Raw genomic sequence first — 115,343 nt, 5'->3', positions numbered from 1 at the left:
ATATGGCAGCTTCGCCATATGATTGTTCAACGCTCGGTTTGGCCCCAATCCAGATTGAAACTGCCGCGGGTAAAGCACAATATATCCAAGCGCAGCAGGAGCTCACCGAGCTGGCACGCCCTCTGCGCGCCAAAATCCTAGCGATTCTTGATAGAGCGTCCCTATCTTGTTAACTAGTTATCGTAAGTAAAACTCTCACAATTAGCAGGTAACTAATTCAGCCTGTCCGAAAGATTTAATTTTCCCAGCGGGAAGATACGACGGAGTCTCGACTCCGTTCTCACCTTGACTTACGACGTAATCGATAAAAATACCGATAGAAGCATCGCCAGAAATGCTGTCATGTGCAAGGCTTGTGGGATTTTCAGTCAGCGAAGAATGCCGAGGAAGCACAGAAAGGATCCGCACCTCACCGGAGTCTGCAAGCGAAAAAATCGTGGCGTATCCACCGCAACGTTCAACCTTCTCAAATAAGGCGGTCAACGGTTCCGAATCTAAACATACGACCACAGGACTATCTCCGTTGTCATCCGTGACTTTTGGAGAAATCTTTCCAAGAAGAAGATTAAGCATGATGCTATCTTCGAATTTTGAAAGCAAATCTGTACTCATATCTCTCATGCCCTTTCTAGTTTTGACTCTAACATGTCTGCTTCATTAGCAACGCAATATAGGGGCTGGTGCCGATTTTGATCATCAATTTGAATCAAATTCCCAAGAGTTCAGCTTCGACACTTACACAGTGTTTAATTCTGCCTTTTCTTGAAAACCGAGTCGATACATGTATTGCACCGTTGATTATTGCTTAACAGGATTAAGCCAAACACATGGCAACTACGAATCTAAAAACAGATGTTTATTGGTGCGCGAGGAGGGACTTGAACCCTCACGTCCTAAGACACTAGAACCTAAATCTAGCGCGTCTGCCAATTTCGCCACTCGCGCGCGGCTTCTCATCTAAGATCAGTGCCGTTGCACCAGCTCCGATCTCAAGAATCGAACACCGTTAAGTGTAGCGATAAAATCGCAATATGCAAAAACCGCACAACTGATGTGTTGTTATTCATCAATTCCCAGCTCTTTGCGCAGCCGCGCCACATGCCCAGTAGCTTTAACGTTATACTGCGCGAGCTTCACGGTGCCATCCTTACCCACCACGATTGTGGAGCGAATCACGCCACGAATAAGCTTCCCATAGTTTTTCTTCTCACCAAAAGCGCCCCACGCTTCCATCACGTGCTTGTCCGGATCGGAAGCCAGCGGGAAATTCAGCGCTTCTTTATCGGTGAACTTTTGCAAAGACTCAACTTTATCAGGCGAAATACCGATCACGGTGTAACCCGCACTCGCCAAGGACTGCTCTGAATCGCGGAAATCACAGGCCTGTTTCGTGCATCCTGGAGTCATAGCGCGTGGATAAAAATAAACGATCACACCGGCGTCGGACTCTTTCACCGCCTCACTCAACGTGACATGCCCTCCGCCAAGCGTTGGGAGCGTAAAATCTGGCGCGATATCACCTACGGTCAATTGTGGCATTGTGTCCTCCTTGTTGTGGTGTAAAACTTACTTTTCTGTAAACATCGTGATATAAAGCTGCAAGCTGATAACCAGCATAAAAATAACGAATCCTACGATCATTGGCACGATTCCTAACGACGTCGGCACCACAAGTCCCGTGCCGAGCGCAGCGGCCGCACACAGCATCGGGCGCTCTGTGCGTGCGCCAAAAATCGTGAGTGCAAACGCTGCCAGACCAAACACAGCAACTCCGAGGGAAGCCGGCTCAAACCCTGCTCGCACAACGGTAATCGCGCCCAAAACCAGCATAATTACCGAAAAGCCAACGCAAACGCCGAGTAACGCGCCTAAATACTTTTTCACGTATCCACTCTGCCACAGCCGCCTCGGATTTAGCATACCAAAGTCGGAAAATCGCACCTACGTTCACTAGCTGCCAAAAATGGGCGCGGATCTACCTCTACTCCTATGCTTACTGGCACAATCGAAATATGAACGAAATCGCCCCTGGAGATATGGAACCCTGGCTCTCGCCCGAAGAGCTAGAGTTTGTGCGCCACAAAGTACCTATGCTTTACGTTGACATTGTTCCAGTTCGCACGAACGACGACGGTCGCATCGAAGCAATCGGCCTGATCCTTTGCATGAACGACGACGTTCTCTCCCGTTCGCTCGTCAGCGGACGAGTGCTCTACCATGAGTCCATTCGCGATGCGCTCATTCGGCATATTGATAAAGATTTGGGTTTGATGGCCTTGCCTCAGCTTCCAACCTCAATCGTGCCATTCACAGTAGGAGAATATTTTCCCACCCCCGGCGATACACTTTATGACCCACGCCAGCACGCTGTATCACTGGCATATGTGATACCGATGAACGGTGACTGTACTCCACAAAACGACGCTTTAGAGTTCTCCTGGTTCACACCCGGCGAAGTCGCAACTCCAGAATTACAAGCCGAAATGAGCGAGAGCCAGGCGCGCATCCTGCGCCGGGCTCTCGCTCATCTTACTTGCTTCTAGCACAATGCACTATAACGTGCGCGGTTACGCATATTCAGTTGCATATATTCAGTCTTTTAATAGAGCCACAAATCTGCAACCAGTAAATCAGCTCCACTACCAGTGAATTAGCTCTGCTACCAGTGGCGCGATCTGTGAAAACGCCTGGTAACGATGCGAGATCTTGTTCTTTTGCTGCACATCAAGCTCGGCAAGCGTCACGTCCATTCCCTCAGCCTGGAAAATCGGGTCGTAGCCAAATCCTCCACAGCCCGCGCGTTCATAGCGCAAACTGCCAAAAACCTGACCGATTTTCACAAACTCACGGCCGTCAGGCAACACTAAAGCAGCAGCACAAGTGAAATTAGCACCTCGGTGCTCGCGCGGCACATCCGCAAGCTGAGCGAGCAAAAGATCGAGGTTGGCGGCGTCGTCGCCATGACCCCCACTCCAACGTGCGGAAAAAATACCAGGCGCTCCCCCAAGTACATCCACACAGATACCCGAATCATCTGCAAGTGCCGCTATCCCAGTCTCAGTCGCCACCTGCCGTGCCTTAATGAGCGCATTACCGGCGAAAGTAACTGCATTTTCTACTGGCTCGGGCAAATCAAATGATCGCGCCGATTGGATAGCACTCACGTCAAGACCAGGGAGTTGCTCCTTAAGGATTTCGCGCAATTCTTCAACTTTGTGGTCATTGCGAGTTGCGAGCACAAGTTTTGTAGTCATGAATCAGCACCCGCCATTACACGCACACGACCCGCCAGCAAGTGCTTCACGCTGCCGTTCGGCGAGTACAGTATTCCCGTGAGCAGCTAAATCTAACAACACATTGAGTTCATCGCGGTCAAAAGCCTCACCCTCAGCAGTGCCCTGAACTTCAATAAACTTTCCAGAGCCAGTCATCACCACATTCATATCGGTTTCAGCCCGCGAATCCTCCTCATACGGAAGATCAAGGCACGGCTGTCCATCAATAATTCCCACCGAAATAGCACTCACAGAATCTCGCAAAACAGGCTTACCAGACTGCGGATTCACAAATCCTCGCTCAATCCCCCACGCAATTGCATCCGCGAGCGCCACATACGCCCCCGTGATCGAGGCCGTGCGAGTTCCGCCGTCGGCTTGCAATACGTCGCAATCGAGAACGATCGTGTTTTCGCCCAGCGCAGCCATATCAACAACCGCCCGAAGCGAACGCCCAAGCAGACGCGAAATCTCCTGGGTACGCCCGCTGACCTTACCTTTTACAGATTCGCGCTGGTTACGTGTATCGGTAGCGCGCGGCAGCATCGCATATTCGCCGGTGACCCATCCCAAGCCGGAGTCCTTACGCCACCGCGGCACTCCTGCCGTAAACGAAGCCACGCACAGCACTTTCGTATTTCCAAACTCCACCAGCACGGACCCCTCACCTTGAGCGAGGTAGTTGCGAGTGATCTTCACTGGGCGCAGTTCGTCGTGTGCGCGTCCATCAGCTCGTGTAAAAGTAGTCATGCTACAAGACTACCCTGATCTAAAAACGATCAGAAAGTGTATTCTTCACCTGCTTGCACCACGTGCACTTCGCCGTCGTAAGCGCGCTGCGCGTCAGCCTTGGTTTTTTCCCGGCTCGTCCACGGCTGTAAATGTGTGAGCAAAAGCTTTTGAGCTCCCGCTTCTTGGGCTACTTCACCGGCTCGCAGACCCGTCATATGTACGCCACGCACGGTATCACGACCCTCTTCAAATGCCGCCTCACACAAGAACAGGTTAGCTCCGCGAGCTGCTTCAATCACGCCTTCGCAGGTGTCGGTATCACCCGAATATGTGAATACAACGTCCTTATTGGGATCTTCTTCCGACGGCGCCGTGATCCTGATGCTCAACGCAGGAATCGTGTGGTGAGCTTGAAAAAACTCAATCTTCATTGGCCCGAGCTCAATCACCGTGCCCGCACCAACTTTCACAAAGTCGAACTCCGTAGCGTAGTCTTCGTCGGCCGGATCATCAGCGATTCCACGCGTACGAGCTACTCCATCACCCGGTGTATAAACTGGAATCCGAGCTAAAGCTCCCTCAGGGTACCAGCGTCGATATACCTGCATGCCCACGATATCGGCGAAATGATCAGCATGCAGATGAGAAGCAATGATCGAATCGAGCATGGCCGGGTCCAAGTAGTTGAGCAACTGCCCCATCGCTCCTGGTCCGAAGTCCAGTACCACCGACCACGTGCGGGTTGAGTCACGATCCGTCTCACTGGTGCGTTCTTTCGCTTGAATCAGATACGACGACGCCGCCGAACGTTTCCCAGACATCGACCCCGAACAACCAATAATCGTCAGCTTCATTTGCCGCCTCCAATTGGTTCGCCGTCATGAACATTCACACCATGCACCGCATTAACCTCTGGACCCAAAAAACGTTTAGCAAGCACCTCAAAGTACTGTGTGTCACCCGTAGTCGAAAAACTGTGACGCGGCGCAGGAGCGTTGTTATCACGAGTGAGTTCATTGGCTACAAGCTGACGATAAACATCCTTCGCCGTCTCTTCCGCGGACGAAACGAGGGTAACGCCGTCGCCCATCACATAAGAAATAACACCTGTGAGCAGCGGGTAATGCGTGCAACCCAGCACGAGAGTGTCCACATGCGCTTCTTTGACCGGTTCCAAGTAATCGCGCGCAACGTCAAGCAACTCCGAACCGCTCGTAATACCGTTCTCCACAAATTCAACAAATCGTGGACACGCCACCATCGTAAGCTCGAGATCAGGGGCAGCAGCAAATGAGTCTTCGTAGGCCCGAGAAGAAATTGTAGCCTGCGTGCCGATCACGCCAATGCGTTTATTGCGCGTAGAACGCACTGCACGCCGCACAGCAGGTTGAATAACCTCCACAACCGGAATACCTCGAGAATCGGTATAGCGCTCACGGGCATCACGCAACACCGCAGACGACGCCGTATTACACGCAATCACCAGCATCTTCACACCAGATTCGACAAGCTGATCCATCACGTCCAAAGCCAACTCGCGTACTTGTGCGAGCGGGCGTGGACCATAAGGCGCATATTTTGTATCCCCAATATAAGAGATCGATTCATGGGGTAACTGGTCGATAATTGCACGGGCAACCGTAAGCCCGCCAACTCCAGAATCAAAAATACCAATGGGTGCATCGTGCATAGTGTTACTCTAACCGCGCAAAGCTTTATTCCGAACCGAAAGTACCAGTGAATCTTGCCACCACGAGATCATGGCATAGAGCACCGTCATCATGTCCTCTGGCGTCTCGATTTCTGGCAGATCCTCCGGCGCAGTTTCTCGCTGCGTGGTAAACAGCGTTGCCCGCTCATAAACGGAATCGCCAGATTCTTCATCAAAAATTCCCAGCCGTGAAGCGAGCACCAGGCGAATATCGTTCAAAGCCGCCATCCAGGCCACGGCGTCATCATTCTTCACGACGACGATGTCGTTGTTCTCGGGTTCCTTAGAGATACCGAGGTAAAACGTGGTGAGATGATCGATTTTGAGCCTGCTCACCGACTCTTCTGTTAATGCGCGCAGCTCACGGGCCAACTCAGGATCTTCACTCATATCTGGAAGCAAACGCGAAAGGGCATCGTCAAAAAACAGTGAGGAATCGGCGTCGTCTTGCTGGGCAAATTCGGCCTCCACCATATCGGCAATGCCATTTAGCTCGTCTTCGAACGCAGCGAAAATATCCTCGTCATCATTGAGATCACGACTGCGCTTTTCAATCTCGTGCTCCATATCGGAACCGAGCATAAACACGAGGTCACGAGCCAGACCACCAAGCATTTGCCGTTCGTCTTCACTCGCGCGCGCTAAATAGCCACCTCGAATAATTTGAAATGCCATCATGGTGCGCTGATCTCCGGTTCAATCGTTGCCCACAAACCAAAACCGTGCATTGCCTGGGCGTCTTTTTCCATCTGTTCACGGCCGCCAGCAGCAACAACGCTGCGTCCACGGTGGTGAACTTGCAGCATCTTCTTTCGGGCAATGTCAGGGCTCATACCGAAATATGATTCGAACACCCACTGCACATAACTCATGAGATTCACTGGATCATTGTGAATCACAGTCACCCAACCCGAAGCAGGATCTGCGCTTCCCTCCGAGCTAGTACGCGCGTCTCCACTCACGATGGTTTCAGGCTCCTGGTTATTCACCAGTACCTCATGATTATTATTTCCATACGCGAATGAACTAAACACTCTCAAATTCTAAAACAACACCCGCAATATGCCACGTGATTCTACGTTTCTGTGGCGTTCACCTATTTTATGTGGCTAATATCTGCTCACACAGCTAACGTTAAACTATGAATTCTTCTTACATGAGCACTGCGCTGCTCACTGATATGTACGAACTGACGATGATTGACTCCGCTCTCAAATCGGGAACTGCGAACCGGAAGTCCGTCTTTGAGCTGTTTGGCCGTCGTCTTCCAGGAAATCGCCGCTACGGAGTTGTGGCCGGCACCGCACGTGCACTCGAAGCAGTTGAAAACTTCCGCTTCTCGAGTGAAGAAATCGACTATCTGCGCGAGACGCGTATTGTGTCGGAGGAAACGCTAGCATGGCTAGAAAACTACCAGTTCACCGGCAATATTTATGGCTATCCAGAAGGCGAATGCTACTTTCCACACTCTCCAGTAATGACTGTGACGGGCACTTTCGCCGAATGTGTGCTGCTCGAAACCGTTCTCCTATCCATTTTGAACTTTGATTCGGCAGTAGCCACAGCTGCATCGCGCATCACTATCGCTGCTCACGACCGTCCGTGTCTTGAAATGGGATCCCGGCGCACCCACGAAATGGCGGCCGTCGCTGCTGCTAGGGCGTGCGTCGTCGGAGGCTTCACTGGCACCTCGAACCTCGAAGCTGGACGCTCCTACGGAATTCACACCATTGGTACCTCGGCACACTCTTTCACGCTCGTACACGATTCCGAAGACGACGCTTTCGCAGCTCAGATCGCAACTATGGGCACGAACACCACACTTTTAGTCGATACGTACGATGTGACGCGCGGAGTGGAACGCGCGGTGAAAGCAGCGCGCGCTGCAGGTGGAGAACTAGGGGCAGTGCGCCTAGATTCTGGCGATTTGGTGGCACAGGCGTTCCAAGTGCGCGCGCAATTAGACGAACTTGGCGCCACATCAACCAAAATCACCGTAACCTCTGACCTTGACGAATACGCTATTGCTGCGCTCAATGCTGCGCCCGTTGATTCTTACGGTGTGGGAACAAAAGTTGTAACAGGCTCTGGCCACCCCACTGCGCAAATGGTATACAAGCTGGTAGCGCGCGAAGATTCACACGGCAACATGCACGAAGTGGCCAAAAAATCCAGTGCCAAGCAATCCATCGGCGGTTTGAAAGTAGCAGGGCGCACACACGATGAAACCGGGCGTGCAACTGGTGAGCTCGTTGTTTCAGCGCAGTCTTGGGAACAGGGGCTTGCATATCTCGCCGAGCACGACGCGCGGCCACTGCAGGTGCAGTTTGTGAAAGAGGGCGTCGTAAACACCACCTACACGCAGGCTAATTCCCTTGCCGCTGCCGCTGAACGCCACCGCAATTCGCGGGCAGCGCTTCCTTACGCCGCATGGCGATTGTCCGAGGGGGAACCTGGAATTCCAACAAAGCTCATCGATATCTTCGAAGGTGACGACTAATTTTGACGGCTAGTGTGACGGGATATCGCTAGTTTGGGCGAATATCTTGACGTGATGTAGCTAGTGCGCTCAGGCACTGCTGATTTGATGGAATGTAACCAGTGCGCTCAGGTGCAACTGGTTCGATGAGCTACTTGCGGTTCGATGAGCTACTTGCGTCCCACAAACCAGTTTTGCAGCTTCGTGATCCGCGCTTCCACTTCCTCAAGTGAGGCGCGAGCCACTTCAGGACCGCCGCATGCCTTGCGCAGATCCGTGTGAATCAAGGCGTGCGGGCGGCCTGTTTTTGAGGCGTAAGCAGAGACCAATTTTGACAGCTCTTGCCGTTTTTGCCTGCGCTTTCGCGAATCAAGCATCGGTTTGCTTGCCGGATCCGCCTTGCCTTGCTTGGCCTGTGAAGCCTGACGAGATCGCAACAACTCCGTCACTTCCTCAGGCTCTAATAGTCCAGGGATTCCAAGAAAGTCCGCTTCTTCATCTGAGCCAACTTCTGCCCACATGCCAAAATCTGATCCGTCATAGACCACTCGATCGAACGTGGCATCAGCTGAAAGAGCCTGGAAGCCCACGCCTTCTAGCTCATCTGAGGCGCGTTCTTCACGCTGGGCCTGCTCAAGGGAGGCGTCGTCCCAACCTTCTTCCGGCTGGTCATGCTGTAATGCATGGTCACGTTGAGCCTCTAGTTCGCCGGCGAGCCCAAGCAGATTCTCTACCGATGGCAAGAATACCGACGCCGTCTCCCCACGCTTCCTCGCACGCACAAAACGACCAATAGCCTGCGCAAAGAACAGCGGTGTCGCCGTCGACGTCGCATAGACCCCCACACAAAGACGCGGTACGTCCACCCCCTCGGACACCATGCGTACGGCAACCATCCAGCGAGAAGTACCTTGAGAAAACTCAGCAATCCTATCTGAAGCCGTTGGATCGTCAGAGAGAATAACCGCAGGCTGCTCGCCTGAAACCGCAGCAAGAATCTGGGCGTAAGCACGCGCCGTCTTGTGGTCCGTGGCGATAACCAGGCCACCGGCGTCGGGAACGCTCTGACGCACGACGCTCAGACGCTCGTCTGCGGCCGCAAGCACTTGCTGGATCCACTCGCCTGCCGGATCAAGCGCAGTACGCCACGCTTGAGCGGTCATATCTTTAGTGAGGGGCTCACCCAGCGTGGCCGAGACGACGTCGCCATGCTTCGTCTTCCAGCGCATCTGCCCTGAATACGACATGAACATCACCGGACGCACGACGCCGTCGCGCAGAGCATCGGCATAGCCATAAGAGTAATCGGAACGAGACCGGTAGATGCCGTCGCCATCTGGCTCGTATTGAACGAACGGGATGGCCGCGGTATCGGAACGAAATGGCGTGCCTGTGAGCGAAAGTCGGTGTTTAGCTGGGTCAAAAGCAATCCGGATTGCATCGCCCCACGATAGATTATCGCCGCCGTGGTGAACTTCGTCGAGAATAACGAGCGTGGACTGTGCCGAACTGCGGTGGCGGTGGAACATCGGGGCACGAGCGACCTGCGCGTAGGTTAGACACACGCCGTTGAACGAGGTGCCTAAGCCGATTTGAGAATTAGAAAAATCGGGGTCGAGTTGTAAACCGACGCGCGCCGCAGCCTCGGCCCACTGATATTTCAGGTGCTCAGTAGGGCAAACCACAGTAATTTCCGAAACTAGGCCACGCGACTTTAGTTCGGTTGCGATTCGCAGCGCGAAGGTGGTTTTACCAGCTCCAGGCGTTGCCACTGCAAGAAAATCACGTGGAGTGCTTTCCAAATACAAATTGAGCGCTTCTGCCTGCCACGCACGTAAGTGACCCGCAGTTCCCCACGCTGCACGCTGTGGGAACGCCGGCGAGAGATTCTCGGCTGCGGAAACTGAAACTGATTGTGGAGGTTGGTGGTGGCGCTTTACCGCCTCACTCACTGGCTACCACCTGGAGCGTCGGGGCCAAATGGCCATGAGTTGGATCCGCCACCATTGAGATTCTTGTATATCTCTTTGCAGGTTGGGCATACCGGGAATCGATCAGGGTTACGCATCGGCGTCCACACTTTGCCACATAGGGCAACGACAGGACCGCCTTCAACAGCTGACTGAGTGATCCGATCTTTACGCACGTAATGGGCGTAACGCTCATTATCGCCAGGGCTTTGTTGCTCTTCCGTGCGTTCGAGTAATTGGGTGCCAGCCGATTGCGCAGCGTCTGGACCTTGCGGAGCACCCGGACTCTGTGGAGCGGAATACGGATCGTCAATACTCATGCTTCAAGTGTAATGCGTTGGATCTGAAAAATTCATCTGGCGTGCGAGCGGTCAATCCCACATTGACGACCCCACATTGACGCACGACCAGTCCTACATTGAAAAGGGTGTGGCAACAAAAGGTTTCAAGATGATCATCCACAACAGCAACCAAAAGAACAAGAAAATTTCTAATGCGATTGACGATTTTGGGCGATATGAGCCAAAAATAAATCCTTTCTTTTTTTGATCTGCCCGCGGCGTGGGCAAACCATCATTCTTGAATGTGGCGGCGCTCCTATCACGATCAACCTCAGATCCAGCGTCTACGTCTTCTTCCGTCGGATTGAATAATAGAATCCGCTCAAAACCCAACTCCATCGGATCGCTTTCAACAACTTCGAATGTATCCTGATAAAAATCGACATACACGCTTCGCCAGGTGCGTGTTTGTACAACGAAGCTATCCGATCCAGGCGCCATTGGAAAAGCTAAAGAAAACTTCTTGTCTACACGGCGCACATAGATTTGCTCGTTCACAATGCACCACAAAATATGATTTAGCTCTTCATATACACGCATGCATTGTTCGGTTACTTGCTGTGTGCCCGGAGCCGAGTGCTGTTTGCTGCCAGCATCACGGTGGAACATCTTCACAACACATGTGTAGCCTGCACCATGTACCTTATAACGGCAACGGATAGAGAAACCTACTTTGGAAGATGAATGGAAAATCTTTAGCCAAAGCCACCAGACGTTGTCGTTGATCGGTTTGATATGGAAAACGGTACTTCTACGTGAATTCTTTGTATTACGTGGAAAGCAGCCCTGCACTTGCAAACCAACTTGGGTAAATAGCTCCCTACAATCGCTGTCATTCATCAATTTCATCGTCGAAAGCTCGTCCTTTGAGGAATAGATAGGCATAACCAAGGATTCCAATGCCGAGAAGTAAAGTAATCACCGCTATTTTCCACGGCGTAGCCCAATCTTGAATCGAAAAGAGCAGCAACAAAATCCCAGTAAGAGTCATGAGGATTCCGAAATCTCGAACACGACGATATCTCACCATTGATTCCTCCAATACTCAAGCGAGCCTTTTCAAAATTCTAGGCTTTCAAATTGTCGTTACTCAAGAGAAATGTCTTATTTAGGTTGAAGAATCGTGACCTAGGATCGCTCACTTTTGCAAAATTTTGGGGCGGTTTTGGCAACTAGTCGATATATGTCGAGATGTTGCCAAAAGCGCCCCAAAACTCGGATGGACTGAGGCGGAGGCTCGGCTTTGGCATGACTTGATTAGGATTGCGCTTGGCTCAGGTGAAGACCCGACCACGGCTTAGGAACGACTTAGGCTCGGCGTGATCACCGCTCAGACACGCCCCGGCATAGGCACCTCCCAACCTAGACCTCGACTGAGATCAAGACCCAGCATAAGAGGTGTGGCTCCGATTGGATATCCAATCGGAGCCACACCTCAGTTAGTCAATGTTGATGTTCAGTTCATGTTAAAACTGAACAGCAAGATCACTTGGTAACAGCCTTCTTCAAGGTGGAACCAGCAGAGATCTTAACGCCGTAACCTGCTGGGATCTCGATTTCTTCGCCAGTGCGTGGGTTGCGACCCTTGCGAGCTGCACGCTCGGTACGCTCAACGGACATAAGACCAGTGATCTTCACTGCTTCGCCCTTTGCGAGGGAATCAACAAGCACAGCCTGCAGAGCAGAGATTGCCTTGTCAGCATCTGCCTTGGTGATCTCTGCCTTAGCGGCAATCTTTGCAATAAGCTCAGTACGGTTGAGGGACATTGCTTTCCTCTCGAATAAACGATATTTTTTCGGACTCGATTTGAGTCGCTACCTAGAAATCTAACTGAAAACCTAGGCTAAACACCAATTTATGCTGCGTGTTGCCAAATTTGCCACGTTTTTCTCTCACTTCCACACAAGAATGCACCATTGTTCACGCCAAAATGAACAGAATTAAAGCGCAGCTCATCGGCTATGTCCCGCAAAAAATCGTCAAGTCACGCAAATGCAACAATCGCGGTAACTAGGATAATTTTCACCGTAATGCCGAGAGCGAAAATTGCGGCATACCCCGATTCAATACGCTCGTCGTTCTCTTTACTCGCTGCAAAAGCAAGCACCGCAGGCTGCCCGAGCACCCCAGCCATCGCACCAGCCGTGCGCTGAGCAGAAACACCCAAAAAGCGTCCCACCAGCATTGATACCAGCAAAACCACCACAGCCACAATAAATGCCAGCGCCAAAGATCGCAGACCCGTTTCAGTAAACGCAGTCTTAGCAAACGCCGGACCCGAGGCAATCCCAACAGCTGCCAAAAAGAGCAGCAGTCCGAGCTGGCGAATGGTCTGATTTGCAGCTAGCGGCATCTGCCACAGCAAAGGCCCAGTCTTTTGCAGAGCACCGAGAATCGTCCCCACGACGAGCGGACCAGCCGCAGCACCCAAACTAAAAGTAGCACCGCTAGGCAAAGAAATCTCCACCATGCCCAAGAGCAGCCCCAACACCATTCCCAGTCCCATCGAAATCGCATCAATCTGGGAAATCTGCCGCTCCGAATTACCAAAGAAGCGCTCAACGGCGTCATACTCCTCACGTGGAAAAGCAACCATCAAGCGATCTCCCAGCTCAATCACCGAATTGTCTTTGGCGAGCAGCTCCAAATCACCGCGATGAATCCGTGTGATTACGCCACCAAAACGACCCGTAATATTGAGTGCCGCAACAGTTTTACTTGCAATATCCTTAGATGACACCACGAAAGAACGAAAATCTACTTTCGCACGATTGTCAGCAAGGTGATCGTCAACAAACTCGCCTACAGCATTCGCCGCCGCGACAACGTCGTCTTTCATACCGACGATAACGATACGGTCATCTTGCAGCAGCTCTTCGCCCGGAACGAAAACGCGAGTCACGCCCGCACGTTCCAAATAAGAGATGCGAATCCGCTGCTCTTTCCAGCCAGGAACCGAGCGCACCGACACCGACTCACGCACAAGGGCCGTCCCTGCAAACAGCGATTTACCAGCAAAAGACTCAACGTCATTCTTAGCTGGCCAGCGGCGTGAAACCACCATAGAGACCGCGATGATAGCCACCACGACGCCCACGGGATAGCCCAGCGAGTATCCCACACCCGGCACGCTTGAACCTGTAGCTTGAGTTGCCGCTGCTAGAGCCGGAGTCGTAGTAAGCGAACCAGCAAAAACACCAACAGCCATATCTGGAGCAACACCGAGCAATTTTCCACCGAAAATCGTCGCCACTGCCCCAACCACTAGCGCAAACACCAGCCCAAACATCAGCTTCGCCTGGCGTCTTAAATCAGCAAAAAAGGTTTGACCAGCTGAAAGACCCACGGTGTAAACGAAAAGCCCCAAACCGAGGGATTGTACCAGAGACAACTTCCCGCCCAGCTCAGGCACGATATTGCCAACGAACAGGCCGATAAACAGCGCACCGGCTGCCCCAAGTTTGATAGGCCCAAATGGGATAATCCCCAGTGCTGCACCGAGAGAAACTACCAAAAACACCGTTAGCAACGGCGAAGCTTGCATGATGTCGGCCACGCTCATCCTTCCACAATATTCAACTATATAAGGGTATGCCGGCAGCTCATACAAGGCGAATCAGTGAGGTCTCAGCCCCGCTTCATCGCCGCGTTCTCTCGAAAAAATACCGCGATTTCGCTGGTAGATTCGCTCAGTCGAGCGGCTGTCTATTCGCCCACTGCCTCAATTCCACACGCGGCCCGGTGAAAAACGGCGTATCGTCACGCACATAGAGACGAGCTTCTGCCTCACGCTGTTTACGCAGTACACTCATGATTCGATCAATTGAGTCCGCTTCCAAAGCAATCGTCCATTCGTAATCGCCTAAGGCGAACGCAGCCAAGGTAGATATCTGCACGTCAAGATGATCGCGTCCATTCATACCGTGTTCGCGAAGCATTGCCGAGCGACGAGTAGCAGGCAGATAATACCAATCCCACGATCGATTAAAGGGATAAATCGCCACGTATGGGCGCGGCTTCACTCCACCAAAACACGCAGGTAAATGACGCTGATTAAACTCCGCAGCAATATGTGCAGCCATGGCAGACCATACCGGTTCAAGAAGCCGACCAAGATTCGATTGGGTGATGGCATGATACGCGTTTTGCAATTTTTCGGTGGAGTCCGCCAAGGCCCACACCATCAAATCGGCATCGGCACGGAAGCCGCCAATATCGTACCAGCCGCGAATCTCAACACCGGTGCGCTCCAAATCCGTTTCCAGATCAGACACAAAATCATCAAGCTCAGCGGCCGGAAGCGGTTTCGCCGTGCGAAAGACGGCTTGCAAAGAGAAGTTGCTTGCCGCATTCACTTCGTCAGGGTCTATTCCTGCTGCATCGCGCGGATCGCGCACATAGGCTGGCTTGTGGGCATTCGGGTGAGCTAAATCAGACATGATTCTTCCGTTCTCGTGGATCTGGTGCTGATATTTGGTCAAATTCGGTTGCGCGCAACTGGTATCCGTCGCAGGGCAAACAGCAGTTCGTCTCGCAATGCGCAGGCCACGACACTTCTCCTCTTTGCTGCTCACCGCGCTGCGCGGTATTAACTCGCTCTGCAGCGCCATTAATAAGCTTCACCAGCGAATCTACAAAATCGACGTTCGTACCAGCGGTTGCCGCCCGTTGAAACCGCATCCCCAGCTCAGCGGCAGTATTTCGCGCTTCGGTGTCGAGGTCATACACCACTTCCATATGGTCTGTGATGAAGCCAAACGGCAGCACCACCACCGAACGAACGCCCTGCTCACTCAACTCATGTAACCGATCGTTAATATCTGGTTCGAGCCATTTTTGATGCGCAGGCCCCGATCGAGAACAAAATGCAAGGTCACAATCGATTTTTCTACCGAGTTTCTCGCTCAGTTCACTACAAAGTTTCTGCCCGAGTGCGCGGTGCTGCTCAAGGTAGGTTTTCTTCGCCGACGCCGGTCCAGAATTTTCGTTCATAACCACCGGAATCGAATGCGTCACGAGGAGAAGGTGCGCGTCGTCGTCGCCCTCCATTGCCGCATACGCAGCGGACACATTCGCTGCAAGAAAACCGTCTGCCTCGTAATACGGAGGAATCTTGAAGAGTTGAAAGCGATCTTGCGCTCCAATCTCAATAACTGCCGCCGCAATATCCTCGCGGTACTGTCTGCAGCCCGAATATGAGGCAAAAGCCGAGGTAAACACACACAAAACTCGATGTAGTCCGCGCTGATCGAGCTCAGCCAAGGTCTGTACAAAATACGGCGACCAATTCCGGTTCCCAATCACCACGGGCACCTCAACACGCTGGGCAATCGCGGCTCGCAGCTCCTCATTTCGCGCATTAATCGGACTCACACCATTAAAGAGCTTATAATGCCCGCTCACCTGTATAAGCCGCTCATCAGGCACACCTCGGCCGCGAGTGGCATTGCGCATGAAAGGTAGGACGTCGTCCATCCCGCGCGGCCCGCCGTAGCTACAGAGCATTATCGCGTCAAAATTCATGCCGATGCGCTCTCTCCTAAACTCGTGTCTCTGTTCAAGAAAGCCGAGAGTGGGCATTTCCCACCAGAAGCAATTTCAGCAGGGCGAATATTGGCTTCCCGTGCAGCTTGTGAAACGTCAATGCCGAGCACGGAATGAAGGGCCCGCACATACTCCCAATCATTACCCATTTCCGCTGCTTGGCGCGCCAAGACCGTAGGAGTATGGGCAATACGTGAGGCAAAATGCCCCAATGCGCGTGCCACTTCTTCCTTTGTGAAAGTCTCTTTTTCCGGCAAACGCTCTACTTCCCCAGTGCACAAATCAGTGATGTGCTCGCGAAACGCTACCACCACCGGGTCGATTCGCCGTGAATCAATCTGTGCTATCACTTCTTCAACACCTCGCTGAATGAGTTCGCGAGCGCGCTGAACATGCGTTTGGGCAGCTTCTGGCGCCAATGCCTGAATATTTTCCAAAGTGATTAAACGAACCCCGCGAAGTTTACCTACCTCGCTTTGCACGTCCGTTTGCAGGGCCAAATCCAAAATAACGAGTTCCGTAGTGCGCAATGGCAGAACTTGGTTTACCAAGTCTGCGGTGATAATCGGGTTACCCAGTCCACGACAGGCGACGACGATGTCCGAGTTCGCTAAGGCCGCAACGAATGCGTCGTCGTCAACTGGCGTCAACTCATGCGCTTGAGCAAAGGCACGTGCGCGTCCTGACTGTGAATAGACGCTGATTTGTTCAATCTGGCGTCCTCGCAACTGAGCCACTGTGGCGCCAGCGTACGCACCAGTACCAATGAGCAGAACCTGAGCTTTGTGAGGCGCATCTTCCCAGGTAGTCGATACGCAGTCTAATGCGAGTGAGACGATTGAGCGCCCGGTGCCGGACAGCCCAGTGCTGTGGGCAACTCTTCGCGAAGTGCGCAACGCACAGTCAATAACTCGAGAAAGATCAGCATTAGTGGTGTGCGTTTTGACGGCCTGACGGTGAGCCCGGCGCAATTGCCCGCTAATCTCTCGTTCCCCGATCACCATCGAATCTAGCCCAGCGGCCACCCCAAAGATATGCTCAATGGCGGCTTTTCCGTGCAAAAAACTCGGCTGAGCATTGAGTTCGTGCGCAATTGCGGCTTCAATATCTGCAATGGCTGCGCTTTTAGCACTATCGGCATAAACGTCTACCCGATTGCACGTACTGAGTACTACAACCGCATCAATACAATCATGGTTGAGAAGCCGTTGGGAGATGCTGTCGAGTTGGCGCGAAACCTCCGCCACTTGCGAAAGTCCATGTATATTGTGACGCACCGATGCACTAACTATTCCCACAGCAATCCATTCAAACAGATAAATTCGAACATCTCAATTTTAGATTACACCCTCTAGATTACCCGCTTGTAATGAATGTCTGAGACAATAGTTTTGTGACTTCAAATTTCCTCTCAGCACTCGCCGGAAAACGCCCGGAAATTACGCCAGTATGGTTTATGCGTCAAGCCGGACGATCGTTGCCAGAATACCGAAAAGTCCGAGCTGGAACTAGCATGCTTGAGTCGTGTTTAATTCCTGAACTCGCTGCCGAGATCACCGCTCAACCTGTGCGTCGGCACGGCGTTGATGCGGCGGTTTATTTTAGCGACATCACTGTCCCGCTCAAGCTTTCGGGAGTCGGAGTTGAAATCAAACCGGGCGTCGGTCCGGTGATGGAGAAAGCCTACCGAAGTGCCGCTGATATTCAAGAATTAATCGCGCACGAACCAGGCGATGCGAGCGCTATCACCGCTGGTGTAAAAATGGCCTGCGCTGAGCTGGATGTACCTGTGCTCGCTTTTGCAGGTGCACCATTCACCCTAGCAGCATACCTCGTCGAGGGAAAACCCTCACGAGATCATCTCGCCGCACGCACTCTCATGCATTCCGATCCCGAATCCTGGTTCGCGCTTGCCAACTGGTGTGCCAAAATCTCGATAGAATTCCTAAAAGCGCAGATAGAGGGCGGAGCGCGAGCCTTTCAGCTCTTTGATTCTTGGGCTGGATCGCTCTCGAGAGGCGACTACGTGCGTTACTGCGCCCCGTCGTCTGCCCTAATCCTAGGCCACAACTTCACCGTGCCCTCCATCCATTTCGGACTCGGCACTGCGTCAATGCTCGAGGATTTTGCGCTCCACACTAATTGTGTGGGGATCGATTACCGCACCGATTTGAGTGAAGCTATCGTGCGCTTGCGCAGGGCACAGCAGGTTTCAGGCAGCACTAACCCGCTGGTAGTGCAGGGTAATATCGATCCTGCATTATTGGCCTGCTCACCCGAGATCCTCGACCCACACGTTGATGCGATCCTGGCGGCTGGTCAAGCAGCAGACGCTCACATCGTCAATCTCGGCCATGGGGTGCCCAAAGACGCCGATCCGGATGTTCTCACGCGCCTTGTTGCCAAAGTTCACGAAAGCTGAATCATGCACGACACAGCGGTCATCCACAACACAGTGATCATCGGCGGCGGGATAGCGGGTCTTACCACGGCATACGCTTTAGCAAAACGCGGAATAATCTCCACGGTGGTTGAAGCTCGCACAAGTCTTGGTGGTCTCGCCGCAGGTGGGACTATTGCTGGCGCGCGCTTCGATTTGGGTGCCGAGTCGTTCACGGTGCGCAGTACGAAAATTCTTGAGCTCTGCGCCGAGCTCGGGCTAGAAGTTCGCGATCCTGCAGGTAGTTCATGGGTGTGGGACGACGACGGAGCCTCACCTATCGCTCACGGCATCTGGGGTATTCCCAGCAGTTGGGACGATCCAGCGCTGAGTGTGCTCAGCCTGGCTGAGCTTGACGAAGCACGCCAACTTGACGGCGCAGATCCCACATTTGGCGCGCAGGCACATTCCTTAGCGCAGCTGGTGAGGGTGCGACTCGGTGAGGCTGCGCTGAGAAAATTAGTGGCGCCCGTTGCTGGCGCAATCCACGGTTCTAGCCCCGATGAACTCGATCTGGACGCGGTAGCACCTGGGCTGCGCGCGGCGCTGCTCAGCAAGGGGTCACTCATTGCAGCAGTGCATGTGCTGCGTGCTGAAGAAAAATCGAGCATCGCCCAACCGGTTGGTGGCATCAACGCGCTCGTTACAGCGTTAATTGACCGCCTGACCACTCTAGGTGTATCAATTCTCACCGGGTATATGGCAATCGACATTGCCCGCGAAGATTCACTGAGCAGCGAGGACGCCAAATTTGGAATCCTGCTTGCTCGCAGTGATGGCGATAAAAAGAATCCAAGACCTTACCCAGGCACCGAAGAAGCGATTTTCGCAAAACGGCTCGTCATGGCCTTGGATGGGCCACACGCTTTACCATTAGTGCTCCCCTTAGTTGATTTGCTCAACGGGCACAATGACAGCAACGATGGCAGCAGCAGGGACAACGGCGGCGAGTCGCACGATGACCGCAACAACAACAGCAGGGACAACGGGCACAGCAGTTACACCGTGCAACCTGATATTGCGCATTGGGAGATCACACAAGGCGCGCCAATCACAACCGTCATTTTGGCACTTAACGATGAAAAACTTGACGCCGCACCCCTTGGCTCGGGCGTTTTGGTGCGACCCGGCTCAACGTTGCCGGTTAAAGCGCTCACGCATTATTCAGTGAAATGGCCGTGGGCTGGTGAGGCACTCACACGTTTACACGGCTCACACTCACATCTGGTTCGCCTCTCCTACGGTCGCCCAGGCGAATCCATACCTGAGCCTACAATTGACCAGGCACTTCGCGATGCCAGTGCCCTATTTGGTTTCACAATTACGCCACATGCTCTCATTGAGGGCAGAATTATCGAATGGGGTCCGGCCTTGATCGCCCACAGCCCTGAACACAAGCAAAACGTGGAGTTCTTAATGCAAAACGTGCAAAAAGTTCCTGGCCTATACCTCACTGGAGCATGGATTGCGGGAACCGGCCTTGGATCAGTGATTCCGCACGCATACGAGATTGGTGAGAGCATTGACTAAAATTCGTTTAGGCACGCGCGGGAGCGAACTTGCCCGCACTCAGTCGGAAATGGTGGCGCAATCCTTGCGCGAACAAGGCCTTGAGGTGGAACTTCAAATCGTCAAAACTCATGGTGATGAATCTGCAAGCTCCCTGGCTCAGTTAGGTGGAGTTGGCGTTTTTGCTGCGGCTCTGCGCTGCGCACTTTTGGATGGATCGTGCGATATTGCAGTTCATAGCTTCAAAGACCTGCCAACTGCTCCTGTACCGGGACTCAGCATTGCCGCAGTACCATCGGGGGTGGCATCGCATGATGTGTTGTGCGCGCGCGATGGTTTAACGCTCGCTTCTCTTCCAGCAGGTGCAACTGTGGGCACTGGATCGCCGCGTCGAGCTGCGCAGATTCGCACTCTTCGCCCAGATCTGCGTCTGGTAGATATTCGGGGAAATATCGGCACAAGGCTTGCACGGGTAAAAGGCCACTCACGCATTGTGCCTGGGGATTTAGACGCCGTCGTGCTGGCTTATGCTGGCCTCGATCGCCTTGGAATAACCGACGCGATCACTGAGCATCTGACTATTTTACCTGCTGCTGCGCAAGGACGACTTGCTGTGGAGTGCAGGAATACCGATGCGCCGTGGAATTCTGAATCTGAGCTAGCGCAAGCACTAGCGAACTTAGATGATCCTCATGCCCGATTTGCCGCTGTTGCCGAGCGTGCGGTGTTGGAGGGTTTACAAGCTGGTTGCGCTGCACCAGTTGGTGTTCACTGTGACGATTCCTCGTTGAGGACTGCGGTGTTCTCTTCCGACGGTCACAAACACGTGAGCGTTACGTTGCCGCTGCCTGCTATATCAGACTTGGCGACGATCGTGGAACGCGATACTGCAGCTCGCGAGTTTGGCTTGCGGGCGGCGTCGTCGCTCTTGCAGCAAGGCGCCGCAGATATTACTGATCTGCAGGCAAGTAAGACGCGCGGGATGGATGGCGTGCACGACGCCGAGTTGCTGTGGCGCCCGGGTATTTCAGGTCCGAATGACGACGGCGCCGACGTTTCGGTGCACGACTAGATGCCCAGTTGGAATTATCGGAATATGAAAATCGTTGTGAGTCAAGATTCGGGGCGCTTAGCGCAAGAGTTTAAGCAACTGCTGCAAGAGGTGCAGCTGCCGACGCCTAGCACTGCAAATACAGATTTTACGGTGGCGCATGCAGGGTTGACCCGCTTTGAGCCAATTGATTTCGAAATTCCCAACACCAAACTGAGCTGGGTTTTCATCACTTCTGCTCGCACAATTCAACTTATGGCTGGTGGGAAGCGCGCAATGCTTCAGCAGGTTTTTCTTGGTGGCACCCACTTTGCTTGTGTGGGCAGACGCACTGAGGAAGAATTGGCCAAATATGGCATTAGCTTGGCCATTCCGAGCCAAGACACTGCCCGAGATTTGTTGGATATTTTCTTAAGTTTACCTGCGCAAACAGCAGATGAAGCCTCACTTCCAGTGTGGTTGCCCGGATCAGAACTAGCAAAGCCCGCACTCAGAAAAGGCTTGCAAACGGCGGGGTTCGAAGTCATTACAACTCCTGTGTATCGACCACGCACCCTTACTGAGCTGCCTAAAGAGTATTTCGGCGCGGATCTTATCGTAATGACGTCCGGATCTGCCGCCTGTGCATATGCCCAGCTGCATGCAGCAGTCACAGATCGGGAGATCGGCCGCGCTGCGCCCGTCGTCGCTCTCGGCGAGCAAACTGCGAGTGACTGCCAAAGCGTCGGATTGCGCGTTGTGGGAGTGGCGCCCTCGCCCGATGCTCAAGGCGTGCTCACTGCGCTAAAAACTGCTTTAGGAAGCTCAGATTTTTCGGTATTGCACCAGCGAGTCTCGATGTCGGCGCGCTTGCAGTGCTGTAATACCTCCAACACAAAGGAAGTGAAGAAATGAAAGATCGTCCCCGTCGTCTTCGTGCTACTACAGCGATGCGAGCACTGGTTGCCGAAACGCATGTGCTCCCCCAGCAGCTCATTTACCCGGCTTTCGTGCGGGAAGGAATCACCGAACCCGTAGCGATTCAGGCAATGCCTGGGCAGTTCCAGCACACGCTCGATTCCATCCGAGCTCTGGCTTGTGAGCTTGTTGAAGCTGGGGTCGGCGGTATCGACTTGTTTGGTGTGCCAGATCAGGCGCGTAAAGATGCAAGCGGTTCGCAGGCCTGGACTACAGACGGGATTTTGAATCGGGCTATCGCTGCCGTACGCGAAGAAGTTGGCGATCAGCTCGTGATCTGCGCAGATACCTGTTTGGACGAGTTCACGAGCCACGGGCACTGCGGCGTTATTCGCGACGACGGTGTAGTGGACAACGACACAACGCTTGAGTTGTATGCGAAGATGGCGACGTCGCAAGCTGCTGCGGGGGCGCATATGGTCAGCCCATCGGGAATGATGGATGGGCAGGTTGAGTATATCCGTACCGCTCTCGACGAGAACGGATACACTGACGTGTCGATTATGGCGTATTCAGCTAAATATGCTTCGGCATTCTTTGGTCCATTCCGTGAGGCTGTAGGCTCAACGTTGTGCGGGGATCGCAAGACTTACCAGCAAGACCCCGCTAATCGCAAAGAGGGCGTGCGCGAAGCTCTGCTTGATGTCGCGCAAGGAGCCGATATTGTGATGGTCAAGCCCGCCAGCCACTATCTCGACGTGGTAGCCGACGTTGCGGCTGCCGTTAATATTCCAGTCGCCGCATACCAGGTGAGCGGCGAGTATGCGATGATTGAGGCCGCTGCTCGCAACGGATGGATCAATCGTGAGCAGGCGATTGCCGAGTCGCTTGTGTCGATTGCTCGGGCTGGGGCAGATGTGATTTTAACGTATTGGGCATTAGAATATTCTCGGCGTTCTTAGCGACTTTTTTGCAGTTATTGAGCCTAGATTACGAGTTAGAGAGACTGTTATGAGTTCCCACGATTCCTTTCAACGAGCCAGCATCGCCATTCCCGGCGGCGTAAATTCTCCTGTGCGGGCTTTCGGCTCAGTTGGCGGCGATCCGCGTTTTATTACCGATGCTTATGGAGCATTTGTGCGCGATAATGAGGGACGCGAGTACGTGGATTTGGTGTGCACTTGGGGTCCTTCGCTCTTGGGGCATGCTCATCCGGCCGTGATTGGAGCAGTTCAAGAGGCAGCGAGCCACGGTTTGAGTTTCGGTGCGCCTACTGATCGGGAGACTGATTTAGCTAATGCAGTCACTGAGCGCGTTCCTGCTGCTGAGCAGGTTCGATTTGTGTCTACCGGCACGGAAGCGACGATGACGGCGATTCGCTTGGCTCGGGGAGTTACTGGACGCAATCTTATTGTTAAGTTTGCTGGCTGTTACCACGGGCATTCTGATGCTTTGCTCGCTGCCGCTGGTTCCGGTGTTGCAACCCAGGGGCTTCCGGGTTCGGCCGGTGTTACCGCTGGTACTGCTGCCGATACGATTGTTCTTCCGTATAACGACGCCGATGCCTTGCGTGAAGCTTTCACATTGCGTGGCAGTGAGATCGCGGCAGTCATTACTGAGGCCTCACCAGCTAATATGGGCGTGGTACCGCCAGTTGATGATTTTAATATGGTGATACGGCAAGAAACTGAACGTGCGGGCGCTTTGATGATTATGGACGAAGTGCTCACTGGATTTAGGTGTTCAGAATCGGGTTATTGGGGTTTTGAAGTTGGTTTGCGCGCCCACGATCGCGATCTTGCGCTGCCTGATGCTGCAAAGATTGGGGCAAAGGCGCGTCGTGCTTGGATTGACAGCGAATTGGCTAGTGTTTCGTACACTCCTGATATTTTCACTTTTGGGAAAGTGGTAGGTGGTGGAATGCCACTGGCCGCACTTGGAGGATCGGCGCAGGTGATGGAGTATTTGGCTCCATTAGGGCCGGTGTATCAGGCCGGTACGCTGTCTGGTAATCCGCTGGCAACGGCAGCTGGTCTAACCACTCTTCAACTTGCTGATCAGCAGGTTTATCGGTATATCGACGCAATTGCCGATACGCTCATTGCTGCCTTGCACAGCGCTTTTACCGAGGCTGGCGTGCCCTTTGTTATCAATAGAGCTTCGAATCTTTTCAGTGTGTTCTTTGGTCAAGAGCCTGCACATCAAGGGGTTATTAACTATGAACAGGCACAGCAGCAGAATGTGGCAGCCTATCGTGCGTTCTTCCACGCCATGTTAGATGCGGGAATAATGCTGCCACCATCTGCATTTGAATCTTGGTTCGTATCCGCAGCTCACAATGAAGATCATGTGGATAGAATTGTGGCAGCTTTGCCAAGAGCAATTTCTGAACTCAAGAAAACTCTGAGCTAGATCACTACCTGCCATTAGGCTTCTCACTTCGCTAATATGGCACGATCGAACGCCGCTTCTGCTGGTGCTTAATGTGGTCTGGGGTGGTTGGAATGCTCGCGCATTCCAACCACCCCACACTGGTTTACTAACTTTCGTTAGATGGTCTCGCTTCTATCTCTGCTTCCCCTTCCATTTGCTGACAAAGATAGTTGCTACACCTACACAGAGGAACAATACAACGTACGAAACAGGGGCAATCAGATCAGATCCGGTATGTGCGAGTGTGGATCCTTGGGGCGCCGTCCCCATCTTAACGGGCGCCTTTGAGTCCATTTGAAGCACCGGAGTCGGTGGCACTGCGGTAGCTGTCGCTGCCAATGCCGTCGACGCTAGATCTGCTGTTTCTAGGCGTTGATCAGTTCCGTATACGTCTGCGAATGCTTTCAAAACTGAAAGCGATGCGAGAGTGGTCGGTTTGGGACCATAAGTGGAAATGATTCGCAAGCGAACATAGGTTTGCTTGGAATTTAATGCATCTGGCGTGAGAGTAGGAAGTTCCATCACTCGCATAACCCGTGCGCTACCGAATGACTTGCCAGCTCCAGCACCAAGTCGCATGGTCATTGGCTTGGATGGAGTTGCGGAGTTGGAGGCTGCAGATTGCTTGGCTAATGCGCCAGCAATGTCCACTGGAATATCGACTGGATTACCGTTATCGCCGGCTTCCCCAGAATGTACCAAGATTAGATCTTTATCGCTGGTACCGACGTACAATTCGTACTTCGCAATCCGCCCATTGGAAGAATCTTGGCGGTTAATGAACTGCACTGAGCGCACTTCGGATGGGCTCTTGTCGATTGTGAAGTCAATATCGAGTGGGAATTTCATAGTCTGGCTCCAAGGCGAATGCCAAATGGTGTCGAGCTTTCCATCGAGGATATTGGTCAAAGCACCATTTTCTTTGACTGTTTCTGCAGGAAGATCCTTAACTAGCTTGACTGGAACCGAATCGATACCCTTTTCACCAGTATAGAGACGCACTTCTACGTCAGCACTGAATTTCGATTCACGAGCACCAGATTTCACCACGAAAGGAATCTGTATCTTGCCTGGATTAGCCGAGTTAGACACGGTAACTGGTACCACAACGTCCTTGCTTTGTCCAGCTGCGAGATTAACTGAGACTGGGTTCGGAAGCAACCATCCATCAGGAAGGGTTGGCAGGATTTGTGCACCCTGCACAGCTGCGCCAAGATTGGTCACTTTCACAGTAATCTGCGCAGCACCGCGGTGCAGGACTGCTGGTTTTGCCTCAGCTAATACTGGCAGACCACCAATCCAGTCGAGTGAAATCTGGGTGTACTTGATCTGGTAACCTTGACCACCAGCTCCGCCATCGCGAGCTTCGAATAGCAAACCATAGGTACCTGGCGTCGACAGTGGAGTAATGGTGGAGTAATCTATTTTGTTTGGTTCGAACTGTTTGGATTGGGACCACGTCTTGCCATCGTCGTAACTGATTCGCACTGTGCCTTTTTCACGTGCCGTCTTTGACGCGGCATTGGTGAACAGCAGAATCTTCGCTTGTGCAGATCCCATTGGAGCATCCGGATACGCACGGATAATTGCACCATTATTGTTCGGGTCGATGAGCGTCTGATCGACATGGAAATCGGTGTAAGTGTGGCCTCCATCATGCGAAATACCAATCTTGCGCGCCTTAGTGAAATTATCCGAGGAACGCGAGTTGAGCATCACCGAACCATCGGAAAGCTCCACTACCTTGTTTTCGTCCATATCGATTCCGAATGGTTCGCCACTTTGCCAGGTCACACCATGATCATCTGAGAAAACCGAGACAGCTTGGTTGCGTCCGTTCTTACGAACCGTGTACTGCTGCATGAGACGCCCTTTATGGGGGCCATATTTGAGCTGGATACCTTGACCAGATGCAGCAAATCGACTCGCAATACCCAAATCTTTCGTAATGTCTTTAGTAATGACGCGCGGAGTCGTCCACGTAACGCCGTTATCAGTAGACGACATCGTGGCAGCATGTAAAGCTTTCCGATTTGACTCTTCAACGCCCGGCTGTGATGCTCCAAATCCATTGTCGAAACTCTTCACGAAGAACATATGAATGGTCTTGGTTTCTTGATCCACAACATACGATGGGTCAGAATATCCATGAATGCTACCAGTTGGCTGACCAGCAGCAATTACCTTAATTGGCTCCCAAGATTTTCCACCATCTTTAGAAATACGTTGGATAATTGAGTTTGCTTGTGGGGAGTCATTGCAGCTACCTGGACGTCCATCCCACGCTGCCAAAAGCCAGCCATTTGGTGCCGTCGTAATTGCCGGGATTCTGTGGCAGTCGAATTTTGCCGAACCGTGCGTACCCAAAACTACCGGCTCGCCCTCTTTACGATCAGTCGGAATAGTCGCTGGATCTGGCGCTACCGGCCGCTCTCCAGACACCACTTTAACCGACGGCGCCTCTACCCGAATATCGCCTTGAAGAACCTGAGTTCCCTCCCGATCTTTGGTAGCTTTCCAAACGGTATATGCCGAGAAGGATCCTTGGTTTAGATCTTCAGTAGTTACGCGATGTTGTGCAAAGTTACATTCTTTCGTATCACCTGCGGCGAGGTCACTCCAACGACAATTCTTTGCATCACCCACTCGCACATTGCTTAGATTGGTTTCTGCTGGAAATGCAGTAAGTTTCTGTGCAGACAAATTCGTATAGCGAACACGGAACGTCAAAACGTCATCCACGAACACCTTGTCACCCAATTTATCAGTGCGCGTGAGTTCAACTCGCAAGTACTGCTGCTCGGCAAGAGTCGCCTTGGTAGGCACAGCGTCAGTGCGGGTCACCGCAGGCTGTGCCTCGCTCGGAGCCTTTTCCTCGCCGTGTGCGGTCAAAGCAGGAGCCATCGCAAGCATAATCGCAGTAACGAATGCCCCTCCTCGCTGCATGCGGCGAGTGCGAATTGAGATATTTTTGTCTTTCATAAAAGACCCTTCTTCCTTGAAGTGGCGAAGAATTTGCATATTTCCCCCTTTGGCTTTGCAAAATTCTTAATCACAAGGATAGCAAAAAATTGTCAGACATCAGACTAGTTTTGAAAATTAGTCTGATTTAGTTTTGGCTCTACCATGTCACGTGCACAAAAATAGGGCACATTTGATCCGAAAATACACCGATTTCTTGCTGCAGTATTACTATTTCGTTCCCCACGAAGCGACTATGCATCATATCACATTCGCGCACGTTTCCGACGACGACGGCACCCGCACCGCCGTCGTCGGTACCAAAACGCAACCCGCCCAACAATTATCCTTAACGCGCTACCTGAACCGTTAGCGCGCCAAGATCAGGTGCCAGACCGGCGTCGTTAGAAAAACGAACCGTATTCCATCCTCGATTCATCGGCACTCTAAATTTCTCGGTGGCAAATTCACCGCCAAAACTTCCTGTACTCAACTTACTCAGCACAATCTTTTGATCGTCGTTCACATGAACGGTCACCGAACGCGGTTCCCCACTGCGATATTCGAGCGAGAGTTCATACACTCCATCAGCTGGCACATACACTTGATTGAGTGTCGCATCATTGCCAACTCCACCCAACCAACGAGTAGTACCACCTTCCGAAACCGCAGTTCCACGCAGGTATCCGTCGTTAATTTCGATGGAATACGGAAGCGTCGGAGCCTTCTGATATGCGCGGAAATAGTCGATTTCGAAAGTCTTTGGGTAAGGCACATCCTTATCGAAAGGCCCCGTCCAAGAATTCTCCTCCTGCTTTTCATACACACCAAGCAAGGTCATCATCGGATAACTCGGTGATTGATTGCTGTGGTGCACTTTCACACCGTCCACATACAGATCCATGCCCGACGGTGTCCAGTCAAAACCATACACATGCCACGCCTGTGAATAGTCCGAACCATCGCTAAAATTCGTTCTCCACGGCCAAAGTTTGAACCAATCACCCCAGGTGTGAATGCTGAACAGCGCTTCTTTTGCCCCTTTCCGACCCAGAATCTCGAAAATATCAATTTCACCAGATTCACGCGCATCTTTGTTGACGCCAACACCAACATCTTGATTCGCACCGATCATCCACCACGCAGAGTGTACGCCACCGCCTGGCGCAGCTTTGGCTTTCACCTCAAAATAGCCGTATTTTTGCAGATGTCCGCGAAACGGCGTGACGTTCTGAGCAACATCAGGATATGAAGTCCAGCGATGAATATAGTTCTTATTGAAAGTCTGAATCGAAGAAATACGAGTACTTCCATCAAATTTCGGGTCCCACGGCTGCTGGTCTTGGTCAATTTTAAGTTTGAGCACGCCATTATTTAACTCGTAACGCGCTTTCGTTCCCGCCGAGGTAGACCAATGTGGCAGGTAAACATCAGAAAACAGTTTTGAATTGAAACTGCTCGAATTAAACTCTTCCGAGGCAGTGATAACGTAGCCGTCTTTCGCTGGCGTTTGTGGATCCACAAGCTCCGACGTTTGTGGCGGTAATGGACCGATGAGGTCGACACCGTTTGCCGACGCAGACGCATCTTCTGCGTCTAATGCCATCAGCGGCGCCGTTATGAGTGATGTTAGAGCCAAGACTCCTAACGCGACCTTGCGTTTTTTCATGACCTCTTACTTCCTTTCGCGGGAAATTTATTTCATGACTCCCCAAAGCGATTCTCGGTTTGGAGAAGGAAAATAGTCGGTTTCGAGCGCGAAGTGGTTGATCGAATCGCTGATTTCATCAAGTCCAAACCGCAGTGCACCAAGGATAATTTCTGTTCCGTCCAAATTTGAAGCCACAACTTTCGGTGGGAACGGAACCACGTCGTTGAGGTTTTTCTGTACCAAGTCAATGAACAAATCTGCGTGTTTGCTAAACCGACCTCCCACAACCACGCATTCAGGAGCCAACGTGAGCACCATCGCTGCGATCCCCAAGGAAAGCACATGCGCATACTCTTCAATCGCTTGCACAGCCTGGGTATCTTCACCTCGCGCACTCTCAAAAATCTCAAGGCGGGGTGGCTGCTGCTCGCCATAAACATTGCTGGCAAATGTCTCGTTTTCAAGCTCACGCCAGCGTAATTGCGGCAGTTCCCCTACGAGCCCTGCACTTCCTTGTAAGCCTCCGCGCACCCGGCCATCAATTACCGATGCAGCACCGGTACGAATACCAGCAAGAATATAGATGACGTCGCGATATCCCGCAGCTGCGCCACGCCAGGATTCTCCTAATGCGCCGAGCGCACAATCTCCAGAAACAACTACTCGCGTTTGTAGTACCGAACCGAGCTCATACGCGATATCAAGATCCTTCCACCCCGGCATACCTCGACCGCCAAAGTAGATCACTTTACCGTCACATACAACGCCTGGTGTTGCGACGGAACATATCAAAATCTCGCCAGCATGTTGCGTGCGTATTTTTTCAATTACTCCGAAGGCCGCATCGAGCCGCTGCCTTGCCTCGGCATTTTCGTCCATGGGCACGGTTTCTTCCGCAAGGATTTCTCCCGAGATAGTTGCGAGTACGACGCCGATGTGGTGCGCTCCAAAATCAATGGCTAGTACATATCCTACAGCGTCGGCAATTTTATAGCGGGCAGCTGGACGACCTAAGGTGCTCTCCCCGCTTGGAGCGTGAGTTTCTTGCAACCACCCCAAGGAAATTAAATCAGCAATGATTGATTCAGCAGCAGGGCGAGTCACACCACTAAGTTTTGAAAGCTCAGATACCGTTTGAGCGCCATTTAAGGAACCCTTGAGTACCGTGAGCATATTTGTGCGGCGTTGGATCCGGCGATGCACTTCGACCATCTGAGGACTCTCCCATCACTAATTGACTTAATAAAGAAAGTAGCGTAATAATGTACTTGTTGCAAGACCGTTAGGAAAAACATGAAAACAACTCCTACGATTCTATCCGAAGGCTCGGCCAAAAATACGCCGAAAAGCAACCCCTCAGCCTCGCAAAGACGCGAAAAAATCGTGGCGATGGGGTTCATAGCACCAGCGATCATCGGATTTATCGTCTTTTATTTCATTCCCATGCTTCGGGGAATACAGATCAGTTTCACAAACTGGGATCTGCTTACTGACCCTCAGTGGGTTGGCTTTAACAATTACCGCACCCTGATGACCGATCGCACGTTCCTATCAGCACTCGGCACTACCGCAATCTATGTGATGGTTAATATCACCACCCAAACAATTGCTGGTCTCGGTATTGCCGTGCTCATGCAACGTATCTCGCAGTCAACCGTGGTGAGATCACTCCTCCTCGTGCCGTGGCTGGTACCAAACGTCACGATCGCCGTCATCACCCTATTCATACTCGACCCCAACGTTGGCTTACTCAACCATGCACTGTCCTACCTAGGCGTCGGGCCGATCAGCTTCTACGGAAACCCCGATCTTGCAATCTACACCGTGGCATTAGTAAACAGCTGGCGAAACATGGGATACACAGCTTTGCTGATATTTGCTGGCATGCAAACCATTCCAAAAATGGTGTATGAAGCGGCGGAGATGGATGGAGCTTCGGCGTGGCGAACAATGCGATCGATCACCTTGCCACTACTACGCCCAGTATTAGTGATGGTCGTAATCGTGTCGATGATCGGTTCCTTCCAAATCTTCGACACCGTTGCAGTGGCAACAAAAGGTGGTCCGGTTGGAAGCACCCGCGTGATCTACTTCTACATCTATGAAAAGGCATTCCAGCAAGGTCAGATGGGATACGCAGCGGCTATGGCTGTAGTGCTCCTGATCATCATTTTGTTTATGACTCTTCTACAGCTACGCCTGACTCGAGCAGCGGAAACAGACTTGGATTAAATCATGAGAAAGAAATTACGACTAAATCGCGTCCTAGGCTGGTGCACGCTCGTCTTTATCATCCTCATTACGATCATTCCGTTTGTGTGGACGATACGAACTGCACTAACCCCAAATTCACAAATTTTCAGTGGCGACTATTCTCTGATTCCCCCTGATGCCACATGGATAAACTTCAAACGAGTTTTAGGTCTCGTGAGCATCGAAGAAGATCTCGCTGCGGGTGGTTCGGGTGCACAGATGTACTTCTGGCTTTATCTGCGCAACTCGATTATTTTCACTGCGTTGCTCGTGATCGGCCAAGTTATTACGTCAAGCATGGCAGGCTACGCTTTTGCTCGCCTTCGTTTTCCAGGTCGCGAAGCACTGTTCGCAATCTTGCTCACTGGCATGATGATTCCCCCAATTTTCATCGTCTTGCCAAACTTTGTATTGATTAAGAACGCTGGTTTGCTCAATACGTTTACAGGTTTGCTCGCTCCCTACTTCTTTGTGAGTCCGTTCGCAATCTTCTTCCTGCGGCAATTCTTCCTCTCGATTCCACGCGAAGTAGAAGAAGCAGCAAAGCTTGACGGCGCAGGTTATTGGTATACTTTCCGCAAAATTGTGGTACCCATGAGCGCCACTCCGATCACAACCATCGCCATTATCCAAGCAGTATTTGCATGGAACGAATATCTGTGGCCACAGCTTGTTGGAAAAGAACACACCGTTCGACTCCTCAATGTGGCACTCGCCGCTTTCCAGCAGGCGTCTCCCTCTACAAAACCGGACTGGGCAGGTCTTATGGCAGCTGCAACCTTGCAGATGCTTCCGATGCTGCTAGTCATCCTCATTTTTGGAAAGAAGTTAGTCGGATCTATCGGTCTCACTTCAGCCAAGTAATAAAACACTTAACGCTCAAAGGAGAGTTAAACATGAAAAGAAATCTGAAATTCGCGGCGTCGGCAGCAACCTGCGCACTCGTCGTCGCAGGAATGTCTGCGTGTGCCCCAGATGAAGTCAAAAATAAGGGATCAGAAGGAGGCGACGGTAAGTCAATCACCTACGCCCTGTGGGATCCGAACCAAAAGCCTGCCTACGAAAAATGCGCCGCTAAGTTCACTGAGAAATCGGGTGTTAGCGTCAAGATTGAACAGTCTGGCTGGGATGATTACTGGAAGAACCTCACGGTATCGCTCAATTCGGGCACTGCTCCAGACGTTATCACCAACCACGTGGCACATTATCCAGAGCTTGCTTCCAAGGGTGTGCTACTTGACCTCAATAAGTACCTTGAGAAAGACAAGGTAGACTTCTCCCAATACACCGGTGAGCTCACTTCACTGTGGGAGTTCGAAGGCAAGCGATTTGGCATTCCACAAGACTGGGACACCATCGCACTCGTCTACAACGCCAAGGATGTTACCGACGCCGGTCTCACACCTGAATCTCTCAAGGATCTGGACTGGAATCCGCGCGACGGCGGATCCTTCGGCAAGCTCATCGCTCACCTCACAGTCGACAAGAATGGTAAGCGCGGCGACGAGCCAGGATTCGACAAGAACAATGTGAAAACTTACGGGTGGGGACTCGAATCTGGCGGCGGCGTCGTCGGACAAGGCCAGTGGTCGTGGCTAGCAATGTCGAACGGATTTACCTACACCGACAAGAACCCATTCGGCACCAAGTACTTGCTCGACAATCCAAAGCTCGCTGAAGCTCTCACTTGGTGGCAAGAGCAGATCAAGGCTGGATACGTCACCCCAATTGAACGGGCCGGAAACCTCGGCTTGGAGCCTATGATGGAACAGAACCACGCGGCTATTGTTCCGGATGGTTCATGGCGTATCAACACTTGGGCAAACTCCAAGACACAGAAATTTGGATTCGCTCCGCTTCCAAAGGGACCAGAGGGACGCAAGACAATCATCAACGGTCTGGCGCCATCGATCACCAAGGGATCCAAGAATCCAGACGCAGCTTGGAAGTGGGTCAAGTTCCTCACCTCCGAAGAGTGCCAGTCACTCGTTGCGAAAGAAGCAGTTGTGTTCCCATCAATCAAGGCACAGTCTGAAGTAGCTGCTCAAACACACAAGGAGAAGGGTATTGATGTTTCGGCATTCACCGAAATCGCCAAGGATCCTAAGTCACTCGCCTACTATCCAATCACCTTCAAAGCAGAAGAAATCAACTCCGAAGCACAAATTGTGATTGAGAAAATCGAACGCGGCGAAGTGTCTCCACATGAAGCACTGCCGGCACTAAACACTAAGATCAACGAGATTCTTGGCGCCAAGTAATCGCTAAAGAAATAGATTACAGCTTTGGTTGGGGCGGTGTGGCTTCCACGGCCACCGCCCCAACCAAAGCAAACCAAGCATTATTCACAGCACATAATATTGGCAACGGCGCAGAGAAATATTCGCCAATCACGCCTATATCACCAACTTTCTGCTCATCACTAGCCCATCAACGAGGAAAAATGCAGCTCTCTTTAGAACACGTCGACAATACTTGGCAACTGCTTGAGAAGTATTCAACAAGCGATGCCCCTGAGGATCCCCCTACAAGCACGCAGCAGGTTGCACTCACTCCAAGCGTGCCACGTGCTGCCAGCAATACCGTTGTGATCAGCAGTGACTCCCCCACTCGCACAGCACATTTCTGCTCTCCTTGCGTGGCAATCACGCACTCTCTCCCAACCCAGACTCAATACCTGCGAAATGGCTGGACCTCGTGGTCTGCTTCCTCATGGTGGTGGCTTGACCGCGATCCGTGGCGCGTATGGAACAATCCAAGCCGCACCCTCACCGCTGAAGATGCGAGCACAGATTCTCAGACAATCCACCAGTCCTATATGATGAGTTGCCTCAAGCTCGATGAAAGAACTTCACTTCTGATTGGCTGCCTCAGCCCTACTACTGCCCTCATTCGTTTTGAAGAAGGCGCAATTCGTGCTACTTCACTCGATTGCAACCCAGATCTCGAATTGAACTGGTTCCTCGCAATCGGCACTGAAAATGAGTGCCTTTCTGCCTACACCCACGAGCTTAGAACGCTATTTCCACAACACAACCTACCCGAAGAATACTTCGGCGCAGTGTGGTCATCTTGGTATTCCTGGTTCGAAGAAATCACCGCCGAGCATATCCAGCAAGAGATTAAACCAGCAGCTGAGCTTGGCTACACAATCCTTCAGATTGACGACGGCTGGGAACGTGCAGTGGGCGATTGGGAAGCTAACCAAGACTTCCCTGGCGGTATGTCCGAAATTGCCTCAGAAATATCTGACCAAGATCTGATCCCAGGCCTGTGGATCGCGCCTTTCATAGCCATGGAAGATACGCCACTTGTTGCCCAGCATCCCGAATATTTTGTTCATGACGACGACGGCGCCCTCAAACCAGCCGGGTACAACTGGGGGCAGTACTATTACGGTCTAGACTGTACACATCCAGGCGCGCAAGAATGGCTTCGCCAACTTCTTCGCAAAGTACGGAGCTGGGGTTACTCCTATTTCAAGCTCGATTTCCTTAATGCCGCAGCAATTGAGGGTACACGCTTGGACAATATCGACCGAGAAATGGCCTACCGTACTGGTCTTGACATTGTGCGCGAAGAACTCGACGATTGCTACATTATGGCTTCGGGTGCCGTGATCGCACCGTCACTTGGACTCGTTGATGGTATGCGTATTGGCCCTGATACCGCCCCTTACTGGGACAATACTGATCGTTTTCGAGATCCGACTGGTCCCGCCGTCCGCAATGCCTTACGCAATGTGATGGCACGCTACTGGCTACACGGCGTTGCCCATATTGATCCCGACGTCGTTTTCGCCCGCACGCATGGATCGTTACTTTCTCCTGAAGTCAACCACATCACACACGATCTAGCGCGCGTTTGTGGCGTACTCGGTTGTTCCGATCCAGCTCAATGGCTCACTGATGAGCAACGCACTGAAATTCGCTCACTGTGCGAGGAATTTTCGCAAACTAACAATCGACCCGAGATTGAACACCTTAGCCGCTATGTGTTCACCATAGCTGGCAGAAACGTTGATTTCGAACCGTGGATCTATCCAGATGGCCGAATTTCAGATCGCATTCTCGTTAAATAAACTGGTTAAATTAGCTGATTAAATGTTCGAGGGAGCTAGCTCGCTTTTAAATCGCTAGCTCTCTCGAACAATATGTGTACATTACGCATGCACGCGCTTTGAACCACTCAGTGCGAACAATGCTGCACCGACCACGGCACCAATAGCAGCTGGAACAACCCAGCCCAAACCAAGATCGAACATCGGCAAGAAACGGCCAGCCCAGCTCACGTCAATCCCCCACGGGAGAGTCTTAACGAAGTCGAAAAATGCACCGAACGCTGCACCAATAGTCACGCTCACATACACCATACGTGGCACCGAAGCGTAAACGTCTACAAATGCCAAGAGGATCAACGAGATCGCTAATGGATAAAGCAGCATCAACATGGGAATTGCATAGGCGATAAGCGCAGTGAGCCCAACATTTGCCATCAAGAATGAGAACACAGAAAAAACAATCACCAAGGTGTTATAGCTAATCTTACCCTTGAGCAGCGGTTCAAAAGCCTGGCCACAAGCGGTGACTAGCCCGATCGCCGTCTTGAAACATGCAAAAGTGATCGTCAGCGCCAGTACCAGCGCGCCCGCATTGCCGAGGTAGTGATTCGAAATTTGTGCAAGAGCAATCCCACCATTTTCCGAAGTTTCGAAAAGTCCCCTACTTTGCACACCCACAATAGTAATGAGCACATAGATAAACGCCATCAGCAGTCCGGCAAAAATTCCAGCTTTCAAGGTGGACTTGGCAATCGCACGGTCATGAGTGATTCCAGCCGACGTAATCACGTTGATAATGACGATGCCGAAAGCCAAGGAAGCAATTCCGTCCATCGTGTTGTAACCGTCGAGCAGGCCTTTGAAGAAGACGCCGGATTGATACGTTACGTCCGGGGTTACGTTCGCCACCGACGTCGTTGGGTTCCATAGTGCCGCGACGACGAGTATCGCGAGGAAAACGAGGAAAATCGGATTGAGGATCTTACCGATCCACGTCATTATCCCTGATGGACGCAGTGAGAAGAACAGAGCCGCCGCAAAGAAAACGGCAGTAAAGAGCAACAAAGCCAGATTCTTATTTGAAGCATCATTCACTAAGGGTTCAACGCCGATTGTAAAAGACGTAGTAGCAGTGCGCGGAATTGCGAAAAAAGGACCAATCGTCAAATACAACAGCGCAGTGAATATCTTTGCATAACGCGGATCGATACGCGAAGAAAGCTCTTGCAGGCCACTCGAATGAGTAGCTCCGATCACTACCACGCCAAGAATCGGCAAACCGACGGCACTCACAATGAAGCCGAGCAGCGCCCAAGCCACATTAGCGCCAGCAAGTTGCCCCAAATGAACTGGGAAAATGAGATTGCCAGCTCCGAAAAACAAGCCGAACAGCGTGCTGGAAACCAGTGCGAGTTCTCCAGCATTCAATTTCGTTTTCATAAGATCCCTTTAACAAGGCTCATCCATTATCTGGCGTATGAGCAGTGATGCAAACCGTGATCATTTATAACACAAGACCAGATTCGAACAAGCGGGTTCACATATTGTGAGATAGCCACATGGCTCTACTTCAGCGCAAATACGCATGTTATGAGCGAAAACCAGGCCTGCTTCAGGCAACTTACTCAAAACCTGTGGTAGGAAACACAAGCGAGGCTGCCGTGTAGATGCGCAAAATCCGTGGCTGAACCTCGCCAGCGCCAAAGCCTCGCCAGCGCCTAAGCGGCGTGAGCACGAAGCGTCGTGAGCACGAAGCGTAGTGTTAAGATCGCATACCAAAACGCTGATCCTACACTTAAGCAGTGCTCGTGCTAAACACAGTCGACGCTAATCTTGCATGCAGACGATGCTAATCCTGCACTTCGATGATTGCTCGCGCACCGCGTTCTGCCAGCGACATCACATGATTAACCGCCTTATAATGCCCAGCTTGTGCAAAGGAGAGTTCCACAAAGCCACCCTGAGCCGGTTGCAAGGGCAAAACTTGGGCACCGACGTCGTGCAAAACCGGCGCCGAGCCCGCGCTACTGGCCACACCGTGATGGATCAAATAAGCACCCTCAGTCCATGTGGTATCAAATTGGCCTCCCACCACGTGGAAAGCAAAATCTTGATCTGGTCCGGCATTGAGTACCCAGAACCGCACTCGTTGGTTAGTCTTAACTCGAAGAGGATTTTGCAGATATTGATCCGAAATCCCATTAAACACCACGCGATCAGGGGTACCAGCAAAAATCTTGCGCGCATCGAGCTCTTTCGCCGTCTCGGCATCGTGCGCTGCATTGGCAAGATAAATCTCTGATTGCACCAGCACGTATGAAGCATCCACCGGCTCTAAATCCCGCGGCTCGATCACCACTGCACCATGCATACCTGCGGCAATATGTGCAGACATCGGCATCGTCGAGCAGTGATACATCCAAATACCAGCACGATCAGCTTTGAAAACGTATTCAAGCGACTCGCCGGGTTTGATCGTGCGCATAGGCTCATCAGGTGCCACAGCCCCTGCGTGGAAATCAATAGAATGCCCCATCGAGCCTTCATTAATAAGCGTGACCACAAAAGTATCCCCAACGCGCCCGTGCAATGTTGGAGCGACCGACTCTCCATTAAAGGTCCATCTGCGCTGGTAAATACCTGGTGAGACCTCAAGGCTCACTTCCTGTGCCCGCAGAGTTACTCGTCTGGTTACCGGACCGGCCGCCGGTTCGAGCGGCTGCAAGATCGGATCAATGCTGTGGCCAAGCTTTGCTCCGGGCACGTCCGCAATGCTCATTGGCATCATATGCTGCCCTGCTTGGCTGTTTTCGCTCGAGTGTTGCGTGCCGTGATTTCCAGTATTTTCCGACGCCGCCCCACTCACGTGAATCTCGAGCCTCATTCCCATCTGCTCATGCCCTGCAACCGAGCAGTGGCCAACTGTTGATTCACGCATAACACCAGCGTGTAATTGTGCCGACTGCCCAGGCTGTACGCGCGGCGTTGCGGCTTCACCGATCACTAGGTCGTGCCCCGATACTGGATCTTTGTTCACTAACGTAATAACGAGCTCGTTACCAGCGGGCACGTCAATGCGGCTGGGATAGAAAGTCATATCCGCACGGGCTTCGACCTCAACATTCGTGGTCTCACCAGTAGAAACGACGGCGGAGTTACTCGCGATTCCAGTATCGCCATTGGATGACGACGACGAAACTCCAGTCGCGTTGTTAAAGGCCATGCCCAGCACTACGGCACCGAGCACCGCAATAACCGCCCACATTGCGCCAGCATTGTTCCACACTGATTTCACTGTGCCGTGCCCACCGTGCCGGACGCTGGGTCGTTCGTTGTCTTGACCATTGCGTTGCTCATGGCTTTGCCCATCGCGTTCTTGATCGCGAGATTCAGTTATCGGCTCCACCGTGTTACTCCCCTACTTCAGTTTTCTGACCAGGTACATTTCTGCCGCTCATACTTCCACTCATTGTAAGTAAGTTTCGCTTGCGCCCCGGATCAGGATCGACGAAGAACTCTTGGTTCTCACCCACGGCACGCCGCACTTTCACCCCAGTAACTATTGCCGAAACCATAATCGGGATAAATGCGAGATACACCAGCACTATCAAGATAATGAGCATTGAGCGCGCCGATTCACCGATCGGAGAAATCCACAATGCCAAGGCCAGATTTGGCGTAACAAAGCGGAAACTTGCCGCCATATTCATTTTATTCTGCACTGCTCGCACAGTTTTAGGACCGCGCCCAATCAGACTTGGCACAAGGTAACTCAATGCTCCGATAAGAATTTGGATACCAAATCCGGCGGCAAATAGTATGCCTACGAAGGGCAGATACTGCGTCACGTCAGCCCAGGTAGAGGAGATCGCGAGCGCCCACCCCATCATTGCAAGGGCGATGAGTGCCCACAGCGAAGCAAATCCTACTGCGGCAGGTGCATATTCACGGATACCTTTGCTAAGCATTGGAGATATGAGGCTGCGCCCCCACCAGATCATGCCAGCTAGGTAGAGTGCCAATCCGCCCATTGAGAGTAGCTGATAGCCACTGAGTGCACCTGAAATGATCACTAAGATCCCTGCGCATAGCGGTAGGAGCGCCTGTTTTGCCCATTTTGGACCAGCCTCGTGCATGCGCGTTCTTAAAACGGTGGGCCAGAAAGTGACGAGAGTGCCGATTACCGTCAAACCTACCCATCCCAATACGTTACAGGCCATATGAGCGATGAGTAGCCTACCTCGCCACTCATCATTCACACCCCAGGCAAGTATCGCACCAAAACTCGCTCCTATCGGAAGCATCAGCCCAGAAACCTCGTAGTAACGCACGACGATCAAGAATCTCCCTGGTAAAGCCGCCCGGACTTTTCTTTCGATGTGCATGATATGCCAGATCGCTGCAACTGCTACAAATGAGGCACCAACAACCACACTCGGCCATATTTTTGCCGGATAACCAACAAAAATGCACAGTGCCCCAAGCACAAACATCACAATACGCACGTCTTGGTATCGGTTGTCTACAGCGGTGGGTGGAGATTTGAGCAGTGTGTGGGCAAAATACTCGGACCACACCAGCACTGAATGGCTCACGGCACCGAGTAAAATCACATGAATTGCAAGCCAATCGTAAGCCGGAAAAAGCGACCGACCAAGCACAACACCGACTGCGCAAAGCATCCAAAATATCGCTACAAAATCGCGCAAACGGCGCATCCGAGGTTTAGACATAAGCAACCAAAGCCTTAACTACACGACGTATGAAACTCAACCACCGAGACTCCTCACACCGTTTCACATCGAGAGTTTGCAGAAAGCTATCAACGGTTATCTCATTGGGCTGCGTCTTATTGGAGTACATAACTCCATCCAACCAAGAGTCCATCCGATACACAACAGCTGAGTATCCAATACGCATTTTTGTGTGTAAGCCGATAAGTAAATTTCTTACCTACCAGAAATTTTCAGGAAAAAGCCATCCACAGAATGAGTTTTCATAAAGCAGCTAGCTGTTGACGACTGGCGGTTTTGCCCAGCCAGCTCTCCCCTGCCGTGCCTTGAGGGCAGCTCCACCATTGACGTGTTCGACCAGTTCATTTATCCCAACCGTACCAAAGACGATACTCTGATAATCGTCCGCTTCCCACGCGATTCCTACCGTAGAAGCATCCACGAGAGTCAGTGCCGAATATGCGCTGGCGCCGTCGTCGATCAAAATAGGAGCGCTCCAGGTTGCACCGTCGTCGGAAGAAATGTGTAGGGAAAGACGCCGCCGGTAGCGAGCGTCATCGCACATAGATGCCACAAGTATCGAGCCGCACCGCACCAAACCCCCGTTGCATGCAGGATCGCGCAGCTCTTGAACCGGTACAGGCGTAGTGAAAGTCTGCCCGTGATCACGAGAAATAGCCTGACGCCGCTGCGGCATTGCCCGTGCATGAAGCAAAACTGCTCCATCGTCAAGCTCCACCACCTTATTCTCATCACAATCGGGACCTACCGGTTCGCCCAGCACCCATGTGGCACCCTGATCGGTTGAGCGACCGCAAATAGCGTAGTTTTGCTCATCAATTCGCGCTACAAACGTCTGTAGTAATGTGCCGTCGCCTAGTGCTGCTCCGGTGCCTGAAGAAGTAAACATTCCCGCCACATTTGCCGGACGAAGATCGCTGTGATCATGGTGCTGCCAGGTTAAACCGTCGTCTGAAGAAACTGCGAGCCACAGTTCAAGCCCAGCACCACCGGCTTTCGCTGAGAAATAGGATTCCCCAGTTGATCCCACATACCAGCAGAGCACGTTACCCGTGCCCGGATCTGTAAGAAGCGAGGCGTCACCAAATCCATGCCCTGTCGAGTGACGACGGAGAGCTGCTGCTTCGCTCCAGGTGCGGCCGCCGTCGTCGGAATACCGATAAGCGATATCGAAATCCGCCGGAAGATCGCGCCAATCAGAGCGCACATCATAGGCAAGAATGATTCGCCCCGACGCGGTGGTGGTGAGCGCCGGAATCCGATAAATCGGATCAGAAAACGCGCTACCAGAAAACTTCTGCCCGCGCTGAGCGACGGTTTGAAAAAACACAGTCACAACCTTCGACGTATTACCTGCTCATGCCAATGATTTGAGCAAAATGATTGAATTCATTCATTTCCGACGAAATACTCTACACCGGGCGGCCATTGATCCAGTGCGAGTACATCTCATCTAAAATCGGCTTAGCAGCTTCGTCGTAGATATCCCACGAAAACGGGCGATAGGCTTGAGTTTTCGTGGTGCTTATTTCTGCATCACTTGTTTCTGTGCTGCTCATTTCGATGCTATTCGTAAAACGTTCCACATATTCAGCGTAGAACTGACTCAAAAACTCCGAGGTCTCATCGTTGAAATCGTAATCGCACAATATCTCATCGCAATGCTCACTAAAGAACATATCCGGTGAAAGAGTGCGGGATTTGATCTTTTCGATGTCCTCGCTTGCAGATTCAATGAGTTCGTCGGAAATCTTGTGAACGTCAATTGCCCACATCAACGGATACACCATATGACCATGAGCACGCGCCCAGACGTCGTCGAGGTCAGATTCACTGAGCTCGTTTTCATTCTTGCCAGTTTCATCGAGGTATTCTTCCATGGCGCTGTCAAAATGCCAACCGGCTTTATCCTTAAACGTGTGTTTTGTCTTGCGATCGGCATCATTTTTCTTGAAAAAACTGAACAGCCCCATGTGAGAACCTCTCTGTAAGTCACTGGCAACATATCAACTATACGTTATAGGTGACCCCTGAGAACTCACGAAAGCTAAATCTCCCACAGATAGGCTCAACGAACGTGAGATCAGCGAACGTCGACGAATTTCTTCTCAATCCACTTATGTACAGCTAGGAGCGCAAATCCGAGTAGGATTGAAGCACTTCCAAGCACGATAAAGAACGTATTTTCCGCACGCAGGTCTTCAGGATTGTAGTATCCAGCCAAAGTGCCAGCTAGTGAAGTTCCCATCGCAATCGCCATCAGCCATACCGCCATCATCGTAGACGGGAATGCTTGCGGCGCAACTTTAGTAGCAAGTGCATTGCCTACTGGGCTCAAAAGCAGTTCACCGAGTGTGAAGATGAATAGAATCCATACGATCGCAAACAGCGGTGTGGAATTCTCTTCGCCACCCGAAAACGGAATGAAGAAAAACAACGAAATCCCAATCACGATATTGGCTACCGCAAATTTGATCGGCGTTGACCACTGTCTTTCGCCCAGCTTCGTCCACACTGAGGCAAATACACCAGCAAAGACGATAATGAACAGCGGATTGATAGCCTGAACCCACGCCGGTGAAAGCTCAAAACCCAGCACGTGCCGATTGAGCCGCACATCAGAATAAATCGCCAAAACCGTAAATTGCTGCTGGAATATCCCAAAAAACACTACGGCAGACATAAACAGCGGAACGAAACCTATCAGACGCGACTTTTCGTGCGTCGTCGTGAGCGGTGAACGATACATATGCAGCCACATCACAACCGCAGCTACCAATGCGAGTCCCGAGACGACGACAGCCAAGTATTCGAGTGGAATAATACCCGTCGCAATGAGGGCGACGGCGCCGCCAACAGTGGCGAGAGCAGTTCCGATCCATTGCAAATACTTGGATCGAGGAAGCGGATTAGGGATATCGTGGCCAGCTGCACCAATCGTGGCGTTACGCATGAGCACGTATTGTATTATGCCTGCTGCCATACCAACCGCAGCGAGTCCAAATCCCCAGTGGAAACCTTTTATTCCCCACATCCATCCGGTGAGAAGTGGGCCAAAGAGAGCGCCGATATTGACGCCCATGTAGAAGATTGAAAAACCGGCGTCGCGGCGCGGATCAGTGCGTTCATACAACTGTCCGAGCACTACTTGAGCATTTGTTTTGACTCCGCCAGAGCCGACGGCGATGCAGGTAAGTCCGATTGCCAGTCCAGTTACCCCTGGCACCACTGCCAAGGAAATATGACCAAGCATGACCAAGATGGCCGAATAAAAGAGCGTGCGTTCTGATCCGAGGAGGCGATCAGCTACCAAGGAAGCAACAAGAGCTGCCATATACACCAAGCCGCCGTAAGCGCCCATAACCGATGTAGCCGCGCCCCGATCGATACCGAGGCCACCTGCTGTAACCGCATAGTACATGTAGTAGAGGAGAATTCCTTGCATACCGTAGAAACTGAATCGTTCCCACATTTCAACACCGAAAAGGTTTGCAAGTCCCCACGGTTGGCCAAAGAACGTTCGGCCTTTGTTAGCTGCTGACTCGTCAAAATCTTTGGATTTTTTGGTGAGTGCGCTTTTTCCGTTATTTTCGGTATCAGCGATATCCATACGACCCCTTCATTAGGCTACAACTGGCTTCATTAGCTGGAAAAGACTTGCCAAAGCACTATAAAAACTATCATCTGCAAGAGTTTGCTAACGAAAGGTTCATAATATCGAACAAATCGCATATATGTAATAGTTCTCCGGTGGAATGAACATATTTTCATTCCACCGGAGAACCTTGACGCGACATTTCTAATGTACTAGACCAGCTCAACGACGTCCGCAATAGAGTTATGCACATAGTGCGGGCGGAATGGATACTTTTGAATATCCTCACGGCGAGTCGAGCCTGTGAGTACCAAATGAGTATCGAGACCAGTTTCTACTCCGGCTAGCACATCAGTATCCATGCGATCTCCAACAATTGACGTCTCTTCCGAATGGGCGCCGATCTTATTCAGACCATTGCGCAGCATCACCGGATTAGGCTTCCCCACAAAGAACGGTGAGCGACCAGTGGCTTTTTCAATCAGCGCCGCAACTGCACCAGTAGCTGGAATATCGCCGTGTTCAGACGGACCTGAATTATCAGGATTCGTTGCAATAAAACGAGCGCCTTTTTGGATGAGTCGAATAGCTTGAGTAATGGCGTCAAAGGAATACGTACGCGTCTCACCCAACACTACGAACTCTGGAACCGTCGTCGTCATTATAAAACCCTCTTCGTAGAGAGCAGTCGTCAGGCCAGCCTCGCCCACCACATATGCGCGGCGAGTTTCCGTTTGTTGCGATAGGAAACGGGCGGTAGCTAAAGCAGAAGTCCAGATCCGATCCTCTGGCACTTCCAAACCGGAAGCTTCCAAGCGCGCCGAAAGATCGCGTCCAGTGAAGATCGAATTATTAGTCAAAATGAGGTAAGGGATTTCTTTTTCTTGCAGTCGTGAGAGAAAATCAGCTGCACCTGGGATAGCTTTGCCCTCATGAACGAGGACTCCATCCATATCTATTAACCATGATTTCATATTCAATACTTACCACAAGGAAGTGTCGAAAAGGTGACTTTTGCGCTACCAACGTGCAATTTTTGGATCACTAGCAATTCTTTTTCCATAATCACATTAAAGCACACATATGAAATAAGAATAGCATAACGCCTGGTGTTTTTGCAAAATTCCACATCAACACAGGTTAGAGTGGTCAAATCTTAAATCGAATTTGTGTTATTTTGTGTCATGGTACACAATAAAGACATGACCACAAAGTGACATGGATCATACAATTTAACAGTTTGTCACTACTTAGGCAGGCGAGATCATGAAAAGGAAAATATTTGCAACAGTAGCTGGTGGTGCAGTCTTGGCAACTGTCATGCTGCCTACAACATCATTCGCCGAATCCTTAGGAAAGAACGGCATATTCACTCCGATGACCTCCGGTCTTATCGTATCGATGGCTCCAACAATGCTGACTCAAAACACAATTGATCAGTACGTACGCGGCCTCAATTACGATCCTCGCGGAGTACTTGCCGTAGAAGGCGAACCCATCAAGACCGTTCCCGTAACTCGTGATCAATTCAAAGACGGAACTTACACCGTATTTAAGCACGAACGTAAGAGCTTCAATAATCTGCGTGCAGATATTGCAGCGCTCGAAGCCAATAACGCCACGATCTTCCCCGGTGCACTAGTGTTCGCCAATCAGAATCTCGCTAAGGGAAGTCCAATCCCAGTGGGAATCGATCGTGCTCCAGAAGTTATCAGTGTTGATCTACCAGGATTGACGCACGGCACCAACCGCGTGACCGTACCAAATCCTTCGAAGAGCACCGTTGACCAAGGAGTTAACGATCTCCTACAACGGTGGACGGATCGCCATGACAAGTACCCCGAGCACGCAGCCAAGATTTCATACGACGAGTCTATGGTTAACTCCAAAGAGCAGCTAAAGGCAAAGTTCGGACTTGGGTTTGAGAAGATCGCAGCTAAACTCAACGTGAACTTCGAAGCTATCCACAAGCACGAACGCCAAGTAGCTATTGCTTCGTTCAAGCAGATCTACTACACAGTGGCAATGGACACCCCGACAAATCCGCACAGCGTATTTGCCCCGAACGTCACTACTGAAGATCTGATTGCACGCGGAGTCAACAACAAGAATCCTCTTGGCTACGTCTCCAGCGTGAGCTACGGTAGGCAAATTTTCGTCAAGCTCGAAACCAACTCCACCTCCAACGATGTTAAAGCAGCGTTCAGCGGCGTATTCAAAGCCAGCTTCGGCAATGTGAAAACCGATGTGGATACAAAGTATGCAAATATTTTGAAGAATACGCGCGCCACTGTTTACGTCCTTGGCGGGAGCGCTAAGAGCGGCGTCGAAGTAGTCACCGGTTCTATCGCCGATCTCAAACGGATCATTAAAGAAGAGAGCACCTTCTCAACCAAGGTGCCAGCTGTGCCAGTGTCCTACGCGGTGAACTTCCTTAAGGACAATCAGCAGGCGAGCATCCAGAACAGTGGAGATTACATCGAAACTACCGCAACCACGTACACGTCAGGGTCAATCACTCTCCGTCACGCTGGCGGATACGTTGCCAAGATCGATGTGACCTGGGATGAGATCAGCTTTGATTCCAAAGGCAATGAAATCCGCAAGCCAATGAAGTGGAGTGGAAACTGGAAAGCCCGAACTGCCGGATTCCGCGAGACTATTCAACTTCCGGCAAATGCACGGAACATCAGAGTCATCGCAGGTGAAGGCACCGGGCTAGCCTGGGATCCGTGGTGGACGATCATCAACCAAAAGGATCTTCCACTCGTACCTCATCGCGAGATCGTCCTCAAAGGGACCACTCTCAACCCTTGGGTCGAGAACCAGGTCAAGTAAGGAGTTCGGACCAAGTTAACACTCACTAATGACGAAGTACACCACTTCTAGGTTGCTTCATCTATAAAATGAACCCATCGTGGAGCTCTGCGAAAACACCACAATCCGTTTTCGCAGAGCTCCATTCCGTCCGTCTCCGTCTTTTGGGCTTATAGGACAGAACTGGTGTTTTAATGCGCGGTTTTCGGCGGCGTCGTGCCACGTATTTGACCCTCACGCGAGGTGAGGCACAATGCATAGCTGCGATGTCGTATTTTCCCGCCCGCACGAATCGAAATTTTTCATACCACAGGAGTACAAAAACTGAACTAACCAAGAACCATTGTGAATTAGAATGGCTCTTGGTTGTAAATATCTACTCAGATTACAACCAGCTGTAACAGCCAAAAGCCACTGGCGCTTTTGGACACATCAATAGCAAGAGGTACTTATGGGGATTATCGATTGGATACACCAGCTTTCTGATCCAACCGCACTCATATCGCACTTTGGCACATACGCACTACTCGGAATCGCCATCATCATCTTCATCGAGTCAGGCGTACTCTTCCCATTCTTGCCCGGCGATTCACTACTGATCACGATTGCGGTATTGCACCACTCCTTAGGGTATCCGTTGTGGGTGATGGTGTTGGTGGCTTGCCTTGCTGCTATTGCTGGTGATCAGGTTGGTTTTTGGCTCGGACGCCACTATGGCAGGAAACTCTTCTCCCCCGATGCCAAAATTCTCAAAACCGAGCGACTCGATCAAGCCGAAGCTTTCTTCGCTAAATATGGACCGCTCGCATTGGTGCTCGGACGTTACTTGGCATTCGTCCGCACTTATGTGCCGCTCGGAGCTGGTATTTCCTCGATGCGTTACCGACACTTTGCGTTCTGGAATATCGCAGGAGCAATAACCTGGGTATTTTCCATGGTCACGATCGGAGTGCTCATCGGTCAGATCCCCGGAGTTACCCAATCAATCGAACGCATCATGCTCGTATTCGTGGTGGTTACTGGAATCCCAGTCATTATAGGGATCTGGAAAAACGGCAAGAAATCCAAACCTGCCGAACAATTAGCTCCACTAGCTCCACAAACGATCATCGCTGAACCAGCACACAGCGAGGAATCTCAGCTCGTTCGCTGATCTTTAGCCAGTACATACTGAGATAGCCAGTACGCATCTTAGGTATGGCGAGTACATACTTAGATCGGCTCAATAGGTGAAAGCCTATTGAGCCGATCTCAATTTAGCATTGTAAAACTCAGCGATTAATCGAACGCGCCATTCGCGAAACCGTATGCCGTTGCCCGCGAATTGCTTTACTGAGTGCAAAGATATTTTCAACCGGGGCTAAACCACCATAGCCAGAGTCGCCAATATGCTGAATATCGACTCCGCAAATCTTGTTGCGAAGAGCAATATCAATGATGACTTCAGGCTGGGAGCTCTCTTGGCTCGTGCCCATCGTGGACATCACGAGTGCGCCCGCGCTGTGTGCCGCCCGAACGGCGTCGCGCAATTCGGCGTCGGTAAAGCCAGGCACAGTGCCAACGGCAGGTACGAGAATAACGTCTGTACCGACGTCGACCAATGCTTGCACGGTCGGAGCATCAATCACCGGCTCGTCCACACCTGCACCGTGCATCTTGCCAGCAATGATAAGACCACTGAAATGCTCTTTCGCGATTTTTGCAGCGCTGATAATCGCCGTATTAGACACTCCGCTTCCCGGATTACCTGTAAAACACACGAAATCAGCACCGAGTTGTTCCAAACGTTGCAAAGTCTGCACACTCGCTCTGCGCCCCTGCGCAATCACGGTGCGTTCTTCCAACATGGCCGCGCCCTCATCAATTGGTTCAAGATTGACACCAATCGGACAGCCCACGAGCTTATGCATTTCCTGCACAAAATTTGCTTGATCGCTAATACCCTGAATCTGCGGCGCAAACACATCCACGAGATTCAACAGAATCAAATCCGCACCGAAAGCATGCGCAATTTCCGCATTAGTAATATCGGGCAGGCTCGGCTGATGCACCACGATGTTTTCCGATAACACCACACGCCCTTCAGAAGCCTTGATGCTCTGCTTGAGCTGCTGAGCATTCATTCGCAAGATTTCCGAAGAATTTGCACTAATAAGCCGAGTAACCATGAGAAAACCTCTCTCTTGTGGTGAGCAAGATACCGTGAACAGTTTATAGTTTACGGAACTAGCCACGCCGAGGCCGCCACCACGACAGCTTCTAGCCCGCGATCCAAAGTCGGCTGAAGATCGGGAGCAAATGCTGGGTTGTGATTACCCGGTGCTGAATCTGGATCAGCAAATCCTCCCAAGCCCCAGAAAGTGTAAGGAACTCCCAAGGCTGACGGAATAATCGAGAAATCTTCCGATGCCAGAACTTGATCCAGATCGTGGGTTTCGCCCGGAAAATACTCGTCAAAAGCCGCGCGCACCCGATGAGTGACTTCGGCGTCATTGCTGGTCAAAGGATACTCATCGTAATACGTAAATCGAGCAGGTTCAGGGCAACGCGCAGCTTCGCATTCGGCATTCACAACCCGTTCAATTGCTTCTTTGAGATGATTGGCCACATCTTGATTGAAAGCCCGCGTATTGATCAGCAACTCGGCAGTTTGAGGAATAATATTGGACTTCGTGCCCGCATGGATTGAACCTACCGTGAGCACCGCCGACTGCGCGGCCGCAATCTCACGCGAAACAATCTGCTGCAAGCGGGTGACGATATTTGCTGCAAGAACTACCGTATCCACACTGAGTTCGGGCATCGAGCCGTGCGATCCCCTGCCAGTGAGCTCGACTTTCACAGAGAAAGCCGCAGATAAAACCGAACCAACTCTCGTACCCAGATGCCCACCGGGCAGATTCGCCAAAACATGCTGCCCAAGATACACATCAGGGTGAGGAATCTTTTCGCCCAGGCCATTGTCGATCATATCCCGAGCACCAGCTGCTATCTCTTCCGCAGGTTGGAAAATCCCAATGAGCGTACCATTCCAATCGCTTCGATGGGAATTAAATGCTTGCAGCGCACCGAGCAAACTCATGATGTGAAAATCGTGCCCACAGGCATGAGAGGTTTTAACCGTCTCACCTGTGACTTCGTCTACTTGGGCTGCATGCGATGCATATTCTTTTCCTGAAGCTTCCTCAATTGGCAAGCCGTCGATGTCCGCCCGAAAAGCAACCACTGCGCCGTCGCCATTTTTAATAACCGCAACAACGCCAGTACGGCCTACACGCTGATACGGAATCTCGTAAGATTCCAGCTCTTCCACAATTTTCTGGCTGGTGATAACCTCTTGCATCGACAGCTCTGCATGCTGATGAAAGAACTTATAGAGGTCTTCACGCTGCGAGCGAGTGGCCTCAACGTCTCGCAAAATGCGGCGTACCGCTTCGGTATTCATTGTCCACTCCCTCGGTCAGATCGTTCGTTCATATTCTCCCACAGCCGCGCGTTCGTTCACAGCCTTCGCATAAACTAGGTGCCTAAGACGACGTTCCCCTCAAGCTTCGCTCAAAGACGGCGCCACAAACTCATCCCAATACTCGCGGGTAGCAGCGCGCAAAGAGTCGATGTCGTCGTCATTACGCAATACGTGGTCTGCCACCTCTTCGCGTTCCTCATCAGTAATCCGAGCGTCAAGGCGTGCCCAGGCGTCTTCTCGGGAGAGTCCCTTCTCCTCCATCAGGCGCTCAACACGCCGTTCTACCGGCGCGGACACCGTAATCACTTGGTCAAAACGGCTCGCCAACCCTGATTCGACGAGGAGCGGCACGGTCACCACCACAACACTTTCTTCGCCGATTTCGCGCGAAATACGATCGATTTCTTCAATAATGCGCGGGTGCATGATTTCTTCAAGTCGCAAACGCGCCTCACGTGACGCAAATACAATCCGGCCAAGTGTGCTGCGATCCACTTCACCACTGGCTGAGATAATGTCTTCACCAAAGACTGTTCCGATTTCATCTTGCACTTGCTCGTCGTGCGTTAAAACATTTCGCGAAATTTCATCTGCATCAATGACTACCGCGCCCAGCTTTGCAAACTCATCAGCAACCAACGAAGCTCCGGCTGCTGCACCTCCAGTGACGGCGATTCGCAGTTTAGGCATGCCTGCCTGCGCTTCGAGCACCGCGGCCGTCGTCGGAGTATGAGTTTCAAATTCAGGCTCGGTGCCCGGCTCGAACTCAGGGGAAATAACGAAACCTTCTATGTCCTCATCGGGATCCTCCGCGCGTCGTGCATACTCTTCAGCAGGAAGAACGCGCTTCCACTGGCGGGTACGAATCGGCTTCGCTGCACCTGCGTCTTCCCGCAATGCTTGAATAACCATCAGCATCTGCACGAACGTCATGAGAACCACTGGGAAACCGACCACAATAATCACTTCTTGAAGTGCGGTGAGACCATTCTCTCCAGCGGTGAGCAGGATCGAGGCGCATACGCCACCGATGGAAAGTCCCCAGAACACGCGCTGCTTCAGTGGCGACAAATCTTCATGACCATTCGCCATCGCATCCATCACTAATGCGCCCGAATCAATCGAGGTGATAAAGAACAGCACCACGACGACGAGCGCGAGCACCGCCGTCGCCTGATACCACGGAAAGCCGTGCAAAAACTGGAACAGCGCTGCTTGAACGTTTCCCTCGTCAACAATCGTCTTCGCGAGCGCACCACCTGTGCCGGGAGCAGAAGCTGAAGCACGATCCTGCACGACGGCGTTATAGCCGTAGATAGCCATCCAAATCATCACGAAGATGCTCGGCACGCCCATTGTGCCCAGCACAAACTCTCGAATCGTGCGCCCTTTAGAAATCTTGGCCACAAACATTCCTACGAAAGGCGCCCAGGTAACAGTCCATGCCCAGTAGAAAACCGTCCAATTGCCAGACCATTGCCCATTGCCACCCAAATCGTTAAAGAAAGACATCGTGGGTAAATGCGAAATATATCCACCGATAGACTCCACAATCGCCCGCATCGTGCCCATTGTGGAGCCAAAGAGCAGCACAAAGACCATCAAAATGGTGGCCAGTACGATATTGATGTACGACAGGCGCTTGACGCCTTTGTCCATACCCGCGATCACAGACCCAAGCGCTACACCAGTGATAATAGCCAAAATCAGAGCTTGCACCCACGGCGCGATTGGCACTCCGAGCACGTAATTTGCGCCCGAATTGATCTGTAGCGCACCAAAACCTACCGACACCGACAGGCCAAACACGGTAGCAACAATCGCAAGAATATCGATTATCTTGCCTATGGGGCCATGGATGCCATCGCCGAGGAGCGGCTGAAAGGCCGAGGAAACGCGCGGCGGAAGCTTGCGTTTGTACGTGAAGTATCCAAACGCCAAGCCTGGAACCACGAAAATTGCCCACATATGCACAGTGAAATGGAAATTCGCAATCGCCATAGCATCTGATAACGCCCGATCACTGAACGCAGTCGTGCCCTCAAGCGGCGGTTTTGCGTAGTGAGTCATCGGCTCGGCAATACCCCAGAACATGAGAACCGCACCGACTCCTGCTGCGAAAAGCATGCCAAACCATGCCACGCCTGAATACTCAGGGGTGGAATCGTCGTCGCCAATCTTGATACGACCGTATCGCGACGTGGCTAGTAACAGGGAAAAAATCACCAGGAGCGTCACCGAAAGTGTGAAAAACCAGCCGAGATCGTAGCGGATAAAGGCGGCGAGCTGCCCAAAGAATTTTTGCATCGGCCCTGGGAAGATCGCCATGAGCGCGGTAAATAGGATTACCACAAAAGCAGATCCGAAAAAGATTCCAGGTGAAGTTCGTAGTCCCAGCAGGTCGTGTAAGCGTTTCGCAGTTTCTTTCATCATTCTTTATCTGGTAGACGGAGGCTTCGCCACTGGGTTTTATCCCGACGACGGCGCCTTGGTGCACTTTGGGCACGTTGTGACCCTACCGGAAGAGTATGCGGGCTTTCACGTTTTCAGTTTCGCACTCAGAAGAACACGGAGATAGACAACATGCGGAACAATATGATCTGATGATGATCCAGAACGTAACCGCCTAATTATCCAGACGATAGCCGCCTAATTATCTAGCGACGTCGTCTAGGTATGCTAAAAAGCTCAAGCGAGGCTCATGCAATTCTAGTTTGCGAGCGGATGATGCATGCCTGGACTCGTTGCGTCAATAGGCAAGAATGTGTAGCCGTTCGCCAAACACCATTCAATGATTCGAGCCACTGCATCCACACTGTAAGGTTTGGTGTCATGCTGAAGGATCATCGATACATCATGTTGGGAAATACCTTGAATTACATTGCTGAACACTTGATCGGCCGTATGCACGCCACCAGCATCACCACTGGAAACGTTCCAATCGAAATAATAAAAGCCGCGCTTGGTTAATTCGCTGGTAATCGTCGTCATAATGCCCGGATTAAAGCGACTCACAGTATTGGAGCTACCGCCTGGCAATCGAACCAAATTCGACCGCTTGCCCGTTTGTGCCTCGATCACGTTATTAATCGCGTTCAAATCCGCCATGTACGCATCTAAACTGCTGTATATCTGCCGATAATTGTGCGTTAAGGTATGAATCCCCACCGTATGCCCCTCTTGGGCTTCGCGTGCCATGAGTGACGGATCGCCAAAGCCGGTGACGAAGAACGTCGCTTTCACATTGTGTGCTTTGAGCACGTCAAGTAGCCGTGCAGTTTGATTACTGGGCCCGTCGTCGAAAGTCAAATACACAATCTTGTGAGCCACCTGCGCAGATTGCGGCGATAGCACCGTGACCTCACGGGTGAGGCGAGCAGATTGTCCAGACTTATTCGCAACTTCATACGTGAGCACGTATTTCCCTGGCGTATGCGAATCAACCGCACCAGAAACTTTCACCTGCGAGGATAAATCGCCGTCGACGTCGTCGTGCGCGCTCGCGCCCGGATCAACAAAATTTGATCCAGCGATCAGCGTCAGCACAGCTTCGCCGTTCAACTTCAACTCTGGCGGAGTCATATCGACCACATGCACAGTGCGGGTAGCATCGGCATGCCACCAGCCCCAGTTTGCCGAATAGGTGAGCGTTGTATCCCCTACCTGATCAGTGCGCACATTTCCTGAGACCGACACCGGTAGCTCAGCGATTGACTCCGGAAAATGTTTCGCCCCGATATGAGCAGAAGCACCAGGATCGCTGAACTGCTGCCCCACGCCAAGCTTGATATCCGCTTCGCCGTGAAGTTCTACGCGTACACGCAGCGGATTAACGACGGCGAGTAGCACCGCCACCAGTACTAAGATTGCGGCACCTACTAAGGCGATAACATATCGGCGTTTCATCACTGCTCACTATACGTAATATGGTTGAAGCCAAGATACCCAGACTCTCGTAACGTTACGATTTTGCAATATTTCTTACAAAGGAAAAGGGTTGCTTTTTCGAGTCAAGTCCTAAAATTTCGGCAGCGATAATCCTAAATTTGTGGCGATTATAATCCCCAATTTATAGAGATGGGGTCAGATGATGAGTACAACTAGGACATTAAACATCCCCGGCATATGAAGCCCGAATATCACTGTGCTAGGCTCTTCGTCAAAGAGCCTTTAGAGGTGAACAGTGCCATAACAACAGTGCCATAACGTCGTGAGGTGAATTTTGAGTATTGAACCAAAACGAATGTATTGGACGGGGATGATCGTCGGCCTTTTGAGCATCCCTTTCTTCGCCCTTATCGTCCCGCAGATTGCTACGCTTTATATCTGCCAAGATGAGCTGCGCAAAAACCCTGACGTCAAGTGGCCAAGCGTGCTCGGTATTGTTGCCGCATCGATAGCCTCCGTCATCGTCGCGCTCATCCTCTTGAGAGTCCTTTCTACAATCGTCTGGCCAGTAGATTAGTAACTTCTGTGCTCGAGAACGCTCAGATTATTGCGTTCACAAGCCAGAACACGCTTCCCAAGACAGCAAAAAGGACGCCCACTTTATATCAAAATGAGTGCCCTTCAAGTGCCGGTAAGTATGCATAGCAAGCTTACCAGCACAACTTACTCAGCCTCACGAATGAGAAAGCCGAACGGCTTGTTCACCGTTCGGCTTTCGTTACTGTTACTTAGACGTTCATTTTGATACAAGGCTCTAGGTGGGTGCAAAAGTCGTGAGGGTGGGTGCATAACGACGCGCGGTGGGTGCATCCTGGGTGCTTCTGGTTTCAGCGTTTTGGAGGAATCGCTAGGTAAAGCGGTTCGTCACATCCAACTTCATCAAGGATGAGATTGTCAGGTAGCGGTTGTTGCCATGCTCCAAGAGCAAGGAATGTCGCCTGAGAAGATGGCGGTACTTCAAAGGGGGCCCGCAAGTCCAGTCTGACGAATGCGTCCTTGTTGAGGATGTTCTCGATTCGCAGCGTGGTCGCTTTGGGATTGACGATGGCGTACTGGCTACCGGTGATCCATTCGATTCGAGGCTGATGAGTCGCTCCAGTAGTTAGTGAGTTCTGAAGGTCAGTTCCAGATTTCTCGACTGCCGTCGCGATTGCGGGCAGGTGCTGTTCGAGAACATGAACTTGTTGCTGCGCCGCTTTCAGGTGGTTTTCTGCAGTTGCAGCTGCTTCGATTGCTCGCTGTTCGGCACGTTGTGCCCGCTCTCGTTCTTCTATCGCTTCGGTTTTCGCCTTCTTGGACAGATTCGCCTGATAGTAAGCAAATGCGCCGCCAAGGATTGAGACGATTGCAGCGCCAGCGGAAATCCATGATGCAACATCCATGCACCAATTTTAAGGTCGCGCACCGACAGAATTCTCGGTGTGTCCGGCTCAGTCCTTGCTAGTACTGATCTCATCTTTCATGAGAATGGTGATGACTCCGTCAGCGGTGACGGTGGCGTGGTCGACGAGGGTGTTCCAGGCTTGGTCGCTGTATGCGAGGGGTGGCTGGGTGACGAGGTAGTCGCGGACTTTGATGGCTTGGGCTCGGCGGTTGCGCCGGTCGTCGATCTGGCTAGTGATCTGCTGGTGCTCGTTTTCGAGTTGCTGGTGTCGGTTTTCGAGCTCGTGGTAGCGGCGGTCGTAGTCGTCGGGGTCATGGGCGGTGGATGCTGCGGTGGTGATGAGTTGGTTCATCAGCATGATGGTTTCTTCGATCCGCTCCCCCAACTCAGCCTGCTGAGTTTCGAGCTCGCGGGTGTTGTAGACCGTTTCATCAAGCAGACGCATGGTGTCATCGAGCGCGTTGTTGTCGGTGACGCGCTCGGTCAGAGCTGCGACGAACGCGTTCTTGATCTTCTCCTCGGTGACGTGGGGCGTGGCGCAGCAGTGGGTCTTGTTGTATTTGTTGTTGCAGCGCCAGATGTGGCGGCGGTATTTGCTGGTGGAGTGCCAGACTTTCCGTCCAAACCAGCCTCCACAATCGGAGCATTTGATCTTGTTGGCAAAGGGGTAGGTGTTGGAGGTGCCACGGCCTTGGCGGCGTGCGAGTTCTGCTTGCACGGCATCCCAGGTGGCGGGGTTGATGATGGGTTCGTGGTTTCCGGTAACGTAGTATTGGGGTACTTCACCTTCGTTGACTTTGATGGTTTTGGTTAGGAAGTCGGTGGTGAAGCTCTTCTGTAGGAGCGCGTCGCCTTTGTATTTCTCGTTGGCCAGGATCGAACGCACAGTGGACGGCGGCCACACAGTTTTGCCGCGCGGAGTGGCAATGCCATCGGCTGTGAGTTCTTTGGCGATGGTTTGTGAGGTTGCACCTTGAAGGAAGCGGGCGTAGATGCGCCGCACGATCGGAGCCTCAGTTTCGTCGATGGCAAGGTTTCCGTCTTCGCCTTTCTTGTATCCGAGCAGTGAGGCGTAGGGAACCATGATTTTTCCGTCGGCGAAGCGTTTCCGGTGACCCCAAGTGACGTTCTCAGAAATGGAGCGGGATTCTTCTTGGGCAAGTGAACTCATGATGGTGATGAGTAGTTCGCCTTTAGAGTCCAAGGTCCAGATGTTTTCTTTTTCGAAGTAGACCTCCACGCCTGCGTCTTTGAGCTGGCGGACGTGGGTGAGGGTATCGACGGTGTTGCGGGCAAACCGGGACACGCTCTTGGTGAGGATCAAATCGATTTTTCCGGCAAGGGCGTCAGCGATCATGCTTTTGAAGCCCTCGCGGTGTCTGGTGGTGGTGCCGGTGATGCCTTCGTCGGCATACATGCCTGCGAATTCCCACTCGCTACGCGATTGAATGTGGCGGGTGTAATAGTCGATTTGCGCCGCATAGGAGGAGGCTTGTTCCTCGGCTTCGGTGGAGACCCTAGCGTAGGCCGCCACTCTACGCCGACGAGCCAGACCCGGCGCCGCATTGTGTCCGGGTGTTTTCGTGGCGGGGATCGCGGTGACTCGCTTGCGCCTGATCTGCGTCGTGGTCATCGTGTGCTCCCCGCGTCCAGGCTCACCGTCACCGGTGTTTCGCGGTTGGTGGTGTGGATGGTGAGTGTGCGGTCGGGGTTAACGACGATCTTTGTCAGGTGCGTGAGCGCGTGCTCGTCGTCCCAGTCGTCGAGGCCGAGCACGCGGGTACAGATCCGGGTGAGGTGGGTTTCTCGGATTTGTGGTGCCCGGCAGGGGTTGCCTTTGCCTTTGGTGGCGGTTTCGCACCACCAGAACTTGTATGTCGACGCGCGGCGTTTCTTGGTGCGACGGTGATAGAACCTGCCACAGACAGAGCATTCGATCCGAGATGTGAGCCCGGTAGTTCCACCTGAGGGTGTGGCTCCACGTCCAAGATGTCTGCGCCGGGCAAACTCGGCTTGGACGGCATCGAACGTGGCTTGGTCGATGATCGCCGGGTGGGATTCCTCGACGAGGTAGCGTGGCAGCTCGCCAGTGTTGGTATGACAGTTCGATTCTGACACTTTTGGCCGATAGTACTTTTGCAGAATCACGCGGCCGGTGTAGAGTTCGTTTTCGAGCCATTTACGGATCGTCTTCCCACGAAACTTGGCTCCGCGCCTGGGCGTGATCCCTTCAGCATTCAGCTGGGCGGCTGTGGCTTCGGGTGAGATGCCCGCCAGGAACTCCGCAAATATCCTTCTGATGATCTCGGCTTCGGCCTCGATGATTTCTAGGTCGCCGTCGACGTATTGGTAGCCGTAGGGTTGGCGCGAGTGCATGAATCCGTCGGCGTATTTCTTCCTGATCCCCCATTTGACGTTCTTTGACATGGATCGGGATTCTTCCTGCGCAAACGATGCCAACAGGGTGAGCAGGAGTTCACCGTCAGCGGTGGCGGTGTCGATCTGTTCACGCTCAAACCGCACCGCCACCCCGAGGGCTTTCAGTTCACGCACAGTGCCGAGCAGGTCAACGGTGTTGCGGGCGAGCCGGGAGATCGACTTCGTCAAAATCACATCGATGCCACCCGCCCGGGCAGTGTCCATGAGGTCATTGAATCCGTCGCGATGTTTGGTGGAGGTGCCGGTGATGCCTTCGTCGATGAACACACCCACATAATCCCAACCAGGAGTGGATTGAATCAGATGAGAGTAGTGCGAGACTTGGGCGGCGATCGACGACAACTGGCGTTCTTGCTCGGTGGACACCCGCGCATAGGCCGCAACCTTCAACCGCTGTGGCCGGACTAGTTTTGCTGGGATCACCCTCATCTCACCCACGTGCATCAATCTCCTTTCGCCCTTCGTTTTCCTTTGTTGGCTAGGGGTTTAGTGGTTGTATCCATGTACGCTCTAAACCCGCGTTTTATCCAGTCGAACCCGCACAATCAGCGCCCCCACCACAGCTGCCGACTCGTCTGCGATTCGGGCAAGAACAGTGTTCGCTTCCTGTTCGGTGAGCGCACCGGCCTGAGCAAGTTGATCGATGAAGGCGACCTGGCGGGTGAGGTCGACTTCGGCATCGAAGATCTCGCTGGTCATGGTCTGCCACCTCGGGTGTTGAAGCGGTGGCGGATATAGCACGGGTGCGAGCAGTACTTGCGGTGCTTGTTTCCGTAGGCATCGAAACCCTCACCGCAGGCGGCGCAGGTGAAGGTGTAGATCGCTTGCCGGTTGAGCCGCTCCGGGTGGGCATGCCACCACGCCAGGCGGCACACATCGCAGCAGAACCTTTGCCCTGCTACCGCTGGCTCGATATGGCCGTTGCAGTGTTCGCATACCTTTGCAGGCTCAGACTCGACTGCCGGGGCGGTGGTGATGTTGGCTCTGCGGCAGATTGACTTCACCGTGTTGCGTGACATGCCCAAACTGGTGGCGATCTGCCCATACGATGCGCCTCGGCGGCGTAGCTCCATCACTTGCTCACGGGTAATCTCACTCGCCACGGCGCTCTCCTCATCAGTAGGTCTCTACTGACAGGGCTTCGAGCCACACCGATTTATAACCACCCACTCCCCCTTGGCCAGGAAAACGAAAAATGGCCCCGCCACCACCTCGAAGCGAGGCAGCAGCGGGGCCATGTAGTCAGCAGATCGCTGGTTGGGGTTAGTAGCCGAGTTTCTGATTCACACGCGCCTGGACGACGGCATAGTTCGCACCAAGACGGCGTTTACGTTCCTCGCCGTTGCCGTACTCGCCACGGATTACCGCATCCGCCAGCGCATCAATATTCACGCTCGGCTTGGAGGTGTTGCCTGCGAGTTTCTCGTTCACGCGCTTCTGGACGGCGGCATAGTTCGCCCCGAGGCGGCGCTTGCGCTCATTACCGTTGCCGTACTCGCCACGAATCACAGCGTCAGCGAGCGCGTCGATGTTCACTGACGGTGCGGGTGTCGGCGCAGGCTTCGCAGGCTGCTTCGGCACGGGATCTTTGCCGGTCATCTGGTCGTACCAGTACTGGGCTCGCGCCATATATGCAGCATGCTGAGTGCCGGCCAGCGATGCTGGGCATTGGGTAGCGGAGAAGTTCTTGTGCCCGAACACGTTCTTACCCCACGTGGGACGGCCGAGCTGGTAGAACTTGCATAATGCTGCGACGAGGTGTGCGCCGTTGTCGAGACAGGCATCCGAGATGCGCCACGGGTTAGAGGAGATATCGGCGTGCTCGATACCAATACTGGTGGTGTTGGCTTCCCAGTTCCCTGCATGCCAGGCGGTGTTCCGGTCCCACACGAGCTGTCCGATGCGCCCATTGCTATCGACTTGATAGTGAGCGGAAGCAGGCCGGGTCTGCCACACCTGGTAGCAGCCAGCGATGGTGAGGTTGCCAGCGTTGTGGTGGATGATGATCTTGTCGATGCGCCGTCCTGACCGGCCGGGCGTGAAATGTGTAGCAAGGATCTGGTTCTCGTCAGCGTCAAGAGTGTCCCAATTTTTCATTTGTTGTTCTCCTTCAATTGTGCAGGGTCGGTTAGTGGTGGTCGTTGCTCACGACGGTTAGCGATCAGCTCGAGAGCGTCACGGATTTGCTGAGGTACGGGTAGTCCAAGCCGGGTAGCGTTTTCCACAAGGGAGATGCCTTCGTTGGACAGGTAGAAGACGATGGTGGCAGTGCGTAATACACCGGGCGTGCCGATAACGTGAACGTCAAGGAGATGAGCAAGACCAATGAGAGCAAAGAGCACGACCTTACGGCTGATTCCTTTAAACCCAATCGCGCTAGAGACGCGCCGCTCCGAGATCGCGGCAAGCACTCCGGTGATGTAATCGGCGACAACGAAGGCAATAAGCGCATAGATGAGGCCGTCGAGGCCTCCGAGAAACGCAGCGATTCCCGCCGCGAGTGTGGCGATACTGGTTTGGGTGACAACCCATAGGGCTTTCACAGGCATAACAGTGTCCCTTTCTTACGAAGATAGTTGACAAAAGAAAACCCGCACCATCCTTGGCGCGGGTAACAGGGTTAGAGGTCGGGGCTGGTGAGAATATCGAGGATCGGGACTGTTAAATCCAGGTGTGCTTCGATGGGCTCAACCACTATCGCAGTCTCCTGTGGTGGGGGTGGCGGCCCGGTAGTATCAGCGGTATGTGTGCCAGCAGGGAGAATCTCAATCATGTGCTGGCTCATTGCCTGTCCTTATCCTCATCGAGGGTTTCGATGATGGCGTCGTAGAGGACGTTATAGGCCTCAGCTTGTATGCCGGTAAGTTCCATTGGTGAGGCATCAAGGAAGGCTTGTATGTCACTGGCGTGCTGTTCATAGGTCGGGCCTGCTACTTCGATACGCCGATTAAACAAGGCTTGATGTTGGTCGTGAAACTCTTTGGCCATCTGGGGGTCTTTGAGAGTGAACGTGCCATCACTATCAAACACTGGTGTGCCGTCGTCACTGGTGGTGGCGTATTGGGTAACGAGGGCGTATTCATCTTCAGCGAAGCTGGCATAGGCGCCCTGGAGAAGGTGGATGAGTTTGGTGCGAGCCCTAGACGCTGGTCCAGCAAGCGGCATCGTTTGAAGTAGCTCGATTGCGGGTTTGAGATAGATCGGTGGGAGAAGAAACCGCATCGGGCCTCCTTTCATAAATTAGGGTTTAGGAAAGGTTGGTGGACATGGGTTGCAGGCCGGTGTTGGAAAAATAGTTCCAGGTGATTCGCCCACCACCGGCATCACTAATGTTTTTGACCCAGCCTTGATTCAACGAACGGATCAAGGAGTTGACGCGGCTCATCAGGTCACCAACCCTGTCAAACAGGCGAGACATGTTGTAAAACGATCCGTTGGTGACCACCATCAAGTCGTAGGTGTGGAAGACAACTTTGGATAAGTTGTTGCTACTTGACCAGCCAGGAAAAGTGCCTTTCCCTGTTAGGGTGCAGTCTTGGAGAACGATCGAGCGGTTTCCTGCCGTGTAGAAATCATGCCCATGGGTACGAAAATCTGCACCCAGATGAATACCGGTGGTGCCGTAAAACTTTCCTCGCGGATCCAACGTCAGCATCGTCGTGTAGGAATCATCGGCCGATGACTTCATATACGACCAGGTGATGTAATCACCTTGAACATCGAGAGAGTTCGAGATTCCCCGCACAGACGTGTTACCACTTTTGTATTGCTGGCCTGTTCTGCCAATGAACCGGGCACCATAGTAGAAACTCATCCCTGATGAGGTGATGCTGCCTTCGAGTGTGGATCCGTTGTACCACGAGATCTGGGTGGGGCTGATACGGATGGACTGGTTCCATCCAGCCAAACCTACTTGGATTGCGTTGGTGGCAAGCTTATCGGCAGTAATACTACGCGCCCCGATCCGGCCAGCACCCAGCGTGCCGGTGGTGATTTTGCCTGCGTCAAGGTTGGCGATTTTCGCGTTCGTGATCGCCGCGTTCGCAATCATCGCGGTTGCAATAAACCCGTCCTTGATGGTGAGCTTGTCGCTGGTGATAGAGCCTGCCGCGATCCGCGCAGCAGACAGGGCGCCGGTGGTGATCTTCGAGGCCGACAACGAACCGATTTTCGCGTCGGTGATTGCGGCGTTGGCGATCATCGCTGTTGTGATGAACCCGTTGGAGATCGTGAGCTTGTCACTGGTGATCGATCCGGCCGCGATCCGGGCAGCCGCGAGTGTGCCGGTGGTGATCTTGGCTGCCGACAGGTTGGCGATCTTCGCGTCGGTAATCGCCGCATTAGCGATCATTGCGGTGGTGATCGTGGCGTTATCGATACTGGTTTGGCCGGTGATGTGTATGCGCTCACCGGCGATCAAGATGGTTTCGGGTGAGATGTTGATCTGGGAGATGATCTCGCCCGAGCGCACACGCAGGTTCAGGTCGCTGGCCATCATTGAAAGCGACGAGGCGAGGCTGTTATCCGCGTTCGCCAGCTCAGTGAACCGGGCCTCACTACTGGTTTGAACCTGCCGTGCCGTCTCGTAGGCCGTATCGGCACGGTGTTGCGCTTGGAAAACTGAGCTCTCAAGCCCGGCTACCTTCACGCCGGCCTCTCCGGCTACAGCCTCAGCGTCCCGTGCTGTGGTTTCGGCCTGGCTGGCTGCCTCGCGTGCCTGACTGATCTCGGTTTCGGCTTCGGTGAGGCGAGCAGCGACAGCGGCAGCGGCAGCTTGGGCATCTGCAGCAGCGGTTTTCGCGGCCGCCACCTCAGCGCGAGCCTCGGCAAGTTCAGCACTGACTTGGGCATGGTTGAGGTCCGTGGCAAGGGCGACCCAGCCGGGCTCGCCGGTGTCGGTGAGCTGGTAGATCCAGATCTCAATCGTCTCGCCGTTGTCCTTGAACCACGTGTCGCCCAGGCGGGCGGCAGCGGGTTGTTTCGGGCCGTAGTGGTTGGTGGATTTCCCGTCCGCTGATGCCAGCGCTACGCCAGCGAGATCAGCGGCCATCTGGGCGGCTGTCTGCGCGGTGGTGATCTGGCGGGTGATCGAGGTGAACTTCCCTGCAACCGACCCCAACTCCACCGAAATATATGCCTGTCGGAGCGGGTCGTATTCGTAGCCGACGACCCGGGCGGATAGGGACACGCCCAGGTCGGCGTGCTGCACCGTCACCGTGTCTCCCAGCAGGACGGTCTCCAGCTCAGCAAGGTCGGCGTACTCGCTCGTGGAGGCAAGGTCAACGAAGGAGATGGTGTAGCTCGCGGCAGGCGTATCGATGTGGTTGGTGGCGTACTCGGCCTTGGCGGCTTGACGCAGAAGGGCGTGTGCCTGCGGCAGAGGTACTTCGTCCTCGCGGGGGTTGTCGGCGTCGGCGATCGCTTTGATGTGCGGGTAGCGCATCACCTTGATATTCGGGATCGCGTAGGCATTCAGGTGTGGCGAGTCGACGTAGAGCTCGGGCAGGGTGATCCCATCAAACCCGACCGGCACGATCCGGGTGACCACGCTCGTCAGATCGACAGTGGCGGTGTAGCCGGTGAGGTTCTTGCGATCGCGGATCACGACCCCACGATCTGTGCCGCGTGTGGCGGCGTGGTGGATGTGCCAGTTATCGCGCGTGAGCTCTCCGGCCCACCGGGAGGCGAACGTGTTGTCCGACCCCTGGTCCATGATCGCTGCGGCCAGGTTCATCCGCACCACACGCGCAGAGGCCCTGGTGGCGGTATCGGAGCTGGTGGCGGTGAACCGGTGCTTCGTGGTCGCAGCACCCAGGAGCTGGTCGAGGGCCGCCTTCGGGGTCTTATTGACGACGAAGGTGTCGGCGATGAAGTTTCCTGCCAGGTCGTAGAACAGGTGGAAGGCCGTGACCTCCAACATCCCGTCCAGGCTCGTGGTGACCTCGTGGATACGGAACCCTTGCCGGATGGTGGTGCCGGGCACAGGGGCTGCGATGATCGCCTCGACTGCGAGCTGTGATGCCAGCGGCCCGTCTGCTGGGTAGGTGACGGTCAGTTGGTAGGCTCCGCCGAGCTCCTCAACGACACGGGCGTCGATGAGTTCAGGGTCGAGGACACCCTCGCCGGTGGCGGTGAACGTGGTGGCAGTCGGGGCATGCACGGTGAGCATCGGTGGGGTTCCTTTCACAGACGTGCGCCCGCAGCCGAAAACAATCGGCTACGGGCGCACTGGGAGCAAAGAGATGGGCCTGGTTAGGGGTTTCGCCAGTTCCCGGTGATCTCGACTTTGGAGATGCCACTACCGAGACTGACCCGGTTGACCCCTGGGGTGAGGATCGGGAACGTGCCGGTGACCGCGTCGGTTTGCACCCGGCCCGCGACGTGTGCGACAAGCCGGGCCGAGTCCAGGGTGATCTGCCCTGCCGGTGACTGGACACGGTAGGTGGCTGCGTTGATCGTCAGCGTTAGCGCCCCGGTGCCCTTGATCGTGATGATCGGGGCTGCATCCACGAGCCCGGGGTTGGTGATCTGCCCGGAGGCGGTGAGCGTGTGGGTGACAAGCCCGGAGTCGAGGTAGCTAAACGGCTCACACGCCAGGTGTGCCTCGAAGAATCCCCACGAGGACATGTCCGTGCGCAGTGGGCTGATGGAGGCGTGTTTGATCTTGTGGAACGCCCCGGGCTGGTGGGACAGGTGAATGGTTGCCGCCCGGGTCAGCGCCAGTGTGGCCTTGTGGTAGGCGGCCAGGCCGCCTGTGATGGCGAGCGGCAACGTGATCGACGTGTCGTGCCAGCCGCCGAGGCGGGTCAGCGTCCCGGCCCTGCCCGCCACCTCAATATCGTCGGCGGCCCGCTCGGCCACCGGTAGGTCGACCGGGCCGGTGAGCCTCAGGCCCAGCGACGTTGAGGACACTGTCTTGTCGAGTGTGAAACCGTGCATCAAACGCCTCCTCCTGTGGCCAGCACCGTGTGGTGGGAGTTGATACGGGCCAGCTGGCGGTTGATGCCTGGGGCGAGTTTGCCCACCAGCGTGCCGTCGTTGAGCACGACCTTGATGTCCATGGCCTCCAGCAGTGCCCGGGCGGTCTGGTCGACGATGCCCGCCACCTCGAGCCCGCGCCCTGCCTCCTGGCCGACAGCGCTGCTGGTGGTGGTTGCAGGCGGTGGTTGCAGGTGGGTTGGGGTCAGATCGACCGGGTCCAGGCTGGCGGTGATCGGCACGTCGATACCGCTGGTGAGCCTGCTCATGGCCTCCAGGGTGTCGGCGGCAACGTCCTCGGCGGCTGCAACTGCTCGGCTTCCGGTGTCTTCGATACCTCCGGCCAGGCCTCGGGTGAGCATGTCACCGACCCACGCCATTTCCTTGGACGGCGAGTTGATGCCGAAAAAGCCGGTGATGCCGTCCCAAATGTCGGAGCACCAGCTCGTGACCCTGTCCCAGAGCCAGCCCGCCAGCGACTGGATGCCGTTCCACAAGCCCCGCACCAGGTCGCTGCCTGCAGAGGCCATCTGGCCGACCCCTTGACCGACCGCGCCCACGATCCCGGTGATGATCTGCGGGATCGCCGCCACGATGGTCGAGATGATCTGCGGCAGGTTCGTAATCAACGCGGTCAACAGCTCAACGCCTGCCATGACCAGTTGCGGGATCGCCCCACCGATCGCCGAGACGATCGCTGCGATAATCTGCGGCAGCGCGGCCACGATCGTGCTGATGATCTGCGGCAGCGCCCCAATGAGCGCGGTGAGTAGCTTGACGCCAGCCTCAATCAGCTGCGGCAGGGCCGACAGCAGCGTGGTGATGATGCCGGTGATGATTTGTGGCAGCACCGTCACGATCGCGGTGATGATCTCCGGGAGTGCTTCGACCAGGGAGGTCAACAACGCGATACCGGTCTCGATGATCTGCGGGATCGCGCCGACCAGGAACTCCACGATCGAGGTGATGATCTGCGGCAGTGCCTCAATGAGCACCGGGATCGCTTCCAGCAGGCCCTGTGCGAGCCCGAGGATGAGCTGCAACGCGGCTTCCAGGATCATCGGCAAAGAGTCAACCAACCCTTGGACCAGGGCGACAATCATCTCCACGGCCGCAGGGATGAGCTCCGGGAGTGCCTCACCGATACCGGTGACCAAGGTGGTGATGATCTGCAGGGCTGCTTCCAACAGTGACGGCAGCGCCTCGATGATCGCCTCCACTAGTGCGACGATGAGCATCACCGCTGTCTCAGCAACCGACGGCAACACCTCGATGATGCCTTCCAGCAGCGCGGTCAGGATCGACATGCCGGTCTCGACGACCATCGGCAGTTGCTCTGCGATGAACGCGAGTGCTTCTTGTAGGATCTCGCCGAGCTTGTCGATCAACGCTGGGGCTCCGCCTTGCTCGAAGGCTGTCGTGAGCTCATCGATCCACCCGTTGACCATCGGCATGACCGTGCCAGCCAGCGCGTCGGTCAGCCCTTGGGCGAGCAGGCCTTTGAGGTTGTCGATGCCGTCGCGCATGGTAGAGAGCTGGCCGGTGAAGGTTTTCGACTGGGCTTCCATCGCCCCGTGGAAACGGCCGCCTTCTTCCGTTGCCGAAGCGAACGCGTCAGCGACCATGTCCGCGCTGATCGCGCCCTTGGCCATCTCCTCTTTCAGCTCGCCGATGGACTTGCCCGTCTTGCGGGAGATCTCCTCCAGCGGGTTGAACCCGGCGTTGATCATCTGGTTGAGGTCCTGGCCTGTCAGCTTGCCCGTCGAGGACATCTGGGCGAACGCCAACGTCAGTGACTCCATCTTCTGCGCGTCACCTTGGGAGATATCACCGAGCTGGCCTAGTCTGCGGGTAGCTTCGTCAGCGCTGATACCGAACGCCATGAGGGTCTGGGTGTTCTTCGCCAAATCCTCCATGCCGAACGGGGTCTTCGCGGCCTGAGCTTTCAGGTCGTTGACCAGCTGTTGGGCTTTTGCCTGATCGCCGAGCATCGTGGTGAAGCTGGTGGTGTACTGCTCCATGCGGGCGTTGTACTCCACCCCGTCCTTCAACGCATCGGCCATACCCCGACCGATACTCGCGATCGCCCTGCCGATGCCCTTGACACCAGCGACGATCGCCTCGGCGGCCAGGTTCGCTTTGAGCACGTCCCCGAAGATCCGGGTCTTATCCCCGGTGTCGTCCATCTCGTCGCCGAGATCATCGACCGCGTCCTCCAAATGCCCGGCATCCTTGGCGGCGTCTTTCGCATCATCGCCTGCCCCGTCGGCCTCGTCCCCGAACTCGCCGAGCGCATCATTGTTGGCCTTGAGCTCTTTTTCCAGCTCGTTGAGCTCAGCTCCGGCGTTGTTGAGCTGGATCTGCCAGTTCTTCGTTCGCGAATCGTTCTCCCCAAACGACGCAGCCGAGTTCTCCAGCGCGACCTTGAGTGTTTCGATCTTGGACTTTTGGGTCTCGATCTCTTTGGTCAGCACCTGGTTGCGGGAGGCCAGTGCCTGGGTGGACTTGTCGTTCTTGTCGAACTGGGAGGCCACCAGTTTCATCTCCGAGCCCAGCACCCGCATCTCACGGTTGATGTCGGTGATGGCCCGCTTGAACTCGCGTTCACCTTCCAGACCGATCTTGAGACCAAACGATGAGTCAGCCATGAGGATTCACCTGCCTGTCAGTGGGGTTAGATGCCGGGCGGGATGATGTCGTCGATGAACCACACCCGTGCTGGTTTCGCTCGTCCTGTCTCGATCCGCCAGCAGTCCACCAGGTCCAGGAGCTCACCAAAGACCATCAGGCCCACCTCGTCCTGTCGAAGGCCGAGGTGGGCTAAACCGATGTAGGTCAGGCGGGTGAACACTGCCCGGTCGGATTCGACTATCCGTCCGCTGCCGGGCTCGCTTTTGGGGCTGGCTCGGTGAGGATGTCACGGCGGGTCCCGCGTTGCAGTGCCTCGGCGATCGCACCGCGATAGTCGGCGATATCGGCAGGAACCGTCAGCAACTCCACCTCGTCCTCCGTCAACTGCGGGCGCGGGTTGTCACGGTGGGTGAGGTTGTGGATCTGCACCGACTGGTTGGCCAGCAGCGTGATCAGCCAGATCACCTCGGTCAGTGTCTGGCCGAGGTCCTCGGAGGTCTCCAACGCGGCTCCGAGCTTGTCCAGCCCGCCGTAGCGTTCGGCGATTAGCCGGGTGGCCTTGGTGGTGAGCACCAGCTCGTACTCGCTCCCACCAATCGTCACGGTCGCACTGCGCCCGGCAGCATCAATCGATGGTGTGTCAGTCATGGAGGTGCTCCTTTACTTGCCGGGGCTGGTGGCGGCGGGCTCGTAGACGGACTTGTACCAGCCGGTGATGATCTCGGCCTTAACCTTGGGGTCACCTTCGGTGGCTTCGGCTTTCCACGGGTGGCGGCCCTTCGCGTCTGGCTTGTTGCGGCGCAGGATCGTGCCCTCGATGCTCGGGGTGGAGAACGTGATCGAGTCGGCCTTGGTGGCAAGCGTGGTGCTTGGCAGGGCGAACTTAACGCGGTAGAGCCAGAAGTACTGGAAGGTGCCGTTGGAGCGGGCGGCACGGAACCCGATCGCTACCGGTGTGCCGCCGTCTTCCGAGGACGAGATGAGCACCCCGTTGGCATCCAGGGTGGCACCGGTCAGTGCCGCTGCGGCTTCTGCTCCCAGGTCGTCCACGCCGAGGGTGAGCGTGCCGGATTTGAACTCCTTGACGATCTCGCTGGGCCCATCGTCGGCATACAAGATCGCCTCGGCGACCTCGACGGACAGTTCCGCTGAGATCGCTTTGGCCAGTGGTTTCGGGCTGGCGTAGGTTTCCTCGCCGGTGGTGGGGTTTTCGGTAATCGTGGCGTAGTAGAGCTTGTCAAGACCAATCGTGGCCATGGGGATTGCGTCCTTTCGTTAAAACGGGTGGTGGCAGCTGATATCGAAGCTGTAGTGGTGGTAGCCCGTATCGTCCTCGAAGCCGATGTAGCGCCTGGCGGTGACCACCAGCCCCGCGTCGACGAGCGCGTGGGTGAGCGTGTCGCGCCAGGGCAGGTAGTTGCCAGTTGTGAACAGGGAGAGGCGGACTTCTTCGACTTCGACGCTCGGGGTGTTGTCGGCGAACACCTCCAGCGTGTCGCCGATCGGGGTGGCAACCAGATAGGTCACTGGTGCGGGCGAGGCGCTAAACAAGCTCACCGCGATCGGCAGATCAAGCCGGTCAGCAATCATGGTGAGGGTTTCCAGCAGCTGGACGGTCATGGTCTGATCCCGTCGAGTTTGGATGCCAGCACGGTTTTCATCGCCTCCACCACACTCCGTCTGGTCTGAGAGCGTGTCGGTGCCAGAAACGGGCGGGCGGGCTGGTTGCTTCTGCCGTGCTCTAACACGTTGGCAATCAGCGCATTCGATCTGCCGTCGCGGCGGTTTTCGGCGAAACCGACTTTGACGTTGTGGTCGCCTCGTGAGTTGACTTTCACGCTGGTGGCACCCAGGGCTCCGATGAGCTGGCCGGTTGAGCGGGACGGCATCGTGGTCGCCCGCCCGATCGCGGATGCGAGGTTGGCTTTCATGCGTGGTTCGACCACGTTCGCGCCAGCTGTCAGCACTTCGTCGGCTGCAGTGTCCAGCAGGCGTGAGGTGGCCTCGAGTTTGTCGATGTACTTATTGGGGAGTCGGATCTGGACGCGTGCCATGGTGGGTTCCTTCCGGTTGCAGACGGTGGGCAAGGATCTCGATGTAGCCGCCGATGGGCTCGACGGTGTCGATGACGTAGCGGCCATCGGCAGCGGCGATGTGCATGACCTCCGAGACGGTGAGCCCGGGGATCACGCGGATACGAAATAAGACGGTGGCCTGCGTGTAGGCGGCACGGTTGACCCACGCTGAGCTGGCGTGCCTCATCTCCCGGTAGGCGCGCACCGAGGCGACCACCTGCTCGCTACTGCCCGTGAATCCCGCAGTATCCCTGCGGGCCACTGAGGTGATGAGGTCGATGGTTTCTCGCATACTGCCGATACCTGCCATGGGTTAGACCTTCCATTCGCGCTCAAGGCGCAGCAGCGTGTTCACCGCGGCCCACATGGCCTTGGCGGCATCGGGTTTGTCGGACCAGAACCCGGCCGTGGACCCGTCACGCGACTCGTAGAAGTGACTGGCGAGCATCACGATCGCCTGCCGGGTCGAACCGGGCATCTCGTGAGTCTCGTAGTAGTCGCCTCGTAGGTGCTGGAAGCTGCAAGCATAGGAGGTGGCAGCATCCACCAGGTTGGCGATCAGCTCATCGTCGGCGTCGTGGTCGAGAATGAGGTTGGCTTTGACCTGGTCGATGAGCCAGTGGTTCATGGCTGCCACCTCCTATTCGTTGCGTGCGGGGGTTTTAGGCTCCGGCCTTCTGTGTGAGGATCTTGACGGCCTCGGGCAGGACGAGCTTTCCGTCCAGACGCTGGGAGGCGAGGAAACCGACCTGGCCGGATGTGGCGAACAGTTCGTTCAAGCGCTTAAACGAGCGTCCCTGCCGGTCAGCGATCCAGTAGTAGGACAGGTCACCAAACGCCACGGTCTTCGCGCCCGCCTTGATCCCGGGGGCGAACGTGGAGGTGTGCACCGGCTTGCCCAGGATCATGTCCGGAGCACCAGCGGTCAGTGCTGGCTGCCACAGGTACTGGCCCTGGTTGTCCTTGAGCTTGCGCACGGTCTTGACGGTGGCATCGTTCATCAGCCACACCGCCCGAGCCCGATACGGTGCGCGCAGGCTGTAGTGCAGGTCGATGAGCTCATCGGCGGTGATGTCGGCGGCCTTCGCGGTAGTCACATCCGAGATGCCACCACCGGTGGCATCGAAAATGCCGGTCGGCTTGCCCTTGCCGTCACCGACCAAGAACGCCTCCTCTTCAGCGGCACCGATGCGGCGAGCGAACTCGGCGGCGAGGTAGGCCTCGACGTCGAAGACCGAATCGCCGAGCAGTTCCTCGCTGATCTTCAAAAACGTGCCGAGCTTGAACGCCGAGAGCGTGATCTGGGAGAAGGTCTCGTCGGATTCGGTGTAGGGCTTGCCCTCATCGAGCCAGCCAGCGCTGCCGTGGGTGGACACGACCGGGATCTTACGATCACCCGAGGTGGTCTGAATGACGTTAGCCAGGCCTCGCATGATGTTCTGCTCAGCCAGGGACTGCACGAGGGTGTGCTCGAACTCGTCCGGCACCAGGTAGCCGCCCTCAGAATCAACCCCTTCCGACAAGGCATTACGCACCTCCATAGGCGAGGCGTTGAGCCGCATCGCATCCCAAAAGGCGCGCTTGTAGGACGCGGAAGCGCGACCCATCTTGGACGTTTCGCTCTCATCTCCGGTCTGGCCGGGCATCGAGATCAGCGGCGCATTCGTAGCCCGGGCAAGATCAGCATCCAGACGCTGAGCGCGCTCAGCGCGAGCAATCTCGCCGGTCAGCCGTTCAATGTCGGCTTCCATGCGTGCGTAGGTCTGGTCGTCCTCGGCGGACAGGCAGCCGGTGGCGGTGTCGCGGCGTTCGTCAAGGAACGCCTTGGCCTGATCCCAAATGTGGGCGCGCCTGGTGCGCAGGTCAGAAATCGTCATCGTGGACATAAGAGGTTCTCCTTCATTCAGTGGACTCGGTTGGTCAGTTGGGCGTACAAATCAGCAACCCGCCGACCACGAGAGCCAGCAGGCAGAACAGAAACAGGAACGGGCACACCAGGCAGGTTGTCCGGTTGGTGGTGGGTGCAGGCGGCGACGAGCTGCTGCTCCGAGGTGCGTCGGGCAAACACCACACCGCCCGTGCGGTTCTTCTTGGGTGGGAACGGCGGCCCCTTCTTGGCAGGCTTGCCGTCGTCCTCATCCGGCTCAGCGTCGGGCTTGTCTTCATCCGGCTCGTCAGGCTCGGTGTCAGGCGTGTCGGACTCGGGTTCGTCGTCCTCGTCGGGCTTCTTGTCGGCGTCGAAGATGGGATCGCGGCTACCGGTGAGCAGCTCGTCGGCGAAACCAAGGTCGATGGCGGCGCGGGCGTCCATCCACGTCTCTTGATCCATCAACTTGCTCAGCTTCGCCCGGCTCAGGCCGGTCTTGAGCTGATAGGCGTTCACGATGGATTCTTTGACGGACTCCAGCATGGACAGGGCTTTGGCGAGTTCGTCCTTGTCACCCACAGCCAGCGTGGCGGGGTTGTGGATCGTCAACATGCTCACGGGTGTCATCGCCACCGTTCCGGCGGCCATCGCAATCACAGACGCGGCGGAGGCGGCGATCCCGTCGATGTTGACGGTGACCGGTCCGGGATAGTCGAGCAGCATGTTGTAGATCTGGGCGGCGGCCACCACGTCCCCGCCAGGCGAATTGAGCCAGATCGTCACCGGCCCAGTGCCAGCGTTGAGTTCTCGGGCGAACAGGTTCGGGGTGATGTCGTCGTCGAACCAGGATTCGTCGGCGATCTGCCCGTTAATACGCAAAACCCGGACACTGCCAGCATCCGGGTCATCGGTAGTTGGCTCGGGTGGGAGCCAGTTCCAGAAACGTCTCACAATCGTGTCCTCCTCAAAAATCGCTCATCAGACGCAGGTACAGAATCAGGTGGCGGCTGCCCGTCAGGTGGGTCGGCCTCGTCAGGCTCCGGTGGGTCGGGCTCGCCTTCGTCGGTGGGTTGGGTGGTGGCGTAGGCTCCGGCGAGGCCGAGTGGCAGCATGTTGCCGTTGACCAAGTACAGGTCACCGCCGGCCTCGGGGTCGATCCGGTCGAGGTTTTCAAGCTCGCGGATGTCGTTCGCGGACATCCAGCCGTTCTGGCGGGCGACCGCATACCCGTTCATGCGGGACACATAGTCGCCGCGTAGCAGCCCTTCGACGTTGAACTTCACGAACAACGTCGGCTTCTCGCGTTGCGCGAGGAGGGTTTTGGTGATGGCTTGTTCGAAGCGGATCACCCACGGGTCGAGCGTGTACTTCACGAACTCCAACGACTGCTGCTCAATATTCGAGAACGAGGACTTCTCCAAGTCGCCGATCATGTGGGGCGGGATGCGGAAGATGCGGGCGATCTCGTTGATCTGAAACTTCCTCGTCTCCAAGAACTGCGCCTGCTCTGGCGAAACGGAGATCGGCGTGTACTTCATACCCTCCTCCAACACAGCGATCTTGTTGCCGTTCCTTGCCCCGCCGAACGTCGCCTGCCACGACTCGCGCACCCGGGCGGGGTCTTTGATCGTGCCCGGATGCTCCAACACCCCACCAGGGGCGGCACCGTTGGCGAAGAAGGACGCGCCGTAGTCTTCGGTGGCCTGCGCCAGCCCGATGGCGTTTTTCGCCATTGCAATCGGGCTGTAGCCGACCAGGCCGTCAAAGCCCAGGCCGGGAATATGCAACACCTCATGCGGCGACAGGCGCACGGTTTCGAAGCGGCCCGCCGGTTCATCCCAGGTGCGCTGATACTCGTAGTAGAGGCGGCCTTGCTCGTCGCGTACGACGGTCATGCGGTTCGGCATCAACGGATACAGGCCGATCACCTCATCCAGCCCGTTCCTGAGCACTTGGGCGAAGGCGTTGCCCCACAGCAGCAGGTGGGTCATGAGCGTTTCCCGGAACACGAAGCTGGTCATCTCCGGGTTCGGCTCGTCATGCAGCAGTCGGTAGAGCGGATGGTCGAGAGCCTTCACCTTCGACCCGTCCGCGCCCTGCCGGTAGACATGCAACGGCAACCCGGCGATCGCCTCCGCCAGGATGCGCACGCACGAGTAGACGGCCGTCATCTGCATCGCCGAGCGCTCCGTCACCGGACGGCCCGACGTGGTGCCACCGAAGAAGAAGCCATAGCCCGAGCTGATCGCATGATCCTCCACAGGCCGGTTGTTCGTGCCACGCAGCCAATCAAGAAAACCCATAGGGACACCTCCTGCGAGTGAACGACGATGAGGATGGTTCGTTGCTTTGCACTGGCTCCCCGCTAGGCGTACACTTCAAACCGTATTGGTTCAATATTGACTGAAGTGAGTGTGAGATTGTGAACAACGCAGAACAAGTTGGGGAGGCTGCTGCACTGCTCAGCGCAGCAGCTGATCCGATCCGGCTAGCCCTGCTGCAACAACTTGCTGACAAGGGCAGTTCGTGTGTCTGCGATTTTCAAACCCAGCCACCGATCCCTGACAACCTGTTGAGCTACCACTTGAAGGTTCTGCGTGATTGCGGGTTGGTCATCGGTGAACGACGGGGCCGGTGGGTGGACTACTCGCTCACGCCTGACGCGATTGAGCGGCTGCACCAGGCACTGCCAAACCCTCAGACTCAAGGAGGAGAAGATAAATGAGCGAGCAAGGTTGCAACGCAGGCGAGAGCAACTCTCAGCAGAAAAACATCGCAATCTCGCGCTGTTCACAACCATCCAATCAAGATGCGGCGTCGATAGACTCCGAGCAGCCTCGCGAAGATGCAGCGACTCTCACCCCGCTGGGTAGACGTCAGCCGAATGCGCTACTGTGGGGCAAGCTTCTCGTTGCCGCACTTGTGTGGGTTGGCCTGTACTTTGCTAATGAGCCGTGGTGGAACTGGTTCTTCGGTTCACTCCTGGGAATGAACCTCGAGGAGCGCCTAGCGGGATCATTGCACTTCTTCTTCTATGACACGGTCAAGATCCTGCTGCTGCTGACCGGATTGATGTTTGTCATCGGAATGCTGCGCGCCAGTTTCAATATGGACAAGGCGCGCGACTTCCTCGAAGGCAAGGGCCTATTCTTTGGCTTGGTGACGGCTGTCGCCTTAGGAGTCATCACCCCATTTTGCTCCTGCTCTTCAATTCCACTGTTCATCGGGTTCGTAGCAGCCGGGATTCCGCTATCCATCACACTGACCTTCCTGATCGCATCACCACTGGTGAGCGAAACCGCTGCGATTCTTATCGGAGCTCAATTCGGATGGGACATCGCTGTTGCCTATCTCATCGCAGGCTCCCTCATCGCGATCGCCATTGGCTGGGTATTGAGCCTTTTCAAGCTTGATAAATGGGTCAACCAGTCAGTATTCGACACCAAAGTCGCCAAGCTCCGAGCTGGCGGCCACGTCCCAACACTGCAAGAACGTGTCAACGCGGCTATGGGAGAAGCCAAAGACATATTCAGCAAAGTGTGGATCTGGGTCATCGTTGGCGTAGGAATCGGTGCCGCGATCCACGGCTGGATTCCCGCCGACTTCTTCGCCACATATGTGGGACCAGATAATCCACTCGGCGTGCCATTGGCAACCATATTGGGAGTCCCGCTCTACGCCAACGGCGGTGGAGTTGTTCCCATCGGAGAGGCACTCTGGGCGAAAGGCATGCCGCTCGGTACCGTCATGTCACTCATGATGGGAGCAATCGCACTGTCTATCCCCGAGGGAATCATGCTACGTCGCGTCATGAAGCCCCAGCTGCTGGCACTCTTTTTCGGAAGTGTCACTGTCGGCATCATCATCGTCGGCTACCTCTTCAACATCATCTATGCCTAAAGGAAGTCTCATGAAACCCGTAACAATAATGTTCGCCTGCCGGCAAAACGCGGGACGCTCACAACTAGCAGCCGCGATCACCCGCGCCAAGGCCGACCCAAACATCACGGTATTGTCCGCCGGAACAGAGCCCGCTGACAAACTCCATACGGAAGTACTCACGGTTCTAAGCGAAATGGGTTTAGAACCCGACGGGAAACCGAAACGTCTAGAACCTCACGACGTGCAAGCATCTGACTGGGTGATCACCATGGGATGTGGGGAAACTTGCGCCATCTTCCCCGGAAAACACTATGAGGACTGGCCAGTTGACGACCCTTCTGGTCAACCTCTTGACGTGGTGCGTCGGATTCGCGATGACATCCAGCAGCGTGTCGACGATTTACTCAAACGCATTCATTCATAGACAACGAAAGGTGAAACAATGAACATCAAAATCCTCGGTCCCGGATGCAGGAACTGCGTCAACCTCGAGAAGCAAACCCGTAAAGCAATCGCTGATCTGAACCTCGATGCCGATATCGAGCACGTCACCGACTATGCAGACATCATGTCCTATGGCATCATGTCAACACCAGGACTGGTCATCAACGGCGAGGTCGTCGTCTCCGGACGAGTCCCTAAAGCAAACGAAATTGCCCAACTACTCACGAACCGCTAAACAGATCAGAGCACGAGTAGCCCGCGCTCGTCGTAGACGCTGCCGCTGGTGTGGTCGCCTGCGCGTCGGATGGAGCGGTCGAGTGCCATGATCGTGGCGACCACGCCGTCGATCTTCTCGGTGGACTTCTGCTTGTCGGGTTTGATGTTGCCGGCCGGGTCGGTGCGCACATGGATGTTGTCGACCATCCAGGCGAGCACCGGATGCCCGCCATGCGCCAACCTGCCCTCCAACGCCAGCTTCATCAGCTCCTTGCTTGGTGGGGACATGTCTTTGAAGCCCTGCCCGAACGGCACGACCGTGAATCCGGCATCCTCCAGGTTCTGTGACATTTGCACGGCACCCCATCGGTCGAACGCGATCTCCCGGATATCGAAGCGTTCACCAAGGGACTGGATGTGGTGTTCGATGTGGGCGTAGTGGACCACGTTGCCTTCCGTGGTCTCCAGGAACCCTTGGCTGTGCCACAGGTCGTAGGGCACGTGATCACGTGCCACCCGCAGCTTGAGGTTGTCCTCGGGAATCCAAAACCACGGGACGATCCGGTACTTCTCGTCATCCCCGTAGGGCGGGAAGACGAGCACGAACGCGGTGATATCCGTCGTGGAGGCCAAGTCCAGCCCGCCGTAGCAAGGTCTGCCCTCCAGCTCGTCTAGGTCTACCGGGTCTGCGCAGGCGTCCCAGATGTGCATGGGCATCCACCGCACGGACTGTTTCACCCACTGGTTGAGGCGCAGCTGGCGAAACGAGTTCTCCTCGGCGGGGTTCTGGCGAGCCGAGTTGCACGCCGCCCGCACCTTGTCTACCGGCACGGTGACCCCAAGGGAGGGGTTGGCTTTGTGCCAGACCGCCTCATCCGTCCAGTCATCGTCCAGCTCCGCGCCGTAGATCACCGGGTAGAAGGTGGGGTCGTGTTTCTTGCCCGCGAGAATGTCGCGCGCTTTTTGGTGCTGCTCGTAGCAGATGCTGTGGGTGTCGGTACCTGCGGTGGTGATGAGGAAGTACAGCGGCTGGGTGCGCGCATCACCCGAGCCCTTGGTCATCACGTCGAACAGGGCCCGGTTGGGCTGAGTGTGCAGCTCATCAAAGACGACCCCGGATATGTTGAACCCGTGCTTGGAGTACGCCTCCGCCGAGAGCACCTGGTAGAAGCTGTTGGTCGGCTTGTAGATGATCCGCTTCTGACTGCTGAGGATTTTCACCCGCTTCGATAGGGCCGGTGATTGGCGGATCATGTCGGCGGCGACCTCGAAGACGATGCTGGCTTGCTGCCGGTCGGCCGCGCACCCGTACACCTCGGCGGCTTGCTCCCCGTCCCCGCAGGTCAACAGCAGCGCGATCGCAGCGGCCAGCTCGGACTTGCCCTGCTTCTTGGGGATCTCCACATACGCGGTGGTGAACTGGCGGTAGCCATCGGGCTTGATGGTGCCGAACAGGTCACGCACGATCTGTTCCTGCCAACCCAGCAGTGTGAACGGTGTGCCTGCCCAGCGGCCTTTGGTGTGGCGCAGCGCCTGAATGAACGCCACGGCGAAATCAGCTTTGCGTTGGTTGTAGGTGGAGCCGTCTGCCATGAACCGGGTCGGCGTGTAACTGGCGGCCATGACGGGCGTGCTCCTTCCTGGGGTATAAGAAAAGCCCCAACCGTATGGGGCGAAACGAATCGTGCAGGGCCAGGCTCTGCCCGTTGGGGTGGTCGGGGCGGCGCGTGGGGTTAGCAGTAGGTGGCGCGGAAGTCGGCGATGACCTGGTCGGTGTCGAAGCCGCCGTAGCGCCAATCGGACAGGCCGCGCTTCCTGGCCAGGGCGATGATCTGCTCGGCTTTGGTGTAGTGCCAGCCGATGCGGCTGAGCGTGCGGACGGGGATCTTCAGCCCCGACCTCCTCGGCGAGCTCGTCGAGGACGCTGAAGGGGATCTCGGCGGTGGCCTGGATGTCACCGTGCGGGGCGGCGTCGGCGGGGATTTCTAAGTGGTTGGTGATCAGGTTCCGGGTGGCGTCCATCGTCCGTGTCCTCCTTGGCCGTCTGGTACGTGGGTTAGACCTGGGTCAGGGCCCAGGCGATAGCATGCCCGGCGTCTGCGAAAAGGTGGTCGGCCTCGGCGATGAGCTCCAGGGCGCATTCGCTGCGGCCGCGTGCGTTCGGGCCGAAGCCATCGATCGGGGCTTCGATGAGGCGGTAGACCTGGGCGCTGTTGCCGTAGCCGTCTTTCTTGGTCCAGGTCGCGAAGGTGGCCAGCGTGTAGTCGCCGTGTGCGAGGATCGCCCCGTAGGAGTCGACGCGCATCTGCAGGGCTTCGGTGGTGAGCTTCTCGGTGGTGTTCATGGCTGTTGTCCTTTCCTGAGGGGCTGTTCTTTTGTCATGTACATACAGCCATAGGTGCGGGCGCTTATCCAGTCGTATTTGCCCAGATCAGGCACTATTTTTTGGGATCTACAGCACTCGGAGACCGTGGAGAATCAAGGCTTGTGACGAGGGGAAACCCCGCTCGTGGCAGGGTTTCCGGGTGCCAGCAGGTCAGGCGTTGCGATTGATGCGTCAGTTCTCCTTCCTGCTTGCCGGGGTGCGCCAGGCGGCGTCGCCTTCCAGGCCTGCCAGCAAGATGCGGCGTGCCTGCTTGTGTTCGGGGCCGATGAAGCCCAGGGAGAGCAGGAAGCAGCGCATCGTGTACTTGTCATTGCCCGGTGCAGGCGGCGTGGATCGGATCCGGGTTGCCTCCTGGGCGCGCTGGCAGAGCTTTGCCACAAGCGGGATCACCGCCTCGCGTGCCGTCTCCGGCGTAATCGACTCACACCACGGGAACGAGACGGTCTCGTCATCGTTGAACTGCACGGGTGTGGCCGGGATGCCCAGGGCCTTGGCGATCAGTGGCCCTTTGGCCGCTAGGAGCGCTTCGAGGTTGGCGCGAGTGCGCTCACTCCACCCGGTGGTGGGCATCGTGACCGTCAACGCCACCTCGCCCGGGTCGGCGGTTTCAAAGCCCGCCTTGTGTGCGGACTCGAGCACGGCCTGCGCCTCGATACCATCTGGCAGGTAGAGGGTCCAGTCCCGATCCAGCGTGGCGTCTGCGATCTGGTAGGCAAACGAGGGCGTGCCCAGATAGGTGGCCTCGGTGCCAAGGTGATCGGCGAGAAGCTGGGCGAGCTTTTTCCTGCCCGTTTTGTGCGGGGTGAAGGCGAGGATGCTCATGCCACGACCTCCTTCTCGAACCAGGCGGCCACCATGCTGAGGAAACGCGTCGGGTCACACTCGATCACGCGCACCACCAGCTGGTAGCCGCGTGCCGTGGCAACCCGCAGGGTTTCCTCGGGGTCGTAGACGTTGACTCCGGCTGCGATGAGCTCGCTGATTTCGATGTGTAATTCACTCATGACCAGTCCTTTTCGCTCGGTTCCCCCAGGTGTGGGGGTGCTTTCGGTCATGTACATACAGCCATACGTTTTTCCGCTTATCCAGTCGTTTTTGCCCTCATCAACGGCTCATTTTCACGCCCCTGTTTTCCCTGCATATTGCGGGGTTTTATTCGCGGTTGCGGTCAACCTGTTTGACCAGATCCAGATACGTGTACTGGGTGCCGTCGCGCTGGCAGGTGATCCCGGCCGCGTCCCCGGTCGCCTCGGCGTAGCGGCGCAGAATCACCGAGGCGTACTTCTCGTCCAACTCCATGCAATACGCGATGCGGTCGGTCTGCTCGGCGGCCATCAGCGTCGAACCGCTGCCAGCAAACGTGTCGAGGATGATCGCGCCTGCCTGGGTGGAGTTGCGGATCGGATAGGCCAACAGGTCCAGCGGCTTAGAAGTCGGGTGGTCGGAGTTCTTTCGCGGCTTGGCGAAGTTCCAGATCGTAGTCTGTTTCCGATCAGCGAACCACTTGTGCTTGGCACCTTGCTTCCACCCGTAGAGCACCGGTTCGTGCTGCCACTGGTACGGCGAGCGTCCCAGGACAAGGGAGTCTTTGACCCAGATGCAGCAGCCGGAGAGTTTGAACCCGGCGTCGATGAACGCCTTGCGGAAGTTCAGCCCTTCGATGTCGGCGTGGAACACATACGCCGACCCACCCTTGTCGAGAACACCCGCCATGTTGGTAAACGCGGCGAGCAGGAACTCGTAGAACGAGTCGGCCTTCATCGCATCATTCTTGATCGTGAGCCCATCGGAGGACTCGAAGGCCACGTTGTAGGGCGGGTCGGTGAGCACCAGGTTCGCGCTCTTGCCATCCATGAGCACCGCGACATCGTCTGCGTTGGTAGCGTCCCCGCAGACCAGCCGGTGCCTGCCGACAGTCCAAATGTCCCCGCGCTGGACGAATGATGCGGCCTCGAGCGCTTTCGTGAGATCGAAGCCGTCATCGGTGACCTCGTCATCGTCGAGGGAACCAATCATTTGGGCGATTTCATCGTCATCAAAGCCGGTGAGCTCGGCATCAAAGTCAGCCGCGTCCAGGTCCGCGATGAGCAGGGCCAGCTTGGATTCATCCCAGTCGCCGTTGATCTTGTTCAATGCGACGTTGAGCGCCTTCTCGCGGGTCTCGTCCAGTTCGACGACCACGCAGTCAACATCAGTGTGGCCAAGATCAGCGAGCACTTTCAGGCGCTGGTGGCCGCCGACGACGTGGCCGGTGGTGTGGTTGTAGATCACCGGCTCGACGTAACCGAACTCGGTGAGCGACCGCTTGAGTTTTTCGTAGTCCGCATCCCCGGGCTTCAGGTCCTTACGCGGGTTGTAGTCGGCGGGCTTGAGCTCACTGATGGGTAGCTGCTTGATGAGCACGGCGGGTCACCTCCGTGGTGAGCTTGTCGGTAAACGGCAGCGTCCATTCCCACTCGCTCAGGCCATGACCCATGTGCCCGTAGGTGGAAAGCTTCGCGTAGATGGGGGCTCTAAGGCCGAGCCGTTCGATGATCGCGGCCGGGCGCAGCGGGAAGATCGCCTGGGCGGCGTCGGTGAGCAGCCAGTCCGGGTGCTCACCGGTGCCGAAGGTGTCGATGTGGAACGCGACCGGGTCAGCCTTACCAATCGCATAGGAGATAGCGACGTGGCATTCTTCGGCCAGGCGCGCATCCACCACGGTTTTCGCGATCAGGCGCGCCATGTACGCGCCCGTCCGGTCGACCTTGGAGGGATCCTTACCCGAGAACGCGCCACCGCCGTGCGGGCCGAGCCCACCGTAGGTATCGACCATAAGCTTGCGCCCGGTCAGCCCGGTATCAGCGGTGGGCCCACCGGTCACAAACCGTCCCGACGGGTTGACCAACACACGTTCAGGCGTGGCTCCAGGCAGGTATTTGTCAATCGCGGGAGCAACGACCAGCGCGCGCACCTCGCGTTCAAGAACCTCTGGGTCTTTGTGAGCATCATGCTGGATCGAGACCACCACCGTGTCAATACCCACCGGGATACCCAGCTCGTCATAGACCACCGAGACCTGGGATTTACCATCAGAGCCAATACCTGCGATCGTTCCCTCGCCGCGTGCCTGGTCGAGGCGAAGGCAGATATTGTGGGCGAGCACGAGCGGCAACGGCAGACGCTGAGCGGTCTCGTTGGTCGCATACCCGTAGACGGTGCCTTGATCGCCCGCACCGAGCGTGGCGTAAGCCGACTCGTCACCGGCACGGGCCTCAACAGAGGTGGTCACCCCTGCTGCGATATCTGCTGATTGGCGGCGCACCCACACATAGATCACAAACCTGTTCGGGTTATAGCCCGCCTTGCGCAGCTTCGCCCTGGTCGAAGCGCGCAGCTTCGGCTTGATCGCGGTGGTGATCTCACCCGTGACAACAATGCGCCTGCCGGTGGCCATCACCTCAACCGCCACCCGCGCATTCGAATCGACGGCGAGGATATCGTCAAGTATCTGATCAGCGATCAGGTCACACAGCTTGTCAGGATGGCCAATACACACAGATTCAGCACTTCGAACAACCCCCACGCGAAGGCTCCTTTCAACACGCGAATACGAAGAAGGCCCACCCGAGAACCGGGCAGGCCGAAACCTGAAAAGACATGAACTGGTTAGGAGCGGGCTTGCAAAAGCCGCTCCATGATCTCATCACCGGGCGTGGCACCCGAATAATCAGTGGTACACGTGGCACGCACGATGTCGAAAATCTCGTACCAATACACATTCGCCTGCTTACCGAAACTCTGGCTCATGGCTACGAACGGGGAGGCGATCGCCGCGCCCGTTGTCGGGTGCTTACCGAGCAGACCGAACTTCGAGATCGCCTGCTCACACTGCACATACCGAGCAAACGCCTGCGCATACAGCTCAATCAGACGCTTCGAAACAAACTCCGTACAACCACGCGCATCCAACCACTCCCAGGTTTCCTTGTACACCAGATCAGCACCCAGTGGTTTACCGTCACGCTGCTCCGCGCTTAGGTAATCGTCTGGTTCTGGCATCGGCTCACCACCCAGCACCGCGCCGTCCCTGATATCGGTGCCATCCAGATCAAACACGTCGAGCTCAACTGGAGTGGCGAGCCTGGTGGCAGGTCGACCTGCAGCGAGCTTCTCGTTGAGTGCTTCAGGTTTCGCGCCAGCTCGCACGCGGCGTCCGCCACGGTTGGTGCCGTCTTTGGCCATCGTTTCCTCTTTTACGCTTGTTTTGGGGGTCGCGTCGGGTGCCGGAAGCAGTAACGGAGATGTCGGAACATCTTGATACGTTTAAGTATGGATGCATCGCAGACAGGGCATGCTGCTCTCGTGCGATACCCCCATCGTCACGTACCTAACTAAGAGAAAGACACCCATGCCCCAGTCTGAAACCAATCTTGTAAATGTTTATTTTGAATCGATCAAACCAGAACTAGCTGAATTCATTAGCAGCTCATCGCCGCTCCCAGAGTTTCTGATGATCTGCATCAATCTGGCCACCGAAATCGCTGAAGATCCGAGCAAAACAAACCTTGTGATTACCGGTGATTTTGTGGAATCAACAAAAACAAGGTTGGGCGACACCGAAGCGGCGAAGTCCTATGATCTTTTGCGAGGTATTGGTGTCGTCGGAGGGAAGACGATTCAAGATGGCGACACCATGACAGTTCTTCTTCACGCAGACATATTCGAGCTTGCGCTTGATTACCAAACAAATCCTGACCCTGCTGTCGTATTCTTACGCACCATCGCTCACGAGATGAACCACGTCTCCATGTACCAACGTGGTGAATCTGGTGCTCCGCCTCTAGACGGTAGCTGGAAAGCTACAAATCTCATCTCATCAGCTGCGGCAATTATCGACGAATATCGAGCAGAACTTGGCTCGCTGCGTCTTATCGACCCGCAAGAAGCCGACTGGAACCCTTCCGAAAGCGTTATTTGGCTAGAAGATTCCCTCATTCGAGTCGTGACTGAGTACCAGGAACACCTAGATGTCGGAAAACTTGTATTCGATGTTGGCTCCCAGACGCTGATAGCTCTCAAACAACTGGCCTACTGTGCAGCCTACGAGAGATATTCCGGCAAGAAACGACCACTCGATTTAAGCAGATTGCGATACGCAAATACCCAAGCCAATTTTCCGCAATGGTGGAATGATTTCCGTGGAGCATTGGACTCTCTCCCCTCAGGAGAAAACAGCCTAAGCCAAGATGCTGAGCAGAAAGCTCGGTTGCACGTATCAAACCTTCTCGATACGCATCTTCGTATAACTGGCTTTGACTGGGACGAGCCAATGTTCACGATCCGGCACGATTTTTTACATCTTCTCTAAGATCCCTCAGCCAACCTACAGGACCGGTTCGGGATCGTCTTCCTGCCGCGGTCAATACCTTGTTTGATTCGGTGACTTTGTGCGCGGTTGGCCCCGCCCGCTGAGGAGCAAACGCCCGGTAGAGATTCACATCCCCCTACCCCTCGCACAACGCCGCGAGGTTGGCCCGAGAACGGCGAACACCGTGCAGGTGGGCATCGTTGAGGGTCGCAAACCTCGGCGCGTCACGCGGGCGCACGCGCGTTCTCAGTAGCTGTAAACCCTGGGTTGTTGCCTCCAGCGGTCGTCCTCGCGCGCGGTCTTGGACGAGTGGCACGTCTTACACAGCGCCCGGAGGTTGCTGGTGTCGTGGGTGCCGCCGTGTTCGAGAGGGAGGATGTGGTGGACTTCCTGCGCCGGCGTGTACCGGCTAGCCGCGAGGCAGTCCTCACACAAGGGGTGGGCGGTGATGTAGGCGGCGCGGATCTTGCGCCAGCGGGCACCGTATCTGCGGTTGATCTTCGGGTCCCGCTGATGCCTGCGGTACCGCTCGTCTTCTGCACGAGCGTGAGCCGGGCAGAAGCGGTGGTCGGTGAGTTCTGGGCAGCCGGGTTGGGAGCAGGGGCGTTTCGGTTTCCTCGGCACCACACCCACCTCCCACGAATACGGCAAGACCCCCAGACGGGCTACCGAATGCGTCTGGGGTCTTGGCCTAGTTGTCAACCGCTTACTACGTTACGGGCTGGTTTGGGGGAAGTCATCCGCGTTTGCCGACACCTTTTGGCGGGTGGGTTCATAAACCACTCGGCCCATACAACGCCGTCGCCAACCGCCCCAGCGCCCGCGACTTCTTTTGGTGCGCGGTGGAGCGTTCGACGTAGAAGTGGTCACACACCAGGTTCACCGCATCCTCCTGTGAGCCGTCGCCGAGGAAGAATGCCTCGAGCACAAACCTGTCATCCTCCGACAGCAAGCCCCAGGCGGGGAGGAACCAGTCGAGGTATTCGCGTGCTTGGCGTTGCCGTTCGGCGAGCAGGTCGATCTTGTCCAACGTTGCAGCAATCCTGTTCTCATTGCCGTGCGGGTTCACATAGCGCGGCAGGCCATCCAACCTGGGTGACGCCGGGTGGACGAGATCCTCCCGAAGCTGATCCGCCACGTGGCTGGTGTCTCCTGCGGCGTGTTCCATGAGTGGGTAATCCTGCAGGGCGGCGATCTCGGCCACCGAGTTACACCACCTTAAGGGGCATTACTACCGTCGCTGACAAGTGGCTAAAGAGGTGAGAACAGCGCCAAGCAGCCTAATGCGGTTTCGATAAGCCCGCCTGGGTGAGCCAGGCACGCTGTCAGCCGGCCGGGTGCCCGACACAAAACATGAATATGGGCTCTACCAGACCCGTATATGAATCGGTGGCCGGTATATTCAAAAGAACTGTCGGGAGGCGGGTTAAACGAAGCCCGCCCCTGAGCCCACCTCAGTCCCGCAGCGCAAGAACACCAAATTCCCGCACCCAACAACAGTGATCTCACACTGACGCATAACCATCTTGGCAGATAGAGCTCAAAAACCCGTGTCGAACGACATGGTTTCAGCTAAGAGGTCTCGTTATGTGTACCGGCAAATGCGCGGAGTACGGGTCTGTATCTCATGATCCGCCACTGAACACAACATGCCGACCTGGGTGTCACCCGCAGGCCTAGCGCGTTATCTTCCAGCCCGACGCGAGCTCCCGGTTCTGCCAGAATTCTCGGTAAATGCCATCGACACCCACCAGCTCCTCATGCGTGCCCACCTGGGCAACCTGCCCGCGGTCATTGAGCACAACTATCTGGTCGGCGGCGGTGACTGTGTTGAGCTTGTGCGCGATCACCAAGACCGTGGACTCCTGGCGCAGATAATCGAATGCGCGCGTCAGATTAGCCTCGTTCTCGGCATCCAGCGCGGAGGTCGCCTCGTCGAAGAGCACAATCGGCGCCTTCTTCAAGATCGCCCGCGCCACCGAGATGCGCTGCCGCTCACCGCCGGACAGCGAGGTGCCGCCTTCGCCAACTCGGCTTTGCCAGCCGTCCGGGAGTCGGTCGACGATCTCGCTCACGCCGGCCAATTCGGCGGCCCAACGCACCCGATCCCCGCTCGCATCCGGGTCTCCCACCCTGATGTTGGCCTCCAGGGTGTCATCGAAAAGGTAGACATCCTGGAACACCATGGAGACCTGCTTCATCAGATCTTCGGTCGTCAAATCGCGCACGTCCGCGTCTCCGACGAGTACCGCACCGGCGTCGACATCCCAGAAACGGCAAATCAGCCGCGCGATCGTCGTCTTTCCGGCACCCGACGGGCCTACCAGCGCCGTCATCGTCCTAGGCGGGACGACGAAGGAGACGCCGTCCAAAACCCGGCGGGAGTCCTCATACGAGAAGTCCACTCCGCGCAGCTCGACCTGCTGAGAGGCCACGGGCGCAGAAGCCTCCGGCTCCGTCAAGCGCTGCGCATCGAGGACGTCGACGATCGTCGCCATCGTCGGCCCCATCAGGTGAAGCGCCATGCGGGCATTCGAAATGTCAACCAGGTACTGCACCATCTGCAAGCTAATACCGATAACGGCAACCACTTCCAGCGCGGACAGGTCACCGCTGAAGGCCTGCTGAACACCGACGACGATCATCACCACGCAGATAATCTGCGAAGCCATGCCCGCAAAGAAGTTGCCGACTGCCTCTACCCACATGCTGTTGAAACCACGCCGGCGGTTCTCCGCCACGGCGTCATCCAACTGCGAATAGGGCACGCGGTTGCACGAACGCAACATCGCCTGGCAGGCGGAAAACTCAACGATTCGATCCGCGAGTTCCACGGCCGCGGGTGCGGAACACGCTTGAGCAACGGCATCCACATAGGTCAAAACCCACGTCAAGAGCGCGTAAGCGAGCAGGCAGATAGCGAAAACCAGGCCTAGTTTGGGATACCACCACAAAAGGCCAGCAAGCAGGGTCACGAGCGTGGTCGATGAGACGACGAGCATCGTGGCCATGTGCGCACTGAGGTTGCCAAGGTCGTTCACAGTGGCTGCACCCAAACGGGATAGGCGTCCCGTTACCGTGGAGGAAAACCAGCCGAGCGGGAGGACTGCCAGCTTGTCACCCACAAGGCGGTGGGTATTGCGCATAACCCCGAAAGCCAAATCATAGGAGAAGCGGTCTCGGAGAAAGATGCTGACCATGCCACACAGCGCGACCGCGACGAGAACCCACATCCAATAGGTGCTGGCGTCGCCGCCGTCAGGCCGCGCCCATACGCCTGCGAGCTGGAGCAGCGCCAACAGGCCTACACCCTGTATCACGCCGCTGACGAGGCGCGCTATCCAGACCAGCACGCGTCCGCGTGCTTCAAGCTTATTCTCGAGCCGCCGGCTCGCCCGCAGCATCGCTACGGTACCCATTGTCTTCGCCATTACTCCTCCTCCCGATCAGCACCGGCTGCTGCCCGCAATCTCGCGTACAAGTCCTGATTAAGAATCTCTTCGTGCAGCCCACAGGCGACTACGTGTCCGCCATCGAGAAGCACAATCTGATCGACGTGGCGCACCGACTGTGGCCGATGATCGATCACGATGACCGTGCGGCCAATCGTGAGCTCATTTATCGCTGCCTGAATCTGGGCCTCGCACTCCGGGTCAACCATCGCCGCCGCTTCATCCAGGATCAAAATTGGCGTATCACGCAAAAGTGCCCGCGCAATCGCGATTCGCTGGGCTTGGCCACCGGAGAGCTTGACGTCCTCATCGACAACGGTGTCATACCCGCCGGGGAACTCCATGATCTCGTCGTGGATACGGGCACGCCGCGCCGCCTCCTCCACCTCGGCAAAAGTCGCCTGCGGCTTGCCCATAACGATATTGTCGAAGACCGTGGCACGCAACAGCTGGGCGTCCTGGAGGACAAAACTCACCTGACGGTACAGGTCGTCGCGGCTGAGATCCTTCACGTCGACGCCGCCGATCAACACCTGGCCCTCATCCGGGTCAAGGAAGCGCGGAACGAGCTTAGCCAGAGTCGACTTTCCGGCGCCCGAGGGGCCCATCAACGCCGTCGTCGTGCCCGGCTCGCACGTCACCGAGACCCCGTCAAGAGCCCGCGTGTGCCCATAGTCGAGTACGATGTTGCGCAACTCCACGCTGGGCTGCGCCGGCTGTGCCGCCGAGCGATCAGGAGACGGGAGCGTGACCACATCCACCACCTCCAGCACACGTCTCGCGGCCGCGCCCGCCAACTGATAATTCCACGCCATCTGCGCCAGCAAATTGATGGAGTTAGGAAGCGAGATGGCGATCAAGCAGCCGGCAATGATCTCGACCGGCGTCACCCATCCGCCAGATACGAACCAGAATCCCCCGGCGGAGAACAACAAAACGATCACGGGCGTGGAGACGACCGCCGACGTCACCGAAGCGGCATTGACCATCGGCCGATTCCACTCCTCCATAAAATCGCAGGCGTTATTGGCGCTATCAGCATACTTTCGGTGAGCCTTACCCGTGATCCCGAAGGTCTTGACCACCTGGATGCCTTTGACGAATTCGACCATGGCCGAGGATACGGTATCGAGCTTCGCGTCGAGCTCCATCGTTTTCGCATTCATGTCCCGCACCATAACGGCATAGATAATGGCGTAGACCACGATCGGCAAGATGACCAAAAGCCCTAGCCGCCAGTCGATAAAGAACGCATACGCGGTGCTAAACAGCGGCAAAAATATCGCGATGATCGAATCCACCGGGCGGTGTGCGACCAGCATATGCAAATTTCTCACGTCGTCTTGAAGTACTTTACGCACGTGCCCCGACGTGTTTTCACTAAACCACGTCAGTGGGGTGGCGGCCAGGGAATCGATAATCCGACGCTGAATGGTCGCCGACAGGCGATTGTCCGCAATGTGCGTGATCATCAGCCCAGCAAAGTACGTCAGCAAGCCGCCGCAGAACGTAGCCAGTAGCACCACTACCCACCAGTTGACCGCAGCCCGGTCAATACTCCCGGCACTCAACGCGCCCATGAGTTCATTGCCGATGCCGACCAGAGCAACGAAAGGAAACACCCGCAAAGCCGCAGAGACGAGGGCGAGCGCGTTGCCCGCCATCAGCGCGGGCCGCACCGGGGACATCAGCTCTTTGAGCGCTTTCTGCCCCTGCTTACTCGCTTGCTTCATGTCCGCATTGCCCCGCGTAGGGCTATCGGCTGTGTGCACCATCGCTACTCCTCATCTGTTAACGAATCCAGGTGACTTGCTCCCCACCAGCCTCTAGGGGTGCAAGGCACGCCTGATGGTCCGCAACTTCGTTGATAAATTCGAGATCATGGCTGATCACCAGCACACTCTTGCCGAGCGCCGCAAGGGCACGAATCTGGCTACTAATCGCTATCAGGTGCTGATAGTCCACACCTGACGTTGGCTCATCGAACACGTACAGCTGGGCGTCGCTGGCAAGCGCGTTAGCGATGACCAGACGTTGTTTCTGGCCGCCAGAGAGCGTCATAGGATGGCGATCCTCCAGGCCCGCAAGCCCCAGATCTGCCAGCAATCCAGCCACGCGTTCTTCGCTGACGACGCCGTTTCCCAGCGTCACTTCCGCTGCCACCGATTCGGCGAACAATTGCCGATTGACGTCTTGCATGACGAGTTGGCTCAGTTTTTGCCGCCAGGCGCGGTTACACTGCTTGTCACCGAACCAGAGCTGGCTGCCCTTTTCCGCCTGGGCTAGCCCGATCAGCGTCCTGGCTAGTGTGCTTTTCCCGGCGCCGTTCGCGCCCGTCAAGGCCACCACGCTCCCGGCGGGTATCACGAACTCGGGAATGTCCAGCACCCGATGTTTGCCGTAGCTAAATCGCAGATTCGTGGCGCGGACACCGGACTGATTCTCCGCCCCGCACGCCCCGGCAAGACTCTCCGGTTTCGTCAAGGTGCGCAGGCCCAAAGCGCGACGTTCCTCATCTGGCATCGCAAAGAATCGCGCACCGGACACATCGCGGACAACACGGCCTCCCGCCATAACGACGGCACGATCTGCGATCCCATTGAGCGGATAGACGCGATGTTCGGCTATCACCAACGTCCAGCCGTCGTCTTTGAGCTTGCGGATCACGTCCGTGAAAGCGTCAATGGTTGCGGGAGAAAGGTTCGACGTCGGCTCGTCGAGCAGCAGTATTTTCTGTGGCCCGGCCATGGCCGCGCCACACGCCACTAGTTGCAGCTCCCCGCCGGAGAGTTCAGCGAGCTTTCGATCCTTCAAGGATCCGATACCCCACCGACTGAGCACGTCGGCAATCCGATCGGCAATTACCGTAGGCTCATCTCCCGCGTTTTCGCTGGCGAAAGCCAACTCCTCAAGCACAGTAGAGGTGAAGAACTGCGAACGGGGATTTTGAAAAACCATCCCGGCGCATCGGCCCAGGTGTTGAATATCCGTCTTCGTCGTTTCCTGCCCCAGCACGAGCGTCGTGCCTGCGAGCTCGCCATTGTAAAGGGCGGGAATAAGCCCGTTGAGCAGTTTCAATATGGTCGACTTGCCAGAGCCCGACGCGCCGGTGACAAGCGTACAAGACCCAGGGGGAAAATCGAGGGTTATCCCCTCAACGCCGACCACGTGAGCCGAGCCGACGGCGTCTGGATCGCTGTGATAGCTGAAGGACACGTCCTGTATCGAAGCGCTCACTTAAAGCCTCCCGCCACCAAGGAAATGCTGTTAGTCAGCGGCGTCGCGCCAAGCACAGCGGCCACCACTATCAAAAACGCCAGGTCGGGCACGCCGAAACGCAATCGCTTGAGGGTCGTCGGCGATATGGGCGAGCCCAAGCCCCGCACCATGCCGGCAGCGGTCAGCTCGTCAGCGATCCGACTGCACGATGTCAGCAAAGGAACCAGCATGTATTCCAAATACCGCAGCGGTTGGAAGACGGCCTTCCATCCCATCTGCAGGCCGCGCAGCGCCATTGCCTCACGAACCGCCTGATACTCGCGGACCACGGTAGGCATGAAACGCAAGAGCACCACGGTCGGAACAGTGATCGCGTTGGGGATACGCATGCGGCGAAAAGCGGCGATCAACTCGCCAGGGACGATCGTCTTCACCGCGTATGCGGCGACGCCGGCCGCCGTCGTGAGCTTGATCATCCAGTATCCGATGACCACGAAGAAGGCGGATACTGCGCTGGTCCACAGCTGCGGGAGGACGAACACGAGCGTCAGCCACAGCATCTGCACACCCACAAACGACGCCGTCCACCTCCACGCCCGCGCGTACATCAAGGCTCCGACAGCAACGAGATTGACCACCAGGATGGTCATCATTCCAGCCCGCGACATCGCCAACGCGTTGAGCACGAGCACAACGAGGAGCACCGTTCGGGGATCAGGGCGACGACGCCGCTCAATGTCTGCCAAAATATCGGCGCCACTCACACCTTCGCCTCGGTGGCCGACGGACGCGTTGAGAAGGAGATCTGGCCGATTCCCCATCACTTAGCGATTCCGGCTTTACGGAAGTGCCTATTGAGCACCGAGTTGCCGAACACGCCGCCGATCAGGCCGATGATGAAGACCGCAACGCCCCAGCCGACGATCATCCACGGCGAGAGGAACCAACGCATAGAATCTGCATACGCCGTGCCCATCGACTCGGCGATGTAGTTGTAGTAGCCCTGGACGTCAACGAAAACGGGGAACCAGGGCGTGACGTACCACAGGGACATAACCGCGTATCCGAACACCTTGGACACCACGGTCTTCTTGGCGAAGAGGAAGTCGGCTGCAAGGCCGAAGAGCGGAGCCAGTACCATAACGATCCAGGGGTGACCGGTCAGCAGCATCATCGCGCTGACCAACAATCCGCAGATGGCCAACGCGCCAATTTTTGGCACGCGTGCCTTGAAGAGGAAGATGACTGCCCCGTTGGCGATGATCCCAAGCGCGTATCCGACGAACATCATGGGCGGGTTTATGACACCGAGCATTCCGCAGGCAAAAACGATGATGAAGTAGATCGCCGAAAATACGCCAATATTGATGAAATCTCTAGTCTTCATGAGGACAACATCTTTCCACAGTCACTTTTGTTAGGTTATCCTTACCTAACTTTCGGGTAAAAGAGTACGCCCGAGTGACCCTAAAGTCAATACGTCAATCGGCTCGCGTGCGATCCTGCCAGGCAGTCTCGATCAGCTCGCGCAAGACACCCCTGTCTAGCTCGGACAACGGCGGAAGCACGATCGCATTATGCCCAAATGGCACGCTACCGAGCCTACTGAGGATGTGCGCGTAGTAGTCGTTGTAACGGCGCAGCACTAGCACAAGGTGCGTGCCGCGGCGCCGGAATCCGATTTCGAAACCATCCAGCGCGACTTCATTCGCGCACACGGCGCCCTTTTCGCCGAAGCCGATAACCGATGGGCCCCACATGACGGCGTCTCCCCAGTCGATGACGGCACAGGCACCTCAGACAAGAACCTGATCCTATTCGACCTCGCCGTCCTCGAACTCACCAACCTACCCGCCGTGATCCACGACTCGCCGCTGATCAAGAACATCGCAGACGAAACCGTGGAGAAAATCCTCGACCTGTACCAACAGTTCACCAAGAAGCAGGTGTTCATCGCGTTCGACAAGGAGCAGGCCTACACGCCCCGCACTCAGACTCATGTTGAACAAACCACGGTTATTCAGCTGGGTGAAGACAAGCATGCTCTCTACGGGTTCGCCTGGAACCCCGAGAACGCGAGAACTCCAGAAGAACAATGCCAAGATGAAGAAGACCTCCAAGACATTGCTGATACGCTAAGGTCAGACCAGCGGCCACTTTAGATACTCTCGACTTCCAGGTGTTGCTGAGCTACGACAAGCTGTGGCGACTCCTCAAAGAACGCGGCATGCGAAAACAAGATCTCCAGGCCGCAGCAGACATCAGTTCCGGATCAATGGCTAAACTCTCCAAGGGCGCCAACATCCAAACCAACACCCTGCTACGCATCTGCCAAGCACTCGACTGCGACGTCGCTGACATCTGCGAGGTCGTCCCCACCGACATGAAGGGAGAAACCGACTAGATGACCGCTCAACGCCTGCAGCTCACCTGGCACAACAAGGACAAGGCTCTCATCCCCACTGAGACCGGCAAGTACGGCTACACGTGGGTTGACCCCTCTGATCCGCGCTACTGCGAAACCCACACCCTCGTGCTGGACGACTATGTGCAAGGCCGCCAGACACCGAAGTCTGATGAATTTGAATACTCCGAGCGCGCTGACCTGGAGCCCCAGGATGACAACCTGCTCATCCTCGGCGAATCTGGTGACGTGCTCGAAGCGCTCACCCGCGTGCCCGAGCTTGCCGAGAAGTACGTAGGTAAGGTCAAGCTCATCTACATTGAGCCAAAGACCTCGGATTTGATAAGACCTGCCGTCGCATCCTAACCCCTGTTGACCAGTGGTTTTCTTGTTTCTTGGGCGAATCGCGGCCCTCGGCGCGCAGCATCCGGGTCAAGCCCCTGGTAGTGGTGTAACTGGTTTTTGATCCTTCGTTGGTGGTCAGGCGGGTAGTTGCATCAGTGGGTCGGTGTTCACCTCCGTCTGCGAGCTGGTGTCGGTGGTCAGGGTGAGTCGGCATCGGCTCAGGACTTCGAGGCCGAGGTAGCGACGTCCTTCGGCCCATTCGTCGGTCTGCTCGGCCAGGACGGCGCCGATGAGGCGGACGATGGCGTCGCGGTTGGGGAAGATCCCTACAACGTCGGTGCGGCGGCGGATCTCGCGGTTGAGCCGCTCGGTGGGGTTGTTGGAGCAGATCTGCCGCCACACGTCGTCGGGGAACGTGGTGAAGGCGAGCAGGTCCTCTCGAGCGTCACCGAGGTGGTCGGCGACCTCGGGCAGCCGGCCTTCGGTGTACTCCAATAGTCGGTCGAACTGGGCGTTGACGGCGTCTGCGGTGGGCTGGTCATAGACGCTGTGCAGCATGGCCTTCACGGCCGGCCACATGGACTTCGGGCACACCGCCATGAGGTTCGCCGCGTAGTGGGTGCGGCAGCGCTGCCAGGCGGCTCCGGGCAGATTCGCCGAGATCGCATCCACGAGGCCGGCGTGTGCATCAGAGGTCACCAGCCGTACCCCGCCCAGGCCGCGGGTGACCAGGTCGGCGAAGAATGTGTTCCGCGATGCCTTGGTCTCACTGGTCGCCACTTGCATGCCCAGCACCTCGCGGTGCCCGTCGCCGTTGACCCCGGTGGCCAGCAGCACCGAGGCCTTGACGACCTGCTTGTTTTCCCGAACCTTGCTCGTCAACGCATCGGCGGTGACGAAAGTAAACGGCCCTGCCTCATCCAGACGCCGGTGCCGGAACGCGGCGACCTGCTCATCCAGGTCGGCGGCCATGCGGGAGACCTGCGACTTCGACAGTGAGTCGATGCCCAGGGTCTTGACCAGCTTGTCCATGCGGCGGGTGGACACTACGGCCAGATAGCAATCCGCCACGACGGTGATCAGCGCGGACTCAGCACGCTTGCGGCGCTCGAGCAGCCACTCCGGAAAGTAGCTCCCCGACCCCAGCTTGGGCACCGCCACGTCGACGGTGCCAACCCGCGTATCGAGCGGGCGGTGGCGGTAGCCATTGCGGTAATTCGTGCGCTCGGCAGAACGAGCGTTCCACTGCGCCCCGCAGACGGCATCGGCATCGGCGGACAGCAAGGCGTTGATCATGGTCTGCAACAGCTCGCGCATCAGATCCGGCGACGCGTCGGCGAGGGCTTGGCCAAGAAGGCCGGCAGGGTCGACAATATGAGGTGCGGTCATCGTGATGACTCCATTCGAGGACTCGGTAAGAGGTTGATTCGAAGGATCACACGGTGGCCGCTCTACATCCGTGCACAACACGAATCTGCAGACGATCTCGGCCACCGAGTTACACCACCTTAAGGGGCATTACTCTTGAATGTTCGCTTCTTCTGGGCATTCGAACGAAGCGTTGCGATTAGCTTGGATCTTTTGCACTCGTCGTAACTAGCCCAATGCTCACGTGTCGTTGTACCGATTCGTGCTTTTGTTTCAGGCGAATGGTAGTTATCGCATAGCCGTTCTTTCCTTCTCTTAAGACCAGCACTGACTTTCGCCCGAAATTTAGGGTCTCGATTTTTCATTTGAAGATCCTGTCGAGTCTTTTGCCACTCGTTTTGGCAGGGAACTGAGCGAAAGAAGTGCTGAGGAACTCGCCTCTGTTGATAACTGCGGTGCCCTGAAACTCCACAGGTTTCACAAACGAAGTCGACCCTCACCACGCATCTCCTTTCACGATCCGACGCAACTGTGTTGCCCAGTCCCAGGTACGCTCCCACTGAGCGGTAAGGTCACCGAAATGCCCATACGCTGAATAATCCGAAAAGCGCGTATGTGTGCCGAGCTTCAATGCTTCGATAATTCCTGCCGGACGCAAGGGGAATACGTCGCGGCACGCCTGCTCAATCAATGCTTCGGCATAAGCGCCAGTGCCGTGCGTATCTACGTCGAACGCGACAGGGTCTGCTTTACCTATCGCGTAGGAGATGGTGACGTGGCATTGCTCAGCTAGGCCTGCATCCACCACAGACCTGGCGATCAGCCGGGCCATGTATGCACCAGAGCGGTCGACCTTGGAGTGGTCTTTACCCGAGAACGCCCCGCCACCATGGGGTGCAAGCCCGCCGTAGGTATCGACCATGAGCTTTCGGCCAGTCAGCCCAGTGTCTGCGGCAGGGCCACCCTCGACGAAACGCCCTGAAGGGTTTATCAGGATTTCGGTGTGTTCGTCGATTTCGATCTCGCGGCACTCCGCCGTGATAACCAGCGAAATCAGACGCTGGTTGAAATCCTCCACGTTAATGCCTGGCTTGTGCTGGACCGAGACCACAATCGTGGCGATACGTTTAGGGGTTTCGCCGTCATACTCAACAGTGACCTGGGCTTTCCCGTCCGGTCCGAGCTCTGGGATCTTGCCGTCTGTGAATGCTTGATCGAGACGCTTGCAGATCCGGTGAGCATAAACCAGTGGCAACGGGAGTCGTTCTTTGCTCTCGGCTGCGGCGTAGCCGTAGACGGTGCCTTGATCGCCAGCACCAACCATTACGTGAGAACTCGTATCACCGTGGCGTGCTTCTAAAGATTTATCGACCCCGCCAGCAATATCGCTCGATTGGCAGTGAATTTTGGCGCGGATGCGGAACCGGCGCGGATCATAACCCACATGCTCAAGCGCTGCGCGTACCAGCATCGGAATCTCAAGCTTTGCCTTGCAGGTGATCTGGCCAGCGACATAGATGCGTGCTTTGGTTGCCATCACTTCGACAGCCACCCTGGCGGCAGGGTCTTCGTAGAGGGCACGATCCAAAATGCAGTCGGCGATGTAGTCGCACAGCTTGTCCGGATGCCCGGCGCGCACGCTTTCAGTGGTTTTCAACGACATATACAACTCGCTTTCATAAATTGATATGGGGTGGGAATAAAAAAGTGAGCGCCAGCTGTGCGGGCGCTCACTAAGACGATGATTGAGAAGTGGGTCAGAGTTAAGGCAGCAGGGTGTGTTCGATGCCGTCTAGGATCACATCGATGACGAGGTCGTAGTATTCCTCGGACATCGCTTCTTCTTCATCAGGGTGTGAGAGAGGCTCCAGGTAAGAGTTGACAATACTGGTCAGTCCAACAGATTGAGCCATCATAGGCTCAAGCCTGACAAGCATTTCGTGCAGGTTGTGGCGAGGCTGGATTTGATTGGATGCGCGCAGGTTTCTCGCTCCGATCGTGTGGATGATCGAGTTCGCGATAATTGTGTAGGCCACAGGCGAATTGTCACCAAACCCAGCTTCTTGTAGTTTGGCCCAGGCTCCATCGATCATCGGCAAAAACTGTTCGGTGAACTTGCCCCGCGCGAACCTGTCGGTAATCCCTGGATATGCTAACAATGCGGGGCGTAGATTGTGAGCCATAGCTCGAAACCAGGCTTTCCATTCAAGGTCCGGGTCGGGAACTTCAATCCCGACACATACCCAGTCTACAACAGCATCACAAATGGCTTCCTTGTTTGGAAAATAATGATAAATCACTGAGGGAACCACGCCCAGTTCACGGGCAATGTCCCGTACTGACCATCCCTGAACGCCACTGATCGCGCTTAACTGTACAGCTTGTTTGACAATCAGCTCGCGTGATAGCCCAGCCCTTCGCCCCGTTAGCACAGTGTTCATAAGGTGACCCTAACTTATTCCTTGACCCTTACTAGAACACCATTCTACAATATCCCTAAGTGAAACAGTGTTCTAGTAATGGAGTGTAGTGATGCCTGACCCTCGTAGTGATAAGCCGGCACAGAGCTCTATTGATCCAGGAGCGCAAGCGAACCTGGTAGTGGGAATCGTTTTTCTCGCCTTTATGGGGCAAATGATTCTCAATCCGATCATCGCGCCACTGTCACGACAGATGGGATTGCGGGAATGGCATATTGGCGCCACTATCTCTTTGGCAGCGATTGTACTAGCGAGCTTGAGTGCTTATTGGGGGCGAGCTTCCCAACGTGTCGGCGCTAAACGTGTACTCGCTGCCGGGCTTGTGATCGCGATCATCGCTTTGAGCGCCTTCGGTATTGTCTCCTACCTGGGGATGAACCAGGTAGTTGGCGGTGTCGGACTAGTTTTTGGTGTTGTGATCACTCGTGGTTTGCTCTATGGCGGAGGGATTTCAGCGATCGCCCCGACCGCGCAAGCCCACCTGGTCACGCATGCTGCCAGCGAGAACGGGCGGGTAAAAGCACTGGGCATGATTGGAGCGGCTCAAGGGATGGCCTCCATTGTTGGAGGTGTTACTGGAGGTGTGTTAGCCGCTGCTGGTGGCCTGCTCTTGCCCTTGGTGGTCATGCCCGTTGTGATGGTGATTGGTCTGGTTGTTCTCTTGGTGAGTTTCGCACCTCAAAGCCAAGGGCAACTTTTTGCAAAGCCTCAACGGATTCGCTTCACTGATCCGCGTGTCGCTCCCTGGCTAGCAACTGGCCTGGTGATGTTTCTTGTGTTTTCTTCTGTTGCTACGATTTTTGGATTCACTGTCCAAGACCGCTTCGCCCTGTCGGCAACTGCGACCGCAGGTATTTCCGCGATTTACCTGACCATCATGGGCGTGACCATGATCATTGCCCAAGCGGTGATTGCTCCAAAGACAGGGTGGGGAGCAGCGAAGCTTTTACGTACTGGTCTGATCATTACACTAGTTGCAACTGTGCTCATTTGGCCTACCTCCTCGCACGCTTTACTGGTTGTCGGGTGTATCGTGCTGGGGGTAGGTATGGGACTGGCGATGCCCGGGTACAACACTGGCCCAACCTTGAAGATGAGTGCAGATGAGCAAGGCGCAGTGGCTGGCATCATCAACGCTAATAATGGGTTGGCGTACGCGATTGCCCCGCTGGCTTCGACCGCCCTTTACGGGTGGAACCCGCTGGCACCCTTCGCCGTCTGTATCGCCTTGATTGCAGTGGTCGTCATCTACGCCCACACCGCACCCGCACTACGCCAATAACTATGAGCGTGCCTGAAGTAGCCGTTCCATCACGTTATCCGCCGGTGTCGGCCCCGAGTAGTCCACGAGACTGTTGGCTTCGACCACATCGAAAATCTCGTACCAGAGCGTATTCGCCTGCTTGCTAAACGACTGAGACATGGCCACGAATGGGGACGCGATAGCCGCCCCCGTGGTCGGATGCTTACCCAACAGGCCAAAATCGGAGATTGCTTCTTCGCATTGAATGAACCGAGCAAAATTCTGCGCATACGCTTCAATCAGCCGTGGAGCTACGAGTTTTTCGCAGCCGCGCTCCTTGAGCCAGTTCCAGGTATCGCGGTAGATTACGTCAGCACCCAAAGGGTTACCATCACGCTGCACCGCCGCCAAATAAGAGCTAGGCTCGCGCATCACGCTATGAACTGCCCCGGGTTTTGTTTCTAGGCGTTTGCCCTAGTTTTTATTTTCTCTGATACGTCGGTGATGTGCCAGTACTCGTTCTCGACCTCGACCGGCGTGCGGTAGCCAAGGGCTTGGTGGAGACGGATCTGGTTCCACCAGTTCACCCACTCGAAGGTAGCGATCTCAACCTCAAGAACGTCTTTCCATCGATGGTTATTGATCAACTCGTTCTTATACGAGCCGTTGACGTTCTCGGCCAACGCATTATCGTAAGAATCCCCAACGCTCCCAGTCGATGGAGTAATCCCTACATCGAGCAGTCGCTCGTTATACACAACACTGACGTACTGGCTACCGTGATCACTGTGGTGAACCAGTCCATTGGTCTCCTTCGCGCTTGTGATCGCTTGATTCAACGCCTGTAGCGGTAATGCTTCAGTGCGCATGGAATCGGACAATGCCCAGCCCACGATCTTACGGCTGAACACGTCTGTCACAAACGCTGCATACACGAAGCCTTTCCGGGTGCGAACATAAGTAATATCCGCAACCCACAACCGATTCGGCCCAGGGGCACGAAAATTGCGATGAACCAAATCCGCTCTGCTATCTTCCCGCCTCGCTTTGCGTGTCGTGAGTGGGGAGCATCCCTTCCCCTTCCCGGATACTCCTGCCAGGCGCATAAGTCTAGCCGTTTGCTCCCTGCCAACACTGATCCCCTCACGAGTAAGTGCGTGCCACATTTTCCGCACGCCGTAGACGCTGTAATTGTCAGCATGAACCTGTTGAATGTGCTCTATCAACGCAGCGTCACGAAGACTGCGAGCACTTAGTCCGCGAGCTTTGGCTTGGCGGTACCCGCGGGAGGTGATGAAACCTCCTTCACGATTATTTTTCAACGTCTCACAGATGAACACGGGCTGTGAAACGATCACGATACCTATCGATGAACGTAATCATTTCCGACGTTGGGGGTCGAGTTCGGACGCGAAAAAAGCCGACGCGGCTTTCAACAACTCGTTCGTATCGCGTAGTTCTTGGTTCTCTCGGCGTAGCCTGGCGTTTTCGGCAATCACGTCTTCTTCAACACGAGTGATAGCCCCATCCCGGCGGGCCTGTTGAACCCACTGGCGGGCTGTGTGCCACGAGACACCTAGTTTCGGGGCAACTGCTTGGCATGCTGCTTGCATCGATAGATTCTCGGCAAGGATGCGATCCTCAACAAGACGAACCACACGATCTTTCGCTTCCTGATCAAATTTCTTCGCCATAATCCAGATTTTCCCATCTACTCAAACGGAACAAAACCTGGGGCACTTCACAGATGACATCACGTGGACGCTACTTCCCTTGGCTGCGCGAACCCCAAGCGAAACGATCCGCTCGCTAAAAGTCGATGGGGACGTAAGGTCTGCGGAAGTAGTCGAAGACTTTCTTCGTGATCTACGGCAAATAATTGGTGAAGCCGAAGACCTCGGTGCAGACATGGGACGCATCGCCATGGTGCAAGAAATCAACCTACAGTCCGGGAAAAAGATCAGCCGAGCTGATCTGGAAGTGGCTATCAATCAGAGGGCTGCGACCACTATCGTTCAACGCAAAGTCGACCCCAACGAGACCCATCCATATTCCGCAACTCAACTTATCGAGCGAGCTAATCGGACTAGAAAGAACAGCAGAAAGCTAACTAGTTATGACCTGACCTGTATGCCGTGGAAACATAACCTGCGCGAGAATAGCCAGTTCGCCTGGCGGGGCAAGCACAATCTCTCCTGCGTCTGGTCAGGACATGCCTTGAGCTTCCTCAAGAACCAAACGGACGAGGATTTCGCCCGTGCCAGGGAGGAGTACAAGCAACACCTACGAAACAAGAAGCTCAACCAGAAGTGAGGGATTGGCACGAAACCTTCTTACCCCTTACCCATATCTTTTGACGCCACACCCTAAACAATTTGACGATGCCCGATACTTTTTGACGGAGCCCCATACATTTTGACGCCCTCGGGGTCGAGACGCCCCGAGCTACCGCCTGAAGCCCAGATTCACCAGCCGGACTAGCCTCATCTATCGCCCACTACGCCCACCCAGCAGGCAGCCACTCTCAAGAAACCGCCCCCCCCCGACAAGCCAAAACACCGCCCGTTCGGGCAACACAAAAGGACGCTCACTTTGTATCAAAATGAGCGTCCTAGTGGTGGAGATGCAGGGAATTGAACCCTGGTCCGATAGCGCAAAACCCAAGTCTTCTCCGGGTGCAGTTTGCTAAACGTTGTTTTCGGCTCCAGCACTCACGCAAACAAGTCGCTGACGAACCTAGTTAGCTAAATATGTTTTGCCAACCACTAACGAGCGGGCAAAACAGCGGCTTTCAAAAACGACGCCACGAATCTAGCGCGAAAGCAACGCTAGTGTGACGGACTTAGGCGCTCGCTCAGGCGGCGAGGGCGAAGTCAGAATGCTGCTTATTGGCAACTAATTTTTTGCAGAGAATCGTTAAAGAGATGACTCTACATCCTCTACCCGCTTCCCTTCGGCAGTCACTACCGTCGAAACCGATCATCCCCATATTTAGTTTTCACACCGCATCACCCGAGGTCATGCGAAACTATGCCCTTACATTACCGTGTTCACGGCAAAAAATCTAGTGCCGCCCTTCCAGAACTTCCAAAACTTTCGCAACCCTCGCAGCTTTCACAGCTTTGGCGACTTTGGCGACTCTCGCAACTCGCACAGATCTCACACCAAGCTCAACCGATGCACTAGCTCGCCTCACATCAGAACCCGCTGAGCGCAAAGCGATCTAATAACGCTGCTTCTTACGTGCCTCAGACATCGCCCGCTCGGCTTCGCGCTGGTCTTGGCGGCGTCGCAAGGTCTCGCGTTTGTCCCATTCGTGCTTTCCATGTGCCAGCGCAATCTCAACTTTCGCCCGACCGTGAATAAAATACAGTTCCAACGGCACCACAGTCGTGCCCTTATCGCGCACTTTCAAAGCGAGCGAACGAATCTCATCACGATGCAGCAAAAGCTTGCGCTTTTGAGTCGGCTTATGATTCGTCCACGACCCCATCGCATAGATCGGAATATTGGCACCGATCAGCCAAGCCTCTCCATGCCGGTCGAACTCAATCCAGGCTTCAGTGAGCGAGGCACGCCCCATTCGCAAAGCTTTCACTTCCGTACCAGAAAGTACCAGCCCAGCTTCGTAAACCTTGTCTATATTATAATCGTGGCGCGCCTTTTTGTTACGCGCAATCACGTGTTTAGCATCAGCTTCAGCTTTGGCTTTCTGCGCAGGAGTCAGTTTTGGCGCAGATTGACTCTTCTTAGCCATGCAAACCTCCTCCTTATCAATACACGTATCAACACACGGCAAACGCCGTCAGTGCGTGCACTCTGTAGTGCAATTACACAGGCAATACTTTAACAACACAAGCACCCGCGCGTCGAACTGTCGAAAAACTTCCCAGCCACCCGCACTGTCCTCGCCGTAGCGCACCGCACGCAAGGTGCGACCACCGCTTGACTCGCGACCACGCGTCGTCTGCCGTTAGTAATCGCGCTGCGTGAAGCCCGGAAGCGTCATCGGATCGATGGCGACGCCGTCTTTCCACACCTCGTAGTGCACGTGGCAACCCGTCACGCGACCCGTCTGACCAGTCGTGCCAATAACTTGCCCTTGGCTCACCTGCTGCCCCACCTGCACACCGATCGTTGTGAGATGCAGATGCACCGTGATCCACGACGAACCGTTCACCACGCCATGGTTGATCCACACTTGGTTGCCGCCAAAACCACCTACCGATGCCGGCACAGTTTTCACGACGACGCCGCCCGCACCTGCGCGCTGTACCTCACCGCACGGAGAGCGCAAGTCCACGCCCTCGTGATAAGTCCACGATCCTGTGACCGGATGATAGCGCCGACCCATAGGCGAGGTCACATACACTGGCGCAGGAATTGGCGGGTGCAGCCAATAAGCGCCGCCAGAAGTGTTGGCAGTTCCACCATTTCGTCCAGCAGCTGCAGCTTCAGCCGCCTTTCGCCGGTTCTCTTCATCAATTTTGGCGATCTCCGTGGCAATTGCTTGCCGCTCGGAGACTGTTTGCAAAATCGACGCATTCGTTACATCTTTGAGATTTTCAAGAGCGCGATGTTGATTGTCGATTTTAGCAAGGAGCGAGTTCAATTCACCGCGCTTTTGATCGGCGGTGGCTTTTCGCTCTTTGTTCTGGGCAACGAGGGCATCTGCCTTAGCCTTTAGCTCCTCAATAGTGCTCTCCACCGCGCTTTGACGGGCTTGACGATTCTTGGCACTCGCTGTCGCCTGCTCATGTTCGGTGAGCGCAAACGTCTGCGTGCGCGCAATAGCCGAATTGATCCGGTAGGAGTCGATAAAATCCTGCGCTGAACTGGATCCAAAAACTAGATCCACAGTGCTCGGACCAGTCTCACCACGATAAGTTGCCCGAGCAAATTCTCCCAAAGACTTTCGTGACTGCTCAGCGGCGTCTTTAGCTTTATCAATATCGCGAGAAATATTGCCCAGTTCGGCTTGAGCAGCGCTCAGCATCGCAGCATTCGCCTCTGCCTCACGCTGGGATGCAGAAAGTTGATTTTGGGCATCAAGTACTGCCTGTTCAGCAGCGGGAAGCTGGGATCGAGTCTTTTCAAAGTCCAGATACGTCTGTTGAATATTGACGTCGATTCCCTCAAGTTGCGAGGTCAGAGCATCGATACGTTTCTGCTTTTCGTTCTGCTGATTAACGAGATCGTCACGATCCGCCGCATTAGCAGGAATATTGACTGCTAACCCGGTGAATACCAGCGTGAACGCCGCAACTGTTGTTAAGAACTTCTTCCTCATAGAATGCAAACTTTCGGTCGGCTTCTAGACTCGCGTGTACCTTCTGAGTGCGAAGAATGAGGCAAAGGAGGCAATCACAATTGCCGCAACAAGCAAAATCGGGCTAAGAATTAGCACGTCCTTGGTGCCCACAATCTGCACCCACGTAGAACCAAACCAATCCTTGATCAGGAATTCCACCACAGTCCACAAACTCAATATTGCCAGCACGGCTCCGACCAGCGAAGCAATAATTCCTTCGAGTATGAACGGCAACTGAATCATCTTATTAGAGGCGCCAACGTAGCGCAGAATTTCTGTTTCATTCCTGCGGAACATCGCCGAAAGCCGGATCGTTGATGGAATGAGCAGCATCGCAGTAATCACCATGACCACAGCCAGACCACCAGAAACCAAGGTGAAATTGTTGAGCGTATTAAACAGTGGCTCAAGTTGTTTTCTCTGGTCGACGACGGATTCCACGCCCGCGCGTCCCTCCAGAGCGTCCGCGACCACCTTGTATTCTTGCGGGTTAACAAGCTTCACTCGGTAGGAGGGTTGCATTTGATCGGCAGTCATCGCGTCGGCCCAGGCCGAATCGGCCATCTGCTTCTTGAAAGCCTTCAACGCGTCGTCTTTCGATTCAAAATAGACTTCAGCAATGTAGGGCTTCATTTCCTTGGTTTCAAGGAATTTGGCAATATCGTCAATCTGTTCTTGAGACGCTTCACCTGCTGCGCACTGGGCACGTTGCGAATGTTGCGGGCACATAAATGCCGACACTTCAACCTTGTCGTACCAGTCATTTTTGAGATTCCCGATCTGGGTTTGCAACAAGATCGCAGCGCCGATGAAGAGCAAGGATACGAAGGTAACCAGCGTTACGGAGAAGGCCATTGCTAGGTTGCCACGCAAACCTTTGACGGTTTGGGAAAGAATAAAACGTAACTTCATTACCGAGCTCCTCCGTATGCTCCACGCTCCTGATCGCGCACAATCCGACCATCAGACAGCTCCACGACGCGTTTACGCAGCTGATCAACAATCGCACGATCATGAGTGGCCATAACTACCGTGGTTCCTTGACGGTTGATTCGATCCAAAAGACGCATAATACCGAGTGCCGTCTCGTGATCGAGGTTTCCAGTTGGCTCGTCTGCCAGCAACAACTCGGGGCGATTGACCATAGCGCGGGCAATAGCAACGCGTTGCTTTTCGCCACCCGATAGCTCATACATGCGGCGGCTTTCTTTGCCATCCAGTCCAACCAACTCGAGAACCTTTGGCACTTCTTTACGTATGGCGTGTCGCGACTTTCCAAGCACTTGCATTGCCAAAGCCACATTGTCGAATACGTTCTTTTCAGATAGCAATCGGAAGTCTTGGAATACGTAACCAATTTGCCGGCGCAAGAAAGGCACTCGACGTGCCGATACTCCTGCTAGATCTTTTCCAAGCACGAATACTTTGCCTGAGGTTGGCGCAGTCTCAGCGGATATCAACGAGAGCATCGTTGATTTGCCTGATCCTGATGCACCAACGAGAAAGACGAAGTCTCCCCGCTCGATAGTGAGAGACACTTGATCAAGCGCAGGGGCTGCCCCTTTCGCATAAAGTTTCGTAACATTTTCAAAATTGATCATTACTTTTCACGCCCTAGCAACGGGTATTGGTCATTAGTTACCTTATTGTTATTTATTTTGGACAGAACAAGGCGCGCCGATGAGGCACTAAAAAATGCGCAAATCGCATCAGATCACATTTTGTGGTTCGATGTGAAGATAGTGATCGCGCAGAGAAGATAGTGATCGCGAAGAACTGACACTTCGCGCAGTCGGCTCACTTGCCGTTATTTGCGTATAGACGTGCGAGCTACGCGTTACTCGTCTACTTGTTTTCCTCAAGCTGACCGTGGCGCCACCGGATTCCGGCGTCGATGAAACCGTCGAGATCGCCGTCGAAGACCGAATCCGTATTTCCGACTTCATAGTTGGTGCGCAAGTCTTTGACCATCTGGTACGGATGCAAGACGTAAGAGCGCATCTGATCACCCCATGAAGCTTTCACATCACCAGCTAGTTCTTTCTTCTTCGCCTGCTCTTCTTCATGGCGCAACTGCAAAAGCCGCGATTGCAATACTCGCAGTGCCGAGGCACGGTTTTGAATCTGCGATTTTTCGTCCTGCATCGACACCACGATACCGGTAGGGATATGGGTCATTCGCACTGCCGAGTCGGTAGTGTTCACGGACTGGCCACCCGGACCAGATGAGCGGAACACGTCAATTTTGAGTTCCGATTCCGGAATCTCAATGTGGTCGGTAGTTTCGATCAGCGGAATTACTTCGACCGCCGCAAAGGAGGTTTGACGCCGTCCTTGGTTATCGAACGGTGAAATGCGCACGAGACGATGCGTGCCCGCCTCAACAGAAAGTGTTCCGTAAGCATAAGGCGCCGAAACCTCAAAGGTTGTGGACTTGATGCCCGCTTCTTCGGCGTAGGAGGTGTCCATCACTTTGGTTGCGTAACCATGACGCTCTGCCCAGCGCAGATACATACGTTGTAGCATTTGTGCCCAGTCCGCAGCATCCACGCCGCCAGCTCCCGAACGAATAGTGACGACGGCGTTTCGCTCGTCGTATTCCCCGGAAAGGAGCGTCTTTACTTCTAAATCAGCCAAAGCGGTTGAAACCTTGGCAAGTTCTTCGTCGGCCTCGGCGAAAAGCTCGGCACCGGCGTCGGCATCGGTAACAGATTCCTCTTGCGCCATTTCCACAAGAGTTTCAATATCCTCGATACGCGATCTCATCTGCTCAATCTTTTCCAACACTGATTTCGCATGAGAGAGCTTGGACGTCAGTGCTTGCGCTGCTTCTGGATCATTCCACAGCTCAGGATTAGATGATTCTTCAGTCAACTCCGCAATGAGCTTCGTGAGTTTAGGTACGTCAGTTACCGCCTCAATCTGTGTATAGGTTCGGCGGAGCTTTTCAATTTCAACGTTATAATCAGTGGCCACGGTTCCTTATTCTACGGCATCAGGAGGAATTGATCTGCCAGGAAAGCCGTGAGGGCGCTTACGCTGTGTGTATTGGCGTGAAGCGTACTGGCCTTTTGATAGGCAGTCTTGAAATACGCGGAGTGTGAAATGTTATTTTTGTTCATTTCTCGGTAGCTTTGAGATGTGAAAGTTACGCCTCTTCATCTTGCAGCTCTTGCCGTCGTCGCAGTCGACGGTCTCCGTCCCGTAGGAACACGTGAGCCTATCATGCGCACGTCTGATTTCTATTACACTGGCGTGCTTGATGAATCGGGGAAACGATGGGTTGTGAAATACCCGCTTCATGCATATGCTGGAACTATTCTCGAGGCAGAAGCTGCAGTTGCGCAGTCGCTCTTGCAAGAACTGCGTTCAGGGCAGCTTCCTTTTGACGTGCTTCGACCAGCTGGTTTTGCTCCATTGACGCATGGCCGTGCGCTCGTCTACCCTGCCCCACTTGGAAAAATACGTTCTTTCGATGACATTTCTCCAGCGGCTGCGCACGAGCTTGGCAGAACTTTGGCCTCGATCCACTCTCTGAGCACTGCAGTTATTGACCGCGCCGGAATGCCTCATTACGATCCGCAGACGTGGCGCACTCGCTTGCTCACAGAGTTACGCGAAGCCGAGAAAATTACCACGATCCCTGTAGTGCTGCGTAAACGCTGGGAACAGGCCTTGGAAAATGGACTGTTGTGGAATTTCGTTCCGACTGTCATCCACGGCGATGTTGCTGAAGAGAATTTCCTATGGTCGGAGGGCACTGTTTCCTGCGTACTAGGTTTTGGCGAAACTCAAGTTGGAGATCCAGCGTTGGATTTCGCTTCGCTCGTTTCTTCGCTTCCCGACGACGAGTTCGACGCTGTGTTCGAGTCCTATCAGAACGCTCTCAATCACGACGTTGACGAAAATTTCCTCAACCGTTCAATACTCATGAGTGAGATGGCGCTTCTACGCTGGCTACTCTTCGGAATCCGAATGCAAGACCAGTCCGTTATTGATGACGCCACCCAGATGCTCAACGATCTGGCTGCTGATATTGAAGCTGATCCTGAGCTATCCTTCGGCCCCTCATGGCAGGTCGATGCATTCGTGCCGGACGCTTCAGTGGATCTGGCTGAGGAAGCTTCTTTCACTACAGAAACTCCAGCATCCGCCGAGTAATCGCGCGCTAGTTTTGCCGAATTAGCTGCTCTCCTTCCCTGATTTTCTCTGCAATAGTTTCTTCAATCATCTCGCGATTGAGGTTCTGTGCATGCAATTCTCTGCGTTGCGGATCCTCTTCGCCGAGGTAATAAAAGCATGCGTCAATATTCTCAAGTGGCACATCGTATGCGTGAGACCAGGCAAGACGATACAGCTCCAGCTGGAATTGTCGTGACTGAATATGCTGCTCTGAGGGGCGCTTGCCCGTTTTCCAATCGACGATTGTTATTGGTTTTTGACTATCGACATGCGATGTGTCAAAAACCGCGTCAATGACGCAACGAATTGGGGTCGATAGAAGCGATATTTCTACTGGTTGTTCAATTGCAACGTGCGGCAATTTTGCAAATCTTGAACTCTCAAAACGTGCCATGAGCTCGTTTCTGCGTGGTTCATCGGCAAGGAGATCGTCGTCAATTGGCATTTCTCCTGGATATGCAACGGAATCAATATCTAAAGTGCTTGGCGCACTAAAATATTCGGCAATCTGCGCGTGAACGTCGGTTCCGATTCGAGCTGCTCGTAACGGCTTACGTGGAATAGGGCGAATTTGATCCATCAAGAAGTCTTGAGCATCATTCATCAAAGAAACAATCCCCGATGCGGTAAAATGCTCAGCTTCATAGGAAAGGGAGCCTCCGGCAGCGTTTCGCTCTGCTATCAGCAGCTCAATGATATTTTCGGTTTCATCAAGGCTCTGTGAAATAGCATCGAGGTCAATTTTGTTTATCTGCACATTTAGCGGGCGCGATTCTAGGCTTCGATCTACATCCCGCGGCCACAGGATTTCGTGGTTTTCGGTAACGGTAGTGCCGGGGGCGAACTCCCCATCATCTGCCACGAGTGGTTGAGCCCATTTGAGAAAATCTTCAATATTTTTGAACGGAAGTTCCGATATTGCATCAGGATTTTGCGCACTTTGCGAAAAAATAACCTGCTTTGTTTGATCCTGAAAGGCATACATTTCCTTGAGATATACGCTCTGCTCAACCGCATATTTTTCGAGCGATTGATCTTCAGGTGAACGACCGAGATTGCTCTCGTAACCTGCCTGAACTTTCGTTAGATCTTTAAAATCATAGCTTCCCAATATCAGGTGCGATTTGGGGCGGGTAAATGCCACATAAGCCAGGCGGCGAGTCTCTCCTGATTCATATTCTGGAAGCAGTCGATTGCGGTAATCATCGAATACGCACCCGGTTATTCCTTTCCGGAAGTATGCCGGATTGCTGCTGTCCACAATCATCGCATTATATGGATTGTGGTTGAGCATCTCTTGCGCAGAGAAAATCGGCAAATGTTTTCGATCTGATCTCAAAGGATACGGAAATAACGTCGTCCTGGTATGCCACGACTTAGCTTTGCTTGGCAGCACGTTTGAAAATTCTCCTGCCACCAATTCAGGTACAGCTACTACGTCCCATTCCAGGCCTTTTGCCGCGTGAACGGTCAAGATTTGCACAATATCAGGTTGCGGTTCTGTTTCTTCACGAAGTTCAAAAATTGATATTTCTTGATCGCTTTCTTCAGATCCTCCCCGTTCTTTGCTTTCAACAGCATCAATCCACTTGCAAAAATCACCAATTCCCAACTGCGGATTGTTATTGGCGAAATCAGCAGCTAGATCAACGAATTGTGCCAAGGCCGATTTGAGACGTTTACTCCCCCGGCTGCGTGCTTCAGCCAACGCATAAAGATTGAGTTCATCGATCACTTTCAACACTAATTCCGGCATATTCAAATTGATATGTGATCGAACTTCTTGAACTACGCGCGCAATATCAATAATTCGCACGGCACCGGCAGCAGACATGCCCAGTTCACAAAGCTGCTCAGCATGTTCAATATAAGATATGGCCTCTACAAGATTGAGTTCAAGAGCGCGCGAATACGACTCAACACTGTTTCGCACTGGAGACGTCGTGTCTTGAGCTTTGCGCAGCTTTTGTGAAAAATCGGAGAGAATACGCAGATCACGCGTGCCAATACCGTAGTAATTCAAGACGACCATCAAAGCATCATTACGAGATGGAGTCGAAACAAGCGTGAGAATCGCACGCAGCAGTCGGATCTCTGGCAACAAAATAATTTGTTCGCCACCTACAACTTCATACTCCAAACCGAATTCTTCCAGAGCAGCAATAACATCTTGAGCATACTTGTGCTTGCGTATTAGCACTGCGGCAGAAAGGCCGGTAGATGCCGTCTTCCTTGAGCTTTCATTTTTGCTCTGGTTCGAAAATATTTCCGCTATCTGACGCGCGATGGCACGATAAGAATCTTGCCGTAAGTGCTTGTGTATATGGATCACCGCGCCTGCTGGAGCAGTCGGTGCAGCTTGCAGTTGTTGGAGTTGCAATGCAGACGACGCGCGCGCAACTGCGGGTTTAGTCCGCCATGGCCGTTCAAAACCACTATCGTCAATATCAGTGTCGATTACCTTCGAATCGAGCTTTTCAAATCCGCTTGTAACAATATTCGCCACCTTGAGAATATTTTGCGAATTACGAAATGCTACAGAGAGGCTCAATGTGTTTTCTGCTTTGACGGCAAATTTTTCACTAAAGTCTGCGAGTGCGTTTGCACTAGCACCACGCCAACCATAGATCGCTTGATTCGGATCGCCTACCGCACATACCGAATCAGCTCCTTGGAACGCCGCAGCAATAAATTCTGCTTGATTGATAGAGGTATCTTGATATTCATCTAACAAGATCAACTTATATTTAGCGCGAAGTTCTTGCCCGATTTGGGGAACCTTAGTGAGAATTCTCGTCGCCCATGCTACTTGATCAGCATATTCAATTAACGAGTGCGCTTTTTTATACTCAAAATACTCCTTGACTATATCTACAATTGCAGCTCGCAGTTTCAACGGAACAATAGCCTTTTTTAGATCTGTAAAGCCCTTCGAAGCTTCAGTTCCTTTGAAAGGCTTGCTTGTTAAACGCATACCGCCATCGATGTCCTCGATAGCCTGAGCTTCGCTGAGGAAGAAGCTCCGCACCTCGTCAAGAGTGCATTTGTTATCAATAATTGCAGCTGCCATTGAGAGCGCAGTGTCAACTACACTCGATTCGGCCCATTCAAAGTCACCGAGATTATTTTGGTCAATTCCCCAATTCGCCACGATCGTTTGCATGATCTGCCACCGTTCACCTTCAGTGATGAGACGTGCACGCGGATCTTCACCAATGAGCATGGCATAGGACATCGCTATTTCAGACGCAAAAGAGTTATATGTGGAAATCGTTGGACGTTCAAATTCTTGATGTATGTGATTGGCAACTTGTTGAGAAAATTCCGCGTTTCTCGCAACCGCGTCACTAGTTTCCTGATTAGCGTGAATTTGATTCTGTTCTGACGTGCCCGTCGTTTTCAGATCAGAAAGCTTGCGCTGAGCTTTACGGACATAAGCATCCACTCGCTCACTCAATTCACCAGCTGCTTTTTTAGTAAACGTCAAGCCAAGAACTTGCTGTGGCGTGACCATTCCTGAAGCAATATGCCACGCAATTCGCTGACTCATCGTGGCAGTTTTCCCAGCTCCAGCACCAGCGAGCACAAGAATTGCTGGCGCAGTAGACCGAATCACCTGCTCTTGCTCGTGTGTTGGTGGAAAATCAAAAATCTTAATAAATTCTTGGTAGTCAATTGTGCTGTTCATGAAAATACTCTCTCTCCCTCACGTGCAGGGCAAATTCCCACGTAAGCGCAATAACTGCAGTATGCCTCGTCCGGGCGCGCCGGAAAATCCGGACCACGCTGTAAGAGCGCAACAGTTTCAATATTTCGCTCTGCTACTTCTAATTCTGCAATCCCGGCACGCTCTTGATCCGATTTTTTGATGTTAGATGCACCCAGGTGAACTAATTGTGCTTTCTCAACGCATCGTGGTGCCGGAATCCCCTCTTGACCAGCCACGCCACCTTTGCTGATGAGCCATTGATAGGTCAGCAACTGTGGATGCGATGCAACCTTATCTTTTGTTGGAGCGTTCTTCCCCGTCTTGAGATCAACAATATTCACTAACCGAGGGGCGCTAGAATCGAATTCGATTCTGTCGATCCGCGCGCGCACAATATAGTCATCCGCTTCGTAATAAGCCGGAACTTCTACTCGCACACCGTCAGGCGCTTCTGATATATGTTTGGCTAGGTTGCGCACCATCAACTCAGCTCTAGCTCGTAAACGCTGACTACTGAGCAAATTCTCATCTAGACCTAAAAGGTGCCATTTTTCTTCTAAGGCAGCACTTAATTCTTCTTCGGAACCAGTTGGGTGTTCTTCCGCTATTTTATGGATCAGGGAGCCTAAGTCAGCAACGAGGGTATCGTCGGTGGGTTGTGCACCAATACTTTTGAGAAATTCTCGCATTGGACACTCGAGTGTTGTTTCTACCTTCGACGGCGAAATCTTTGCTTTACCCTCAAAAACTGGTTCATTAGAGCTCAACGGCATGCAATCAACCCAAGTATTCGAATCAGCCTCCGCGAATCCAGAATTCTTCAATCGGTCGAGGAGAATTTGCGTCCGCCTAACTATAGCCGGATCTTCAAGCTGCGAAATCTGCCGCAAGCGCCCTACAACAGCATCAACGTGTGAAGCCACTGCAGTTGCTTGTGAAACTTCTTTCAACTCTAATTTTTCAGCTCTACATAGCCATTCAATGAAGCTAGACGGCAAGGAATCCGCATTGCGTTCAAAGGTGAAAGTCACTGATTGCCGAGCGCGAGATACTGCTTGTAACAGCATTCGTAACTCGTCGTCCAAGACCTCGCTCATCAACTGCTGCGCGACCACGGTGCCACCTGACAGCACCGCGCCAACCACCACCGATACAAGCTCAGGCACTCGAGTCAACGGATTGCGTAATCGAGTATTGGGCCATACTCCTTGATTCACCTCCACAATCACCACGTGATCCCAGCTTCGTCCGATTACCGACGACGGCGTGCCCAGCGTTACTTCGTCTCCGCCCACGCCCGTGCGTGCAATAGAATCTTCAGGCAAATCCTGCAGCTCAAGATCGTCGAGAAAACGTTCAATTCCAGCAAGCTGTGTTTTTCTATCGTTAAGGCGCTGTGCAACCCGGAAGAGTTGAATAACTGCGTCAAGATCTGCGTTGGCTATATCTGCCAAAATTCCATGCCCGAGGGCTTGCGAACGCCACTTTTCCGCTATGTCAAGCGCGTTCCATGCTTCCCACAACACTTCGTCAGCACTTTGCCCGCGAGAATGAGCTTGTCGAATACTGATGATGACTTGTGCAATTTTTCTAATACTCGGAATATTGCTCAGCACAGGATCATGCGGGTTTCTCACCAGCTGCAACAAGACTTCCTGTTCTGACCGATGACCATCGTAATACAGTTCCCAACCATGCAATTCTCGACGAATCTTGCGCAGTTGAATCGAGTCAATCTGCGACAGCCGCCCTGTTAATACATGTTCAATATCAGCAATGGACAGCTCATACGGGTCATCTATGGCAAGATGCAAGAGATCGAGCAGAGCGTGCACCGCTGGTTGTTCTCGTAATGGAAGTGCCGAGTTTGTGGCCTCAACTGGAATTCCCATTCTCACAAGCGCCCGCCTGATTGCACTGTGAATATTATGCGAACGGGTTATGATCGCCATTTCACGATAAGGAACACCTTCATGAAGGTGAAGACGCCGCAACTGCGCGCCAATTGCCTCCACTTGCGCATTAAATGTTACAGCCGAGAGCACCGTAATCGGTGACTCCGCCTGAGCGCTAGCCCCAGTACCAGCACCAGAATAAACCCCAATGCTGGGCACATCACAACGCTCAACCCCAGAGTCAGCACCACCGCATTCCATCACATATTGATCACTGCCCACCTCGGCACGTCGATGTTTAACAACGCCTGCCACATGAATACCAGACTCTATTCTCCTTGCAAGTTTGCGCAGGCCAGAGTTTCCCCGGTAAACCTGCTCGAGAATCAATTGCTGCGCGCCAATTCCCATATCAGTGCGAGCGCGGGAAAGCATCGTCGGCAATTGCGCTATACCACCTCGAAATCCTTGTACAGCCAAATCCGGATTGCCAAATACAACAATAGAAGCACCGTCATCTTGAAGCTGGCGCAATAACGTGATCAGACTCAACGTTGCATTCTGAACGTCGTCAACAAAAACCCAATCCCACCGCGGCTTCACCACGGCTTTACCGCCAAAATCTCCGCCAGAAGTTTCCCAAGCTCGAAGCACACCTGCGGCATTACTCATCAATCGGGCGTGATCGATGCGGTCTGGATTAGTAGAATGTGCGCTCGCCTGTGCTGCCAATGCTCCCTCGTATGCGCCCATGATCTGTGCGCCTTGAATCCACACTTTTCGATCGTGTATTTTCCCAAGTTCGCACAGATCGTCAACACCAAGACCCAGCTCAGCTGCGCGTGTAATCAGATCACGAAACTCCGCACGGTACGCAGGAAGCTGCGCAGCGTCGTCGTCAATAAAATCTAAATCCGTAACATGAAGCGCGCCCTCATCTACAAGCTCAAAAATTTCTTTCAAAATCACGTCTTGATCAGGGCCAGATATCAATTGAGGCTCTAATCTTCCTTGTAGCTGTGCAAACTCCGAGATCACTTTGAAAGCAAAAGCGTTAATCGACTGAACTGCAATAGAGTCCGTAAGTCCGCCAAGCGACACCGAAAGTTCGTTCCTCAGCTGGGTAGCTGCCCGCCTATCTGGACTCAGCACAGCAATCTTCGCACGTGGACTGTCCGAAACGGTCTTTAGCACGGCTTGCTTGAGAACCTCCGTCTTTCCAGAACCAGGCGCACCGATTACAGACAGCGTGCAAGGTGCCACGCATTGGTTGAGCACCGCTTGCTGCGATGAATCTAATGTGTGAGTCGTCATTGCAAACCTCCAGAACTATTACTGTTAATAGAGTATCGGAAGCCTCCTGCCATTTTTCGTTGCCGCCGAATAATTTTTCATCGCCGGCAGATTTTTCTTGCCTGCCGCATGCCAGTGTCGAGTTCCTCCAGCAACGAAATTTACGTTATCGCGTTATAAATCACGCACGTAAACAGGCTAAAATAGTATGAGAAATACAGTTACGGCATCGCCATCTGGCGGCAGCCCAATATTTAAGGAAAATCCATGGAAATCAGCATCGGCATTCGAGATTCAGTTTCACCAGTTAACCTCGATGTTGACATGTCGGCCGACGAGCTCATGAACCTTATCAGCTCCGCGCTTGACGCCAACTCCCCCGTCAAGCTCACTGGCACCGACGGCACGATCCTATTCGTACCTGCAGCGTCGTTTGGTTACGTTCGTATTGCTAAGGAAGAGCAGCGCCGGGTCGGATTCGGTTTCGTCTAGTTCATCGCGTCTAATCGCCACACGACTCTTTTGCTCTTGCCGCACGACTCTCAGATTTTCGTAGCACAGACAGCTGTTAGGTCGTCCTTTTATGACAACTGATTTTCCGTTGACCAACACAGACGCAAGCGTTGGTCTTTCGCGTCGCCCGGTTGAGTCGGTCAAGGCCGTGATCATTTTGGCTGGTGGGACGGCACGTCGTCTCGGCGGTGTTTCCAAACCAGATTACGAGATTGCAGGTAAACGCCTTCTTGACCTTCTCTTTGACGAACTCGAACGGGCGGGTTTTGACGGCCAAGCGTGCGTCGTCGGACCACCTGATCTCACGGTGCCCACCGGCGCAAGGCTCACCTTGGAAGATCCTCCTTTTGGAGGACCGCTCGCCGGTATCGCAGCGGGTGTGGCCGTGT

110 protein-coding genes, 1 tRNA gene, 1 other RNA gene and 2 pseudogenes (2 of these 114 running past the window's edge) are annotated in these 115,343 nt (G+C 54.6%); 32 read left to right on the top strand and 82 right to left on the bottom strand.

Annotated features, from left to right (window positions below; translation table 11 throughout):
- Positions 1–173 carry the 3' end of a 3-methyladenine DNA glycosylase gene (locus tag JOD55_RS05190; RefSeq protein WP_204399007.1) on the top strand. The gene continues 733 nt to the left of window position 1, outside the view, so only the last 173 of its 906 coding nucleotides appear in the window; the start codon falls outside the window, past its left edge; it ends in the stop codon at positions 171–173.
- A gap of 28 nt (positions 174–201) precedes the next feature.
- Here the strand turns inward: JOD55_RS05190 and JOD55_RS05185 are convergent, their stop codons facing one another.
- The 4 genes from JOD55_RS05185 to JOD55_RS05170 all read right to left on the bottom strand — a co-directional run bounded on the left by JOD55_RS05185 (position 202) and on the right by JOD55_RS05170 (position 1,884).
- Entirely contained in the window at positions 202–573 is a 372-nt protein-coding gene (locus JOD55_RS05185) for a hypothetical protein (RefSeq protein WP_204399006.1), read from the bottom strand.
- A gap of 287 nt (positions 574–860) precedes the next feature.
- A tRNA-Leu gene (locus JOD55_RS05180) sits at positions 861–945 on the bottom strand.
- Positions 946–1,059: 114 nt separating this feature from the next.
- Positions 1,060–1,539, bottom strand: a complete 480-nt coding sequence (gene bcp / locus JOD55_RS05175) for a thioredoxin-dependent thiol peroxidase (protein WP_204399005.1) — start codon at positions 1,537–1,539, stop codon at positions 1,060–1,062.
- 27 nt (positions 1,540–1,566) lie between these two features.
- Complete coding sequence (locus tag JOD55_RS05170; RefSeq protein ID WP_204399004.1) at positions 1,567–1,884, bottom strand: hypothetical protein; 318 nt, start codon at positions 1,882–1,884, stop codon at positions 1,567–1,569.
- A gap of 128 nt (positions 1,885–2,012) precedes the next feature.
- Here JOD55_RS05170 and JOD55_RS05165 point away from each other — a divergent pair, with 128 nt between their 5' ends.
- Positions 2,013–2,543, top strand: a complete 531-nt coding sequence (locus tag JOD55_RS05165; protein WP_204399003.1) for an NUDIX hydrolase family protein — start codon at positions 2,013–2,015, stop codon at positions 2,541–2,543.
- Between the two features lie 96 nt (positions 2,544–2,639).
- Here JOD55_RS05165 and rdgB read toward each other — a convergent pair whose 3' ends face one another.
- From rdgB to clpS, 6 genes are read right to left on the bottom strand one after another with little or no spacing between them, the layout of a single operon-like run.
- Entirely contained in the window at positions 2,640–3,254 is a 615-nt protein-coding gene (gene rdgB, locus JOD55_RS05160) for an RdgB/HAM1 family non-canonical purine NTP pyrophosphatase (RefSeq protein WP_204399002.1), read from the bottom strand.
- A 3-nt stretch (positions 3,255–3,257) separates the two neighbouring features.
- Positions 3,258–4,025: a ribonuclease PH gene (gene rph, locus JOD55_RS05155; protein WP_204399001.1), complete on the bottom strand. Its 768-nt coding sequence runs from the start codon at positions 4,023–4,025 to the stop codon at positions 3,258–3,260.
- A gap of 29 nt (positions 4,026–4,054) precedes the next feature.
- The gene (locus JOD55_RS05150) at positions 4,055–4,861 is read right to left on the bottom strand and encodes an MBL fold metallo-hydrolase (protein WP_204399000.1); all 807 of its coding nucleotides are present in this window, start codon (positions 4,859–4,861) and stop codon (positions 4,055–4,057) included.
- Positions 4,858–5,697, bottom strand: a complete 840-nt coding sequence (gene murI / locus JOD55_RS05145; protein ID WP_204398999.1) for a glutamate racemase — start codon at positions 5,695–5,697, stop codon at positions 4,858–4,860. The genes JOD55_RS05150 and murI overlap by 4 nt, the downstream gene beginning before the upstream one ends.
- A 9-nt stretch (positions 5,698–5,706) precedes the next feature.
- Positions 5,707–6,396, bottom strand: a complete 690-nt coding sequence (locus JOD55_RS05140; RefSeq protein ID WP_204398998.1) for a DUF2017 family protein — start codon at positions 6,394–6,396, stop codon at positions 5,707–5,709.
- Positions 6,393–6,683, bottom strand: coding sequence for an ATP-dependent Clp protease adapter ClpS (gene clpS / locus JOD55_RS05135; RefSeq protein WP_338022251.1), 291 nt, complete (start codon positions 6,681–6,683; stop codon positions 6,393–6,395). Before clpS ends, JOD55_RS05140 begins: the two co-directional genes overlap by 4 nt.
- Before the next feature lie 176 nt (positions 6,684–6,859).
- Between clpS and JOD55_RS05130 the strand changes: the two genes are divergently transcribed.
- The gene (locus tag JOD55_RS05130) at positions 6,860–8,218 is read left to right on the top strand and encodes a nicotinate phosphoribosyltransferase (protein WP_204398997.1); all 1,359 of its coding nucleotides are present in this window, start codon (positions 6,860–6,862) and stop codon (positions 8,216–8,218) included.
- 149 nt (positions 8,219–8,367) lie between these two features.
- Here JOD55_RS05130 and JOD55_RS05125 read toward each other — a convergent pair whose 3' ends face one another.
- The 9 genes from JOD55_RS05125 to JOD55_RS05085 form a co-directional block, all read right to left on the bottom strand.
- On the bottom strand, positions 8,368–10,149 hold the full coding sequence (locus JOD55_RS05125) for a DEAD/DEAH box helicase family protein (protein WP_204398996.1): 1,782 nt from the start codon (positions 10,147–10,149) through the stop codon (positions 8,368–8,370).
- Positions 10,146–10,487, bottom strand: coding sequence for a DUF3039 domain-containing protein (locus JOD55_RS05120; RefSeq protein ID WP_204398995.1), 342 nt, complete (start codon positions 10,485–10,487; stop codon positions 10,146–10,148). Before JOD55_RS05120 ends, JOD55_RS05125 begins: the two co-directional genes overlap by 4 nt.
- A gap of 93 nt (positions 10,488–10,580) precedes the next feature.
- Positions 10,581–11,357 (bottom strand): hypothetical protein, encoded by a 777-nt coding sequence (locus JOD55_RS05115; RefSeq protein WP_204398994.1) that lies wholly within the window; start codon positions 11,355–11,357, stop codon positions 10,581–10,583.
- On the bottom strand, positions 11,341–11,538 hold the full coding sequence (locus tag JOD55_RS05110) for a hypothetical protein (protein ID WP_204398993.1): 198 nt from the start codon (positions 11,536–11,538) through the stop codon (positions 11,341–11,343). The genes JOD55_RS05115 and JOD55_RS05110 overlap by 17 nt, the downstream gene beginning before the upstream one ends.
- Before the next feature lie 455 nt (positions 11,539–11,993).
- Complete coding sequence (locus tag JOD55_RS05105) at positions 11,994–12,275, bottom strand: HU family DNA-binding protein (RefSeq protein ID WP_204398992.1); 282 nt, start codon at positions 12,273–12,275, stop codon at positions 11,994–11,996.
- 218 nt (positions 12,276–12,493) lie between these two features.
- Entirely contained in the window at positions 12,494–14,071 is a 1,578-nt protein-coding gene (locus tag JOD55_RS05100) for an aspartate:alanine exchanger family transporter (protein WP_204398991.1), read from the bottom strand.
- A gap of 127 nt (positions 14,072–14,198) precedes the next feature.
- Positions 14,199–14,948 carry a hydrogen peroxide-dependent heme synthase gene (gene hemQ, locus JOD55_RS05095; RefSeq protein ID WP_204398990.1) on the bottom strand — a complete coding sequence of 250 codons (750 nt, stop codon included), beginning with the start codon at positions 14,946–14,948 and terminating at the stop codon, positions 14,199–14,201.
- Positions 14,941–16,032, bottom strand: a complete 1,092-nt coding sequence (locus tag JOD55_RS05090; RefSeq protein ID WP_204398989.1) for a ferrochelatase — start codon at positions 16,030–16,032, stop codon at positions 14,941–14,943. Before JOD55_RS05090 ends, hemQ begins: the two co-directional genes overlap by 8 nt.
- On the bottom strand, positions 16,029–17,351 hold the full coding sequence (locus JOD55_RS05085) for a glutamyl-tRNA reductase (RefSeq protein ID WP_204398988.1): 1,323 nt from the start codon (positions 17,349–17,351) through the stop codon (positions 16,029–16,031). Before JOD55_RS05085 ends, JOD55_RS05090 begins: the two co-directional genes overlap by 4 nt.
- A gap of 95 nt (positions 17,352–17,446) precedes the next feature.
- Here JOD55_RS05085 and hemE point away from each other — a divergent pair, with 95 nt between their 5' ends.
- The 6 genes from hemE to hemL are packed head-to-tail and all read left to right on the top strand — an operon-like array spanning position 17,447 to position 24,362.
- On the top strand, positions 17,447–18,475 hold the full coding sequence (gene hemE, locus JOD55_RS05080) for a uroporphyrinogen decarboxylase (RefSeq protein WP_204398987.1): 1,029 nt from the start codon (positions 17,447–17,449) through the stop codon (positions 18,473–18,475).
- A gap of 3 nt (positions 18,476–18,478) precedes the next feature.
- Entirely contained in the window at positions 18,479–20,023 is a 1,545-nt protein-coding gene (locus tag JOD55_RS05075) for a protoporphyrinogen/coproporphyrinogen oxidase (protein ID WP_204398986.1), read from the top strand.
- The gene (gene hemC, locus JOD55_RS05070) at positions 20,007–21,074 is read left to right on the top strand and encodes a hydroxymethylbilane synthase (RefSeq protein ID WP_420827024.1); all 1,068 of its coding nucleotides are present in this window, start codon (positions 20,007–20,009) and stop codon (positions 21,072–21,074) included. Before JOD55_RS05075 ends, hemC begins: the two co-directional genes overlap by 17 nt.
- Positions 21,075–21,098: 24 nt before the next feature.
- A complete protein-coding gene (locus tag JOD55_RS05065) occupies positions 21,099–21,947 on the top strand; it encodes a uroporphyrinogen-III synthase (RefSeq protein ID WP_204398984.1) in 849 nt (282 codons plus the stop codon).
- Positions 21,944–22,912, top strand: coding sequence for a porphobilinogen synthase (gene hemB / locus JOD55_RS05060; protein WP_204398983.1), 969 nt, complete (start codon positions 21,944–21,946; stop codon positions 22,910–22,912). Before JOD55_RS05065 ends, hemB begins: the two co-directional genes overlap by 4 nt.
- Positions 22,913–22,961: 49 nt before the next feature.
- Positions 22,962–24,362: a glutamate-1-semialdehyde 2,1-aminomutase gene (hemL, locus tag JOD55_RS05055; protein WP_204398982.1), complete on the top strand. Its 1,401-nt coding sequence runs from the start codon at positions 22,962–22,964 to the stop codon at positions 24,360–24,362.
- A gap of 153 nt (positions 24,363–24,515) precedes the next feature.
- Here hemL and JOD55_RS05050 read toward each other — a convergent pair whose 3' ends face one another.
- Positions 24,516–27,404: an exo-alpha-sialidase gene (locus JOD55_RS05050; RefSeq protein WP_204398981.1), complete on the bottom strand. Its 2,889-nt coding sequence runs from the start codon at positions 27,402–27,404 to the stop codon at positions 24,516–24,518.
- A gap of 112 nt (positions 27,405–27,516) precedes the next feature.
- Between JOD55_RS05050 and JOD55_RS05045 the strand changes: the two genes are divergently transcribed.
- Positions 27,517–27,717 (top strand): hypothetical protein, encoded by a 201-nt coding sequence (locus JOD55_RS05045; RefSeq protein ID WP_204398980.1) that lies wholly within the window; start codon positions 27,517–27,519, stop codon positions 27,715–27,717.
- Here the strand turns inward: JOD55_RS05045 and JOD55_RS05040 are convergent.
- Positions 27,694–29,013, bottom strand: a complete 1,320-nt coding sequence (locus JOD55_RS05040; RefSeq protein WP_204398979.1) for a family 16 glycosylhydrolase — start codon at positions 29,011–29,013, stop codon at positions 27,694–27,696. The genes JOD55_RS05045 and JOD55_RS05040 overlap by 24 nt on opposite strands.
- Before the next feature lie 27 nt (positions 29,014–29,040).
- Entirely contained in the window at positions 29,041–30,207 is a 1,167-nt protein-coding gene (locus JOD55_RS05035) for an ROK family protein (RefSeq protein ID WP_204398978.1), read from the bottom strand.
- A gap of 81 nt (positions 30,208–30,288) precedes the next feature.
- Here JOD55_RS05035 and JOD55_RS05030 point away from each other — a divergent pair, with 81 nt between their 5' ends.
- The 4 genes from JOD55_RS05030 to JOD55_RS05015 all read left to right on the top strand — a co-directional run bounded on the left by JOD55_RS05030 (position 30,289) and on the right by JOD55_RS05015 (position 35,329).
- Positions 30,289–31,227 carry a carbohydrate ABC transporter permease gene (locus tag JOD55_RS05030; RefSeq protein WP_204398977.1) on the top strand — a complete coding sequence of 313 codons (939 nt, stop codon included), beginning with the start codon at positions 30,289–30,291 and terminating at the stop codon, positions 31,225–31,227.
- Between the two features lie 3 nt (positions 31,228–31,230).
- Positions 31,231–32,112: a carbohydrate ABC transporter permease gene (locus JOD55_RS05025; RefSeq protein WP_204398976.1), complete on the top strand. Its 882-nt coding sequence runs from the start codon at positions 31,231–31,233 to the stop codon at positions 32,110–32,112.
- 32 nt (positions 32,113–32,144) lie between these two features.
- Positions 32,145–33,509 carry an ABC transporter substrate-binding protein gene (locus JOD55_RS05020; protein WP_204398975.1) on the top strand — a complete coding sequence of 455 codons (1,365 nt, stop codon included), beginning with the start codon at positions 32,145–32,147 and terminating at the stop codon, positions 33,507–33,509.
- Between the two features lie 377 nt (positions 33,510–33,886).
- Positions 33,887–35,329, top strand: a complete 1,443-nt coding sequence (locus JOD55_RS05015) for an alpha-galactosidase (RefSeq protein ID WP_204398974.1) — start codon at positions 33,887–33,889, stop codon at positions 35,327–35,329.
- Positions 35,330–35,410: 81 nt separating this feature from the next.
- On the opposite strand, the gene brnQ is transcribed toward JOD55_RS05015, so the two are convergent.
- The 7 genes from brnQ to JOD55_RS04980 form a co-directional block, all read right to left on the bottom strand.
- Complete coding sequence (gene brnQ / locus JOD55_RS05010; RefSeq protein WP_204398973.1) at positions 35,411–36,748, bottom strand: branched-chain amino acid transport system II carrier protein; 1,338 nt, start codon at positions 36,746–36,748, stop codon at positions 35,411–35,413.
- 409 nt (positions 36,749–37,157) lie between these two features.
- The gene (locus tag JOD55_RS09340; protein ID WP_204398972.1) at positions 37,158–38,714 is read right to left on the bottom strand and encodes a multicopper oxidase domain-containing protein; all 1,557 of its coding nucleotides are present in this window, start codon (positions 38,712–38,714) and stop codon (positions 37,158–37,160) included.
- 4 nt (positions 38,715–38,718) lie between these two features.
- A complete protein-coding gene (locus tag JOD55_RS05000; RefSeq protein WP_204398971.1) occupies positions 38,719–40,041 on the bottom strand; it encodes a hypothetical protein in 1,323 nt (440 codons plus the stop codon).
- 274 nt (positions 40,042–40,315) lie between these two features.
- Positions 40,316–41,392 (bottom strand): exo-alpha-sialidase, encoded by a 1,077-nt coding sequence (locus tag JOD55_RS04995; protein WP_204398970.1) that lies wholly within the window; start codon positions 41,390–41,392, stop codon positions 40,316–40,318.
- 82 nt (positions 41,393–41,474) lie between these two features.
- Positions 41,475–42,035, bottom strand: coding sequence for a DUF7832 domain-containing protein (locus JOD55_RS04990; protein ID WP_204398969.1), 561 nt, complete (start codon positions 42,033–42,035; stop codon positions 41,475–41,477).
- Positions 42,036–42,145: 110 nt separating this feature from the next.
- Positions 42,146–43,672, bottom strand: a complete 1,527-nt coding sequence (locus tag JOD55_RS04985) for a peptide MFS transporter (protein ID WP_204398968.1) — start codon at positions 43,670–43,672, stop codon at positions 42,146–42,148.
- 197 nt (positions 43,673–43,869) lie between these two features.
- Entirely contained in the window at positions 43,870–44,631 is a 762-nt protein-coding gene (locus JOD55_RS04980; RefSeq protein WP_204398967.1) for an HAD-IIA family hydrolase, read from the bottom strand.
- A 292-nt stretch (positions 44,632–44,923) separates the two neighbouring features.
- On the opposite strand from JOD55_RS04980, the gene JOD55_RS04975 reads away from it, so the two are divergent.
- Positions 44,924–46,495, top strand: coding sequence for a thiol-activated cytolysin family protein (locus JOD55_RS04975; RefSeq protein WP_204398966.1), 1,572 nt, complete (start codon positions 44,924–44,926; stop codon positions 46,493–46,495).
- A gap of 430 nt (positions 46,496–46,925) precedes the next feature.
- Positions 46,926–47,627, top strand: a complete 702-nt coding sequence (locus tag JOD55_RS04970) for a DedA family protein (RefSeq protein WP_204398965.1) — start codon at positions 46,926–46,928, stop codon at positions 47,625–47,627.
- A 118-nt stretch (positions 47,628–47,745) separates the two neighbouring features.
- On the opposite strand, the gene JOD55_RS04965 is transcribed toward JOD55_RS04970, so the two are convergent.
- From JOD55_RS04965 to JOD55_RS04950, 4 genes are all read right to left on the bottom strand, one after another.
- Entirely contained in the window at positions 47,746–48,642 is an 897-nt protein-coding gene (locus JOD55_RS04965; protein ID WP_204398964.1) for a DUF7916 family protein, read from the bottom strand.
- A gap of 50 nt (positions 48,643–48,692) precedes the next feature.
- A complete protein-coding gene (locus JOD55_RS04960; RefSeq protein WP_204398963.1) occupies positions 48,693–49,919 on the bottom strand; it encodes an amidohydrolase in 1,227 nt (408 codons plus the stop codon).
- A gap of 99 nt (positions 49,920–50,018) precedes the next feature.
- Positions 50,019–52,373: a dephospho-CoA kinase gene (gene coaE, locus JOD55_RS04955; protein WP_204398962.1), complete on the bottom strand. Its 2,355-nt coding sequence runs from the start codon at positions 52,371–52,373 to the stop codon at positions 50,019–50,021.
- Between the two features lie 276 nt (positions 52,374–52,649).
- A complete protein-coding gene (locus JOD55_RS04950; RefSeq protein WP_204398961.1) occupies positions 52,650–53,846 on the bottom strand; it encodes a polysaccharide deacetylase family protein in 1,197 nt (398 codons plus the stop codon).
- A gap of 316 nt (positions 53,847–54,162) precedes the next feature.
- On the opposite strand from JOD55_RS04950, the gene JOD55_RS04945 reads away from it, so the two are divergent.
- Complete coding sequence (locus JOD55_RS04945; protein ID WP_204398960.1) at positions 54,163–54,405, top strand: hypothetical protein; 243 nt, start codon at positions 54,163–54,165, stop codon at positions 54,403–54,405.
- A 310-nt stretch (positions 54,406–54,715) separates the two neighbouring features.
- Here the strand turns inward: JOD55_RS04945 and JOD55_RS04940 are convergent, their stop codons facing one another.
- From JOD55_RS04940 to JOD55_RS04925, 4 genes are all read right to left on the bottom strand, one after another.
- Positions 54,716–55,270: a hypothetical protein gene (locus tag JOD55_RS04940; RefSeq protein ID WP_204398959.1), complete on the bottom strand. Its 555-nt coding sequence runs from the start codon at positions 55,268–55,270 to the stop codon at positions 54,716–54,718.
- A gap of 48 nt (positions 55,271–55,318) precedes the next feature.
- The gene (locus JOD55_RS04935; protein WP_204398958.1) at positions 55,319–56,905 is read right to left on the bottom strand and encodes a recombinase family protein; all 1,587 of its coding nucleotides are present in this window, start codon (positions 56,903–56,905) and stop codon (positions 55,319–55,321) included.
- Complete coding sequence (locus JOD55_RS04930) at positions 56,902–58,155, bottom strand: recombinase family protein (RefSeq protein WP_420827023.1); 1,254 nt, start codon at positions 58,153–58,155, stop codon at positions 56,902–56,904. Before JOD55_RS04930 ends, JOD55_RS04935 begins: the two co-directional genes overlap by 4 nt.
- 66 nt (positions 58,156–58,221) lie before the next feature.
- Complete coding sequence (locus JOD55_RS04925; RefSeq protein WP_204398957.1) at positions 58,222–58,410, bottom strand: AsnC family transcriptional regulator; 189 nt, start codon at positions 58,408–58,410, stop codon at positions 58,222–58,224.
- A 26-nt stretch (positions 58,411–58,436) separates the two neighbouring features.
- Here JOD55_RS04925 and JOD55_RS09130 point away from each other — a divergent pair, with 26 nt between their 5' ends.
- Complete coding sequence (locus JOD55_RS09130) at positions 58,437–58,709, top strand: hypothetical protein (protein WP_239538966.1); 273 nt, start codon at positions 58,437–58,439, stop codon at positions 58,707–58,709.
- Positions 58,710–58,974: 265 nt separating this feature from the next.
- Here JOD55_RS09130 and JOD55_RS04915 read toward each other — a convergent pair whose 3' ends face one another.
- From JOD55_RS04915 to JOD55_RS04835, 17 genes are all read right to left on the bottom strand, one after another.
- Positions 58,975–59,808: an N-acetylmuramoyl-L-alanine amidase gene (locus JOD55_RS04915; RefSeq protein WP_204398955.1), complete on the bottom strand. Its 834-nt coding sequence runs from the start codon at positions 59,806–59,808 to the stop codon at positions 58,975–58,977.
- On the bottom strand, positions 59,805–60,260 hold the full coding sequence (locus JOD55_RS04910; protein WP_126714201.1) for a phage holin family protein: 456 nt from the start codon (positions 60,258–60,260) through the stop codon (positions 59,805–59,807). The genes JOD55_RS04915 and JOD55_RS04910 overlap by 4 nt, the downstream gene beginning before the upstream one ends.
- Positions 60,261–60,331: 71 nt before the next feature.
- Entirely contained in the window at positions 60,332–60,484 is a 153-nt protein-coding gene (locus JOD55_RS04905) for a hypothetical protein (RefSeq protein ID WP_204398954.1), read from the bottom strand.
- Between the two features lie 8 nt (positions 60,485–60,492).
- Positions 60,493–60,933: a DUF1617 family protein gene (locus tag JOD55_RS04900; protein ID WP_204398953.1), complete on the bottom strand. Its 441-nt coding sequence runs from the start codon at positions 60,931–60,933 to the stop codon at positions 60,493–60,495.
- Between the two features lie 25 nt (positions 60,934–60,958).
- Complete coding sequence (locus JOD55_RS04895; protein WP_204398952.1) at positions 60,959–63,880, bottom strand: phage tail spike protein; 2,922 nt, start codon at positions 63,878–63,880, stop codon at positions 60,959–60,961.
- 83 nt (positions 63,881–63,963) lie between these two features.
- The gene (locus JOD55_RS04890; protein ID WP_204398951.1) at positions 63,964–64,650 is read right to left on the bottom strand and encodes a hypothetical protein; all 687 of its coding nucleotides are present in this window, start codon (positions 64,648–64,650) and stop codon (positions 63,964–63,966) included.
- Positions 64,650–67,337 (bottom strand): phage tail protein, encoded by a 2,688-nt coding sequence (locus JOD55_RS04885; RefSeq protein WP_204398950.1) that lies wholly within the window; start codon positions 67,335–67,337, stop codon positions 64,650–64,652. Before JOD55_RS04885 ends, JOD55_RS04890 begins: the two co-directional genes overlap by 1 nt.
- A 26-nt stretch (positions 67,338–67,363) precedes the next feature.
- Positions 67,364–67,540 (bottom strand): hypothetical protein, encoded by a 177-nt coding sequence (locus JOD55_RS04880; RefSeq protein WP_007000817.1) that lies wholly within the window; start codon positions 67,538–67,540, stop codon positions 67,364–67,366.
- Positions 67,541–67,557: 17 nt separating this feature from the next.
- Positions 67,558–67,968: a hypothetical protein gene (locus tag JOD55_RS04875; protein ID WP_204398949.1), complete on the bottom strand. Its 411-nt coding sequence runs from the start codon at positions 67,966–67,968 to the stop codon at positions 67,558–67,560.
- A 12-nt stretch (positions 67,969–67,980) separates the two neighbouring features.
- Positions 67,981–68,577, bottom strand: a complete 597-nt coding sequence (locus tag JOD55_RS04870; RefSeq protein WP_193326972.1) for a major tail protein — start codon at positions 68,575–68,577, stop codon at positions 67,981–67,983.
- Between the two features lie 18 nt (positions 68,578–68,595).
- The gene (locus JOD55_RS04865; RefSeq protein ID WP_204398948.1) at positions 68,596–68,940 is read right to left on the bottom strand and encodes a hypothetical protein; all 345 of its coding nucleotides are present in this window, start codon (positions 68,938–68,940) and stop codon (positions 68,596–68,598) included.
- On the bottom strand, positions 68,937–69,374 hold the full coding sequence (locus tag JOD55_RS04860) for an HK97-gp10 family putative phage morphogenesis protein (RefSeq protein ID WP_204398947.1): 438 nt from the start codon (positions 69,372–69,374) through the stop codon (positions 68,937–68,939). The genes JOD55_RS04865 and JOD55_RS04860 overlap by 4 nt, the downstream gene beginning before the upstream one ends.
- Positions 69,343–69,705 carry a phage head completion protein gene (locus JOD55_RS04855; protein WP_204398946.1) on the bottom strand — a complete coding sequence of 121 codons (363 nt, stop codon included), beginning with the start codon at positions 69,703–69,705 and terminating at the stop codon, positions 69,343–69,345. The genes JOD55_RS04860 and JOD55_RS04855 overlap by 32 nt, the downstream gene beginning before the upstream one ends.
- A gap of 3 nt (positions 69,706–69,708) precedes the next feature.
- Entirely contained in the window at positions 69,709–70,023 is a 315-nt protein-coding gene (locus tag JOD55_RS04850) for a head-tail connector protein (RefSeq protein WP_204398945.1), read from the bottom strand.
- Positions 70,024–70,057: 34 nt separating this feature from the next.
- The gene (locus tag JOD55_RS04845; RefSeq protein ID WP_204398944.1) at positions 70,058–71,281 is read right to left on the bottom strand and encodes a phage major capsid protein; all 1,224 of its coding nucleotides are present in this window, start codon (positions 71,279–71,281) and stop codon (positions 70,058–70,060) included.
- Between the two features lie 17 nt (positions 71,282–71,298).
- Complete coding sequence (locus JOD55_RS04840) at positions 71,299–72,213, bottom strand: head maturation protease, ClpP-related (RefSeq protein ID WP_204398943.1); 915 nt, start codon at positions 72,211–72,213, stop codon at positions 71,299–71,301.
- Positions 72,210–73,565 (bottom strand): phage portal protein, encoded by a 1,356-nt coding sequence (locus tag JOD55_RS04835; protein WP_239538965.1) that lies wholly within the window; start codon positions 73,563–73,565, stop codon positions 72,210–72,212. Before JOD55_RS04835 ends, JOD55_RS04840 begins: the two co-directional genes overlap by 4 nt.
- A gap of 119 nt (positions 73,566–73,684) precedes the next feature.
- Here JOD55_RS04835 and JOD55_RS04830 point away from each other — a divergent pair, with 119 nt between their 5' ends.
- Genes JOD55_RS04830 through JOD55_RS04815 form a run of 4 tightly spaced genes read left to right on the top strand, consistent with a single transcriptional unit; the run spans position 73,685 to position 75,823 of the window.
- Positions 73,685–73,987, top strand: a complete 303-nt coding sequence (locus tag JOD55_RS04830) for a metalloregulator ArsR/SmtB family transcription factor (protein ID WP_204398942.1) — start codon at positions 73,685–73,687, stop codon at positions 73,985–73,987.
- Positions 73,984–75,162, top strand: a complete 1,179-nt coding sequence (locus JOD55_RS04825; RefSeq protein WP_204398941.1) for a permease — start codon at positions 73,984–73,986, stop codon at positions 75,160–75,162. The genes JOD55_RS04830 and JOD55_RS04825 overlap by 4 nt, the downstream gene beginning before the upstream one ends.
- Positions 75,163–75,172: 10 nt before the next feature.
- Positions 75,173–75,568 (top strand): arsenate-mycothiol transferase ArsC, encoded by a 396-nt coding sequence (locus JOD55_RS04820; protein WP_013170736.1) that lies wholly within the window; start codon positions 75,173–75,175, stop codon positions 75,566–75,568.
- An 18-nt stretch (positions 75,569–75,586) separates the two neighbouring features.
- Positions 75,587–75,823: a thioredoxin family protein gene (locus JOD55_RS04815; RefSeq protein ID WP_013170737.1), complete on the top strand. Its 237-nt coding sequence runs from the start codon at positions 75,587–75,589 to the stop codon at positions 75,821–75,823.
- Positions 75,824–75,828: 5 nt separating this feature from the next.
- Here the strand turns inward: JOD55_RS04815 and JOD55_RS04810 are convergent, their stop codons facing one another.
- Positions 75,829–77,427, bottom strand: coding sequence for a terminase large subunit (locus tag JOD55_RS04810; RefSeq protein ID WP_204398940.1), 1,599 nt, complete (start codon positions 77,425–77,427; stop codon positions 75,829–75,831).
- Between the two features lie 104 nt (positions 77,428–77,531).
- Here JOD55_RS04810 and JOD55_RS04805 point away from each other — a divergent pair, with 104 nt between their 5' ends.
- A complete protein-coding gene (locus tag JOD55_RS04805; protein WP_204398939.1) occupies positions 77,532–77,732 on the top strand; it encodes a hypothetical protein in 201 nt (66 codons plus the stop codon).
- Positions 77,733–77,860: 128 nt separating this feature from the next.
- Here the strand turns inward: JOD55_RS04805 and JOD55_RS04800 are convergent, their stop codons facing one another.
- From JOD55_RS04800 to JOD55_RS04775, 6 genes are all read right to left on the bottom strand, one after another.
- Entirely contained in the window at positions 77,861–78,148 is a 288-nt protein-coding gene (locus tag JOD55_RS04800) for an Nmad4 family putative nucleotide modification protein (RefSeq protein WP_204398938.1), read from the bottom strand.
- 213 nt (positions 78,149–78,361) lie between these two features.
- Positions 78,362–79,012, bottom strand: coding sequence for a hypothetical protein (locus JOD55_RS04795; RefSeq protein WP_014320309.1), 651 nt, complete (start codon positions 79,010–79,012; stop codon positions 78,362–78,364).
- Positions 79,009–79,194: a cell division protein gene (locus JOD55_RS04790; protein ID WP_204398937.1), complete on the bottom strand. Its 186-nt coding sequence runs from the start codon at positions 79,192–79,194 to the stop codon at positions 79,009–79,011. Before JOD55_RS04790 ends, JOD55_RS04795 begins: the two co-directional genes overlap by 4 nt.
- Before the next feature lie 148 nt (positions 79,195–79,342).
- Positions 79,343–80,593: a DNA methyltransferase gene (locus tag JOD55_RS04785; RefSeq protein ID WP_204398936.1), complete on the bottom strand. Its 1,251-nt coding sequence runs from the start codon at positions 80,591–80,593 to the stop codon at positions 79,343–79,345.
- On the bottom strand, positions 80,565–81,755 hold the full coding sequence (metK, locus tag JOD55_RS04780; protein ID WP_204398935.1) for a methionine adenosyltransferase: 1,191 nt from the start codon (positions 81,753–81,755) through the stop codon (positions 80,565–80,567). The genes JOD55_RS04785 and metK (JOD55_RS04780) overlap by 29 nt, the downstream gene beginning before the upstream one ends.
- Before the next feature lie 83 nt (positions 81,756–81,838).
- A complete protein-coding gene (locus JOD55_RS04775; protein ID WP_204398934.1) occupies positions 81,839–82,414 on the bottom strand; it encodes a P27 family phage terminase small subunit in 576 nt (191 codons plus the stop codon).
- 166 nt (positions 82,415–82,580) lie between these two features.
- Between JOD55_RS04775 and JOD55_RS04770 the strand changes: the two genes are divergently transcribed.
- Positions 82,581–83,540 (top strand): hypothetical protein, encoded by a 960-nt coding sequence (locus JOD55_RS04770; RefSeq protein ID WP_204398933.1) that lies wholly within the window; start codon positions 82,581–82,583, stop codon positions 83,538–83,540.
- A gap of 246 nt (positions 83,541–83,786) precedes the next feature.
- Here JOD55_RS04770 and JOD55_RS04765 read toward each other — a convergent pair whose 3' ends face one another.
- From JOD55_RS04765 to JOD55_RS04730, 8 genes are all read right to left on the bottom strand, one after another.
- The gene (locus JOD55_RS04765; protein WP_204398932.1) at positions 83,787–84,164 is read right to left on the bottom strand and encodes an HNH endonuclease; all 378 of its coding nucleotides are present in this window, start codon (positions 84,162–84,164) and stop codon (positions 83,787–83,789) included.
- A gap of 148 nt (positions 84,165–84,312) precedes the next feature.
- Complete coding sequence (locus JOD55_RS04760; RefSeq protein WP_204398931.1) at positions 84,313–84,744, bottom strand: hypothetical protein; 432 nt, start codon at positions 84,742–84,744, stop codon at positions 84,313–84,315.
- 472 nt (positions 84,745–85,216) lie between these two features.
- A complete protein-coding gene (locus JOD55_RS04755) occupies positions 85,217–86,971 on the bottom strand; it encodes an ABC transporter ATP-binding protein (protein WP_204398930.1) in 1,755 nt (584 codons plus the stop codon).
- Entirely contained in the window at positions 86,971–88,767 is a 1,797-nt protein-coding gene (locus JOD55_RS04750) for an ABC transporter ATP-binding protein (protein WP_204398929.1), read from the bottom strand. The genes JOD55_RS04755 and JOD55_RS04750 overlap by 1 nt, the downstream gene beginning before the upstream one ends.
- A 16-nt stretch (positions 88,768–88,783) precedes the next feature.
- The gene (locus JOD55_RS09335; protein WP_204398928.1) at positions 88,784–90,229 is read right to left on the bottom strand and encodes an ATP-binding cassette domain-containing protein; all 1,446 of its coding nucleotides are present in this window, start codon (positions 90,227–90,229) and stop codon (positions 88,784–88,786) included.
- Positions 90,226–90,975: an energy-coupling factor transporter transmembrane component T family protein gene (locus tag JOD55_RS04740; protein ID WP_338022198.1), complete on the bottom strand. Its 750-nt coding sequence runs from the start codon at positions 90,973–90,975 to the stop codon at positions 90,226–90,228. Before JOD55_RS04740 ends, JOD55_RS09335 begins: the two co-directional genes overlap by 4 nt.
- 56 nt (positions 90,976–91,031) lie before the next feature.
- Positions 91,032–91,598, bottom strand: coding sequence for an MptD family putative ECF transporter S component (locus JOD55_RS04735; RefSeq protein WP_204398927.1), 567 nt, complete (start codon positions 91,596–91,598; stop codon positions 91,032–91,034).
- A gap of 94 nt (positions 91,599–91,692) precedes the next feature.
- Positions 91,693–91,971 (bottom strand): hypothetical protein, encoded by a 279-nt coding sequence (locus JOD55_RS04730; RefSeq protein WP_204399786.1) that lies wholly within the window; start codon positions 91,969–91,971, stop codon positions 91,693–91,695.
- On the opposite strand from JOD55_RS04730, the gene JOD55_RS04725 reads away from it, so the two are divergent.
- From JOD55_RS04725 to JOD55_RS04715, 3 genes are read left to right on the top strand one after another with little or no spacing between them, the layout of a single operon-like run.
- Complete coding sequence (locus JOD55_RS04725; RefSeq protein WP_204398926.1) at positions 91,867–92,373, top strand: DUF2326 domain-containing protein; 507 nt, start codon at positions 91,867–91,869, stop codon at positions 92,371–92,373. The genes JOD55_RS04730 and JOD55_RS04725 overlap by 105 nt on opposite strands.
- Before the next feature lie 17 nt (positions 92,374–92,390).
- Positions 92,391–92,615 (top strand): helix-turn-helix domain-containing protein, encoded by a 225-nt coding sequence (locus JOD55_RS04720; RefSeq protein ID WP_338022197.1) that lies wholly within the window; start codon positions 92,391–92,393, stop codon positions 92,613–92,615.
- Entirely contained in the window at positions 92,616–92,981 is a 366-nt protein-coding gene (locus JOD55_RS04715; protein WP_204398924.1) for a hypothetical protein, read from the top strand.
- A gap of 114 nt (positions 92,982–93,095) precedes the next feature.
- Here JOD55_RS04715 and JOD55_RS04710 read toward each other — a convergent pair whose 3' ends face one another.
- The 3 genes from JOD55_RS04710 to JOD55_RS09115 form a co-directional block, all read right to left on the bottom strand.
- Positions 93,096–94,349: an IS256 family transposase gene (locus JOD55_RS04710; protein ID WP_204398923.1), complete on the bottom strand. Its 1,254-nt coding sequence runs from the start codon at positions 94,347–94,349 to the stop codon at positions 93,096–93,098.
- Positions 94,350–94,824: 475 nt separating this feature from the next.
- On the bottom strand, positions 94,825–95,991 hold the full coding sequence (metK, locus tag JOD55_RS04705) for a methionine adenosyltransferase (RefSeq protein WP_204398922.1): 1,167 nt from the start codon (positions 95,989–95,991) through the stop codon (positions 94,825–94,827).
- 100 nt (positions 95,992–96,091) lie between these two features.
- Positions 96,092–96,769: a TetR/AcrR family transcriptional regulator gene (locus JOD55_RS09115; RefSeq protein ID WP_239538963.1), complete on the bottom strand. Its 678-nt coding sequence runs from the start codon at positions 96,767–96,769 to the stop codon at positions 96,092–96,094.
- 91 nt (positions 96,770–96,860) lie between these two features.
- Here JOD55_RS09115 and JOD55_RS04695 point away from each other — a divergent pair, with 91 nt between their 5' ends.
- A complete protein-coding gene (locus JOD55_RS04695) occupies positions 96,861–98,090 on the top strand; it encodes an MFS transporter (RefSeq protein WP_204398921.1) in 1,230 nt (409 codons plus the stop codon).
- Here the strand turns inward: JOD55_RS04695 and JOD55_RS04690 are convergent.
- Positions 98,091–98,483, bottom strand: a pseudogene (locus JOD55_RS04690) (P27 family phage terminase small subunit); the annotation flags it as partial.
- A gap of 29 nt (positions 98,484–98,512) precedes the next feature.
- A pseudogene (locus JOD55_RS04685) lies at positions 98,513–99,745 on the bottom strand (IS3 family transposase).
- Between the two features lie 79 nt (positions 99,746–99,824).
- Here JOD55_RS04685 and JOD55_RS04680 point away from each other — a divergent pair.
- The gene (locus JOD55_RS04680) at positions 99,825–100,364 is read left to right on the top strand and encodes a hypothetical protein (protein WP_204398920.1); all 540 of its coding nucleotides are present in this window, start codon (positions 99,825–99,827) and stop codon (positions 100,362–100,364) included.
- A gap of 302 nt (positions 100,365–100,666) precedes the next feature.
- Here the strand turns inward: JOD55_RS04680 and ssrA are convergent.
- The 6 genes from ssrA to prfB form a co-directional block, all read right to left on the bottom strand.
- Positions 100,667–101,038, bottom strand: a transfer-messenger RNA (tmRNA) gene (ssrA, locus tag JOD55_RS04675).
- Between the two features lie 236 nt (positions 101,039–101,274).
- Positions 101,275–101,808, bottom strand: coding sequence for an SsrA-binding protein SmpB (gene smpB, locus JOD55_RS04670; RefSeq protein ID WP_204398919.1), 534 nt, complete (start codon positions 101,806–101,808; stop codon positions 101,275–101,277).
- A 216-nt stretch (positions 101,809–102,024) separates the two neighbouring features.
- Positions 102,025–103,341: a M23 family metallopeptidase gene (locus JOD55_RS04665; protein ID WP_204398918.1), complete on the bottom strand. Its 1,317-nt coding sequence runs from the start codon at positions 103,339–103,341 to the stop codon at positions 102,025–102,027.
- Positions 103,342–103,365: 24 nt separating this feature from the next.
- Positions 103,366–104,274 (bottom strand): permease-like cell division protein FtsX, encoded by a 909-nt coding sequence (ftsX, locus tag JOD55_RS04660; protein ID WP_204398917.1) that lies wholly within the window; start codon positions 104,272–104,274, stop codon positions 103,366–103,368.
- On the bottom strand, positions 104,274–104,963 hold the full coding sequence (gene ftsE / locus JOD55_RS04655; RefSeq protein WP_204398916.1) for a cell division ATP-binding protein FtsE: 690 nt from the start codon (positions 104,961–104,963) through the stop codon (positions 104,274–104,276). The genes ftsX and ftsE overlap by 1 nt, the downstream gene beginning before the upstream one ends.
- 244 nt (positions 104,964–105,207) lie before the next feature.
- The gene (gene prfB, locus JOD55_RS04650; protein WP_204398915.1) at positions 105,208–106,338 is read right to left on the bottom strand and encodes a peptide chain release factor 2; all 1,131 of its coding nucleotides are present in this window, start codon (positions 106,336–106,338) and stop codon (positions 105,208–105,210) included.
- A 165-nt stretch (positions 106,339–106,503) separates the two neighbouring features.
- Here prfB and JOD55_RS04645 point away from each other — a divergent pair, with 165 nt between their 5' ends.
- On the top strand, positions 106,504–107,523 hold the full coding sequence (locus JOD55_RS04645) for a phosphotransferase (protein WP_204398914.1): 1,020 nt from the start codon (positions 106,504–106,506) through the stop codon (positions 107,521–107,523).
- Positions 107,524–107,530: 7 nt separating this feature from the next.
- On the opposite strand, the gene JOD55_RS04640 is transcribed toward JOD55_RS04645, so the two are convergent.
- Both JOD55_RS04640 and JOD55_RS04635 read right to left on the bottom strand, forming a co-directional pair.
- Positions 107,531–111,232: a UvrD-helicase domain-containing protein gene (locus JOD55_RS04640; RefSeq protein ID WP_204398913.1), complete on the bottom strand. Its 3,702-nt coding sequence runs from the start codon at positions 111,230–111,232 to the stop codon at positions 107,531–107,533.
- Positions 111,229–114,462 carry a UrvD/REP family ATP-dependent DNA helicase gene (locus JOD55_RS04635; protein WP_204398912.1) on the bottom strand — a complete coding sequence of 1,078 codons (3,234 nt, stop codon included), beginning with the start codon at positions 114,460–114,462 and terminating at the stop codon, positions 111,229–111,231. The genes JOD55_RS04640 and JOD55_RS04635 overlap by 4 nt, the downstream gene beginning before the upstream one ends.
- A 246-nt stretch (positions 114,463–114,708) precedes the next feature.
- On the opposite strand from JOD55_RS04635, the gene JOD55_RS04630 reads away from it, so the two are divergent.
- A complete protein-coding gene (locus JOD55_RS04630) occupies positions 114,709–114,933 on the top strand; it encodes a DUF3107 domain-containing protein (protein WP_204398911.1) in 225 nt (74 codons plus the stop codon).
- 91 nt (positions 114,934–115,024) lie between these two features.
- Positions 115,025–115,343: the beginning of a molybdenum cofactor guanylyltransferase gene (gene mobA, locus JOD55_RS04625; RefSeq protein WP_204398910.1), read on the top strand. 344 nt of this gene lie beyond the right edge of the window; the window shows 319 of its 663 coding nt (coding positions 1–319); it begins with the start codon at positions 115,025–115,027; its stop codon lies beyond the right edge, outside the window.

This window comes from Arcanobacterium pluranimalium (assembly GCF_016907845.1).
Lineage (GTDB): Bacteria > Actinomycetota > Actinomycetes > Actinomycetales > Actinomycetaceae > Arcanobacterium_A > Arcanobacterium_A pluranimalium.
Note: the sequence above shows the minus strand (reverse complement) of the source record. Positions and strands in the feature narration are given on the sequence as shown.

What these genes read in the sequence shown, in the direction of transcription:
- JOD55_RS04770 (WP_204398933.1), top strand. Translation starts at nt 82,581, where the DNA reads ATGCCCCAGTCTGAAACCAATCTTGTAAATGTTTATTTTGAATCGATC.
- JOD55_RS04905 (WP_204398954.1), bottom strand. Translation starts at nt 60,484, where the DNA reads ATGATTGAGATTCTCCCTGCTGGCACACATACCGCTGATACTACCGGG.
- rdgB (WP_204399002.1), bottom strand. Translation starts at nt 3,254, where the DNA reads ATGACTACAAAACTTGTGCTCGCAACTCGCAATGACCACAAAGTTGAA.
- JOD55_RS04755 (WP_204398930.1), bottom strand. Translation starts at nt 86,971, where the DNA reads ATGGCGAAGACAATGGGTACCGTAGCGATGCTGCGGGCGAGCCGGCGG.
- JOD55_RS04815 (WP_013170737.1), top strand. Translation starts at nt 75,587, where the DNA reads ATGAACATCAAAATCCTCGGTCCCGGATGCAGGAACTGCGTCAACCTC.
- JOD55_RS05065 (WP_204398984.1), top strand. Translation starts at nt 21,099, where the DNA reads ATGAAAATCGTTGTGAGTCAAGATTCGGGGCGCTTAGCGCAAGAGTTT.
- JOD55_RS04835 (WP_239538965.1), bottom strand. Translation starts at nt 73,565, where the DNA reads ATGGGTTTTCTTGATTGGCTGCGTGGCACGAACAACCGGCCTGTGGAG.
- JOD55_RS05185 (WP_204399006.1), bottom strand. Translation starts at nt 573, where the DNA reads ATGCTTAATCTTCTTCTTGGAAAGATTTCTCCAAAAGTCACGGATGAC.
- JOD55_RS05150 (WP_204399000.1), bottom strand. Translation starts at nt 4,861, where the DNA reads ATGAAGCTGACGATTATTGGTTGTTCGGGGTCGATGTCTGGGAAACGT.
- JOD55_RS05075 (WP_204398986.1), top strand. Translation starts at nt 18,479, where the DNA reads ATGCACGACACAGCGGTCATCCACAACACAGTGATCATCGGCGGCGGG.
- JOD55_RS04865 (WP_204398948.1), bottom strand. Translation starts at nt 68,940, where the DNA reads ATGACCGTCCAGCTGCTGGAAACCCTCACCATGATTGCTGACCGGCTT.
- JOD55_RS05110 (WP_204398993.1), bottom strand. Translation starts at nt 11,538, where the DNA reads ATGGTGAGATATCGTCGTGTTCGAGATTTCGGAATCCTCATGACTCTT.
- JOD55_RS04975 (WP_204398966.1), top strand. Translation starts at nt 44,924, where the DNA reads ATGAAAAGGAAAATATTTGCAACAGTAGCTGGTGGTGCAGTCTTGGCA.
- JOD55_RS04970 (WP_204398965.1), top strand. Translation starts at nt 46,926, where the DNA reads ATGGGGATTATCGATTGGATACACCAGCTTTCTGATCCAACCGCACTC.
- JOD55_RS05130 (WP_204398997.1), top strand. Translation starts at nt 6,860, where the DNA reads ATGAATTCTTCTTACATGAGCACTGCGCTGCTCACTGATATGTACGAA.
- JOD55_RS04915 (WP_204398955.1), bottom strand. Translation starts at nt 59,808, where the DNA reads ATGAAAAATTGGGACACTCTTGACGCTGACGAGAACCAGATCCTTGCT.
- JOD55_RS05100 (WP_204398991.1), bottom strand. Translation starts at nt 14,071, where the DNA reads ATGAGCGTGGCCGACATCATGCAAGCTTCGCCGTTGCTAACGGTGTTT.
- hemB (WP_204398983.1), top strand. Translation starts at nt 21,944, where the DNA reads ATGAAAGATCGTCCCCGTCGTCTTCGTGCTACTACAGCGATGCGAGCA.
- coaE (WP_204398962.1), bottom strand. Translation starts at nt 52,373, where the DNA reads ATGATGAAAGAAACTGCGAAACGCTTACACGACCTGCTGGGACTACGA.
- JOD55_RS04695 (WP_204398921.1), top strand. Translation starts at nt 96,861, where the DNA reads ATGCCTGACCCTCGTAGTGATAAGCCGGCACAGAGCTCTATTGATCCA.
- JOD55_RS04895 (WP_204398952.1), bottom strand. Translation starts at nt 63,880, where the DNA reads ATGCTCACCGTGCATGCCCCGACTGCCACCACGTTCACCGCCACCGGC.
- JOD55_RS05115 (WP_204398994.1), bottom strand. Translation starts at nt 11,357, where the DNA reads ATGAAATTGATGAATGACAGCGATTGTAGGGAGCTATTTACCCAAGTT.
- JOD55_RS04860 (WP_204398947.1), bottom strand. Translation starts at nt 69,374, where the DNA reads ATGGCACGCGTCCAGATCCGACTCCCCAATAAGTACATCGACAAACTC.
- rph (WP_204399001.1), bottom strand. Translation starts at nt 4,025, where the DNA reads ATGACTACTTTTACACGAGCTGATGGACGCGCACACGACGAACTGCGC.
- JOD55_RS04890 (WP_204398951.1), bottom strand. Translation starts at nt 64,650, where the DNA reads ATGCACGGTTTCACACTCGACAAGACAGTGTCCTCAACGTCGCTGGGC.
- JOD55_RS04635 (WP_204398912.1), bottom strand. Translation starts at nt 114,462, where the DNA reads ATGACGACTCACACATTAGATTCATCGCAGCAAGCGGTGCTCAACCAA.
- JOD55_RS05050 (WP_204398981.1), bottom strand. Translation starts at nt 27,404, where the DNA reads ATGCAAATTCTTCGCCACTTCAAGGAAGAAGGGTCTTTTATGAAAGAC.
- JOD55_RS05140 (WP_204398998.1), bottom strand. Translation starts at nt 6,396, where the DNA reads ATGATGGCATTTCAAATTATTCGAGGTGGCTATTTAGCGCGCGCGAGT.
- JOD55_RS04885 (WP_204398950.1), bottom strand. Translation starts at nt 67,337, where the DNA reads ATGGCTGACTCATCGTTTGGTCTCAAGATCGGTCTGGAAGGTGAACGC.
- ftsE (WP_204398916.1), bottom strand. Translation starts at nt 104,963, where the DNA reads ATGATCAATTTTGAAAATGTTACGAAACTTTATGCGAAAGGGGCAGCC.
- JOD55_RS05040 (WP_204398979.1), bottom strand. Translation starts at nt 29,013, where the DNA reads ATGAAAAAACGCAAGGTCGCGTTAGGAGTCTTGGCTCTAACATCACTC.
- JOD55_RS04990 (WP_204398969.1), bottom strand. Translation starts at nt 42,035, where the DNA reads ATGGGGCTGTTCAGTTTTTTCAAGAAAAATGATGCCGATCGCAAGACA.
- JOD55_RS04900 (WP_204398953.1), bottom strand. Translation starts at nt 60,933, where the DNA reads ATGCGGTTTCTTCTCCCACCGATCTATCTCAAACCCGCAATCGAGCTA.
- JOD55_RS04820 (WP_013170736.1), top strand. Translation starts at nt 75,173, where the DNA reads ATGAAACCCGTAACAATAATGTTCGCCTGCCGGCAAAACGCGGGACGC.
- JOD55_RS04910 (WP_126714201.1), bottom strand. Translation starts at nt 60,260, where the DNA reads ATGCCTGTGAAAGCCCTATGGGTTGTCACCCAAACCAGTATCGCCACA.
- JOD55_RS04715 (WP_204398924.1), top strand. Translation starts at nt 92,616, where the DNA reads ATGACCGCTCAACGCCTGCAGCTCACCTGGCACAACAAGGACAAGGCT.
- JOD55_RS05090 (WP_204398989.1), bottom strand. Translation starts at nt 16,032, where the DNA reads ATGAATTTTGACGCGATAATGCTCTGTAGCTACGGCGGGCCGCGCGGG.
- JOD55_RS04800 (WP_204398938.1), bottom strand. Translation starts at nt 78,148, where the DNA reads ATGAACACCACCGAGAAGCTCACCACCGAAGCCCTGCAGATGCGCGTC.
- JOD55_RS05105 (WP_204398992.1), bottom strand. Translation starts at nt 12,275, where the DNA reads ATGTCCCTCAACCGTACTGAGCTTATTGCAAAGATTGCCGCTAAGGCA.
- JOD55_RS04925 (WP_204398957.1), bottom strand. Translation starts at nt 58,410, where the DNA reads ATGACCAGCGAGATCTTCGATGCCGAAGTCGACCTCACCCGCCAGGTC.
- JOD55_RS04750 (WP_204398929.1), bottom strand. Translation starts at nt 88,767, where the DNA reads ATGGTGCACACAGCCGATAGCCCTACGCGGGGCAATGCGGACATGAAG.
- bcp (WP_204399005.1), bottom strand. Translation starts at nt 1,539, where the DNA reads ATGCCACAATTGACCGTAGGTGATATCGCGCCAGATTTTACGCTCCCA.
- JOD55_RS04965 (WP_204398964.1), bottom strand. Translation starts at nt 48,642, where the DNA reads ATGGTTACTCGGCTTATTAGTGCAAATTCTTCGGAAATCTTGCGAATG.
- smpB (WP_204398919.1), bottom strand. Translation starts at nt 101,808, where the DNA reads ATGGCTAAGAAGAGTCAATCTGCGCCAAAACTGACTCCTGCGCAGAAA.
- JOD55_RS04980 (WP_204398967.1), bottom strand. Translation starts at nt 44,631, where the DNA reads ATGAAATCATGGTTAATAGATATGGATGGAGTCCTCGTTCATGAGGGC.
- JOD55_RS04665 (WP_204398918.1), bottom strand. Translation starts at nt 103,341, where the DNA reads ATGAGGAAGAAGTTCTTAACAACAGTTGCGGCGTTCACGCTGGTATTC.
- murI (WP_204398999.1), bottom strand. Translation starts at nt 5,697, where the DNA reads ATGCACGATGCACCCATTGGTATTTTTGATTCTGGAGTTGGCGGGCTT.
- JOD55_RS04845 (WP_204398944.1), bottom strand. Translation starts at nt 71,281, where the DNA reads ATGTCCACGATGACGATTTCTGACCTGCGCACCAGGCGCGCCCACATT.
- JOD55_RS04870 (WP_193326972.1), bottom strand. Translation starts at nt 68,577, where the DNA reads ATGGCCACGATTGGTCTTGACAAGCTCTACTACGCCACGATTACCGAA.
- JOD55_RS04985 (WP_204398968.1), bottom strand. Translation starts at nt 43,672, where the DNA reads ATGGATATCGCTGATACCGAAAATAACGGAAAAAGCGCACTCACCAAA.
- JOD55_RS04730 (WP_204399786.1), bottom strand. Translation starts at nt 91,971, where the DNA reads ATGTGGGGCCCATCGGTTATCGGCTTCGGCGAAAAGGGCGCCGTGTGC.
- JOD55_RS05030 (WP_204398977.1), top strand. Translation starts at nt 30,289, where the DNA reads ATGAAAACAACTCCTACGATTCTATCCGAAGGCTCGGCCAAAAATACG.
- metK (WP_204398922.1), bottom strand. Translation starts at nt 95,991, where the DNA reads ATGTCGTTGAAAACCACTGAAAGCGTGCGCGCCGGGCATCCGGACAAG.
- JOD55_RS05025 (WP_204398976.1), top strand. Translation starts at nt 31,231, where the DNA reads ATGAGAAAGAAATTACGACTAAATCGCGTCCTAGGCTGGTGCACGCTC.
- JOD55_RS05000 (WP_204398971.1), bottom strand. Translation starts at nt 40,041, where the DNA reads ATGTCTAAACCTCGGATGCGCCGTTTGCGCGATTTTGTAGCGATATTT.
- hemQ (WP_204398990.1), bottom strand. Translation starts at nt 14,948, where the DNA reads ATGTCTGATTTAGCTCACCCGAATGCCCACAAGCCAGCCTATGTGCGC.
- JOD55_RS09115 (WP_239538963.1), bottom strand. Translation starts at nt 96,769, where the DNA reads ATGAACACTGTGCTAACGGGGCGAAGGGCTGGGCTATCACGCGAGCTG.
- JOD55_RS04825 (WP_204398941.1), top strand. Translation starts at nt 73,984, where the DNA reads ATGAGCGAGCAAGGTTGCAACGCAGGCGAGAGCAACTCTCAGCAGAAA.
- JOD55_RS04935 (WP_204398958.1), bottom strand. Translation starts at nt 56,905, where the DNA reads ATGACCACGACGCAGATCAGGCGCAAGCGAGTCACCGCGATCCCCGCC.
- hemL (WP_204398982.1), top strand. Translation starts at nt 22,962, where the DNA reads ATGAGTTCCCACGATTCCTTTCAACGAGCCAGCATCGCCATTCCCGGC.
- JOD55_RS04790 (WP_204398937.1), bottom strand. Translation starts at nt 79,194, where the DNA reads ATGAGTGAATTACACATCGAAATCAGCGAGCTCATCGCAGCCGGAGTC.
- brnQ (WP_204398973.1), bottom strand. Translation starts at nt 36,748, where the DNA reads ATGAAAACGAAATTGAATGCTGGAGAACTCGCACTGGTTTCCAGCACG.
- JOD55_RS04960 (WP_204398963.1), bottom strand. Translation starts at nt 49,919, where the DNA reads ATGAATACCGAAGCGGTACGCCGCATTTTGCGAGACGTTGAGGCCACT.
- JOD55_RS05020 (WP_204398975.1), top strand. Translation starts at nt 32,145, where the DNA reads ATGAAAAGAAATCTGAAATTCGCGGCGTCGGCAGCAACCTGCGCACTC.
- JOD55_RS05035 (WP_204398978.1), bottom strand. Translation starts at nt 30,207, where the DNA reads ATGGTCGAAGTGCATCGCCGGATCCAACGCCGCACAAATATGCTCACG.
- JOD55_RS04875 (WP_204398949.1), bottom strand. Translation starts at nt 67,968, where the DNA reads ATGACTGACACACCATCGATTGATGCTGCCGGGCGCAGTGCGACCGTG.
- JOD55_RS04930 (WP_420827023.1), bottom strand. Translation starts at nt 58,155, where the DNA reads ATGCACGTGGGTGAGATGAGGGTGATCCCAGCAAAACTAGTCCGGCCA.
- JOD55_RS04630 (WP_204398911.1), top strand. Translation starts at nt 114,709, where the DNA reads ATGGAAATCAGCATCGGCATTCGAGATTCAGTTTCACCAGTTAACCTC.
- JOD55_RS04710 (WP_204398923.1), bottom strand. Translation starts at nt 94,349, where the DNA reads ATGACCGCACCTCATATTGTCGACCCTGCCGGCCTTCTTGGCCAAGCC.
- JOD55_RS05120 (WP_204398995.1), bottom strand. Translation starts at nt 10,487, where the DNA reads ATGAGTATTGACGATCCGTATTCCGCTCCACAGAGTCCGGGTGCTCCG.
- JOD55_RS04775 (WP_204398934.1), bottom strand. Translation starts at nt 82,414, where the DNA reads ATGGCCAAAGACGGCACCAACCGTGGCGGACGCCGCGTGCGAGCTGGC.
- ftsX (WP_204398917.1), bottom strand. Translation starts at nt 104,274, where the DNA reads ATGAAGTTACGTTTTATTCTTTCCCAAACCGTCAAAGGTTTGCGTGGC.
- JOD55_RS04850 (WP_204398945.1), bottom strand. Translation starts at nt 70,023, where the DNA reads ATGAACCACTGGCTCATCGACCAGGTCAAAGCCAACCTCATTCTCGAC.
- JOD55_RS04735 (WP_204398927.1), bottom strand. Translation starts at nt 91,598, where the DNA reads ATGAAGACTAGAGATTTCATCAATATTGGCGTATTTTCGGCGATCTAC.
- JOD55_RS04795 (WP_014320309.1), bottom strand. Translation starts at nt 79,012, where the DNA reads ATGAGCATCCTCGCCTTCACCCCGCACAAAACGGGCAGGAAAAAGCTC.
- JOD55_RS04950 (WP_204398961.1), bottom strand. Translation starts at nt 53,846, where the DNA reads ATGAAACGCCGATATGTTATCGCCTTAGTAGGTGCCGCAATCTTAGTA.
- JOD55_RS04640 (WP_204398913.1), bottom strand. Translation starts at nt 111,232, where the DNA reads ATGAACAGCACAATTGACTACCAAGAATTTATTAAGATTTTTGATTTT.
- JOD55_RS04810 (WP_204398940.1), bottom strand. Translation starts at nt 77,427, where the DNA reads ATGGCCGCCAGTTACACGCCGACCCGGTTCATGGCAGACGGCTCCACC.
- JOD55_RS05165 (WP_204399003.1), top strand. Translation starts at nt 2,013, where the DNA reads ATGAACGAAATCGCCCCTGGAGATATGGAACCCTGGCTCTCGCCCGAA.
- JOD55_RS04940 (WP_204398959.1), bottom strand. Translation starts at nt 55,270, where the DNA reads ATGGATGTTGCATCATGGATTTCCGCTGGCGCTGCAATCGTCTCAATC.
- JOD55_RS04855 (WP_204398946.1), bottom strand. Translation starts at nt 69,705, where the DNA reads ATGGCAGGTATCGGCAGTATGCGAGAAACCATCGACCTCATCACCTCA.